Here is a 114,465-nt window from a genome sequence, read left to right on the forward strand (position 1 = left end):
AGCCCGCCTCGCCGAAGAAGCCCGCCTCGCCGAAGAAGCCCGCGCCGCCGAAGAAGCCCGCCTCGCCGAAGAAGCCCGCCTCGCCGAAGAAGCCCGCCTCGCCGAAGAAGCCCGCCTCGCCGAAGAAGCCCGCCTCGCCGAAGAGGCCCGCCTCGCCGAAGAGGCCCGCCTCGAAGAGGAGCGGCTGGCACGGATCACCGAGGAGGCGCGGCTGGCCGAAGCCGCCCGCTTGGCGGAGGAGGCCCGGGTCGCTGCCCTGGCCGAGGCTTCCAGGAGCGAGACCGCAGAACAGGACGAGGCCGGCGGCCGTTGGGCGCGCGATCAGGATCGAGGCTACGACCACGCCGCGAGCCTGGCGCTCTCCGAGCACAACCGTGAGGCGGCGACGACTCCAGTCGCCGTGGAGGAACGCGCACCGTCCGAGGAGGAGAAGCCCGCAGAGGAGCCGCCGGAATCGCGGCCGCGATGGGACTCCAGCGGGGCCGACACCGCAGCGCTGCTTCGCGAGCTCAGCGGTCTCATGACCAAGGACGAGCCGGAGCCTCCTCGGGTGCCGCCGCCCACTCGCCCGGCTCCCACCCCCCCGCCGGCGAAGAAGAAGAAGGGCCTGTTCGGCCGCTGACCCGCATCAAGGGCCGACGAGCACCTGCTGCGCCGCGGGCACGCCGTCGACGTCGAGGTCCCGCTCTACGGGGACCTGGCGCTTTACGACCGCCAGGGCGATCGGACCGAGCTCGTGGTGGCGCGCCGCGGTCGTGATCCTGCCGACCTCGCGCCCCTCCAGCGTGACCGGGTCGCCCGAGACGGGCAGGCGTACCTCGGTGCCGTCCAGGTGCAACAGCACGATCCGCCGCGGCGGGCGGCCGAGGTTGTGCACCCGGGCGACGGTCTCCTGCCCGCGGTAACAGCCCTTCTCGAGATGGACCGCGGTCCGCAGCCAGTCCACCTCGTGGGGGATCGTGCGATGGTCGGTCTCGAACCCCAGACGGGGCCGGGCGGCCGCGGCCCGCAGCGCCTCGAACGCCCACACGCCGACGCCGGGCGCCTGGGCCAGCCAGGCTGCCAGATCACCGCGGGGGACGAGGACCTCGCGGTGTCGCCATCCATCGCCCGGGTGCGGATCGAACGGACCGTAGGCCACCGCGCCCGGGGCGACTCGCGGCCACGGGTCCACCCAGGCGATCGGCTCCCCTGGCCCCGAGGGCTCGCCGATCGGCTGCCCGACCACAGCGAGGTCCGCGGTGACGTCGTGGACCTCGACACGCAGCAGGAACCGCATCGAGTCGAGCCATTCGACCAGCGCGGCGGAGGTGCCCGGCTCCACGGTGATCCATGTCGTCGAGCCGTCGTCGACGAGGTGCAGGTCGTGCTCGACGTGGCCGTGGGGGCTGAGCACGAGGCTCTCGGTCGAGACGTACGGGCGCAGCCCCTCGAGTTGTTGCGTCGTCAGCGAGTGCAGCCAGGACAGGCGATCCGGACCGTCGAGGCGGATGACACCGCGGTGCGACAGGTCCACGACACCGAGGCCCGAGGCGTACGAGCGCTGCTCGCGCAGCGGGTCACCGAAGTGCCAGGGCTGGCCCGCGTCCGGCCCAGCCTCGACTGCGACCGCGGTCACCGTTGCTCCGCGGACGCGGCGCAGTCGGCGCAGGTGCCCTGGACCGCGAAGTGCTCCATGTCCGATAGGAACCCGGTCCGCTCACGCAGCCTTCCCACGAGGTCGTCCGCGAGTGCGACGTCGGCCTCCGTGACACGTCCGCAGGCCCGGCACAGCAGGTGGATGTGCCCCGAGTGGGACGGGACGTGCCACGTGGTGGGTCCGTGGCCGAGGTGGCTGTGGCGGAGCAGGCCGAGCTCCCCCAACAGCTCGAGGTTGCGATAGACGGTCGACAGGTTGACCCCGGGAGAGACCTCGCGGACCTTGGTGAGGACCTCCTCGGGAGTCGCGTGGCCGAGGGAGGCCACCGCGTCGACGACGAGCCGACGTTGCGGCGTCATCCGCAGGCCGCGGTCGTGGAGCTCGCCGAGCAGGCCCTGAGGGGCGTCGGGCGGCTGGCTGTCGTGCGCGGGCGGGTTCACGCGACCCGCTTCAGCCGGGCCGACATGCTCGCCTGCATGACCTCGCCGCGCGCGGCCACGTCGTAGGCCCAGGCGAGGTCGCCCTCCACCAGCCCGTAGAGGCGGTGTCCGGCCACGTACTCCAGGGCGCTCTCCGTGCGCGCCACGACGTCAGTGGTCAGCTCGACGCGCGGGCCGTCGACGCGTCCCAGCCAGACCTCGGCGTAGCCCTCGGCATGCGCCAGCACGACCTCGAGGCGACCATCGGCCTGCGGTCGCCAGAAGCCGGCCTCCCGGGCGAGCGGACGTACCCGCCCGCCGTCGTCGTCCAGCAGCCACACCCGGCTGGTCCAGGCGAGGAACGACCGACCGTCGTGGCTGACCTCGATCTCCTGCCCGAAGCGGTACTCGTACGGCTCCGGGTGCCCGCCGACCCCGGCACCGGCCCACGATCCCAGCATCCAGGCGAGTGGCACGAGCGCCGCAGGAAGGTCGGTGGTGAGCTCCACGGCCAGGACTCCTCGGACGGCGGGCGACGGCGACACCCTCATGTTCACTCTAGTCTCGGCGCATGATGCGTTCCCTGGTCGTGAAGCTCACCTCGGGGGCGGAGGCGCCGGAGCGCCTTGCTCAGGCGTTCACGGTCGCAGCGACCGCCGTCGCCGCCGGTGCCGAGGTGTCGGTCTGGCTGACCGGAGAGTCGTCCTGGTACGCCCTGCCAGGGCGCGCCGAAGAGTTCGAGCTGCCGCAGTCCGCGCCGCTGGCCCAGCTGCGCGACGCCGTGCTCGCCGGCGGCCGGCTGACCCTGTGCACGCAGTGCGCGTCGCGCCGGGGCATCGGCGAGCCGGACGTCATCGAGGGCGTGCGGGTCGCGGGTGCCGCCACCTTCGTCGCCGAGGCCCTCGCCGACGGGGCGCAGGCGCTCGTCTACTGACCGCACCCGGTCCAGCGAGGCACGCGGGCCGGCGGTTGGCGGTCGCTCACCCCGGCGAGGGCAATCCTCGGCTCGCGCCAGGTTGTCAGACGTTTCGGGCGCCGAGGCGCCCGAAACGTCTGACGCGACACCAGCGACCGACGCAGACACCGCGACGGAGACGCCCGACGGGGCGCGTCAGGAGCTGAGCTCGACAGCGACCTCGGCGACGCTGCCGGTGCGTGCGACCACTGAGCGGTCGACGCTGACACCGGGCGCGAGCGTGCGCAGTGTCCAGGTCCCCTCCCCCGCGAAGAAGCGGAAGGCTCCCGTCGCCGACGTCGGCACCTCGGCGGTGAACTCACCCCCCGAGTCCAGCAGCCGGACATAGGCCCCAGCGACAGGCTGTCCCTCGCGCGTGACGACGCCCTGGATGACCGCCTCCTTGGTGACGTCGATCCCCTCGACGGACAGCCCGCCCGCGGTGGCGCTGCACATCAGGCCGCGCCGCCCTCGGGCGAGCCCGGCTCGTCACCCAGCTGGACGGGAACCCCGACGAGCGAGCCCCATTCCGTCCACGACCCGTCGTAGTTCTTCACGTTGGGCACGCCGAGGAGCTCGTGCAGCGCGAACCACGTGTGGGCCGAGCGCTCGCCGATGCGGCAGTAGGCGACGGTGTCGAGGGACAGGTCGACGCCCTTGCCCTCGTAGAGCGCCCGCAGGTCCTCGTCGGACTTGAAGGTCCCGTCATCATTAGCGGCCTGGCTCCACGGGATGTTGCGGGCGGTCGGGATGTGGCCAGGTCGCTGAGACTGCTCCTGCGGCAGGTGGGCGGGGGCGAGCAGCCGGCCGGCGTACTCGTCCGGCGAGCGGACGTCGACGAGGTTCTGCGTACCGATCACGCGCGCCACGTCGTCCCGGAACGCGCGGATGCTGGTGTCCTGGGGCTTGGCGGTGTAGGTCGTGGCGGGACGCGAGGGCACCTCGGTGACGAGCTCACGGGAGTCCAGCTCCCACTTCTTGCGGCCACCGTCGAGCAGACGTACGTCCTCGTGGCCGTACAGCGTGAAGTACCAGTACGCGTAGGCCGCGAACCAGTTGTTGTTGCCGCCGTAGAGGATCACGGTGTCGTCGTTCGCGATGCCCTTGGCGGACAGGAGCGCCTCGAACTGCGCCTTGTCGACGAAGTCGCGGCGGACCGGGTCCTGGAGGTCGGCCTTCCAGTCGATCTTGACGGCGTTGCGGATGTGGTTCTTGTCGTAGGCGGTGGTGTCCTCGTCGACCTCGACGAGGACGACCTTAGGGTCGTCGACATGGGCTTCGACCCAGTCGGCGTCGACGAGAGCGTCGCTGCGGCTCATGTGGGGTTCCTTCCGGAAGGGTGCTGTGGGTGAACGGGCTCTAGTTGGAGGTGGATGCCGGCTGGATCCGGCGAAGGATCAGGTACATCTCGCAGCCCAGGCAGTAGCCGAACGCCGCGTTGAGGAACGCCGCCACGAAGGCAGCCCCGACCGCCACGAGACCGACGACAGGGGCGAGGAGGAACCCCAGGAGCCCGAGGAGCCCGAAGAACAGCCCGACCGACTGCGCGAAGCGCAGCGGGCGGACGTCCTCGAGCTCGACGGGAGGGCCGAGGCGCGGCCGCACGAAGCGGCGGAAGGCTGCCGCGTACGGCGTACGCTGCGGGCCGCGCAGGGCGCCGAGGGCGAACACCGCAGTCTGGCCGAGCAGGAGGACGAACCCGAGCGGGCTGCCCGAGAGGATCAGGACGGCCGCGAGCACGGCCGCCGTGACGGCCGCGGCGAACCGGGGACCGCGGGGGTCGACCGTCGCCGCCTTCGTCTGTGTCTCGCGATCGAGGGACTGGCTCATGAGGATGCTCCTGACGTCGGGCGGGAAGAGACCGGACGGTCAGGCGGCGCGGGGCGACGAGGTCGCGGGCGCTGCCGTCAGGGCAGCCGACACTGGCAGCTGGCGACGCGGCACAGATCGACTGCGCGCCGCCGGGTGAGCCGAAGCTGCCAGGCCATGACTGCGAGGGTACGCAGCCGCCTGGACACAGTCACCGAATCGTCCGGATGCTGAGACGAGAATCTCAGCGTCAAACCCTCCCCACGAGGCTCAGCCGATTGCGACGCCCAGGGCGGCAACCACGTCCGGCGGTCGCGGCTGCCCGACAGCACGCCGGACGACCGCTCCCCGGGAGTCGAGGACGAGCACCGTCGGGGTGCGCCGGACATCGAGGCGGCGGACCAGGTCGAGGTGGCTCTCGGCGTCGATGTCCACGTGCCGCACGCCGTCGACCTGGGAGGCCACCTGGTCGAGGACCCGCCGGGTGGCGCGGCACGGCGCGCAGAAGGCGCTGGAGAACTGCACCAGCGTGGCACGCTCCCCCAGGGGTCCGCCCAGGTCGGACTCGCCGAGCAGCACCGCCTGTTCGCCGCTCGACGCCCGCATCCGCCCCGCCGCGCGCCGGTGCCAGAGACCGTACGCCGTCGCCGAGACGAGCGCGATCGCGAGCACCACCAGTCCCACCGTCATGACAGCCACAAGCATCGACCACGGCCGCCGATTCCCGCCAGCGGGCCTGGTCAGCCGAGCAGGATCCGGGCCAGCACCCAGACGGGAAGGGCCGCCATCGCGCACGGGAGCGCGGAGAGGGTCGCCGGCGCGGTGCGAGCGGACGGTCCGGCCGCGTGACGCAGGGACGCGGCCACGACGGCCGGGCCGGCGGCCCCGGCGGCGAGGAGCGTCAGGCCGGCAGGGCCAAGGGTCAGCGTCGAGAGGGCGCCGATCAGCAGACCCGCCATGGAGCCCGCCACCACCGAGACCGGCCACCCCCCTCGCGGCACGACGACGGTGGCCGTCGTCGCCACCACGGCCGCCCCGCACCCGACCAGCACGAGGTCGGCGCCCCCGGTCTCCCTGCGGACCGCCACCCACAGCGCGGTCAGCACCACCATGACGAGCAGGGACGTCGTGGCCGAGAGGCTGCCCACCAAGGCGGGCCGGCCGTCGCGTCGCAGGACCTGGTGCCCGAAGGCTGCGACCACGCCGAGAGCCAGCACGACCGCGAGGCGGCCGACGTCCTCCGTGCCGTGCGTGTCGACGAGCAGGGTGAGAACCCCTGCGGCGCCGGCGGCGAGCGCGACGAGCGAGCCCCCGAAGGCCCCCGGCACCCGGAGCAGCTGATGCCACCCGCTCAGGGTGGCCACCTGGACGAGGACGACTGCGACGCCGAGGGCGGCCGCGCCGAGCACCGCGCCGAGGACGAGGGCCAGGCCGAGCGAGGCAGCCCCGACGGCCTCCCCGACGCCGGCCCTCGCCCGCGGCGCCCGGACGGTGGGGGCGGGGGCGCTCACGCGCACCCGCCCGCGAAGGGTGGGAGGACCTCCACGACCGAGGAGTCGGTGAGGACGACGGATGACGGGTCGCGCGCTCCGAGGGCAGAGCCGTCGATCAGCAGGCTCGATCGCGAGAGCACGGCGGCCAGCTGCGGGCCGTGCGCGCCACGGATCTCGGCCAGCAGAGAGGCGACGTCCGGCGCCTCGACCCGCTCCTCGTCCACGCCCGCCGCGGCGCGGGCCGCGGCCCAGTAGCGGACCAGCACGTGCCCCACCTCAGTCGCTCCTGGCCGCGTCCAGACCCCACAACGCGATGCGGTGCGCCAGCTCCTCGGGCAGCACGCGCTCGGCATGCCCGTAGTCCCGCTCCACCCACAGGTCCGCGGAGTCACCGGCCCCCGAGGCCAGCTGGTGCGCGTGGTCCAGGGGGAAGTACGGGTCGAGGTCGCCGTGGACCACGAGCAGGCGGGTCGGCGCGATGGAGGCGGCCGCGGCTCGCGGCTCCACCGGGTCGACCTCCCAGCCGGGTACGACCCGGGTACGCCGGAGCAGCCGGACGACCAGCCGGCCGGTGGGCTCCGAGATCGCCCAGTGCACCACGCGCATCCGCGGCGTCCCGCGGTAGTACCAGCGCGCCGGGGCGCTCACCGACACCACGGCGTCGACCCCTCCGATCAGCCCCGCGTGCCGCACCACGACCGAGCCACCCATCGAGAAGCCGACGCTCACGACCCTCGCGTAGCCGAGGGTCCGCGCCCAGCGGACACCAGCCTCGAGGTCGAGCACCTCCTGGCCGCCCAGCGTCGAGCGTCCGCCGCTGTGGCGGTGACCCCGGAAGGAGACGGCGACGACGCCACCGTGCTCGGCGAACCAGCCGGCCGCCCTCCGAAGCCCCCTCGACTCCCAGGAGCCGGTGAACCCGTGACCGATGACGAAGGCCGTGGCGCTGTCGCAACCCGGTCCGTCCGGACGAGACGGGCGCCAGTACGCAGCGGAGATCCGTACGCCGTCGTCGGTGACCAGGGACATGGTCGCCGTCGGCTCCGGCGGCCGATCGGGGGAGGGCGCCAGCCGGCCGAGGACCACGTGGGCTATCCTGCCTCCAGCGGGACCCGGGCGCCGTCGCCCTCGGGTCCTTTCGTGTTTTCGGCCCCCGCGCGACCGCGCGTCCGGACCGGCGACGGGGAATGGGGATACGTCGTGGCGAGGCTGCTCCTCCTCACCAACGCGCTCCAGCCTTCGGCGGAGGTGCTGCCGGCCCTGGGCCTGCTGCTGCACCAGGTAAAGGTCGCGCCCTCGGAGGCGTCCGCCCTCATCGACGCCCCGCCGGTCGACGCCGTCCTCGTCGACGGCCGTCGCGACCTGCCCCACGTCCGCAGCCTGTGCCGGCTGATCCGGACCACCGGCGTCGACTGTCCCCTGTTCCTCGTGGTCACCGAGGGCGGCCTGGCCGCCGTCACCGCCGAGTGGGGCATCGACGACGTCCTGCTCGACACCGCCGGGCCGGCCGAGGTCGAGGCTCGGTTGCGCCTGGCCCAGGGCCGGTTGGCCGCCGAGGCGCCGGGGGCCGACGTGCCGGCGGAGATCCGCTCCGGGGCTGTGAGCATCGACGAGGCGACGTACACGGCGCGGGTGGGCGCGAGGGTCCTCGACCTGACGTTCAAGGAGTTCGAGCTCCTGAAGTTCCTGGCCCAGCACCCCGGCCGGGTGTTCACGCGCGCACAGCTGCTGCAGGAGGTCTGGGGCTACGACTACTTCGGCGGCACGCGCACGGTCGACGTCCATGTACGGCGGCTGCGCGCGAAGCTCGGGTCGGAGCACGAGGCAGTGATCGGCACCGTGCGCAACGTCGGGTACCGCTTCGTCGTGCCCCCGAGAGACAGCGAGGCCACGAGCGTCCCGGCCCAGCTGGGCTCCACGGTGGAAGGCAGCCTCCCGCTGCGCTGAGCACGCCGGGCGCGAGGTCCCCCGGACGGCGCACGAACCGGGCGTCACGCCTCGCTAAGGTGCCGAGCGTGCCCACCCCCCAGTCGTTGCATGCGGGCCTGGCGCGCCTGTCCGACCGGCCGGCCCGCGTCGAGAACGTCGCCCGGCTGGACCCCGAGGAGCTGCGGCTCGTCACCGTCCTCGTCGAGCGCGCCACCGAGGTCGACGGGGTACGCCCGCTGTCCGACGCCGTCACGCGATCCCTCGCGGCGCCCGGTGCGAGCGGGGTCCGCCACCTGCTCGTCCATCGGCCGGGACCGGACGGCCCCTGCCTGGCCGGCTACGCCCACCTCGACGGCAGCGACCCGGTCACCGGCGTGCGCGCCGAGCTGGTCGTCGACCCGACGATGCGTCGCGCAGGGGTGGCGCGCGTCCTGCTCGGGCACCTCGGCGCCGGGGCGCGCGACGGTCGGCTGCTCGTGTCGGCGCACGGGGACCTGGAGGCGGCCCGGGCGACCGCGAGACGCCTCGGCTTCCGGCCGTGGCGTCACCTCCAGCTGCTCGCCTCGACCTCCACGGTGCGCCTGGCCCGGCTGCCCGCCCCCGAGCCCTCGGTCTACGTCGACCGCGACGACGTGGTCGCCCTGCGGTCCTTCCTGCGGCGCGGCTACCTGCCGGGAGACACCTGCGTGCTCTACCGACGCAGCTCACCGGCCTGAGCCGACGCCCGAAGATCTCCCCTCGGCATCTGCGCCGAGGCTTTCGGTGAGAGCATTCTCGCCATGAGCGAGGTCACGTCGGTCAGCGACGACACCGACCCTGCCGCCTCGGACGAGTCGCGCCACCCGGCGCTGCCGGAGGAACGCTTCGCCGACCGGGAGCTGTCCTGGCTGGCGTTCAACCAGCGGGTCCTGGAACTGGCCGAGGACCCGACGCTCCCGCTGCTCGCGCGCACTCGCTTCCTCGCCATCTTCGCCAGCAACCTGGACGAGTTCTTCATGGTCCGGGTCGCCGGGCTCAAGCGCAGGATCGCCACCGGGATCGCGGTGCGCTCCTCGAGCGGTGAGATGCCGCGGCAGGTGCTCGAGGGCATCTGGGACCGTACTCGCGCTCTCATGCGACGCCACGCCCTGCTCTTCCACGACGAGATCCTCCCCGCGCTCGCGAAGGAGGACATCGAGCTGCTGCGCTGGGACCAGCTGGACGACAGCGACCGCACGCAGCTCGGCCAGGTCTTCCGGGACCGCATCTTCCCCGTGCTCACCCCGCTCGCGGTGGACCCCGCGCATCCGTTCCCGTACATCAGCGGGCTGTCGCTCAACCTGGCGGTGGTCGTCCGCAACCCCACGACCGGCAAGGAGCACTTCGCCAGGGTGAAGGTGCCACAGACCCTGGGTCGGTTCGCACACGTGCGCGACTCGCGCTTCGTCCCGCTCGAGGACGTCATCGCCGCCTACCTCGACGAGCTCTTCCCGGGCATGGAGGTGCTGCAGAGTCACGGGTTCCGCGTGACCCGCAACGAGGACCTCGAGGTCGAGGAGGACGACGCGGAGAACCTGCTGCAGGCTCTGGAGAAGGAGCTGATGCGCCGCCGCTTCGGCCCGCCCGTACGCCTCGAGGTCGAGGAGACCATCGACCCCCACGTCCTCGAGCTGCTGGTACGCGAGCTCGGCGTCGAGTCGGCCGAGGTCGTCGCGATCCCCGGTCCGCTGGACCTGACCGGGCTGCACGCCCTCGCCGACCTGCCGCGCCCGGACCTGGACTACCCCGCCTTCCTGCCGCGGCGTCACCCCGAGCTCTCCGACGTCGAGACCGCCGACGACGTCGACGTCCTCGCGGCCATCCGGGCCCGCGACATCCTGCTGCACCACCCCTACGACTCCTTCTCCACCAGCGTCCAGGCGTTCCTGGAGCAGGCGGCCGACGACCCGGACGTGCTCGCCATCAAACAGACGCTCTATCGCACCAGCGGCGACTCCCCGATCGTCGATGCGCTCATCGAGGCGGCGGAGTCGGGCAAGCAGGTGCTGGTCCTGGTCGAGATCAAGGCCCGCTTCGACGAGCAGGCGAACATCAAACGGGCCCGCAAGCTCGAACAGGCCGGATGCCACGTCGTCTACGGTCTCGTCGGCCTGAAGACGCACTGCAAGCTCTCTCTCGTGGTCCGTCAGGAGGGTGACGTCCTGCGGCGGTACACCCACGTCGGAACGGGCAACTACCACCCCCGCACGGCGCGCCTGTACGAGGACCTCGGGCTGCTCACCTGCGACCCGGTCGTCGGCGAGGACGTCTCCGACCTGTTCAACGTGCTGTCCGGCTACTCCCGCAACACCGAGTACGCGCGGCTGCTCGTCGCACCCCACTCCGTGCGGAGCGGGATCATCGAGCGTATCGAGCGTGAGGTGGACAACCACCTGGCCGGCCGGCCGGCCGGCATCCGCTTCAAGCTCAACTCGATCGTCGACGAACGGGTCATCGACGCCCTCTACGGCGCCTCGAACGCGGGCGTGCCCGTCGACATCTGGGTGCGCGGGATCTGCGCGCTGCGCGCCGGGATCCCCGGCCTGTCCGAGAACGTCCGGGTGCGCAGCGTCCTCGGCCGCTTCCTCGAGCACTCGAGGGTGTACTGGTTCGCCGGCGGCGGCGAACCAGAGGTCTGGATCGGCAGCGCGGACATCATGCACCGCAACCTGGACCGCCGAGTCGAGGCGCTGGTCCAGATCACCGACCCCTCCCACGTGCGCTATCTCACGCGGTTGCTCGAGCTCGGCTTCGACGACGGCATCTCCTCCTGGCACCTCGGGCCCGACGACGTCTGGACCCGCTTCGCCAGCGACGCCGAAGGGCGGCCCCTGCTCGACCTCCAGGAGTACTTCGTCGGACTGACCCAGCGACGGTCGGACATCACCGCGCCGTGAGCACACCGCGTCACACCGAGACGGAACGCAAGTTCAGGGTCCATGGCCTGTTCCGCCTCCCGTCCCTGGCGGCGAGCGAGGGCGCTGCACCGCTGCCTGGAGTCGCGGACGTGCGTGAGGGCGGGACGCTCGACCTGCTGGCCGTCTACTACGACACCGCGGACCTTCGCCTCGCCCGCTCCCGGGTGAGCCTGCGCCGTCGTGAGGGCGGGCCTGACGAGGGCTGGCACCTCAAGCTGCCGACCGAGGGGCTGGAGACCCGGGAGGAGCTGTGGTGCCCGCTCAGCGCCGGCGCCCTGCCTCCCGAGGAGCTGACCGACGTGGTGCGCGCCCTGACCCGCGGCGCCGCGCTGGAGGAGGTGGCGGCCCTGCGCACGACACGGGTCGTCCACGACCTGCTGGACTCCGAGGGAGCGGTCCTGGCCGAGCTGACCGACGACTCCGTGTCGGTGCTCGACGGCGAGCACGTGGCTGCCCGATTCCGCGAGATCGAGGTGGAGCTCGGGACGGGCGAGGTGGAACTGCTGGACGCGGTCGGTGAGGTGCTGGGGGTCGCCGGCGCCGTACCCGGCGGGTACGTCTCCAAGGTGGGACGAGCCCTCGGCCCGCTGGCGACCGCGCCGCCGGACGTGGCCGAGCCGGAGCCGCCCGGGCTCGACGACCCGGCGGGCGAGGTCGTGCGCGCCCACCTCGCGCGCAACGTCGTCGCGCTTCTCGCCCAGGACCGACGGGTACGCCTCGACGAGCCCGACTCGGTGCACCAGATGCGCGTGGCCGCACGTCGGATCCGCAGCGGCCTCAAGACGTTCGCGCCGCTCGTGGAGGAGGGCTGGGCCGTCGCCCTGCGCGAGCAGCTCGCCTGGGTGGCCGGCGTCCTCGGCGGCGTACGGGATAGGGAGGTGCTCAGGGAACGCCTGCTTCGCCACCTTGCGGAGGTGGCGGAGAGCCTGCCGGGGCTCGACACCGCGCCGGCCGCCGGCCTCGTCGACCGCACCCTGGCCGACGAGGCGGCCGCGGCACGAGCGGGCGTCCTCGAGGTCATGCGCTCCCCCCGGTACCTGGATCTGCTCGACCGGCTGGTGGACGCCGCGAACGTCCCACGCCTGACCGAGGCCGCGCAGGAACCCGCACGCACCGCGCTGCCGCCACTCCTCGGGCGCGCGTGGCGACGTCTCAGCCGCCGGGTCGCGATCCTCGCCGAGGCCGACGACGACCACCACTGGCACGAGGCACGGATCTCGGCCAAGCAGGCGCGCTACGCCGCCGAGGCTCTCGCGCCCGTCTTCGGCAAGCCCGCCCGACGCTTCGCCGAGCAGCTGGAGCGAGTGACCGAGCTGCTCGGTGAGCACCAGGACGCCGCGGTCGCGGCCACGACCGTCCGCGCGCTGGCCTCGGGACGTCGGGTGGGCGGGCAGGTCGGATTCACCCTCGGCCTGCTGCACGCCGCCGAGCGCCGAAGCATCGAAGACACCCGCGCGGAGTTCCGGCGGGTGTGGCCCGAGGTCGCGCGACGCCATCACCGGGCCTGGCTCCAGCCGTGAGCGAGCCCCCTCCCGACGAGGACCTCGGTGCTGCGGACATCCAGGCGGCGGGGACGGTCCTGTGGCGGCCGGCGGCGGCGGGGGTCGACCCACCGCCGGTTGAGATCGCGCTGGTTCATCGCGTCCGCCGCGACGACTGGGGTCTGCCCAAGGGCAAGCTCGCCCCTGGCGAGACCTGGGCCGCGGGCGCCGTGCGGGAGACGCTGGAGGAGACCGGGCACCGCGTGCACCTGGGACCCCCGCTGCCCACTCAGGCCTACCCGGTCGAGGGACGCGCCAAGACCGTCCGCTACTGGTCGGCACGCAGCCTCGGTGGGCACGAGCCCATGGACGACGGCGAGATCGACCGGGTGGCCTGGGTGGCGCCGGTCGAGGCCCGGAGCAGGCTGAGCTACCCGCACGACGCCGACGTGGTCGACGCCTTCGTCGAGATCGCCACGGCCCTCCCGCCGGAGGACGACGCATCGCCGATCCGCGACGTCGACGTCCTCGTCGTCCTGCGTCACGCCCGCGCCGTCAAGCGAGCGGCGTGGCACCACCGCGACGAGAGGCGGCCCCTCGACGACCGCGGCCACCAGGAGGCGGTCGCCCTTGTCCCCTGGCTGGACGCGTACGGCCCCTCGTGGGTCATCTCCTCGGACAGCGTGCGCTGCCTCGACACGGTCCGTCCGTACGCCGCCGCGCACGGGCTCGACATCGAGGAGGACCAGCTGTTCTCCGAGGAGGGCTTCGCGCGGCGGCCACGGCGTGCGGTGTCCCGGCTCGACCAGGTGCTGCGGACCGGCGGACGTACCGTGCTCTGCACGCACCGGCCGGTGCTTCCCAGCCTGCTGCGGCGTGCGGTCGGCCGGCGCGAGACTCAGGCGGCGCTCCCGCTGCCCCCCGGTGGCGCCATCGTCGTCCACCACGTGGCCGGCACGGTCGTGTCCGTGGAGCGGCACGGGCCGGAGGACCTCGGTCCCGACTGAGCTCCTGGCGGCGGCGTTGCGTCACCTACCGGTCACCGAAGCGAGGTGCGCTGATCGCCAGCCGTCCGCCAGCGGTTCACCTCCCGTTCACCTGCTGCCACCGACCCGGTCACCTGCGATCTCTAGCGTCCCCGCGGGCACCACCAATCGACCGAACTCGTCCTCCTGGAAGGACCACCCAGTGACGTTCAAGCGGACCACCAGTCTGGCCGCCGTGGCACTGGCCAGCGTGCTCGCGCTGGCGGCTTGCGGCAGCAACTCCAACGGAGGCTCCTCCTCCGGCAGCAGCGCCGGCGCATCCGGTGCGACGTGCGCCAAGGGCACGCTCAACGCCTCGGGTTCCACGGCCCAGGCCAACGCCATGTCCCAGTGGATCAAGGACTACCAGACGCAGTGCTCGGGCGCGACCATCAACTACAACCCGGTCGGCTCCGGCCAGGGCATCACCGACTTCACCAACGGCCAGACCTCCTTCGCCGGCTCGGACTCACCGCTCAACCCGGCCAAGGGCGAGGTCGACGCGGCCAACAAGCGCTGCACGAACAACAGCGCGGTCGACCTGCCGATGGTCCCGGGACCGATCGCCGTGGTCTACAACCTCTCGGGCGTCACGAGTCTGACCATGAACCCGTCCGTGCTGTCCCAGATCTTCAGCGGCAAGATCACCAAGTGGAACGACCCGGCGATCGCCGCCATCAACAGCGGGGTGAGCCTGCCGAACGCCACCATCGTCACGGTGCACCGGTCGGACTCCTCGGGCACGACCGACAACTTCACCAAGTACCTGACCGCCGCCGGCGGCAGTGACTGGACCTACAACCACGACAAGGTCTGGGCGGCGCCGGGCGGCCAGGGAGCCAAGGGCTCCGACGGGGTCTCGGCCGTCGTGAAGTCCACGCCGAACACCATCGCCTATGTCGAGCAGAGCTTCGCGACCCTCAACAACCTGTCGATCGCCAAGATCGACAACGGGGCCGGCGCGGTCGAGCTCACCCCGGAGGCGGTGTCCAAGGCGGTCGCGGCCGCGACGGTCGTGGGCACCGGCGACGACCTGTCGCTGTCCCTGGACTACGCGACCAAGACGCCGGGTGCCTACCCGATCGTCCTGGTGACCTACGAGATCACCTGCCTCCAGGGCCTCTCGTCGGACCAGGCCGCGCTGGTCAAGGGCTTCCTGACCTACACCTCGAGCGACGCCGGCCAGGGCAAGCTCACCGCCTTGGGCTACGCGCCGCTGCCCCCCGAGATCCAGGCCAAGGTCCAGGCCGCGGTCGCGAAGATCTCCTGACCCGTCCCACCTCATGCACGAGGATGGATGCGCCCTGCCGCCCCGGCGGCGGGGCGCATCCCCGAGGAGCCCTCATGAGCAACCCCGACGGCGTCGAGGAGCTGCTGTCGGGCGCCGTCTTCGGCGGCGCCCCGATCGAGCCCAGCCCCGAGCCGCTCGGCGGCAAGAGCCGTCGGCTCGGCGACCGGATCTTCTCGGGGATGTCCGCCGCCGCGAGCGTCTTCCTGCTCCTCATCATCGTGGGGATCGCGGTCTTCCTGTTCTCCCGAACGGTGCCCGCGATCCAGGCCGACACGGCCAACTTCTGGACCACCAAGGTCTGGTTCCCTGACTCCACCCCGCCGGTCTTCGGGATCGCGGCACTCGCGTGGGGGACCTTGCTCTCCAGCGTGCTGGCCCTCGCGATCGCCCTTCCGGTGTCGGTGGGCATCGCGCTGTTCATCGCGCACTACGCCCCACGCCAGATGGCCGCCACGCTCGGCTACGTGGTCGACCTGCTTGCGGCCGTGCCGAGCGTCATCTACGGCCTGTGGGGTCTGACGTTCCTGGTCCCACACATGTTGGGCCTGAGCCAGTGGCTGTCCACGTACCTGTCCTGGATCCCGCTCTTCGCGGTCCCCGGGGGATCGACCTTCCGCCAGACGATGTTCAACGTCGGGGTGGTGCTCGCAGTGATGATCATCCCGATCATCTCGGCGGTGAGCCGCGAGGTGTTCCTCCAGGTGCCCCGCGACCACCTGGAGGCGGCATTGGCCCTCGGGGCGACGCGGTGGGAGACCATGCGGATGGCCGTGCTCCCCTTCGGCCGGTCCGGCGTGGTCAGCGCCTCGATGCTCGGTCTCGGACGCGCTCTGGGCGAGACCGTCGCCGTCGCCCTGGTGCTCTCGACCAACTACGAGATCTCGATCCACATCCTGCAGCCGGGCGGGAACACCTTCGCCGCGAACATCGCCCTGCAGTACGGGTTCGCACAGAAGCTCGGTGTGGACGCCCTGATCGCCTCCGGGATGGTGCTCTTCGTCATCACCCTTCTCGTCAACATGGCCGCGCGCTGGATCATCTCCCGGCGCCGTGAGTTCTCGGGGGCGAACTGATGGCCACCGACACGCAGAGCCCCACCGGGCACCCCGACTCCGACCTGCGCCTGTCCGGCCAGAGACTGCCGCGCTGGGCCGTGCCCGCGACCGCCGCCGGCTCGGTCGTCCTCACCCTCGCGGTGTTCGCGCTCACCCCCCTGCAGGGCCGCGCCGACTTCCTGGTCGCTGTCGGGATCGTGTTCCTTCTCGGGCAGACGGCCGCCAGCTTCCTCGTCGAGGGACGGCGCCACGCCGTCGACCGCCTGGCGACCAACGTCGTCTACACCTGCTTCGTCCTCGCGATCATCCCGCTGGTCGCGGTCATCGTGACCGTCCTCGTGCACGGCCTCAAGGTCGTCAACCTGACCTTCCTCACGCACTCCCAGCGCAACATCGGGCCCACCGATACCGGTGGCGGGGTCTACCACGCGATCATCGGCACGCTGGAAATCGCGTTCGTCACCAGCCTGATCTCCATCCCGATCGCGGTCCTCGTCGCGGTCTACCTGGTCGAGTACGGCGGGCGGGGGCTGCTCGCCAGGCTCGTCACCTTCTTCGTCGACGTCATGACCGGCATCCCCTCGATCGTGGCCGGCCTGTTCATCTACGTGGTCTGGATCCTGACCCTGGGCTTCCAGCGCTCGGGGTTCCCGGCCTGCCTGGCACTGGCGATCCTCATGATCCCGGTGGTGGTCCGCAGCACCGAGGAGATGCTGAAGCTCGTCCCCAACGAGCTGCGCGAGTCCAGCCTCGCGCTCGGGGTGCCCAAGTGGCGGACGATCCTGCGAGTCGTCATACCGACCGCCCTGCCGGGCATCATCACGGGCATCATGTTGGGTGTGGCCCGCGTGGCAGGTGAGACGGCACCACTCCTGCTGCTCACGGGCTACACCCAGTCGATCAACTTCAACCTGTTCTCGGGACCGATGGCAGCGCTTCCGACACTCATCTTCGACCAGGCGGGACGGCCCAGCCAGTCCGCCGTCGACCGCGCCTGGGGCGCGGCACTGGTGCTGATCGTCATCGTCATGCTCCTCAACCTCGTCGCCCGCGTCATCGCGCGGCTGACCAGAGTCCGCTGAGCCGAAGGATTCCCACCGACCATGGCCAAGCGCATCGACGTCGCCGACCTCAACGTCTACTACGGCAAGTTCCGCGCCGTGGAGGGCGTGACGTTCTCGGTCGAGCCGCGGACGATCACCGCCTTCATCGGGCCGTCCGGCTGCGGCAAGTCCACCGTGCTGCGCTCGCTCAACCGGATGCACGAGGTGCTTCCCGGAGCACGCACCGAGGGCAAGGTCGCCATCGACGGCGAGGACATCTACGGCCCGGGCGTGGACCCGGTCAACGTCCGCCGCACGATCGGGATGGTCTTCCAGAAGCCCAACCCCTTCCCGACCATGTCCATCTACGACAACGTCGTCGCCGGGCTCAAGCTGCGCGGGCGGATGAAGAGGTCCGGACTCGACGAGGTGGTCGAGAAGAGCCTGCGTGGCGCGAACCTCTGGGAGGAGGTCAAGGACCGGTTGGACCGGCCGGGCAGCGGCCTGTCCGGCGGTCAGCAGCAGCGGCTGTGCATCGCGAGGGCGATCGCGGTCGAGCCGCAGGTCCTGCTCATGGACGAGCCCTGCTCAGCTCTCGACCCGATCTCCACGCTGGCGATCGAGGACCTGATGCAGGAGCTCAAGGAGCGCTACACGATCGTCATCGTCACGCACAACATGCAGCAGGCAGCCCGCGTCTCCGACCGCACGGGCTTCTTCAACATCGCGGGCACCGGTCAGCCGGGCAAGCTGATCGAGATGGACGACACCACGAAGATGTTCAGCACACCGACCGAGAAGGCCACCGAGGACTACATCACGGGCCGCTTCGGCTGAGTGCGTAGCGTGGGGGTGTGACCCACGCCGTGCTCGTCGAGGTGTCGCCTCGCGACGGGCTGCAGAACGAGGCCGTCGAGCTCTCGACGGCCGACAAGGTCGAGCTGGTCCGGCGCTGCGCCGTGGCCGGCCTGACCCGCATCGAGGTCGCCAGCTTCGTGAACCCGCAACGCGTCCCCCAGATGGCCGACGCCGAGCGGGTCGTCGAGGGCGTGGACGCCCTCGAGCGTCGCGCGGCGATCTCGGCGATCGGGCTGGTGCTCAACGAGCGCGGGTTCCGCCGGGCGGCCGCGACGTCGGTGGACGAGGTGAACCTGGTGGTGGCGGCCACCGACACGTTCAGCCGTCGCAACCAGGGGATGAGCACCGAGGACGCGATCCGGACGGTCGAGGTGGTGGCGCCCCTGGCAGCCGGGGCCGGCCTGGCCGCCTCGGCCACGCTGTCGACCAGCTTCGGCTGCCCCTTCGAGGGCGAGGTCCCCGTCGGGCGGGTCGTCGAACTCGCCGGGCGTCTCGCCGCCACGGGCGTCGTCGAGCTCGCCCTGGCGGACACCATCGGCGTCGGCGTACCGGCGGACGTGGTCGAGCGGGTCGGGGCGGTCCGCGCCGCCGTCGGCGACGTACGGTTGCGAGCCCACTTCCACAACACGCGAAACACCGGGTACGCCAACGCGCTGGCCGCCTTCGAGGCCGGGATCCACGTCCTGGACGCCAGTCTCGGCGGGATCGGCGGATGCCCGTTCGCGCCACGGGCGACCGGGAACATCGCCACCGAGGACCTCGTCTATGCCCTCGAGCGGTCCGGGGTCGACACGGGGTGCGATCTGGACGCGCTCATCGAGGCGAGCGAGTGGCTCGGGTCCCGCCTCGGTCGGCCGACCCCGAGCCTGGTCGCCAAGGCGGGGGGATTCCCGGGTTCGACGCGCGCCGGTTGAGCGCTGCCTCTAACCTGGGGCTCCCCGGCCGGAGCCGGGCCGGCGGGAGGAGAGGGCGACGGACACCAGGGCCGACACGACGCCGCTGCGACTCGTCGACGACGGCATGACCCCCGCCGGCGGGCACGTGCTGAGCGTGAACGACGAGGGGTCCTTCACCGTCGCGCGATGCACCTGCGGCTGGCGCTCCTTCGCCCGGCGCTCGCGCGGCGTGGCCCGCCGTGAGGCCGAGGACCACCGGCTGCTGTACGCCGCCCCCGAGTAGTCACCACCCCCGCTGGCGGCACTCAGGTCCACGCGTGCCGCGGGCAGGTCCAGGTCAGCTGTGCCGAAGGCAGGTCGTCGCCCACGGCCGCGCCTCGAGACGGCCCTCGGGGATCGTCTCGCCGCAGACGTCGCAGCGCCCGTACGTGCCCTGGTCGAGCTTCGCCTGAGCCCGCCGCACCTCCCGGAGCATCGCCTCGAGCCGTTCGTACGCGGCGACCTGGGCCAGCCGCTCCACCGCGATCGACGTCCCGTCCCCGACCCGCTTGCCGAAGGAGATGCCGCCAGCGGAGTCCTCGGGGCGGCTCAGCGCCTCGAGCTCGCCGAGCAGGTCGCCCGCCTTCGCGTCCAGCGCTGCGCGCGCGCTGTCGGGGTCCACCCGCCGAGCCTAGGACGGGTGGACCCCGTGCGTACGTAGCAGCCGTGGCGTCAGGTGAGCAGACCCTTGGCGCGGGCCCAGTCCTTCGCCGCACCCCAGAACGCGGTGTCCGCCTGGTCGGGTTGCGGCGCCGGTGTCGGCGTCGGCGCGGGTGCGGTGACCGGGACCGGGACCGTGCAGTCCCCCTTCTCGGTGAGCAGGCGGGAGAAGGTGTCCCAGGACAGGAACGCTCGCCCGTGCACCCCGAAGGAGGTGCCCCAGGAGTTGGTCAGCCAGACCCGCTTCTGCTCGACGTCGAGCTGATCGAGGACGATCTCGTGGCCGCCGCGGACCTTGCCGCTGATCGTGAGCTCGCCCTCGGCGCTGGGTGAGTCGAAGCCCTCGTACCAGTTGATGCCGATGATGACCGGCCGGACGGCGAGCGCGGCCAGCGCCGAGTCGAGGTCGAAGGTGTGCTGGTAGCCGCTGATCCAGCCTTGCTTCGCCGCCGCCTTCGCGACGCCGATCCCGGAGGACCCGGTGTCGGTCGGCGGATAGGTCCCGGGGTAGCTGTCCAGCTTGGTGGCGTCGGAGTACAGCTCGACCGCGACCTTCTCGTCGAGGGTGCCGTCGGAGACCGAGAGCGTTCCGCTCGGAAGGGTCTCGAAGAACGGCGAGGTCCCCAACAACCCGGTCATTGCGTTTCCCGTGCACGAGCCAAGGGTCCCCTGGTCGAGCACTGGCACGTGGCGGGCATGGTGGACCGACGCCAAGGTGATACCGGTGATGTCGAAGGCGTACCGGCGGGACCGCTCGTCGTGCTCGACGAGGCGACCCAGCCCCCGTACGTCGTAGGTGTCGTCCTGCAAGGTGACGGTGTATTCGGCCATTCGGCCTCCCCGGTTCGCGCCGCCCGAAGCGGCGGTGTGGTCGGGCACGGACAGCGGCCGCGAAGCCGCCGGCACCCGTGAGTCCAGGCTCCCCCACGGGACCGACGCCCGTCCAGGGCCGGTACGGACGACTGCCCCTCGGGGCGAGGCGGTGCGGTCCGCGACTCCCTCCTCCGCGGGTGGCTACAAGCCGCGGCGGACGACACCCAGCGAGACGCGCAGCGCTCGGGCGACCTCCTCGTCCGGGAGGATCCGCAACGGACCCTCCACGAGCAGCGCGGAGAGTCCGTGCACCATCGACCAGGCGGCGTACTCCGCCCCGTCGCGCCGATCGGCATCGAGAGCACCGACGGCGACCAGGTCGTCGAGACAGGCTCCCAGCAGGCCGTACGGCGAGAGCCCGCTGCGGCCGACCCCCTCCTCGCCCACCGCCTCGGGGTCGGCTCCGACCGAGAAGGCGGTCCGGAACCAGCCGGGCTCGCGACGCGCGAACTCGACGTACGCCGTGCCGATCGCGTCCAGACGATCCCACGCTCGCCGGACCCGAACCCTGGTGGTGACCCTGGCCATCCGGTCCTCCATGAGCAGGGCGAGCTCACGCATGGCGCGCGTGCACACGGCGGCGAGGAGGTCGTCGAGGTCGGTGAAGTGACGGTAGGCCGCGTTGTGCGACACGCCCGCCGCCCGGCTGACCGCCCGGAGCTGGACCGCCTCGGGGCCGCCCGCCCGGGCGAGCTCGACTCCGGCGTCGATGAGACTCTCGCGCAGCTGACCGTGGTGATACGTGCGCGTCGTCATGTTGACAGTGTCCACAACCTCTGCCAGGCTCGTCAATGTTGTCAGTGTCAACATAGGAGCATCCATGACGACGATGACCACCGCTCGGCGCTACGCGGTCCTGGCGACCGTCTGCCTCGCCGTCTTCGCGATCAACCTCGACACGACGATCGTCAACGTCGCGCTGCCCGATCTCGCCCGCGAGCTCGGCGCCACCACGCGGCAGCTGCAGTGGATCGTGGACGGCTACAACCTCGCCTTCGCCGCCCTCGTGCTGACCGCCGGCGCGCTCGGTGATCGGTTCGGCCGCCGGCCCGCGCTGCTGCTCGGCCTGGCCGGGTTCGCGCTGTGCAGCGGGGTCGGAGCGGCCGTCACCTCGCCGGAGGCACTCGTGCTGGCGCGGTTCGCGATGGGCGCCTGCGCGGCGCTGATCTTCCCGACCACGCTGTCGATCCTCACCAACACCTTTCCCGAACGTTCCGAGCGGGCGAAGGCGATCGGGGTCTGGGGCGCGGTGACCGGTCTCGGCGTGGCGGTGGGCCCGGTGGCCGGGGGGCTACTGCTCTCGAACTTCGGCTGGCCCTCGGTGTTCGTCGCGCTCATCCCGGTGGCGCTCGTGGCCTTCGTGGCGACATACCTGCTGGTCCCGGAGTCGAGTGACCCGGCGCAGGCGCGCATCGACTTGCCCGGCCTGCTCCTGTCCTCCGCGGCGATCGGCCTGCTCGTCTACACGATCATCGAGGCGCCCGGTCGTGGCTGGGGCAGTCTCGCGTCGGTCCTGGGCTACGTCGGGACCGCGGCATTCGTCGCGGCGTTCGTGGCCGTCGAGCGCCGTCGAGCGCACCCGATGATCGACCTCAGCCTCTTCCGTACCCCCGCGTTCTCGGCCGCGAGCGGCGCCGTGACCGTGGCGTTCTTCGCCCTGTTCGGGTTCATCTTCCTGATCACGCAATACATGCAGTTCATCCGCGGCTGGGGCGCCCTGTCCACCGGCGTGCGCATCCTCCCGGTGGCCGTGACGATCGCGGTCGGCTCCACCGTCGGCGTCGCCCTGGCCCAGCGGGTCGGGACGCGGGCGGTCGTCGTGAGCGGGCTGCTGACCTTCGGGACGGCGTTCGCGTGGATCGGCGTCTCGCCGGCCTTCATGTCCTACGACCGGATCGTGGGCCAGATGGTCCTCATGGGGCTGGGCCTCGGGCTGACCACCGCGCCGGCCACGGAGTCGATCCTTTCCGTGCTGCCGCCGGCGAAGGCCGGCGTCGGGTCGGCGGTCAACGACGCCACCCGTGAGGCCGGCGGGACGCTCGGGGTCGCGGTCATCGGCAGCGTGTTCACCTCGCTGTACGCCTCCCGCCTGGGGTCGACCGCGTTCGCCCAGCTCTCCGAACCGCTCGCCCGCGCCTCCCGCGAGTCCGTCGCCGTCGCGCTGCGGACGGTGTCGCAGGCTGACGCCGGGGTGCGGGTGGCCCTGCTCGACGGGGTGCGCGAGGCGTTCATGACCGGCCTGCACGTCGCCTGCTTCGTGGCCGCCGGCGTCTGCCTGCTCGGCGCCCTCGGCGCCCTCCTCCTGCCCGGCCGCGACGCCGCCCGGGCGCTCGCCACCGCCCGTGTCGAGCCGTCGCTCGGGCTGACCCCGGCCCTCGACCCCGCCTGACCCCCTCCTCAGACCCGGCCCCCCCGCAGCCCCCCTCCGTTGCAGCGCCCCCTTCGATGCAGCGCCCCCTTCGATGCGATGAACGCGGCGTCGTTGCACACCTGGTGGCATAACGCCGCGTTCATTGCAACGCAGGCTGGGTAGGTCGGACCCGTTCGGGGTCCGCATGGGTCAGGCTGGGGGCATGACGGGTCGCGGTGCCAGGAGCGGAGGTTGTCGCGGGAACCTGCCCGGCGCCGCGGGCGGGCGCGGCGTCGGGAAGGGCAGTTCGCCGCGGAAGCAGGGACGGCGGGTGAACGGCGTCGGGAATGGTCGTCGTCGCGGGCTCGGGGGCCGCGGATGAGCGGCAGCGGTTCCGCCGGTGGGTCCACCACGGCCGGCCGGGTCCTGGACGTCCTCGCCGGGGCGGGCGTACGGACGGTGTACGGGCTGCCGGGGGTGCACAACCTGGCGTTCTGGGACGCTCTCGGTGAGCACCGTCCGCGGATCCTCGGCGTCCGCCACGAGCAGACGACGGTGTACGCCGCCGACGGCGCGGCGCGCGCCACGGGAGGCCTCGGCGTCGCCCTCACCACGACCGGACCTGGGGCAGCCAACACGCTCGCGGCGTTCGGCGAGGCGGCGGCGTCCCGCTCAGCCGTCGTCCTCGTCGCGAGCGACGTACCGGCCTCGCTTCGCCGTCCCGGCCGGCCACGAGGGTTGCTCCACGAGAGCCCCGACCAGGGGGCGTTCTTCGCCCCACTGGCCAAGGCCGTGCTGCAGCCGTGGACGCCGGAGCAGGCCGTCGCCGCGGCGGCGGACGCCGTGACGGCGGCCCTGAGCGCCCCACGCGGACCGGTGTACCTCGGGATCCCGGCTGACGTCGCCTGGGCGGAGGCGCCCGCGGCCAAGCTGCGCCGGATGCCGCAGCCGAGACCACCGGACCTGACGGCCGTGGAGATGGCGGTCGCGCTGCTGCGCCGCACCGACCGGGTGCTGATCTGGGCGGGCGGGGGCGCCGTCGCGGCCGACGCCGGGGAAGCCGTCACCGACCTCGCCTGGCGGCTGGGCGCCCCGGTCGTGACGACGTACGCCGCCCGGGGGCTGCTCGGCGTGGGACACCCGCTGCTCATCGACGCCCCACCCCACGAGCCCGAGGTCGAGGCGCTCATCGGCGCGGCGGACCTGCTGCTCGTGGTGGGCAGCGCCCTCGACGCGATGACCACGCGGAACCAGACGATGCCGCGGCCGCCGCTCCTGGTCCGCGTCGACGCCGACGAGCGGACCGCACGCGAGGGGTGGCCCGCGGACGTGGTCGTCGTCGGTGACGCCGCGCTGACGTGCGCCGCGCTGGCGCTTCGGATCCCCGAGCGGGCGCCGTGGGCAGACGAGGTGTATCGGGTCCGCGACGCCGTACGCCGAGGTGTCGCCGCGGACCCGCGCACCGCGGAGGCGGCGGCGTTCCTCGAGGCGCTCGAGGCCGCCTGGCCGGCGGCGGGGGACGTGGTGTGCGACATGGCCGTCGCCGGCTACTGGACCGGCGGCTACGCGGCGATGTCCCGCCCGCGGCGGCTGCAGTATCCGATCGGCTGGGGCACGCTCGGGTACGCCCTGCCGGCGGCGCTCGGCGCCGCCTCGGCGACCGCGCGCCCGGTGCTCGCGGTCAGCGGCGACGGCGGGGCGACGTACGCCCTCCCGGAGCTCGCCACGCTGGTCCAGGAACGGCTGCCGGTCTGCCTGCTGGTGGTCGACGACGCCGGCTACGGCATGCTGCGCTTCGACCAGGACGCCGGCGGGCACCCCCGCCGCGGGGTCGACCTGCTCGGCCCGGACTGGGTCGCGCTGGCGCAGGCGTACGGCGTCGCCGGTCGCGAGGTGACGCCGGTGGCCGACGACGGCGGGGCGGACCTGCGCGCGGCCCTGGCGTGGGCGGCCGGTCTGCGGGCGCCGAGCCTGCTGCACCTGCCCGGGGCGTACCTGCCACCGCGGACCACCTCGCCGCGCTGGTCCGAGCTCACCCCCGGGTCGACCTGACCCACCGCCCGCTCCGGCGCCAACCGCCCGCCTTCTGCAGAAGTCCCTTTTGTCCGGTTCTGGCGTGCCGGTACGGGGGACAAATGGGACTTCTGCAGAATCCGGCGCTGCAGAAGTCCCATTTGTCCCGTGTCTGGCCCAGCGGAAATGGGACGAAAGGGACTTCTGCAGAATCGGGGGCGGCGGAAAGGGGCGGAGGCGCGCGGCTAGGCGAGGCGGGCGGCCCGGTCGAGCAGGTAGGTCCGCTCCGCCGCGGCCGAGGCGAGGCCGGCCGCCCGGACGTACTCCTCGCGCGCCTCGGCTTCGCGACCGGCGTCCTCGAGCAGGTGAGCACGCACCGAGGCGACGCGGTGCGACCCCGGCAGGCGTGGGGCCACGCCGTCCACGAGGGCCAGGCCGGCCTCGGGGCCGTCGACCCGGGCGACGGCGACCGCACGGTTCAGCGTGACGAGCGGGCTCGGTGCGACCAGCTCGAGCAGCCGGTACAGCAGGCTGATCTGGCGCCAGTCGGTCTCGGCGTCCGAGGCCGACTCGGCGTGCACCGCGGCGATCGCGGCCTGGATCCGGTACGGGCCCGCGAACCCCTCGGCGAGCGACTGGACCACCAGCGCGCGCCCCTCCTCGATCTGCTCCCGGTCCCACCGCCGCCGGTCCTGCCCACCGAGCGGGACCAGCCGCCCGGCCTCGTCCAGCCGAGCGCCGCGCCGCGAGTCCTGGAGCAGCATGAGGGCGAGCAACCCCCGCGCCTCCGCGTCGTCCGGCGCCAGGCGGACCAGCAGCCGGCCGAGGCGGATGGCCTCGGAGCACAGCTCACGGCGCACGGGTACGTCGCCCGCGGAGGCGGCGTACCCCTCGTTGAAGACCAGGTAGACGACGTGGGCGACCACGGCCAGCCTCGACCGCAGCTCCTCGCCCTCGGGCAGGCGGAACGGGATCCGCGCCAGAGCGATCTTGCGCTTGGCCCGCACGATGCGCTGCGCCATGGTCGGCTCCGGCACGAGGAAGGCCGCGGCGATCTCGGGGGTGGTCAGTCCCGCGACGGTACGCAGGGTCAGCGCAAGCTGGGCCTCCTGCGACAGCGCGGGGTGGCAGGCCAGCATGAGCAGGGCCAGCTGGTCGTCGGCCAGCGGCGCTTCGAGGTCGGCGGTGTCGTCCGGTCCGGGCAGGACCGGCCCGGTGCCGCCCTCGCGCAGCCCCAGCGCCTCGGCCTCCTTCGGCACCCGCAGCCGCTCACGGCGCAGCCGGTCGACCGCCCGCCGCCACGCGACCGTGGTCAGCCATGCGGCGGGGCGGTCCGGTACGCCGTCGCGGGGCCAGCGTTGCCACGCCTCGACGCAGGCCTCCTGGAGGGCGTCCTCGGCGAGGTCGAAGTCGCCGAGCCGGCGTACGAGCGCCGCCAGGACCAGGCCGTGCTCGTGGCGCAGTACCCGCTCCAGGGCCGGCGCCGCGACGCTCCGCGCCGCCGAGGCGGTACCGGGATCCGACGTCGGGCACACCGCGATCAGCTGCCCGGAAGCTCCATGACCGGACGCACCTCGATGGACCCGTAGCGCGCGTCGGGGATCTTGGCCGCCCACTCGAGCGCCTCGTCGAGGCTGTCCACGCGGATCACGTAGTAGCCGAGGAGGACCTCCTTCGCCTCGGCGTACGGGCCGTCGGTCGTGGAGCGGACACCGTCGCGGACCTGGACGGTGGTCGCCGTGTCGACCGACTGCAGCGGGTTGCCGTCGACGTAGACCCCCCGGGCGCGCAGTTCGGCGGTATAGGCGTCGTACTCGGCGTAGATCCCCTGCGCCTGCTCCGGCGGCAGGTCGGCGTACACGCTGGGGTCGACGGCGATGAGCAGGACGTAGTCCATGCGGGTCCTCCTGGCGGCACGGGAGCGGCTCGGCCGCTCCGGGATGGTCGCGAACAGCGGCGGCGCCGCTGCTCATCATGACGACGAAGGGCCCCGCCGTGAATCGACACCTGACCCGGATACCGCAGGCCTCGGTGCCGCTCGGTCCGGCCAACCCCGGTCCCGCACGCCACATGTGGCGGGTTCTACGTCACTGAGCCGGCCCGGAGTGACGCAAAGCCCGCCGCATGTGGGGCATGGGTTGTGGGTCAGCGGGCGGCGAGCCGGTCAGCGGGCGGCGATGAGGAGCTCGGCGATCTGGACCGCGTTGAGCGCGGCGCCCTTGCGCAGGTTGTCGCCGCTGACGAACAGGGCGAGGCCGCGCCCGCCGGGGACGCCGTCGTCGGCGCGGATTCGGCCGACGAGCGAGTCGTCCCCTCCGGCCGCCTCCAGCGGCGTCGGTACGTCGGCGAGCCGCACGCCGGGCGCGACCGCGAGCAGCTCGAGCGCGCGCTGCACCGACAGGGGCCTCGCGAACTCCGCGTTGAGGGACAGCGAGTGCCCGGTGAAGACGGGGACGCGGACGCACGTACCGGACACTGCGAGGTCGGGGATGCCGAGGATCTTGCGGGACTCGTTGCGCAGCTTGCGTTCCTCGTCGGTCTCGCCAGACCCGTCGTCGAGCAGGGAGCCGGCCAGCGGAAGCACGTTGAACGCGATCGGGCCGACGTACTTCTGCGGCGCGGGGAACGTCACCGCCGACCCGTCGTGGGTCAGCTCGGCGGCCCGGTCGACGACCTCCCGTACCTGCTTGTCGAGCTCCTCGACCCCGGCGAGGCCACTGCCGGAGACCGCCTGGTAGGTGCTAGCGACCAACCGAACCAGGCCGGCCTCGTCGTGCAGCGGCTTGAGCACCGGCATCGCAGCCATCGTCGTGCAGTTGGGGTTGGCGATGATGCCCTTGCGGGCCTCGTGTACGGCCTGCGGGTTGACCTCGCTCACCACGAGCGGGACGTCGGGGTCCATCCGCCAGGCGCTGGAGTTGTCGATGACGGTCACGCCCGCCGCGGCGAAGCGCGGGGCGAGCACCCGCGAGGCGGCCGCGCCGGCGGAGAACAGGGCGACGTCGAGCCCGGTGGGGTCTGCCGTGGCAGCGTCCTCCACCTCGATCGCCGCGTCGCCCCAGGACAGGACCGTGCCCGCCGAGCGGGCCGAGGAGAAGAACCGGATCCGCCCGACCGGGAAGCCCCGCTCGGCCAGGACTTGACGCATCACCCCACCGACCTGCCCAGTGGCGCCGACGACGCCGACGTCGACGCTCATCGCCCGGTCCCGCCGTACACGACGGCCTCGGCGTCGGCGTCCAGCCCGAACGCGCTGTGCGCGGCCCGTACGGCGTCATCGACCGCGTCGGAGCGGCAGACCACCGAGATGCGGATCTCGGAGGTGGAGATGAGCTCGACGTTGACCCCCGCGTCGGCCAGCGCCTCGAAGAACGTCGCGGACACCCCCGGGTGCGAGCGCATGCCCGCCCCGACGAGGGAGACCTTGCCGATCTGGTCGTCCCACTGCAGGGACTCGAAGCCGATGGCGTCGCGAGCTCGCTCCAGGACCGCGAGCGCCTTCGCGCCCTCGGTCTTGGGGAGGGTGAAGGAGATGTCGGTACGTCCGGTGGCAGCCGCGGAGACGTTCTGCACGATCATGTCGATGTTGATCTCGGCATCGGCGACGGCGCGGAAGATCGCGGCTGCCTCGCCGGGCTTGTCCGGTACGCCAACGACGGTGACCTTGCCCTCGCTCCGGTCGTGGGCGACCCCGGAGATGATCGCCTGCTCCATCGCTTCTCCTTCTGCTGGGGGCTCCGCCACCACGTAGGTCCCCTCGCGGTTGCTGAACGACGAGCGCACGTGGATCGGGATGCCGTAGCGGCGCGCGTACTCGACGCACCGCAGGTGCAGCACCTTCGCCCCCGCGGCGGCCATCTCGAGCATCTCCTCGTAGGTGATGCGCGGGAGGCGGCGGGCGGAGGGCACGATGCGCGGGTCGGCACTGAAGACCCCGTCCACGTCGGTGTAGATCTCGCAGACGTCCGCGCCGAGCGCGGCCGCGAGCGCGACGGCGGTGGTGTCCGATCCGCCGCGCCCGAGCGTCGTGATCTCCTTGGTGTCCTGGGAGACGCCCTGGAAGCCGGCGACGATGACGATCGCGCCGCCGTCGAGGGCCTCGCGGATGCGGCCGGGCGTCACGTCGATGATCCGCGCCTTGCCGTGGGTGGAGTCCGTGATGACCCCGGCCTGGCTGCCGGTGTACGAGCGGGCCTCGTGCCCGAGGTTGGCGATGGCCATCGCGAGCAGCGCCATGCTGATCCGCTCGCCGGCCGTCAGCAGCATGTCCAGCTCGCGGGGCGCGGGCATCGGGGTGACCCGTTCGGCGAGCTCGATCAGCTCGTCGGTGGTGTCGCCCATCGCCGAGACGACCACCACGACGTCGTCGCCGGACTTGCGCCGGGCGACGATCCGGGCGGCGACGGCCTTGATGCGTTCGGCGTCGCTGACCGAGGAGCCGCCGTACTTCTGGACGACGAGTGCCACTGCTGGCCTCCAGTCATCCGGTCTCGAGTCGGCCCCGGGTCACGTCGGTGCGACGTACGGTCGCGTACGTCGACGCGCGGGCGGACGACCCGTGCCGACCGCCCCGAGAAGTTTACCGGGGCCTCCGCAGCCACCCCCCGCCGTCCGCATCCTGGACCCCATCGCGCGTCGTCCCGTTTGCCGCGCTCACCTGCACCCTGTCCTGCTCGAATGAACGCGGCATTCCTCCAATAGGTCCGACTGAACGCCGCGTTCATCCGAAAGGGGGCGGGGGAGGGTCAGTCGCGGAGGAGGGCGTCGGCCTCGGCAGCGGTCGCGGACTCCTCGTCGACGTCCAGCCGCTGGTGGGACACGATCGACAGCAGCGCGCGCTGGGCAGAGAGGGCCTGCTGGCCCCAGCTGGACAGGTACGAGAACTGCCACCACCAGAGCGCCTCGTCGAGGCGGCCGCCGCGATAGTGCCGCAGCCCGTGCGAGAGGTCGCCCGCCACGTCAGCGATGTCGTCGGAGATGCGACCGAGGGTGGGCTCGGTGGACAGCAGTGGGTCGAACACGGCGGCGTAGTCGTCGATCCCCTCGAGCAAGCCGGCCAGCGACTCGCGCAGCGGGTCGAGGTCGGGGTCGGGACCGGTGTCGGTCTCGAAGCGCTCGACGGGAACCACGTCGTGGACGGCTCCGAGCATCGCGCCCGCCATCGAGACCTGGGCCAGCTGCACGATGAGCGCGGAGATCGCCGTCTCGGGAGCGGCGCCTGTGGCGACCTCGGCCACCCCGGACAGGAACGTGGCCGCATGGCCGGCGATCTCCCGCGCGAAGTCGGACAGTTCGCCAGCCTCGAGCGCCACCGCCGGTACGTCCTCGAGCGGCGCGTCGCCCGAGGACGCATCGCCGGACCCCGGCCCGGACGTCAGGTCAGACATCGAGCAACCTCCTGCCCTCGAAGGCCCGCCCCAGCGTGACCTCGTCCGCGTACTCCAGGTCGCCGCCCACCGGCAACCCGCTGGCCAACCGGGTGACCCTGAGCCCCAGCGGCTTCACCAGCCGGGCCAGGTACGTCGCCGTCGCCTCGCCCTCGAGGTTCGGGTCGGTCGCCAGGATGAGCTCGGTGACGACGCCGTCCGCCAGGCGGGTCAGCAGCTCCTTGACCCGCAGGTCGTCCGGCCCGACGCCCTCGATCGGGCTGATCGCCCCGCCCAGCACGTGGTAACGGCCGCGGAACTCCCGGGTGCGTTCGATCGCCACCACGTCCTTGGGCTCCTCGACGACGCACAGGACCGCCGGGTCTCGGCGGGGGTCGAGGCAGATCCGGCACTGCTCGGCCTCGGCCACGTTCCCGCACGTCGAGCAGAAGCGGACCTTGTCCTTCACCTCGGTCAGGGCGTGGACGAGACGCCGTACGTCCGCGGGATCCGCCGCCAACAGATGGAAGGCGATCCGCTGCGCGCTCTTCGGCCCGACCCCGGGCAGGCGCCCGAGCTCGTCGATGAGGTCCTGCACGGCGCCCTCGTACACGTGGTGAGCCTACGGCGTCGTCCGGACGACCGGCCGAACGCCCAACTCGCTCGACAGCGGCGTGGCGCCTTCGCGAGCATGCCGTCGTGGAGCCCTCACGCCAGCAGTCGACCTCAGCCGAGCAGCCGGAGACCCAGCCCGGACCGCCGGAGACCCGACCCGGACCGCCGACCTCGATCGAGCCGTCGGTCTGGTCGACCTCGTTCGCGCCCCCGGAGCGCATCGAGCTGGGCGACGTCGTGCTCCGGCGCTCGAGGCTCGCCGACACCGAGCTGGCCGTGGTCGCCGTGCGCCGCTCCCTGACCCACCTCCAGCGCTGGATGCCGTGGGCGGTGGACGGCTACGACCTCGGTGAGTCCGCCGACTACCTGCGCCGCAGCGAGCTCGAGTGGGACCAGGGCACGGCGTTCAACTACGCCCTCGTCGACCCCGCCGACGCCTGGCTGGGCTCCTTCAGCCTGATGGGCCGCGTCGGACCGAACGCGCTCGAGATCGGCTACTGGGTGGCGGTCGACCACGTGCGGCGCGGCCTGGCGACGCTCGGCGCCGCGGCGCTCACCAGCGCCGGCCTCGCCCTCCCCGACGTCGGCCGCATCGAGATCCACCACGACCGGGACAACCTGGTCAGCGGTCGGATCCCGGCGCGGCTGGGGTACGTGCGACTGCGCGAACAGCCCGCGCCCGAGGTCGACGTCCCGAACGGATCGGGCGTGCACGTCGTCTGGGCGATGGAGCAGGACGCGTGGCCGGGAAGCCCCGGCGCGGCGCTGGTCGCGGCAGCGCGCGGCGCCGCCTGAGCGTCGGGGACGCCGGAGACGCGGCGCGTCCGCCGGCTCGGCCGACGGCGCGACAGGAGGCGACCCGGCGGCGGCTCAGGCCGGACCGGACTCGCTGATCACGCGGCCGCCGAGCTCGCGCTCGATCAGCTGCGCACCGCTGACGCCGGGATCGAGGTCCTCGTCGTCGTCGCGCTCGGCGCCACCCGCCGGCTGCGCGGGAACCGACGCGGGTCCCTCCCCAGCCGTCCCCGCCGCCTCGGCGGGTGGCTCGACCGTCGCGGCCGAGCCCGCCTCGCGGCCGCCCGCCGTGCCGGCGCCGGGGTCCAGCACCGCGTCGATGCGCCGGTCCAGTCCCAGGACGTCGATGAGGGCCTGGCGGACGATCTCGTCGTGCCCGCCGCCGGTGAAGTTGCGGCGCTTGCCCTCGTTGGCGAAGGCGAGCACGAGCACCCGGTCGTCGAGCGAGGCGACCTGCACGTGCTCCATGAGCAGCATCCAGGTGACCCGCTTGTAGGTCTTGACCCGCTCGACGACGTCCGGCCACATCTGACGGACCGCGAGGACGTCCACCGCGGCCGCACTGCCGGGGAGCACCACGACCTCCTCGGAGGCCTCGGCGGGAGACGTCGCGGCGGCGACGGCATCGTCGTCGGAGATCGCCCGCGCGGCTGTCGGCGGGGCATCGGCCGCTCCCGTGGAGCCCCGCGCTGGGGGCGGGGGCGGGGGCGCGGCCGGTGGTCCGTCAGTCGGGCTCGCGGGAGGGGGTACAGCGGCAGCGCGTACGGGCGTCGCGGTCGGCTCCCCTGCCGCACGTGACCCTGCCTTGGCCGGAGGAGGCCCCTGACGGGGCGGATGTGCCTCGCCCACCGCGCCGACCACGTCGAGGCGACGCTCGAGACGGTCGAGGCGCGCGTGGACGCCGCGGACGTCGTCGTCGACGCCGGGCAGCAGGACCCGCGAGCACACGATCTCGAGCAGCAGCCGGGGCGCCACGGCCCCGCGCATCTCGGTCAGGCCGGTGTTGACCACGTCGGCCGCCCGGGCCAGCTGGCCGGAGCCGAACCGGCTCGCCTGCAGCGCCAACCGCTGCGCCTTGTCCGCCGGAGCCCGCACGATCCCGCGCTCCGCCGCATCGGGCACCGCGTCGATGATCATCAGGTCGCGCAGTCGCTCGAGCAGGTCCTCCGCGAAGCGGCGCGGGTCCTCGCCGGTGTCCACGACGCGATCGATGGTGGTGAACAGGGCCGCGCCGTCGTACGCCGCGAACGCGTCGACGACCTCGTCGAGCAGGGACTCCTCGCTGTAGCCGAGCAGGGCGGCCGCCATCGCGTACGTGACGCCGTCGGGCCCGCTCCCGGCGACGAGCTGGTCGAGCACGGACAAGCAGTCGCGGACCGAGCCGGCGCCGGCTCGCACGACGAGGGCCAGCGCCGCGTCCTGGACGGTGACACCCTCCTTGGCGCAGATCGTGCGCAGGTGCTCCTCGAGGGCGCGTGGCGGCACGAGGCGGAAGGGGTAGTGATGGGTCCGCGACCGGATGGTCTGCAGCACCTTGTCCGGCTCGGTCGTGGCGAACACGAACTTCAGGTGCTCGGGCGGCTCCTCGACCAGCTTGAGGAGGGCGTTGAAGCCGGACGTCGAGACCATGTGGGCCTCGTCGATGATGTAGACCTTGAAGCGGCTGGCCACGGGGGCGAAGAAGGCCTTCTCCCGCAGGTCCCGAGCGTCGTCCACGCCGCCGTGCGACGCGGCGTCGATCTCCACCACATCGATGCTGCCCGGCCCGTTGGGAGCCAGGTCGACGCAGCTCTGGCACACCCCGCACGGCTCGGGCGTCGGGCCCTGCTCGCAGTTCAAGCAGCGGGCGAGGATGCGGGCGCTGGACGTCTTGCCGCACCCGCGCGGGCCGCTGAACAGGTAGGCATGGTGGACCCGGTTGCTGTGCAGCGCCTGCTGGAGCGGTCCCGTGACGTGCTCCTGGCCCACGACCTCGGCGAAAGTCGCCGGCCGGTACCGGCGATAGAGGGCGAGGGACACGCGGCCACCATAGCCAGCCCCGCCGACGGCCCAGCAGTCCGTGCACATCCGCCCGGGCGGCCCGCGAGCTACACCGTCACACCGACGCGCTCGGTGTCGTGAGCGGGCCAGCGAGCCCACAGGAGCCCACTCGTGATCAAGGTCCACACCAGGAAGATCACGAAGCCGATCAGCTCCGCCGGCGACACGACCAGAAGCGCGACCGCGAGCGAGATCCAGCCGAGCCACACCGGAAGGGCTCTACTCCTCAGGATCGCGAGCCAGACGGCGACCGAGAAGGCGAACCAGCCGCCCGCGCTGACCAGGACGAAGTCGTTGGCCGCGACGTTGAGCGCCTGGAGGCCCGCAGGCGCGAGCGCCGCCGGGCGGTCGGCGAGCGCCCAGTGCACGCTCGCGGACAGCATCTGACCGCCGGCGAGGAGCGTCGCCCCGGCCATGGCGAAGGTCGCGAGCCCGTCCTGCGCGTACCGGTGCAGGTGTCGACTGACGACGACGGAGAAGGCGAGGAAGGCCACGAAGGCGAAGGTGAGCAGCGCCGCGCCGACGCGTTCTTGCATCCGGTGATCCCGGTAGTACGCGAGAACCTGAGCAGCGGACGCGCCGCTGCCCGGTGCACCACCGACACTCACACCACCGGCCAGCACCAGGATGACGAAGAGGACGCCGGTCCACGGGGCGGCCCTGTCCCAGCTCTCGCGCACGAACGACTCCCTCCTCGACGGATCCCGACAGTGTGGGTCGCGACCGGGGAGTCCGGCCATACGCACTTCGGCGTACGCTCAGGTCGTGCCCGGGCGGGGTGTGGAAGAGCGGCTGCTCTCGCTCCTGCCCGACCTCTACGCGCTGACCCCGACGCCGGATTTCCCGATCAGGGCCGTGACGGTGACCCGGCGGTTGTTGGGCGGGGACAAGGGTGTGTACACCGAGTTCGACCATGCCACCGGGGACTTTCGAGCCCTCGTCGATCCGGTTCCTGTCGAGCTCGCCGGGCTGACGGAAGCACGCATCGCGTTCATGCCCCAGCATCCCGTCTTCCGGCATGTCCTGGCCGGCGGTCAGGCGGATGCCCGAACGATCTCCGACTTCCTCTCACCGGGCGCCTTCAGACGGCTCGCGTTGTACGGGGAGTTCTTCGCCCCACTGGGCGTGGCCGACCAGATCACCGTCCTGCTGACCGACCGGCACGACCAGCGGGCAGCCGCCGTCTCCGTCGACCGGGGCAGGCGAGGGTTCGACGACCAGGATCGCGCGGCGCTGAGCCTGCTTCGCCCGCATCTGGCGGCGGCACGGCGCAATGCTCAGCACTTCGCGTCGGCCTCCAAAGGCGGCACCGCGTCACAGGCTGAGCGGGCGGCGGGCGCGCTCGGGCGGCTCACCGATCGGCAGCACGAGATCCTCGCGCTGGTGGCAGCCGGCCGCACCAACGCGCAGATCGCCCGCGGACTCGACCTCAGCCCGGACACGGTGCGAAAGCACGTCGAGAACATCCTGGCCCGCCTCGGCACCACCAATCGGACCTCGGCTGCCATCACCTACGAACGCGCCAGGGCCAGACACGCCCAGCCGGTCTGGACCGCCGAGATACCGGCGTTGGTGCGCAAGCAGTAGCCGAGCGCGCCCTCTGGCGGAGGATGCGGGATTTGAACCCGCGAGGGGTCTCCCCCAACGCGCTTTCCAAGCGCGCGCCATAGGCCACTAGGCGAATCCTCCGCCGCCGAGGGTACCGGTCGGCTCGCCCGGTCCGGAATCCGCGAACACCGGCTGGCCCGTACCATGGCCCACGACCCCTCGTGCGGCGTCATCTCGCTGAACCCCCCCAGGGCCGGAAGGCAGCAAGGGCAGGCGGGCTCTGGCGGGTGCGCGAGGGGTCCTCGCCTACCCGGCCCCAGACCCAACTCGGCCGCGCCCACCGATGCGATGAACACCGATGCGAGGAACACCGATGCAAGGAACACCGATGCGAGGAACACCGATGCGAGGAACGCGCCGTAGTTGCGCACCTAGGGCAACCACGCCACGTTCATTGCGAAGAAATGGGTGGGCCGGGGGGCGCGGGGTGGGCCGTAGGCTGTCGGACGTGATCTTCAAGCGGGTGGGTGAGGGGCGTCCCTACCCCCAGCACGGGCTGACCATCAAGGACTGGGCCAAGGTCCCGCCTCGGCAGGTACGCCTCTCCGAGCTGGTCACGACCAAGCGGGCGTTGGACCTCGAGGCGCTTCTGGCCGACGATGCGACCATCTTCGGCGACCTGTTCTGCCATGTGGTGCGCTGGGATGGCGAGCTCTACCTCGAGGACGGGCTGCACCGCGCGGTACGCGCTGCGCTACAGCAGCGGCAGGTGGTGCACGCGCGTGTGTACGAGGTAACCGAGCACGACCCGACGTAAGGTCGGGCCATGTCGACCCTCTCGCCGGTCGGTCGCTCCGGCGGAGGCCCGGGACGTCACCTGCGCACCGCGCTGGTCCTGCTCGTGGGCCTCGCCGCGCTCGTGGCCGCCGGGTTCGTGGGCTGGACCCTGGCGGGTCGGGACAACACCACCGGGGCCAGCGGCCCCAGCCCCTCGGTGTCCACCAGCGCCTCGTGCACACCCAGCGCGCGGCCGAGCCCCACCGCCACGAAGACGCGCGCCTCCTCCAGCCGATCGGCCAAGGCGCACCCGAGCTCGACGGCGCTGCCCAAGCCCAAGACCATCACGGTCAACGTCTACAACTCGACGTCGCGCAGCGGACTGGCTCACACGACGGCGACCCAGCTGGCCGCGCGCGGGTTCACCATCGGCAGCATCGGCAACGACTCCGCGCCCCAACCGGTGATGGGCGTCGCCGAGGTGCGCTACGGCCCGCACGGCGTCGCGCAGGCGAGGGTGGTCGCTGCCCAGGTCCCGGGCGCCAAGCTGGTGGAGGACCACCGACGTACCGCCGACGTCGACCTCGCCGTGGGCGCCAAGTACAAGCACCTCGCCACGCCCGCCCAGGTCAAGGCGGCGCTGAGCCCGGCCGCCAAGCCCTCGCCCAGCTGCTGAGCGGTCAGGCCGCCCGCTCGAGGGCGAGCGCGGCGACGTACTTCCCGATCTCCAGCGACGACGTGGCTGCTGGCGACGGGGCGTTGAGCACGTGCAACTGGGCGCGGTGCCGCAGCACGAGGAAGTCGTCCACCAGGGAGCCGTCGCGGCGCACGGCCTGGGCGCGTACGCCCGCCGGCGCGGGGACCAGGTCGTCCTCGGTGATCCCGGGGACCAGCCGCGACGCGCTCGCCGCGAACCGGCGAGGCGAGACGGAGCGCCGCATCTCGTCCACGCCGGTCCGCCACTGTCGAGCGGCCAGCTGCCAGAACCCGGGATAAGTCACGACGTCCGCGACGTCGCGGAGCGAGACCTGGCGGCGCTCGTACGCCTCGCGAGCCAGCGCGAGCACCGCGTTCGGGCCGACGTGCACCGTGCCGTCGATCCCGCGCGTGAGGTGGACGCCCAGGAAGGGCAGCGCGGGGTCGGCGACCGGGTAGACCAGGCCGCGCACCAGCTCAGCCCGCTCCGGCCGGAGCAGGAAGTACTCCCCCCGGAAGGGGACGATGCGCACCGGCGGCGCGGATCCGGTCATCGCCGCGACCCGGTCGGAGGCCAGCCCCGCGCAGTTGACGACGACGTCGGCGCGGACCTCGCCCTCGGTCGTCTCGACGACGGTCCGCTCGCCGTCGACGGTCAGACCGACCACGCGGGTCGCCGGCCGCAGGACGGCTCCCCGCGCGCCGAGCTCGGCGGCCAGGGCACGGCACACCGCGACGTAGTCGACGATCGCTGTGGTCTCGACGTGGACGGCCGCCAGGCAGGCGACGTTGGGCTCGAGCTCCCGCGCCTGCTCGGGGGTCAGCCGGCTCACCGGTACCCCGTTGGCACGGCCCTTCGCGAACAGCGCGTCCAGTCGGGGCAGCTCCTCGGGCTCGGTGGCCACCACGAGCTTGCCGGTCACCTCGACCGGCAGGCCCCGGTCGCGGGCGAACGCGACCATGGAGCGAGCTCCCGCGGTGCACAGTCGGGCCTTGAGGCTGCCGGGCACGTACGCCACCCCGGAGTGGATCACGCCGCTGTTGTGGCCGGTCTGGTGCGTGCCCCAGTCCCGCTCCTTCTCCAGCACCGTGATGCTCGCCTCGGGCGCCGCTTCGAGAAGGGCGCGCGCCGTCGCGAGCCCCACGATGCCCCCGCCGACGACGACGTAGCGCGTCACGTCCGTCCCCCACTTCCCAGCCGTCCGAACCGTCAGGCTACGGGCAGCCCGACCCCCGTGGCCCGCCGAGCCCGTCATGCACGACCATGTGGGTGATGAACACCCCCAGCGAGTCAGCCCTTCGCCGGGCCCTGCGACGCGCCGAGCAGGGTGCCGCCCTGGACCCGGTCGAGGCCGAGGTTCTGCTGCACGCCCGCGGGGAGCACCTGCAGCGCCTGGTCGCCGCGGCGGGTCGCCAGCGTGACGCCGGGCTGGCCGCGGCCGGACGCGCGGGGCTGGTGACGTACTCGCGCAAGGTGTTCATCCCGCTGACCCGGCTGTGCCGGGATCGTTGCCACTACTGCACGTTCGTCGCCACCCCAGGGCAGCTGCGCAGCGCGGGCCACGGGATGTACCTCTCGCCTGACGAGGTCCTGGACATCGCCAGGCGCGGCGCGGACCTCGGGTGCCGCGAGGCGCTGTTCACCCTGGGCGACCGCCCCGAGGACCGCTGGCCCGCCGCCCGCGAGTGGCTGGAGTCCCACGGCTACGACTCGACGCTCGCCTACGTCCGGGCGATGGCAGTCCGGGTGCTGGAGGAGACCGGCCTGCTCCCGCACCTCAACCCGGGCGTGCTGTCCTGGGACGAGCTCGCCCGCCTCAAGCCGGTCGCGGCCAGCATGGGCATGATGCTCGAGACGACGAGCACACGACTCTTCACCGAGCCGGGCGGTGCCCACTTCGGCAGCCCCGACAAGGACCCGGCCGTCCGCCTGCGGGTCATCGAGGACGCCGGCCGGCAGTCGATCCCCTTCACGACCGGGATCCTGGTCGGCATCGGGGAGACCCTCGCGGAGCGGGTCGACTCGCTCTTCGCGATCCGCCGCCTCGCTCGCGCCTACGGGCACGTCCAGGAGGTCATCGTCCAGAACTTCCGCGCCAAGGCGGACACGGCCATGCGCTCCGCGCCGGACGCCGAGCCGCAGGACTACCTCGCGACGGTCGCCGTGGCGCGTCTGGTGCTGGGCTCGAAGATGCGCGTCCAGGTGCCGCCGAACCTCTCCGACCCCGACGCCCTGGCCGCCCTGCTCGCGGCGGGGGCCGACGACTGGGGCGGGGTCAGCCCGCTCACCCCCGACCACGTGAACCCGGAGCGGCCGTGGCCGCACCTGGAGGACCTCACCGCCTGGACGGCGGCGGCCGGCTTCGCCCTGACCGAGCGCCTGGCCGCGCAGCCCGAGTACGTGCGCCGCGGCGAGCCGTGGATCGACGCGCGGGTCCGCCCGCACGTCGCGGCGCTCGCCGACGCGAACGGTCTGGCGAACGTCGGCGTCCAGCCGCACGGCCTGCCGTGGCAGGAGCCGGACGGCGGCTACTCCGCGTTCGCCGAGCGCGCCGGCGGCGGACGCGTCGACCTGTTCGCCACGGTGGACACGACCGGGCGTACTGGCGACCGCCGCGGGGACTTCGACGAGGTCTACGGCGACTGGACCTCCGTCTCCGACGCCGCCAGCGCGGCGTCGGCGGTGGTGGCCCGGAGCGCGGTCGAGCGTCTCGATGGCGACGTCCGCGCGGCCCTGGCGCTGGCCGCGGACGACCCCGCCGCGCTCGCGGCGTCCGGCCGGGAGTCGCTGGCCCTGGCGCTCTTCCACGCCGACGGGCCCGGGCTGGCCGCGTTGGCGCGCGTCGCCGACGACGTACGGCGTGACACGGTCGGAGACCGGGTGAGCTACGTCGTCAACCGCAACGTGAACTTCACCAACGTCTGCTACGTCGGGTGCCGGTTCTGCGCCTTCGCCCAGCGGCGCACCGACGCCGACGCGTACACGCTGTCCCTCGAGCAGGTCGGGGACCGGGTCGCCGAGGCGTGGGACCTCGGGGCCACCGAGGTGTGCATCCAGGGCGGGATCCACCCGGACCTGCCCGGCACGGCGTACTTCGACCTGGCCCGCGAGGTGAAGCGACGCGTGCCGGAGATGCACCTGCACGCGTTCTCGCCGATGGAGGTCATGAACGGAGCGACCAGGTCCGGGCTGTCGGTGCGGGAGTGGCTCTCGCAGGCGAAGGCGGCCGGGCTCGACACCATCCCCGGGACCGCGGCGGAGATCCTGGACGACGAGGTCCGCTGGGTCCTCACCAAGGGGAAGCTGCCGACCGCCGCCTGGGTGGACGTCGTGCGTACGGCGCACTCCCTCGGCATCCGCTCCAGCGCCACGATGATGTACGGCCACGTCGACGCACCCGAGCACTGGTACCGACACCTCCTGCTGCTGCGCCGGCTCCAGTCCGAGACGGGCGGCTTCACCGAGTTCGTGCCGCTGCCCTTCGTGCACCACAACGCACCCGTCTACCTCGCCGGCGTGGCCCGTCCTGGTCCCACGCGGCGGGACAACATCGCGGTCCACGCGATGGCTCGCCTGCTCCTGCACGGTGCGATCGACCACGTGCAGACGTCCTGGGTCAAGCTCAGCGACGACGGCGTCCGAACGATGCTCGGGAGCGGCGTCGACGACCTGGGCGGCACGCTGATGGAGGAGACCATCTCCCGCATGGCCGGCAGCGAGAACGGCTCGCAGAAGTCGGTACGGGAGCTGGAGGCGCTCATCCGCTCCGCCGGGCGGGAGCCGGTGCAGCGCACCACCACGTACGGCACGGTGGCGCCCGAACGACGCGAGGCGGCGCTGCGCTCCGACGGGGTGCTGCCGACCGTGACGCTGCTCCCGCTCGCGACGGCGCAGGCCGCCGCACAGCGGTGAGACGGGACATTAGAGTCGCAGCGGCTTGACCGGCGCGCCGACCAGCTCGGGGTCGGCCGCCCAGTCCATCCCGGGCACGTCGACGTAGAGCTCGATCTCGTTGCCGTCGGGGTCGGCGATGTAGAGGCTGTGGGTGACCGTGTGGTCGCTCGAGCCGAGCAGGGTCGTGCCGGACTCCTGCACCACGCGGAGCGCCTCGCGCAGGTCGTCGTCGCTGTCGCCGACCTTGAGCCCGAAGTGGTAGAGGCCGACTCGACGCCCCGGCGGCAGCGGCGCCGCGTCCTCGCCGACCTCGATGAGCAGCAGCTCGTGGTGGGTGCGGTTGCTCGGCGCGTTGAACGCGGCGACCGGAACCTTTCCGCGCTGCTCCGGAGCAGGCAGGATCTGTCGCCAACCCAGCACGTCCCGATAGAACGCACTCGACCGCTCGATGTCGCGCACGTAGAGAACCAGGTGGCCAAGTTCCTCGACCTGCATCGTGTCCTCGCTCTCCTCGATCCCGACAGGCTATCGGAGCAAACCGTTGAGAATTCAAGGATGACCGCCGACGAACGCTGGCTCGACGCCGGGCAGCAGCAGACCTGGCGGGCGTACCTCGCGATGAACCAGATCATCGGGGAGGCGCTCGACCGGCAGATGCAGCGCGACGCCGGGATGCCGCACGCCTACTACATCGTGCTCGCGATGCTCTCGGAGCGAGCGGACAAGACGATGACGATGAGCGAGCTGGCCCGCATGGTCGGCTACTCGCCCAGCCGGCTCTCGCACGCCGTCGCGAGGCTGGAGGAGGAGGGCTGGGTACGCCGGACCCGGCACCCGACCGACCGCCGTACCACCCTTGCCGAGCTCACCGACGAGGGGATGCGGACCGTCGTCGCGGCGGCGCCGGGCCACGTCGCCGAGGTGCGACGCGTGCTCTTCGACCGGCTGACCCGAGAGCAGTCGCGCTGCCTCGCCGACGTGGCCGCGGCCGTGATGTCCGGCTGCGGGGAAGTTTCCCGGTTCGGCTGACACCGCGCCCCCGGGCGGTCTAGCGTCGTCCGCCGGACGGCCCGGACATCCCCCAGTCCGCCGCCCTCAAGCCGTGAGCCCCTCGCGCCTCCCCCGTGCCGTGAGGGGCTCACGCCTGTCGGGCCTGGTCGCGCCACCGTCCCCGCCGTCACCAGGTGGCGATGACGGGGACCACCTCGGCGCCGAGGGTCTCGAGATGCCTGAGGTCGTGCACGGCGTCGACCATGACGATGAGCTCCTGCACGCCCGCGTCGGCAGCCACGCGGCAGGTCTCGAGCACCTCGGCCACGCCCATGCCGGCGCCCATGGGCAGCCCGGTCAGTGCCGTGCGTCGGATCTCCTCGTACGGCCTCCCGAGGTCCGCGCAGTGCGCGCGCAGCACGTCGAACTTGTGCCGCACCGTCGCGGCCCGCTCGTCGAGCGTCTCGCCGCTGAAGAAGACGTTGCACGCGTCGGCGTACTGCGCCACGAGGCGAAGCGTCCGCTGCTCGCCGCCCCCGCCCACCATGATCGGCGGGCGCGGGCGGGACAGCGGGATCGGATGGTTCAGCGGGCGCGAGGCGGTGAGCGTCGACCCGTGGAAGGGCGAGGGGTCGTCGGCGAACATCTGGTGGGCCAGCCGCAGGGTGTCCTCCAGGCGGGCGAACCGGTCGCCGCGGGCGGGCATCGGGACGCCGAGCCCCAGGGACTCCTCCTCGTTCCAGCCGGCGCCGAGGATGCACAGCGCGCGGCCGCCGGACAAGACGTCGAGGGTGGTGACGATCTTGATGAGCAGCCCGGGGTACCGGTACTGGGCGCCGGTCGCGAGCACCCCCACCCTCGCCCGGTTCGTCGCATGCGCGAGGTGGAGCGCGGCGAGGTAACCCTCGAGCATCGGGTCCTCGGGCGGCCCGACGCCGCTGATCTGGAAGTAGTGGTCCATCACCGACAGGTGGGTGATCCCCGCGTCCTCAGCCGTACGCCCGATGGCGGCCAGGCCGTCGGCGATCGACCCGAAGGACTCCGGCCAGTCGAAGCGCACGACGTGCAGCCCCAGCTCCATGCCCTCGACGCTACTGCCTGGCGGCTCAGCCCGCTTACAGCGCGAGGTCGTCGGAGAGTGTCAGGTCGTACGGGCGCCGACGTCAGGAAGCGGTTCATGAAGCCGCGCGTCGCCAGCGTCTCGTCGAGCCCAGCCTCGCTGCTATGGCCGACCCGCATGCCGCGGAAGACGCCGAAGACTGCCGGAACACCACCAGGTCGAGCATCAGGAAGACGAGCGGAAGGAAGACGAGCGGAAGGAACCCCGGACACCCCGGTTCCGATCAGGCCAGTGACGGTGTGCAAACCTCGACGAGCCGTCCTCCACCTGTCCGGCGAGCGCCCGTACGCTCACGGCGAGCAGCACCCTCCCGACTTGTTGCAACTCGTTCGCAACTAGCACGCGGGTATGGGTGACCAAAGCCCCTGGCTGACCAACCCTCCCCCGTGGCTCACTCGATACATCACGCCGAGAGGGCGCGGACGGTCTGTCGTCGGGAGGTCGTCATGACGTCGTCCACCACTCATTCCCCTGTCGCCGAGGAACCACGGGCGGCGTCGCGCGGCACCCTGGGGCTGACCCAGGCCACCGCACTGATCGTCGGAAGCATCATCGGGGTGGGCATCTTCTCGTTGCCCGGCTCGCTTGCGGCCTACGGTCCGATCAGCCTCTTCGCGATGGCGCTGACCACGATCGGCGCCCTGGCCCTGGCGCTGATGTTCGCGCGGATGTCGGCCCGCATGCCCGCGGACGGCGGGCCGTACGCCTACGCCCGTACCGCCTTCGGGAACCTCACCGGTTTCTCCAACGCCTGGCTGTACTGGATCACCGCATGGGCCGGCAACGCCGCCATCGTGGTCGGCTGGGTCCTCTACGTCGAGGAGTTCATCAACAAGAGCCAGGACAAGCTGGGCTCGATCCTCATCGCCCTGCTCGGGCTGTGGATCCCCGCCGCCATCAACCTGTCCGGGGTCAAGAACATGGGGTCGGTCCAGGTCTGGACGTCGATCCTCAAGTTCGTGCCCCTGGTGTTCATGTCCACGGTGGGCCTGCTCTTCATCAGCTCGGGCAACTTCCACCCGTGGAACATCAGCGGCGAGTCGAACATGTCAGCCATCGGCGGAGCCATGGCGCTGTGCCTGTTCTCCTACCTGGGCGTCGAGACCGCGGCTGTCGCGGCAGCGAAGGTCCGCGACCCCGACCGCAACGTGCCGCGATCGACCATTCTCGGCACCCTGGCCACCGCGGCCGTCTACCTGCTCTCGCTGATCGCCGTGTTCGGCATCGTGTCGAGCAGCGACTTGGCGAAGTCGAACGCGCCCTACGCGACGGCGGTCAACAGCATCTTCGGCGGGACCTGGGCGGGCAACCTGATGGCGATCCTCGTCATCGTGTCCGGCTTCGGAGCGCTGAACGGCTGGACGATGATCTGCGCGGAGATGCCCCTCGCCGCGAGCAGCGACGGTCTCTTCCCGACACGCTTCGGGGCCATCACGCGCCAGGGCGTACCCGCCTTCGGCATCATCGCCTCGACGGTGCTCGCATCGGTGGCGATGATCTTCGCCTACATGGGTACCGCGGGCTACACGGTGTTCAACACCCTGGTCTTCATGACGGGCATCACCGCCGCCATCCCGTACGCCTTCTCGGCGCTGGCGCAGATCAAGTGGCGCATCCAGGACAACCGAGCCTTGAAGACGCCTCGCTTCGTCCGCGATGTGGTGGTCGCAGTGGTCGCTCTGATCTTCTCGGTGCTGTTCATCTGGTACTCGCGCAACACCGGCAACGTGTGGTGGAAGGAATGGTTGCCGTTCATCTTCGCCGGTGCCGCCTTCGTGCTGGGGATCCCGGTGTACCTCGCGCAGCGCACTCGGATGACCGAGCCGCAGCCCGTGCCGCCGTACCGCTCGTAGCGCTCGCGTCGCGTCGACAGAAAGGGAACTGGCCATGTCCTTCCACGTGGACTCCGAGGTCGGCGTCCTGCGCCAGGTGATCGTGCACCGCCCCGGTCTCGAACTGGCCAGGCTCACCCCCTCCAACGTCGACGAGTTGCTGTTCGACGACGTGATGTGGGCCCAGCGGGCACGGGAGGAGCACGACGCCTTCGTGCAGAAGCTGCGGGACAAGGGGGTGACGGTCCACCTCTTCCACAGTCTGCTGGCGCAGGCGCTCGACCAGCCGGGGGCACGCGAGTTCCTGCAGACCGAGCTGACCACTGCCGAGCGCTTCGGTCCGGCCCTCGACAGGCCGCTCGACGAGTTCGTCGGCGCGGCGACGTCGGAGACGCTCGCGGAGTACCTCGTGGGCGGCGTGCTCAAGCGAGACCTCACCCTCGACAGCGCCTCGAGCCTGCTCCTGGAGTACCTGGACCCGGACGACTTCCTGCTGCGACCGCTGCCCAACCACCTGTTCCAGCGGGACAACTCCGCCTGGGTCTACGACGGCCTGTCGGTCAACCCGATGTCCAAGGCGGCTCGCAAGCGGGAGACGATCAACTCGCGTCTCGTCTGGAACTTCCATCCCATGTTCCGCGACGCCGATCCGCCGCTGCACTTCTACTACGGCAACGACTCCGTCCAGCACGACCCCGCGAACTGCGAGGGCGGCGACATCCTCGTCATCGGCAACGGAGCCGTGATGATCGGCATGGGGGAGCGGACCACGCCGCAGGGAGTGGAGTTCCTGGCCCGGCAGTACTTCGCGCACGGGTCGGTCACCAAGGTGATCGCCGTCGAGCTGCCGAAGACGCGAGCCTTCATGCACCTCGACACGGCGATGACGATGGTCGATCGCGACGCGTTCAGCGTCTATCCCTACTTGCCGGAGAGCATCCGCTCCTTCACCCTCACCCCGGTCGGCACCGGCGGTGACTACCGGGTCAGCGAGAACACCGACCTGTTCCCTGTCGTGGCCGACGCCATCGGCGTGGACAAGCTGCGCGTGCTGCGCACCCCGATCGACATCCGCGGCGCCCAGCGCGAGCAGTGGGACGACGGCAACAACTTCCTCGCCGTCTCCCCTGGAGTGATCTTCGGCTACGAGCGGAACACCACCACGAACACCTTCCTGCGCCACCAGGGGATCGAGGTCGTCACGATCGCCGGCAGCGAACTCGGGCGGGGTCGTGGCGGGCCTCGGTGCATGTCCTGCCCGATCGAACGCGACCCCGTTCTCTGAGCGTGCCACGATCTTCGTCGACGACCACCAAGGGAGTGCCAGGCCATGCCGGTCAACCTGTCCCACCGGGACTTCCTCAAAGAGCTGGACCACACGCAGGCCGAGCTCCAGTTCCTCCTCGACCTCGCCCGTGACCTGAAGCGAGCCAAGTACGCCGGCACGGAGACGCCGCGCCTGCGCGGCAAGAACATCGCGCTGATCTTCGAGAAGACGTCCACCCGGACGCGCTGCGCCTTCGAGGTCGCCGCCTACGACCAGGGAGCTCACGTCACCTACCTCGATCCCAGCTCCTCGCAGCTGGGGCACAAGGAGTCGGCCGCCGACACGGCGCGGGTGCTCTCCCGGATGTTCGACGCCATCGAGTTCCGGGGCAAGGAGCAGGCCACTGTCGAGGAGCTCGCCGCCTTCTCCGACGTACCGGTCTACAACGGGCTCACCGACCAGTGGCACCCGACCCAGATGCTGGCTGACTTCCTGACCATGTCCGAGCACGCCGACGGCCGCCCGCTGCACGAGGTGACGTACTGCTTCATGGGCGACGGCCGCTTCAACATGGGCCGCTCGCTGCTCGTGACCGGCGCGATCATGGGTGCCGACGTCCGTATCTGCGCGCCCAAGCAGCTGTGGCCGGACCATGACGTCGTGGACGCCGCCAGGGAGCGGGCGGAGCAGTCCGGGTCCCGCGTGACGCTGACTGAGGATCCGGCCGAGGGTCTGCGCGGCGCGGACTTCGTCCACACCGACGTCTGGGTGTCGATGGGCGAACCCAAGGACGTCTGGAACGAGCGGGTCAAGGAGCTGACCCCCTACCAGGTCAACACCGCCGCCATGGCCCTGACCGGAAACCCTCGGGCGCGGTTCATGCACTGCCTGCCCGCTTTCCACGACACCCGGACGATCGTCGGCGCCGAGATCGCCGAGGCGACGGGGATGACCGGTGGGCTGGAGGTCACCGACGAGGTGTTCGCCTCCCCGGCCAACATCGCCTTCGACCAGGCGGAGAACCGCCTGCACACCATCAAGGCCCTCATGGTCGCGACGGCGGGCTGAGCGGCCTCCGCGGCTCGCAGCGAGGAGCGGACATGCGCATCGTGGTTGCCCTCGGAGGTAACGCCCTGCAGCGGCGGGGCGAGCCGATGACGGTCGAGAGACAACGCGCGAACGTGGTGGTCGCCGCGCGATCCCTGGCTCCCGTCGCTGAGCAGCACGAGCTCGTCGTGACGCACGGCAACGGGCCGCAGGTGGGCCTGCTCGCCCTGCAGGCGGCGTCTTACGACGAGGCTTCCGGCTACCCCTTCGACGTCCTCGGCGCGCAGACCGAAGGGATGATCGGCTACCTCATCGAGCAGGAGCTCGGCAACCTGCTGCCGTTCGAGAAGCCGTTGGCGACCGTGCTGACCATGACCGAAGTGGACCCGGAGGATCCCGCCTTCGCCAATCCGACGAAGTTCGTGGGACCCACCTACAGCGAGGCCGACGCGAAGCGGCTGGCCGCGGAGCGCGGCTGGACGGTCCGGCAGGACGGCGCCGCCTGGCGGCGCGTCGTCCCGTCACCGACCCCGAAGCGCATCTTCGAGACCCGGCCCGTGCGGTGGCTGCTCGAGCAGGGCTGCGTTGTCGTCTGCGCCGGGGGCGGCGGCATCCCGACCATCTACCGCCCCGGAACGCGTACCCTCGCCGGCGTGGAGGCGGTCATCGACAAGGACCGGGCCACGGCAGTCCTGGCGGAAGGCCTCGACGCCGACCTCCTCGTCATCGCCACGGACGTCGATGCGGTGTACCTCGACTGGGGCACACCGTCGCAGTCGGCGGTCGCCGCGGCGCACCCGGACGCCATCGACCTCGCCGCGTTCCCAGCCGGTTCCATGGGTCCGAAGGTGGAGGCGGCCGCCGGATTCGCGCGGGCGACCGGCCACCCCGCCGTCATCGGCTCGCTCGAGGACCTCTCGCCCATGCTCGCCGGTCGGGCCGGCACCCGCATCGACGTCCACGTCGACGGCCTGGTCCGTCGTCCCGCCTGAGGACGAGGGGCGAGCCTGCGGTGAGCGCCACGGCGGTGGCGGTGTTCGCCCTGGCAGTCATCGCCTTCGTCAGCCAGTCGCGACGGCTGGACCGCGCCCACCTCACCGCCCCGATCGTGTTCACGACTCTCGGCACCCTCATCGGCCTGCTCCCCGTGGGCCACCACGTGGACGAGTCCGTCGTGCACGACCTCGCCGAGATAACCCTCGCGCTCGTGCTGTTCCATGACGCCGCGCAGGTGCGTCCGCGCCAACTCGAGTCCGATGCCGGCCTCTGCGCCAGGCTGCTGCTCATCGGTCTCCCGCTGACCGTCATCGCCGGGTACGCCGCCGCGCGGCTGCTCTATCCCGGCGCGGGCGTCTGGCTGGCACTCCTCCTCGGCGCGTCCCTGGCCCCGACCGACGCCGGGCTCGGCGCGGCCACCGTGCTCGACCCCGTCGTCCCGGTCCGAGTCCGGCGGATCCTCAACGTGGAGAGCGGCCTGAACGACGGCCTGGCGACTCCGGTCGTGCTCTTCGCCGTCGCGGCCGCCGGCGGCACCCACGTCGGGACCGTCGGGACCATCGGTTCGGCTGCTGTCGAGCTGGCGCTCGGCGTGCTCATCGGCGCCGTGCTCGGCGCCCTCACCGGCCGGGTCCTCGCCCTCACCAGCGCGAACCGGGTCGAACCTGGGCTTCTCTCCGTGGCCACGCTCGCCGTCCCGCTCGCCTGCTACTTCAGCGCCCTCGTCCTGCACGGGAACGGCTTCGTGGCCGCGTTCGTGTCCGGTACGGCCTTCGGCGCCGCCGCACCGGGCCTCAGGGACGGCGACCCGACCTCGCGCCAGCCCGCGCTGGAGCTCACCGCCTGGATCTCGGTCCTGCTCGGCCTCGCCGTCTGGGGCCTCTTCGGAGTCCTCGCCGTCGCCCACCTCGCGACGGACTTCACCTGGCGCACCGTGGTCTTCGCGGTCGCCTCCCTCACCGTCCTGCGGATGCTCCCGGTCGCCCTCGCCCTCGTGGGGAGCGGCATGAAGCGGCCCACGGTGGCCTTCGTCGGCTGGTTCGGCCCGCGCGGCCTCGCATCAGTGATCTTCGCGCTGATTGCCGTGGAGGCACTGCCGATGGACGCTGCCCTGCACGAGGTCATGGACACCATCACGTTGACCGTCGTGCTGAGCGTCGTCCTGCACGGGATCACCGCCGAGCCGTGGGCCCGTCGCTACGGCGCGTGGGCCGAGCGGACGCGGCCCGCGGAGGAGCTGGCCGACTCGGTCGAGCCGGGGCCGGGTCGCGGTCGGGCGCGTCGTCGGCTCAGCCCGGCCTCGAGCAGCCCGTGAGTCAGCCGCGGGCGAGCGCCCGGCGCACGGCGTCGGCAAACGCCTCGGGTGCCTCGAGCGGAACGAAGTGGCCGCAGCCGGGGAGGATCGTCAGCCGCGCCTCGGCGTACCACTCCCCCAGCCGGTCCGACCACTCGGGCGGGAACAGCGGGTCGTGCTCCGGCCAGAGGACCTCGGCCGGCACCGCGACCCGCTCGTCCGCCGGAGGCGGGGCCTCGGTCGTCGCTGACGCGACGCTGCCCGCGCGGGAGCGGTACCAGGCGATCGATGCGGTGAACGCCCCGGGCCGCGCGTAGAGCCCGACGAGGCGGTCCAGCTCGTCCGGGGTGAGGGAGAACCCCGGCCCGCTCCAGTGGCTCCACAGGTGGCCCAGGTACGCGCGCAGCGCGTCGGGCCGGCCGTCGAGCAGGTCGTCGGCGAGCGGGAGCCGGTGCAGGGACTGGTACCAGAACTCCGCCTGCACGGCGGGAGCCAGCAAGCGTTGACCCGCTCCGGGCAGCGGAGGGGTCAGCACGAGCGCGCGGACGCGATCGGGGTCCGCGGACGTGATCGCCTGCAACAGCCGGCTGCCGATGTCGTAGCCGCCGAACACCGCCCGCCGGACGCCGAGCTCATCGAGCAGGCCAAGGACGCTGCGCAGCTGCGCGGGGGCGGCGTACGCGTCCGCAGGCGGCTGGGGGTGCGCGTCCGACCCACCGAAGCCGCGCAGGTCCGGCACCACGAGGCGCATCCCCTCGAGGAGCGGCACCACCGAGCGGAAGTCCGCCCGATCGCCCGGCCAGCCGTGCAGGAGCACGACATCCGGGCCGTCACCGACGACGTCGTAGCAGAGGCGAAACCCGTCGACGGGGGCGGAGAGCGCCGTTCGTGACGCGGTCATGCGCGCGCTGACGTCCGATGGATCGACTTCAGGCTCAGGTACGCGGCCAGGCCCTCGGGGCCGTACTCGGTGCCGAGGCCCGACGCATGGCGGCCGCCGAAGGGCGCGGCGTGGTTGGAGGCGAAGAAGTTGATGCCGACCGACCCGGTGTCCATCCGCTCGGCGACGGCCACGGCGGCCTCCTCGTCGGAGGAGAACACGATGCCGCCGAGCCCGAAGCCGGTCCCGTTGGCCAGCTCGACCGCCTCGTCGAGGGTGTCGTAGCTCAGCATCGTCAGGACCGGCCCGAAGATCTCCTCGCGGGCGACGTCCATCGACGGCGTGACGTCGGCCAGGACCGTCGGCTCGACGTAGAAGCCCGGTCCGTCGACGGCGTGCCCGCCGGTCACGACGCGGGCCCCCTGCGCGCGGGCGGAATCGAGAAAGCCCAGGACCTTGTCGTACTGCGAGCGCAGCGCGAGCGGGCCGAACACGGTGCGCTCGTCGAAGGGGTCGCCCAGCGGCGCGGCGGCGACATGGGCCGCGACCCGCGAGACGACCTCGTCGTAGCGGGCGGCGGGCACCAGCAGCCGCGTCGAGATGTAGCAGGTCTGGCCGGTGTTGCGAAGGCACGAGCGGACGAGCACCTGCTCGAGGTGGTCGAGGTCCACGTCCGGCAGCAGCAGCGCCGAGGACTTCCCGCCCAGCTCCAGGGTCACCGGTCTGAGCAGCTCCCCGCAGGCCGCTGCGATCCGCCGTCCCACGGTCGTCGAGCCCGTGAAGGCCACCTTGGCCGTCAGCGGGTGGCGGACGAGCGCGTCGCCGGTCGCGCCGCCGCCGCTCACCAGGTTGACGACGCCGGCGGGTACGCCGGCCCGCGCGGCCGCCTCGACGACGAAGCGGATCGACAGAGGCGTGGACGGCGCCGGCTTCACGACGACCGTGCACCCGGCGAGCAGGGCCGGGGCCAGCTTGGTGACGACGAGGTTGACCGGGAAGTTCCACGGCGCGATGAGGACGCAGACGCCGACGGGGTCTCGACGAACGAGCGACTCGCGGCCGGCGAGCAGCGGGAAGGGCCGGACGTCCTCCCGGTCCAGCAGCGGCGCGAGGGTCGCGAAGTAGCGCAGGATCGACGCCGCGTTGACGGCCGCGCCCGTCGTCTCCGCGAGCGGTGAGCCGTTCTCCCGCGAGATGGTCCAGGCCATCTCGCGGGAGTCCTGCTCGACGAGGTCGGCCATCCGCAACAGCACCTCCGCGCGCTCGGCGGCCCGCAGCCGGGGCCATGGGCCGTCCCGGAACGCCCGGTCCCCGGCGACGATTGCGCAGTCCACCTCCTCGGCACCGCAGTCCGGGGCGCTGCCCCACACCTGCTCGTCGGCCGGGTCGACAAGGTCGGTGCGCGGCGAGGCGCTGTCGCGCCAGGCGCCGTCGACGTACACATTGCTCACATGCGTCCACGGCAGTGCCGGTCGCGGGAGCGTGCGGATCGTGGCCGTGCTCACGCGGCCCTCGTCACGGACTTCAGCGCGACGGTCGCGTCGGCCGCCTCGTCCGCAGGGATGTTCGCGCCCGAACCGAGCGCGGCCTTGACCGCCATGAAGTCCAGGGGTGTGTTGATGGCGTCGGCGGCGATGATGCGGCCCGCTCGGTAGTAGAGCACCGAGAACTTCCCGCGCTCGCGGTCGCGCCGGACCACCACCTGGTCGTGACCGTTGGACAGGCCGGCGATCTGCAGCTTGAGCTCGCCCTGGTTGGACCAGAACCAGGGGATGCTCACGTACTCCTCCTGGCGTCCCATGGCCGCGTACGCGGCGACCTTCGCCTGCTCCACCGCGTTGTTGACGCTCTCGAAGCGCACGCGGTCGCCGGGTGGAGCGCCCGGGACCGGGTTGGGCAGGTTGGCGACGTCACCGACGGCGAGGGTACGTCCGTCGGAGGCGACGGCGTAGCGGTCGACCACGATCCCGTTGTCGCACACGAGGCCCATCGTCTCGGCCAGCTCGGTGTTCGGCACGACCCCGATCCCGACGAGCACGATCTGGGCGGGGATCACCTCGCCGTCCACCTCGACGCCGCCGACCTTGTCGCCGTCGGCGACGATGCGGGTGACCGACGCGCCGAGGCGGATGTCGAGACCGGCCGCTCGGTGGTGCTCCAGCACGAACGCCGAGGTGTCGGGACCGACCGCACGTTCCAGGAGTCGTGAGCCGGCCTCGAGCAGGGTGACCCGTCGGTCCAGGACCTGCAGGCTCGCGGCCGCCTCGATCCCGATGAACCCGCCGCCGATGACCACCACGTCACGAGCCATGGGGACGCGGGCCTTGAGCTCCAGGGCGTCGTCGGCGTTGCGCAGGTACAGCACCCCCGGCAGGTCCGCCCCGGGGAGCATCAGGCGGCGAGCCCTCGCCCCCGTGCACAGCGCGAGCCGGTCATAGCCGAACTCCGCGCCCGACATCGCGTGGGCGACGCCACCCCCGTCGCCTCGGGGTTCGACCCGCATGATGCGCTCGTTCTTCACCACGTCGATGCCGTGCTCGGCCCAGTAGTCGTCGGTCCGGAAGACGACCGACTCCTTGGTGATCAGCCCCTGGAGGAACTCCTTGGACAGCGCGGGACGCTGGTAGGGCCGGTGGTTCTCCTCCCCCAGGAGGGTGATCGGCCCGGTGCGGCCGAGCGCGCGCAACGAGACCGCGAGCTGCACCCCAGCCTGTGAGGCGCCGACGACGAGAAGCCCGCCCACGGCGTCAGACCTGGGTCCGGGGAGTCGTGACGTGCAGGTCGGTGTCGGGGCCGAGCTTGAGCTGGCAGCTGAGCCGGGAGTTCTCCCGCCGGTCGACCGCGGTGCCGTACAGCATCTCGTCCTCCATCTCGCTCATCGGGGCGAGCCCGGCAAGGTCTGCGTCGTCGACGAAGACGTGGCAGGTGGCACACGACAGCGATCCGCCGCACTCGCCGACGATGCCGGGTACGCCGTGCCGGACCGCGGTCTCCATGACGCTGTCGCCGGCGCTGCCCTCGACCACGCGGCTGGCGCCGGAGTCGTCGGTGTAGGTGATACGCGGAATCGTGGACTCCCAGTGCGCGTCGGGCTGCGCCGGCCGTCGCCGGCGCAGGTCAGATGAACTGCCGGCCGCCGTCGACGACCAGGGTCTGGCCGGTCAGGAAGCGGCTGTCGTCGCCGGCGAGGAACAGCGCGGCGCCGACGATGTCCTCGGGCACGCCGGCCCTGCGCAGCGCCCCGCGCTCGACGCCGTACTGCTCGGCGTTCTCGATGTGGCCGTAGCTCGCCTCGGTGAGGGTGAACCCGGGGGCGAGAGTGTTGACGGTGATCCCTCGCCGGCCGAGCTCGCGCGCCATGACGCGCGTCATCGCCACGACGGCGCCCTTGGAGGCGACGTAGTGCAGCCACTGCTCCGACCCGCTGAAGACGGTCGCCGAGGCGACGTTGACCACGCTCGACCCGTCGCCCAGGTACGGGCTGCACGCGCGCACGACGAGCCACGGCCCCTTCACGTTGACCGCCAGGACCCGGTCGAACTCGTCGGGGTCGATCTGCTCGAGCGGTGAGCGGTGCAGGCCGGCGTAGATGGCGGCGTTGTTGACGACGACGTCGACGAGGCCGCCAGCGAAGCGGGCCACGTCGGCAGCGGTCGCCTGCGTGGAGGCCACGGACGCGACGTCCAGGTGGCCGGACCAGGCGTCCACCCCGTGCTTGCGCGCCAGGTCCGCCGTCTCCGCGGCCCCGTCGACGTCGACGTCCCCGACCGCCACGCGGTAGCCGCGCTCGGCGAAGCCGAGCGCGAACGCGCGACCCAGGCCGCCCGCCGCGCCGGTGACGAGGACGGTTCGGGCTCGTTCGCTCATCCCGGGCTCACCAGGCCACCGGGACGGAGGCCGGAGCGCGAACGGTCAGGCTCTTCCCGAACGTGATCGGTACGTCGTCGCGGAGGCGGAGGTCAGGGACGAGCCGGGCGACCTCCTCCACGACGACCTTCGCCTCCAGCTTCGCCAGCCGGTTCCCGAGGCAGTAGTGGATCCCGTAGCCGAAGGCCAGATGCTCGCGCGCGTTCTCGCGGGCGATGTCGAAGAGGTCGGGCTCGGGGAAGGTCGCCTCGTCGCGGTTGGCCGATCCCATGAGCAGGAGCAGGTACGCCCCCGCGGGGATCGGCACGCCGCCGACCTCGGTGTCGCGCAGCGCCTTGCGCCGCCAGGCCGTCAGCGACGGGCTGACGCGCAGGACCTCCTCGATGGCGTTGGGGATCGCCTCGGGGTCGGCGATGACGCGCTGCCAGGACTCGCGGTCGGCGAGCAGCACGCGGAAGACGTTCGCCATCAGCACCGTGGTCGTCTCGTGCCCGGCGAAGAGCAGGCTGTAGCACGCGGAGGCGATCTCGTGGTCGGTGATCGGGTCGCCCTCACGCTGCGCACGTACCAGGTCGCCGACCAGCGAGTCCCGCTCGCCCGCCTTGGCGTCCTCGACGAGGGACAGACACGTCTGCCAGTACTCGACCAGGGAGTGCGCATGCGGGACCTGCTCCTCGTCGGTGAGGTCGGACCACGTCATCGCCGCCCGCGCCCCCGACCACCGCTTGAAGGTCTCGACGTCGTAGTCGAGGTCGATGCCGAGGAGGGCGAGGATCGTGACGACCGGGATCTCCTCGCACAGGGCCTTGAGCAGGTCGGCCTGTCGGGAGGGGTCGGCGAGCATCCGCTCGACCGCTCGGAGGGTCGTCTCGCGGATGGTCGGCTCCAGGGCCGCGTAGCGCCGTGGCGTGAATCCCTTGCCGACGATGCGCCGGATCCGCGTGTGCTCCGGGGGGACGCGGGCGGACAGGCCCGAGTACGCCGTGAAGCCGCCCTCGTCCATGATCCGCTTGGCCTCGGGTCCGCGCTCGCGAACGGGCAAGTGGGCGATCTCGCTGCTGAAGGTCTCCCAGTCGCCGAACACGGCCTTGACGTCGGCGTAGCGGCTCACGACCCAGTAGCCGGTGTGCTCGTCGTGGAACACCGGGTCGTCGGCGCGAAGGTGCGCCCACGTCGCGAACGGGTCGGCCTGGGCGAAGGCGTCGTATCCGTGGGCGACCGGGCAGCCGGACACCGAGGCGGTCGAAGCGGGGGTCTCGGCAGTCGTCGACATGGGCAGGCTCCTCGTGGCAGGTGCGAGCCATGGTCCGCAGCCCGTCGGGCGACCACAACGCGCAAGTTCCACTGAGTGGAAGCGCCTTCCCGGCCGCTCAGGGATGCTCGAAGACCGATGCCACGACGCGGGTGTTCGGCCAGCGCCGGGCCTCCGGCTCCATCCGGCGAGCGGCCTGGGTCAGCAGCCGCACCCGTCGATCGAGCTGGCGGGTCGAGGGGGCGACGAGCCCGATCGCCGCGACGGCGTGCTCGCTGTCGAGCAGGACCGGAACGGCCAGGGTGCAGCCCGCCTGCGCCTCCTCGACGACGGCGGCGTACCCGCGCTGGCGCACCTGGGCCAGCGAGTCGGTCAGCCGACGGGCCTCGGGACCGCCGAGGCGGTCCAGGTAGGCGCGCTGCAGCCACGGCTCCTCGTAGGCGAGCAGGACCTGGCCGGTGGCGCTCGTGTGCAGCGGGCGCCGGTCGCCCGCCTTGGCGACGTGCGCCTGGTCGGCCGTGCCGTAGATGCGGTCGATGACGAGCACCTGCTCACCGTCGCGGATGGCGAGCAGGCAGGTCTCGCCGGTCGCCGCAAAGAGGTCGGCGAGGTGGCGGCGGGCGGAGTCACGGAGCTCCCGGCCGGCGTTCTGGGCGATCCGCCAGATGAAGCGGCCGACGCGGTAGCGCCCGGAGTCGTCGCGGCGCAGCACCCCGCGCTCGACGAGCTCCCCGACGAGGCGGTGCGCGGTGGGCATCGGCAGGTCGGCCGCTGTGGCGATCTCCGTGAGGCTCAGCGTCGACGGGCCGTCCTGGAAGGACCCGAGGATCGCCACGACCTTCGAGGTGACCGAGCGACCGGGCGTCGTGGGCACCTCCTCCGCGGTTCAGCCGAGGGCCGCTCGCTGGGGACTGCAGTCGACCCAGGCCACCGCCGACAGGACGCGCGCCATGCTACGGGCGGCGTCGGTGAACAGATGGTCGTGCGTCCGGTGGGCGTTGAGCCGGTGCGACTCCTCGCGCGTGAGGCCGAACCAGTCCATGACGACCTCGATGCCGGCCGGGGTCACCCGCCACACCTTGTCCGCGTCCTTGAGGATGGCGTCGTCGAGGGAGAGCGCCTCCAGGCGCGTGTCGTGGCCGTCGATCATCCGGGCGATGGTCGCCACCGAGGTGGCCGGGACGTCGAGGGCCTCGAGGATCTCGGTGGCCAGGCGGGCGCCTTCCACCTCGTGCCGGCGAACGACCGCGAGCGACGCCTCCGAGCTGCGGGCGCCCGGCCGCAACGCCTGCATGATCTCCGGCAGCGGGACCGTCGACCAGCCGATGTCGTGCAGCAGCACCGCCGGCAGCACGATGTCGGGGTCGGCGTCGGGCAGCACGTCGAGCAGGGCGCTGGCGATGCCGTAGGCGTACAAGGAGTGGACGTCGTTGTCCCTCACCTTGAGCGCGGGCGCCGCCAGCACCCAGATCCGCTCGTCCAGCGGCCGCAGCTCGTGGACCCCGATCGCGGCCGAGGGCGCGGGGACCCGGTCGGTGACGTCCTCGCCCAGGTCGTTGCGGTCGGGGTTCTGACGAGGCAGCACGTCCCCGATCCCACCCGACCGGCCGGCAGCAGGTGGCAGCGCCCTTCCGACCAGCGGAACCTCATCGATGTGACCTGGGTCACATCGATCACTCCTCGAACCACCGCCGCTCGAGGATCTCGACGCTTCGGGCCACGGCGTTGGCGCACCCGCGCAGCGTCTCGACGTGGGCCGAGAGGCGGGCGTCGACCGGGCCGATGAGCCCGATCGCGGCGGTGACCGCCCCGTCGGAGGCGAACACGGGCGCGGCCACGGCGGCGACACCGATCCGGTGCTGCTGGCGGCTCTCGGCGATCCGGGTCCGCTGGACCTTCGCCAGCTGGGCGCGGATCACCTCGGGGTCGATCGTCGTGTAGCGCGTGTGCGGGACCATCCCGGACAGGGCGCGCTGCTGCACCGCCTCCGGCGCGAAGGCCAGCAGGGCGATCCCCACGGCCGTGCAGTACAGCGGCAGCCTGGCCCCCGGCAGGTGCCGGGTGGGGACGGTGCGCGAGCCGGCCAGCCGGTCGACCACGAGGGCCGCGTCGCCGTCGAGGACGGCCATGTGGACGGTGTGGCCGGTGCGGGCCACCAGGTCCTGCAGGTGGGGCAGCGCCGCCTCGCGCATCGACGTCGGCCGGGAGAGCAGGCCGAGCTGCCACATGCGCGCCCCGATCTCGTAGAGGCCGTCCTCACGGTGGTCCATGAGCCCGCCCGAGACGAGGTCGCGCAGGCGGCGCTGGGCGGTGGCCAGCGGTACGCCGCTGCGCCGCGCGACCTGCGACAGGCTGAGCACCCGGTGCTGCTGGTCGAAGGCGCCGAGCAGCCCCAGCGCCCTCGAGGTCACGGACTCCCCCGGGGCGGTCCGGACGACGGGCATGGTCCCTCCGCTGCGTCACGGGCCGGTGTCGACCCGGTGACGGTCAATCCTTCCAACAGATGAAAGGCAAGACAACCCTTTCCCGTCCTGCCGTCACAGTCATCAGCACCACTCGCATCAGCACCCCTCGCGGCCGGGAGGTCGGATGAGCCCCGCAGCCAACTACGACGCGGTCGTGCTGGGCGGCGGCCACCACGCGACCATCATCGCGCCGTACCTCGCGCGGGCCGGCCTGTCCGTCGCCGTGCTGGAGGGGAGCGGGCGCCTCGGCGGCGCCGCCATGAGCGGGAGCGGCCCCCTGTCCGGGTTCTCGATGAACCTGTACTCGCACTGGACCCGCTTCTACTCCCACCCGGCCTATCGCGACTTCGACCTCTATGCGGAGGGGTTGCGCTACGCCTTCCCCGAGGGCAACGAGGCGATGGTGTTCGACGACGCCACCGCCTTCGTCGGGTGGTCGGCCTTCCGCGTCGTGGACGACCGCGGCACCCAGGAGCCCTGGCCCGAGGGGGTCAAGCGCACCGAGGATGCGATCCGGCACTTCTCCGACGCCGACGCCGACACCTACCTGCGCATCCACGACGCGTACACCTCGCGACTCAAGAGCGCCTTCGGCCGCCACCGTTTCAGCCCGCCGCGGCCCTGGGGCGAGCCGGACCCCCTGGAGGCCGAGCTCAGCGAGGACGGCGTCCTGCAGCCGGTCCACCAGTTCATGAGCCTTCGCCAGCTCGCCTACGACTTCTTCGAGTCCGACGAGCTGCGCACGCTGTTCATGCGCGCGGCCACCACGTCCACGGGCTGCTACGGCGACGACGTACCCGGCCTGCAGGGCCTCGTGCACGTGCTGGCCCTCACCCTGTCGCTGGAGCCGGCCGCGATCGCCATCGGCGGCACCGGGGCCATCACCGACGCGCTGGTCGCCGCCGGCCGTCGGCGCGGCGTCGAGTACTTCACGCACAGCCCCGTCACGGAGATCCTCACGCGCGACGGCCGCGCGAGCGGTGTCCGGCTCAGGTCCGGCGACGTGATCGAGGCGGACCTGGTGGTCAGCGGGCTCGGCTTGCCCCAGACCCTGCTCACGCTCGCGCCGTCGGTCCGGCTCCCGCGCGCCCTCGAGAACCGGCTGCGCAACGTGCACTACGACCGCGGCCAGCTGGCCTGGATCAACGTCGCCGTGCACGAGCCGCCGGACTACGCCGCGGCCGTCGGCGACCCGGAGGTCGGCCCCCAGCCGCGGCTGTACTGGGGACCGAAGGACCCGGACTGGCTGGGCACCCGCTACCAGGCCGAGATCATGACGCGCGGCCACAGCAGCCGCTTCTTCGCCCTGAGCAGCACCGACACCCTGTGGGATCCAGGCCGCGCGCCGGCCGGCAAGCACCTGGTCGGGGTCGAGGAGTTCGTCGCCCCCCTGCGCTTCTTCGACCGCGAGGGGTGGAAGCGCATCGAGCGGGAGGTGGTCGACCTGCTCGTCGAGTCCTGGCCGCGCTACGCCCCGAACATGACCAGGGACAACATCGCCGGGCTGCGCATCATCCTGCCCCGCGACATCCAGGCCACCCACCCGGACATGGTCGAGGGCGGCTACAGCCAGGGGACGACCATGGCCAGCCAGTCGGGGCGGTTCCGTCCGGTGCCCGAGCTCTCCGGCTACCGCACCGTCCTGCCCAACCTCTACAACTGCTCGTCCAGCATGCACTCCGGGTCGGGAATCGGCCGTGGCAGCAGCCTCAACTGCTGGCGCGCGATCGCGGCCGACCTCGGCCTGGACGCCGACGCCGACCTCCGGCCGAGCCCGTCCGCACCTGGTTCCTGACCACGCCACCCGCCCACCCGCAAGAACCGTCACGAAGGAGTGATCGATGACCACGCTCGAGCCGGAGCCCGTCGCGCGCGAGGTGCGCTTCCCCGATCCGTACGAGATCGAGACTCCCGCGGGTGCGGAGGGCTGGGAGGAGATGTACCCCTACTACCTGCGTTTCCTCCCCCAGCGGCGCGAGGCCGACGGCGGCCGCACGTGGTTCCGGGACGGCATGCACTTCCCTGAGCCGATGCCGCCCTTCGACATCGTCTCCGCGGAGCAGGCGTTCATGAGCACCGGGGTCATGAACACCCGGGTGTTCGCCCTGCCACCGGCGCTCGGCCTCGACTTTCGGGTGCTCAACGGCTACATGTACATGAGCGCTCTGGGCGTCGAGGACCCGGCCGAGATCGGACGTCGTGCCGAGGAGTTCGCAGTACGGGTGGGGCACTACTACAAGAACTGGCCGAGCCTCTACGCGGCGTGGGAGGACAAGGTCAAGGAGCAGATCGCCGCCCTCAAGGCGATCACGCTGCCGGCGCTGGGCGACTTCGAGCCGGTGGAGAACGTCCTCGCCGGGCGGGGCATCACCGAGGCCAACGACCTGCTCGTCGCCTACCAGCGGGTGCTCGCCTCGATCGACGCGGTGTGGAACCTGCACAGCGAGATGCTGAACATGGGCTACGCCGCGTACCTGAACTTCCTCATGACCGTGAAGGGCCACTTCCCCGAGATCACCGACCAGGCCGTGGCGCAGATGGTCAGCGGTGTCAACGTCCTGCTGTTCCGGCCCGACGACGAGCTCAAGCGCCTGGCGCACAAGGCGATCGAGCTCGGCGTCACCCAGCAAGTGACGTCGGCCGCCGACTTCGCCTCGCTGCGCGCCGACCTGGGCGGCAGCGAGGCGGGCATCGCCTGGCTGAAGGAGTGGGAGACCTCGGCGGACCCGTGGTTCAACTTCTCCTACGGCAACGGCTTCTACCACCACCACCGCAGCTGGTCGGACGACCCGACGTTCCCCCTGGCCATGGTCAAGGAGTACATCGGCCGGATCGTGGCGGGCGAGAACCTCGACCGCCCGCTCGCCGAGGTCGAGGCCCAGCGCGACGCGGTCACCGCGCAGTACCGCGACCTGATCCCCGCCGGCCCGGACCGTGACGCCTTCGACGAGGCGCTCGGCCTGTCGAAGGTGGTGTTCCCGTACGTGGAGAACCACAACTTCTACATCGAGCACTGGTACATGACCGAGTTCTGGCGCAAGATGCGCGAGTTCGGCGACCTCTTCGTGCGCTTCGGGTTCTTCGACCGGGCCGAGGACGTCTTCTTCCTGCGCCGCACAGAGGTGCACGACGCACTCGTCGACCTGCAGATCGCGTGGTCGGCGGGTGGGCCGCCCATCGGGCCGGTGCACTGGCCGCCGATCGTCGCCGAGCGCCGACGGGTCATCGACGCGCTCAAGCACTGGACCGCGCCCCCGGCGCTGGGTCCGGCGCCGGGCGAGATCGTCGAGCCGATGACCATCATGTTGTGGGGCATCACCAACGACCAGGTCGAGCGGTGGCTGGCCGCCGCCGCTGCCGGAGACCAGACCGTCCTCGAGGGCTTCGCGGGGGCACCCGGGATCGCGGAAGGGCCGGCGCGGGTCGTGCTCTCGCCCGACCAGCTCGACGAGCTCGTCGAGGGCGAGATCCTCGTCGCCCCGATCACCAGCCCCAGCTGGACCCCGGTCTTCGCCCGCATCAAGGGCGCGGTCAGCGACATCGGCGGCATCATGTGCCACGCCGCCATCGTGTCGCGCGAGTACGGCCTCCCGGCCGTCGTCGGGACCGGCAACGCGACTGCCACCATCCGCACCGGCCAGCGGATCCGCGTGGACGGCAACGTCGGCGTGGTGACCGTCCTCGATGACTGAGCTGTTGCCGACGGCCGAGAGCTCAACCACCACGCAAACCGAGGAGCTGATCGGGATGGCACCCAAGCGGATCGCCTGGTTCGAGGAGCTTCGCATCAGCGACCGGCCCAGCGCGGGAGGCAAGTGCGCCAGCCTGGGCGAGCTCATCGCCGCCGGGATTCCGGTCCCGCTCGGGTTCACCGTCACGGCGCAGGCATGGGCGGAGGTGATCGAGTTCGCCGACCTCGGGCACCGTATCGGCGACCTCACGCGCGCGGTGGACCCGAACAGCTCCTCGGCGCTGCGCGAGGTCCGTCAGCAGGCGGTCGAGATCATCCACGGCGCCACGCTGCCGCCCGGCCTCGAGGAGGACATCCGCGAGGCGTACGCGACCCTGTGCGCGCGAACCGGACGCGACGACCTGCCGGTGGCGGTCCGGTCCTCGGCGGTCGCCGAGGACGGGGCCGCCAACAGCTTCGCCGGCCAGCAGGAGACCTACCTCTGGGTGCAGGGCGCCGACCAGGTGGTGCTGCGGGTGCGCGACTGCTGGGCCAGCCTCTTCACGCCGCAGGCCGTCGCCTACCGGGCCAAGCTCGACCAGGCCCACCGCGACGAGGCGGTCAAGATGGCGGTCGGCGTCCAGGAGATGGTCGATGCCGAGGTCGCCGGGGTCGCGTTCACGGTGAGTCCCACGACAGGCGACCCGTCGGTCATGGCGGTGAACGCCAGCTGGGGGCTTGGCGAGGCGGTGGTCTCCGGCGAGGTGACACCCGATGAGTTCTGGCTGTCGAAGATCGGCCTGACCGTCACCCGCAAGACGGTGACGCACAAGGCTCACCGCTGCGTGCCGGCACCGACCGGTCGCGGCACTCAGATCGTCGACGTCCCCGCCGACATCGCGGACTCGCCGTGCCTGAGCGACGAGCTGCTGCACGAGCTCGGCGAGATCGCGCTGCGGGTCGAGAAGCACTACGGCACCGCCCAGGACATCGAGTGGGCGCTGGCGCGGGACCCGGACGGCAGCCATCGGTTCATGCTCCTGCAGAGCCGCCCCGAGACCGTCAACCAGGCGACGCGGGCGGCGATCCAGGAGCGCACGGCCGCCCGCACGGCGGGGGCGCAGGCCTACCTGTCGGTGCTCAAGGGGCTCGGCCTCCCCGGGCAGGGGCCGGGATGACCGAGGGCGGCGTGAGCTGGGCGGACGTGCTCGCACTCGTCGCCCAGCTCGACGACTCCGGCCTGGCCGACGCGGAGGTGGTCGCGGCGGGGGTCCACGTACGGGTGTCCCGTACGGCGCTGGACTCCCCGGCCCCGGTGGCCGTCACGACCGCAGTGGCCCCCGCGGAGGTCGCCGGCGACCGGCCCGCGAGCCCCGAGCCGGTTCAGATGGAGCACGACGGCCCGGTCATCGTCGCGCCGATGCTCGGCGTCCTCTACCACCGCCCGGGGCCGGACCAGCCCCCCTTCGTGCAGGTGGGCGACGAGGTCACGCCGGAGACGACGGTGGCGATCATCGAGGTGATGAAGCTGATGAACCCGGTCGCCGCGGGCGTCAGCGGGACCGTCGTGGAGGTGTGCGTCGCGGACGGGAAGATGGTCGAGCACGGCGACGTGCTCTTTCGCCTGCGAGCGCCCGGATGACCCGAGTGCTCGTCGCGAACCGGGGCGAGATCGCCGTGCGGGTCGTCGCGGCGTGCCGCCGTGTCGGCTTCGAGGCCGTGGTGGCGGCGAGCGAGGCCGACGTCGACTCCCTCGCGGCCCGCCTCGCCGACCGGGTGGTGCGCATCGGTCCCGCCGAACCGGCCCGGTCCTATCTGCGCCCGGAACTGGTGGCGCAGGCAGCGCTCGGCGTGGGTGCGGACGTGGTCCACCCCGGCTACGGGTTCGTCAGCGAGAAGGCCGAGCTGGCCGAGCTCCTCGAGGCAGAGGGTGTCGCGTTCGCCGGTCCGCGGGCAGAGACCCTCCGCGCGGTCGGGGACAAGACCGTCGCGCGCGAGGTCGCCGTCCGGGCCGGCGTACCGGTCGCTCCCGGAGCCGACGTCCTCGACGTGGCCGGCGCGCAGCGGGCCGCGGCGCACATCGGGTACCCGGTTCTCCTCAAGGCGGTGCATGGAGGTGGCGGGCGTGGCATCCATCGCGCGGACAGCGCGGAGGACCTCGAGCGCCTGGTCGACCTCGCCGCCGCCGAGGCGCGAGCCGGGTTCGGTGAGGGGAGCCTGTACCTCGAGCGCTACTACGGACGGGCGCGGCACGTCGAGGTACAGGTCTTCGGCGACGGCGAGGGCGGCGTCGTGGTCCTCGGCGACCGGGACTGCTCGGTGCAGCGGCGCCACCAGAAGCTGATCGAGGAGTGCCCCGCCCCCGGGCTCTCCCCCGCCACGCGCGCCCTGCTCCACGACAGCGCGCGCCGCCTCGCGGAGCATCTGCGCTACCGGGGTGCCGGGACCGTCGAGTTCCTCGTCGACACCGAGTCGACCACCGATCCGGCGACCGTCGTCTTCCTCGAGGTGAACGCCCGCATCCAGGTCGAGCACCCGGTTACCGAGGAGGCGTACGGCGTCGACCTCGTCGCCGCGCAGCTGCTCCTGGCCGCGGGGCTGCCCCACGGGCTGCCGCAGGTGCCGCCGACGCCGACCGGGCATGTGGTCGAGTGCCGGATCACCGCCGAGGACCCCTACCACGACTTCCGCCCCTCGCCCGGGCGGATCACGCACCTGGTGCTGCCGCGGGGCCCGGGGATCCGGGTCGACACCCACGCGTTCGAGGGGTATCTCTTCCCGCCGTACTACGACAGCCTCCTCGCGAAGGTCGTCGTACGGGCGCACGACCGTGACGCCGCGGTCGCAGCCGCGCGCGCCGCCGTCGACTCCACCGTGGTCGAGGGGATCGCGACGTCGACGGACGTGCACCGGGCCGTTCTCGGAGACCCGGCCTTCCGCCGGGGCGGGGTGAGCACCGCCTGGCTGGCCGAGGTCTGGCCCCCCGCTCCGCTGCAGGCCCCCTCGGGGTTGGGCGACCGGACGGCGGAGGTGGCCGGATGACGCGACCGCGCGTACGCCTCGTCGACACCAGCACGCGGGACGGCAACCAGAGCCTCTGGGGCGCGGCGGGACTGACCACGGGGATGGTCGAGGCGCTGGGTCCCGACCTCGAGGCCGCCGGATTCGTCGCGCTGGACTTCACCTCCTCCACGCACCTGTCCGTCGGGGTCCGCTGGCACAAGGAGGACCCCTGGGAGCGGATCGCGCGGATGCGCGCCGTCGTCCCCACGACGCGGCTCAGCGTCATCACGACGGGCATGCGGTTCATGTCGTGGGACCGCTCGCCGGTCTCGCTCATGCGGATGTCCATGCGCGCGCTCGTCGACGCGGGCGTCCGTCGCCTGCAGATCGCCGAGCCGATGAACGACACGGCGGCCGCGAGCGCGGTCGCGCGCATGGCCAAGGACGAGGGGATGGAGGAGGTCGTCGGTGCGCTGACCTTCACGGTCTCCCCTGTCCACGACGACTCGCTGTACGCCGCCTGCGCGAAGGCGCTCGCGCACGACGAGTCGGTCGACGTCGTCTACCTCAAGGACCCCGGGGGCCTGCTGACCCCGGAGCGGATCCAGCACCTGGTGCCGGAGATCCAGGCCGCGCTCGGCACGACGCCCTTCGAGCTGCACAGCCACTGCACGACCGGCCTGGCGCCGGAGGTGTACGTCCTGGCGGCCCAGCTCGGCGTCGAGGTCCTCCACACCGCCATCGGGGCCCTCGCGAACGGGACCAGCCAGCCCTCGGCGATCCGGCTCGTCGAGAACCTCGACGCCGTGGGCATCGACGTCGACGTCGACGTGGACGCCGTACGGCGCGCAGAGCGCACCATCGACGTGATCGCCGCCAGCCAGGGGCTCGAGCCGGGGCGACCCACCGAGCTCGACCTGTCCTACCAGCGCCACCAGGTCCCCGGCGGGATGATGGGCACGCTGCGTCGGCAGCTGAACGAGATCGGCCAGATCGCGCTGCTGCCCAGGGTGCTCGACGAGGTCGGCCGCGTCCGGGCCGAGCTCGGCTACCCGATCATGGTGACGCCCTACAGCCAGTACGTCGGCAGCCAGGCCGTGCTGAACGTCCTGGCGGAGCAGGCGGGCCAGCAGCGCTGGTCGCGGATGCCGGACGAGATCCTGCGCTACCTGCTCGGCCACTTCGGCACGCCCCCGGGTCCCGTCGACCCGCTGGTCCGCGAGCGAGCCGCGGCGAACCCGCGCACCCGAGAGCTCGACGTCCCGCTCCCGGAGCCCAGCGCGGAGGAGGTCCGGGCCAAGGTCTACGCCGCCGTCGGCGGTCGCGTCCCGGACCACGAGGTGGTCCTGCGCAGCGTCCTGCCCACCGCCCAGGTCGAGGCGATGCACGCCGCGGGCCGGGCCCCCCGCTGGTCGCCGGAGCGCGCCCGCGGCGGACCCGCGGGTCCGGTCCGCACGGCGCGCGAGTTCGTCGACGCGGTCACGGCACTGCCGAACTGGCGCTCCATCGACGTCGAGCTGGGCGACGAGCGGGTGCGCCTGCGGCGCGGGGCCGACCAGGAGGGGAGCAGCGCATGATGGACGCGGGCCTGCGCGCGCGCCTTGCCGACGTCCGGGGCGTCGTCTTCGACATCGACGGCTGCCTGATTCTCTCCGACCAGCCGGCCGGCCATGACGGGCTCGTGCTGCCCGGAGCCGTCGCGGCCGTGCACGACGTACGGGCCAGCGGGCGGCGGGTCCTCGCCTTCACCAACGCCTCCAGCCGCCCGCCCGCCGAGATCGCCGCCTCCCTGAACGAGCTGGGCTTCGCCTTCGGCGACGGGGAGGTGCTCACGCCCTCGGTCGTCGCCGCACAGGTCGTCCTCGACCGCTACGGGGACGCGCCCGTGCTTGCCTTCGGCGGGGACGGCCTCGTGGCGGTGCTCCGGGAGGCAGGGGTGCGCCTGGCCGACCCGGACCAGCCGGGCGAGGTGGCCGCCGTCGTGGTCGGCTGGGACGTCGCCTTCGACCAGGCCAAGCTGCAGTCCGCCGCCGAGGCGATCTGGCACGGGGCCCCGCTCCTGGTCACCAGCGACGCACCCGCGTTCGCGACCAGGGGCCGGCGCACGGCGGGAGCGGCGGGCTTCATCGCCAACGGCCTGGCACACGTGACGGGCGCCTCGTACGAGGTCGTCGGCAAGCCCTCGGCCGTCGCGCTACGCACCGCAGCGCGCCTGCTCGACGTGGCGCCGGAGGCGATGCTCGTCGCCGGGGACGACCTCACCCTCGAGGTCGCGATGGCCCGGCGGGGTGGTGGGGTGGGCGTGCTCGTGACGACCGGGATGCACACCGAGCGCGACGCCCGCCAGGCCCCGGAGGAGCAGCGTCCCGACCTCGTCGTCGGCGGCCTCGCCGAGCTGGTCGAGAGCCTGCTGGAGGCCGACAGCGCCCGGACGACCGCGGGGGCGGGCTGAGCCCCCGCGCGACGTACCCGGCGACCGTCACGATCTTCACAGCCCACGCACAGGCTCCTCTGAGGCCCGCTGAAGGTCCGCTTGGGAGAAAGGATCCGTGAACCCGACCGCCAGCGCGTCCGCCGTGGACGCCCGAGTCGCGGTCCGGGGAGGCGAGGCGAGCGCGCCCGCACCTGTGCGAGCCCATCCCACGGTGGTCCTCACGGTGATCGCGGCGGGCGCCCTCGCCGCGATCGGTCTGTGGTGGGTCCACACCCCCGCGATCCACGGGCTCGGTGACTGGCTGACGAACGCCGGGCGCATCACGGGGCTGCTGGCCGGCTACGGCGTCGTGGTCCTGGTCGCGCTCATGGCCCGCATCCCGCCGCTGGAGCGTGGCATCGGTGCCGACCAGCTCGCGCGGTGGCACTCCATGGGCGGTCGCTATGTCGTCAGCCTGGTCGTCGCCCACGCGCTGCTCATCACCTGGGGGTACGCCGTCACGGCGCACACCACCGTGGTGACCCAGACCAAGACGCTGCTGACCAGCTATCCGGACGTCCTCATGGCGACGGTGGCGGGCCTGCTGCTCCTCGGCGTGGGGCTGGTCTCGATGCGGGCGGCACGGCGCCGCGTCCGGTACGAGACCTGGTACTACCTGCACTTCTACACCTACCTCGCCGTGGCGCTGGCCTTCAGCCACCAGTTCGCCGACGGCGCGGAGTTCATGAGCAACCGCCCGGCGCGCGTGGCCTGGGCCGCGATGTACGCCGCCGTCGCGGCCGCCATCCTCTGGTACCGCTTCGCCACACCGGTGCGGCAGGCCTTCCGGCATCGGATGCGAGTGCTGTCGGTACGTCGCGAGGCGCCCGGCGTCGTCACCGTCGAAATCACCGGCGAGCACCTCGAGGAGCTCGGCGCCGAGCCTGGCCAGTTCTTCCGCTGGCGCTTCCTCACCCGCGAGCTGTGGTGGACCGCCACGCCGTACTCGCTGTCCGCCCCGCCTCGCCCCGACCGGCTGCGCATCACCGTGAAGGACCTGGGCGACGCCAGCCACGCCCTCGCGTCGGTCCAGCCCGGGACTCGGGTGGTCGCCGAGGGCCCCTATGGCGCCCTCACCGCCGCCCTCCGTCGTCGCCGCAAGGTGCTCCTCGTCGGAGGCGGCGTCGGCATCACGCCGCTGCGAGCGCTGTTCCAGACGATCCCGGCCGGACCGGGAGAGCTGGGCCTGATCTATCGCGCGAGCGCGGAGCGCGACGTCGTGTTCCGCCGTGAGCTCGAGCGGATCGCGGAGAAGCGCCGGGCCAAGCTGTGGATCATCCCTGGCCGGCGCAGCGACCTCGGCGGCGACCCGCTCTCCGCCGAGCAGTTCGCGGCGCACGTACCGGACATCGCCGAGCACGAGGTGTACCTGTGCGGCCCGGCCGGCATGACCGCCTCGGTGACCGCGGCGTTGCGGGCCGCGGGCGTGCCCCGGCGGCAGATCCACCACGAGTCGTTCGAGTTCTGAGGAGATCTCCCACCATGCGCCGCGTCGTCCTCGCCACCGTCAGCACGGTCGCGGGCCTCGTCATGCTCCTGACCTTCAAGACCCACGACGCCACCGCTGCGGCGGGGCCGGTCGCGACCGGAGGTGGCACGACCAGCGGGTCGACGTCGGGCTCGGGCAGCGGCTCGTCCTCCGGGTCCGGCACCGGGTCGACGTCGGGCTCGGGGAGCGGCTCGACGACCGGCACCAAGACGGCCACGGGCGATCCGGCCGACACGCAGTACGGCCCGGTGCAGGTGCAGGTGACGGTCGCCGACGGCAAGATCACCGACGTCCAGGCGGTCGAGTACCCGCAGAACTCCCCCCGCGACCAGCAGATCAACGCCTATGCGATCCCAGCGCTCAACCAGGAAGCGGTGCAGGCCGGGAACGCGAACATCGACATGATCTCCGGGGCGACGTTCACATCCGAGGGCTACATCCAGTCCCTGCAGAGCGCCCTGTCGAGGATCTGACTGCCGCGGCGGTCACCCGGGCTCGATGAGGTCCCACAGGTTCCCGTAGCGGTCCGCGAACACGAGCACCCGGCCGTAGCTCTCCACGCGCGGCCCGTCCACGATCCGCACGTCGCGTCGTCGGAGCCTGGCGTGGTCGTCGTCGAAGCGGTCCGTGTGCAGGAAGAACCCCACCCGCCCGCCGGTCTGGCGACCGATCACCTCGGCCTGCGCCGCCGTGGCTGCTCGCGCCAGCAGCACGTGCGGCCCGTCCTCACCCGAGGGTGCCACCCGGACCCAACGCTTGCCCTGTCCGAGAGGCGTGTCCTCGACCAGCTCGAACCCGAGGTCGTCGACGAAGTGAGCGATCGCCCGGTCGTAGTCGTCCACGACGACCGTCACGCCCGCCAACCTCACCCGGCGAATCTAGAGGCTGCCGTCGTCCGACAGCAGCGCGCCCGCGGTGGCGGTGGGCTATGAACTCGAGCTGTGCGTGTCCGGCTGGTGTGGGCCTGGACCGGCGTGTGATGCATAGTCGCAGGTCAGGGGCCTGGGAGTGGCGGCCCGTGACCCACTCGTCCCACCGCCGGGCGAGCACGTGCAATCAGGTCAGGGCGGCGCAGTCGGCGCACGTGCCGAAGATCTCCAAGGTGTGGCTGACGTCAACGAATCCGTTGTCGCCGGCAACCCGTTGGGCCCAGCGCTCGACCGCGGGGCCGTCCACCTCCACAGTGCGCCCGCAGCGACGACAGACGAGGTGGTGGTGGTGGTGACCGGTGCTGCAACGGCGGTAGGCGATCTCCCCGTCGGCACTTCGCAGGACGTCGACCTCGTGGGCGTCAGCCAGCATCTGCAGCGACCGGTAGACGGTGGTCAGCCCGACACGGTCGCCACGCTGCCTGAGCAGGTCGTGGACCTGCTGGGCGCTGCGAAAGTCGTCGATCTCGTCGAGCACCGCTGACACGGCGGCGCGTTGGCGGGTCAAGCGGATCGGAGGCCCCGTCCTGGCGATGGTCACAGCTTCCTCCGTTGTCCGTGAGCCAGCTGGCATCCAGGGCTAGTCAGACGGCCGTCGTGGACATCGACCTTACGTGGATCCGCTGTGCCGCGGTATGGGACATCAGGTTGACTTACAAAATGAAATCCGATGTCATTTCAGTGTACGTCGTTCACGCACATCCGATCCACGCCCAGAGGAGGCGCGTCGTGCGCACCAGGATCCGTGTTCTCGCCGGACTCTCGGCCGCCCTCGTTGTGTCTGTGACCGGCTGCAGCACCGGTTCCTCGCCGAGCGGAGCGACCTCGTCGGCGACCGGATCTGCGGCCGCGACGTCCAGGGTGATCCAGGTGGTCGCTGCAGAGAACTTCTGGGGAAGCATCGCAGCGCAGCTCGGGGGCAAGCACGTAAAGGTCACCAACATCATCGACAACCCGGATGCGGACCCACACGACTACGAGCCCACAGCCGCGGACGGGCGTGCAATCGCTGGGGCGGACTTCGTCCTGATCAACGGGATTGGCTACGACACGTGGGCTACCAAGCTGGCAGACGCCAACCCGAATTCCTCACGCACGGAGTTGACGGTGGGGGAGCTGCTCGGGGTTGCGGCGGGTGGCAACCCGCATCGCTGGTACAACCCCGACGACGTGCAGAAGGTCGTGGATGCGATCGCGACGGACTACGAGAAGCTCGATCCGGCCGACGCAGCGTACTTCGAGGCCCAGCAGGCCGCCTTCGAAGACACCGCGACTGCGGACTACAAGTCGGTGATCGCCGACATCAAGGCCAAGTACTCCGGCACGCCAGTCGGAGCCTCGGAGTCGATCTTCGCGATGATCGCGCCGGCGCTCGGGCTGAACCTGCTCACGCCACCGGACTTCCTCAAGGCGATCAGCGAGGGCACCGATCCGACGGCGGCGGACAAGGCGACGATCGACGAGCAGATCAAGGACAAGAAGATCAAGGTGTATGTGTACAACTCGCAGAACGCCACTCCGGACATCCAGCGGCAGGTCGATGAGGCGAAGGCGGCCGGCATCCCGGTGTCCACCATCACCGAGACGATGACTCCTGCGACTGACACGTGGGAGCAGTGGCAGACCACGCAACTGCGTAAGTTGCGGGACGCGTTGGCCCAGGCGGCAGGCTCTTGAGCGCCGCGACTGACGGTGTCCTTGCTGAGAGGATGCCGCGCGTGGACAGTCCGGACGACACGGTCATCGAGCTCCACGACGCCGCCGTCCGGTTGGGCGACCGGACGCTGTGGAGCGGCGTGGACGTGGACGTCCGCTCCGGGGAGTTCGTCGCGGTGCTGGGGCCCAACGGTGTCGGCAAGTCCACGCTGGTCAAGGTCATCCTGGGGCTCCTGCCGCTGTCGGCTGGCTCGATCCGCGTCCTAGGGGGCGCGCCTGGCTCGATGAACCAGCAGATCGGGTACCTGCCGCAGAGGCGCAGTTTCGACCCGCAGCTGCGGATCCGGGGCACCGATGTGGTCCGGCTGGGACTGGACGGCGACCGCTGGGGCATCCCGCTGCCCGGTGGCCGGCGAGTCAGTCCGCGCGCCCGAGCCGCTGCCACCCGGGTCGAGGAGGTCATCGACTTGGTCGACGCGGCCGCCTACGCCGGCCGCCCGGTCGGGCGGCTCTCTGGGGGGGAACAACAACGCCTGCTGATCGCGCAGGCGCTCGCATCCGAACCGCGCCTCCTGTTGCTGGACGAGCCGTTGGACAGCCTGGACCTGCCCAACCAGAGCGCCGTCGCAGCGTTGATCGCCCGGATCTGCGAACGGGAAGGCGTGACGGTGCTGATGGTGGCTCACGACGTGAACCCGATCCTCAGCTACCTGGACCGGGTCGTGTACATAGCCTCCGGCGGAGCAGCCGTCGGCACTCCGGCACAGGTGATCACCGGCCCTACCCTCACTCGGTTGTACGACAACCCGATCGAGGTCCTCACCACATCAGACGGACGCCTGGTCGTCGTCGGCCAACCCGAGGCCCCCGCCCACCACGCCGACCGGCACGCACCATGACGCACGTGATGTCCGTCGCGTCGGCTGGGAGTCTTCAGCCGCAGCCCAGCTGGAACCTGCTCGAGGACGTCCGCCAGGCGTTCATGTACCCGTTCATGGTCAACGCGTTCCGGGCCGGCGCCATCGTCGCCGTGCTCGCCGGACTCATCGGCTGGTTCATGGTCCTGCGTCGACAGACCTTCGCCGGGCACACACTGGCCATTGTTGGTTACCCGGGCGCCGCCGGCGCGGTCCTGGTCGGCATCAGCGCCACCTACGGACTGTTCGCCTTCGCATCCATCGCAGCACTGGTCATTGGCCTGGTCCCCAACACCGGCGGCCGCGGATACAGCGAGGAGTCGGCAGTCACCGGCACCGTCCAAGCCTTCGCCCTAGCCTGTGGGTTCCTGTTCGTCACCCTCTACGGCGGATTCCTCAGCGGCGCCAACGCACTACTGTTTGGCAGCTTTCTGGGCATCACCAGCGATCAGGTCATTGCCCTGCTCCTCGTTGCACTCGCCGCCGCCGCCGTACTCGCAGTCATCGCCAGGCCGCTGCTGTTCGCCTCGATCGACCCTGACGTCGCGCGTGCCCGCGGCGTACCCGTGCGTGGCCTGTCCATCGGCTTCCTGGTGCTTCTGGGCGTCGCAGCCGCCGAGGTCAGCCAGATCACCGGGACCCTGCTGGTGTTCGCCCTGCTGGTTGTCCCCGCCGCGACTGCCCAGACCTGGACCACTCGGCCAGTACTGAGCGTCTTGCTCACCGTCCTCATCGGGGTCTCGGTGACCTGGATCTCGTTGCTGGTGGCCTACTACTCGCCGTACCCGATCGGGTTCTTCCTGACCACCTTCGCGTTCGCGGCATATCTCATCTCCGTCGGATGGCGCAGGCTGCATACCGAGGAGCGCCGTGCGCCACTATCGGTGCGCGCATGAGCGGCTCGGGCACCCTCCTCGCAACCGGAACCGGGCTAACCGAGCTGTTCAGCCACGCCTTCATGGTCGACGCGCTCCTCGCCGGCGTGCCGATTGCAGCCCTCGCCGGGCTCGTCGGCTACTTCATGGTGCTTCGCAGCCAGATCTTCACCGGTGACGCGCTCAGCCACGCCGCCTTCACCGGCGCTCTGGGCGCTTTGGCCTTCGGGATCGACGCCCGGCTCGGGCTGTTCACCGTCACTCTTGCGGTCGCAGCCGGACTCGGACTACTCGGCAACCACGGCCGCGCCGACGACGTCGTGATCGGCACCGTGTTCGCCTGGGTTCTCGGACTGGGCGTGCTCGCCCTGTCGGTCTACGCCTCCAGCTACCACGCCACCTCCAACGGCGCAGCCGGCGTCACCGTCCTGTTCGGCTCGATATTCGGAATCAGCTCAACCCAGGCGACCCTGGCAGCCGCAATCGCCTTCGTCCTAATAGGACTGATGCTCGGCATCGCTCGACCCCTCCTCTTCGCCAGCCTCGATCAGGCAATCGCGGCCGCCCGCGGCGTGCCCGTGCGTGGCCTCGGGGTCGTCTTCCTGCTGATCGTCGGCGCCACCGCAGCCGAAGCGACCCAAGCCGTCGGCGCACTTCTGCTGCTGGGCCTGCTCGCCGCACCCGCCGGAGCCGCGCAACGCCTGACCACACGTCCGTACGTCGGGATGACCCTCGCAGCCGCCCTATCGATGCTCGCCATGGTCACCGGACTGCTCACCAGCTACCTCATCCCGAAGGTGCCGCCCAGCTTCGCGATCCTCGCGGTCGCGACCCTGATCTACGCAGCCACGTTCCTGCGGCGTATCAACTACCCATCAACCGGCACCAACACCGCCCCCTCCGAGCAGGTTGACCGCCCAGACCGGTCCCACAGCGGAGTCCCCGGATGAAGCCGCACATGCCACCGACTTCCCGACCCCGTCCCGGGAACGAAGCCCGGGTCGTCCTCGACACTCACGAATCCCGGAACCGAACGTAATCGTCGGTGACGCATGCGTCGACGACGCCGCGTCAGTGAACGCGCGGCCTGGCGTGGAGCAACAGTCGACGCGGGCCCGCACCATCCGCCGCAAGGCTGCCTCCGGGGTTCGCCCGCAGAGTCAGTCAATTCACGTTACGCGACCCACTGCCGAACGGCGGGCGCCAGCAAACTCAACGGGGCGGTTCCTTGGCAACCGGCGGCTCTCAAGCATCGACAGCGGACAGTCGACGTCGAGAGGGTGGCTGGTGTGGTCAGGATGACTCGAGGTTGCCGGGCGCTCCTCGTTGTCGTGCTGGCAGCCGCCATGCTCGCGGCGGGCACCGACCACGCTGTGGCTACCGACGGGGCACCCGACGGCCAGCCAGGGGCGTCGGCCGCAGGCTTGCTGCCACTGCCCGCGTGGTGGCATGGAAAGGTCTGCGACACGGGGCTAAGCCCGGGATCGAAGCCACTGGGCGCGAGCCTGGACGGGGTGATGGCCTGCGGTCCGATGCCCTCGGACGGCGCGGGCGAGGCATTGGTGCGGTTCCCCGACGGGTGGGGCGAGAAGGAATGGCAGTGCGTCGAGTTGGCGATGCGCTGGCTATACCTGGCCTACGGGGTCAAGACCTACCAAGCCAACGGCAACCAGGTCGTCAGCCATTATCGGACCGCCTATGGCGGTGGGCTGGTCAAGGTCACCAACGGCACGGTGGGCGAGGCCCCCGCAACGGGTGACGTCTTGTCCTTCGCGGGCACCACGAGTAACCCATACGGGCACACGGCCGTGGTGATCGGCTCCACCGTTGATGCCTCGGGCAATGGCGCGATCTCACTCATGGAGCAGAACTTTCACGCTGACGGCAGCGCCACCCTCCCGGTCAAGGGTTGGGTCGTGAAGACGGTGGCCACGGATGGGTCCCGCTACCCCGGTGCAGTGTCCTGGCTGCACCATCCTTTGCCGCTTGACCTGACCCTGACGACCTCGTCGGCGCGGCTCGCCACCGGCTCCACGGTCACGGTGACCGCCCACGCGGCGCAAGGTGGGCGTCCGCTGGCCGGAGTCTCGGTGCAGCTGATGGCCAGCACCGTCGACGGCACGGAGCTGTTCCTACCCGATGTGACCACGGATGCCTCGGGGGACGCAGCGTTCAGTTTTCCCGCAGAGCTGGACACCACATTCAGGGCACATGCTGCCTCGAGCTGGGCTAACCCGGACACCTACTCCCCGCCCGCCTCGGTCTCGGTGCACGCTCTGGTGTCGATCCGCGTTCCAGCCGCGCGCCCCGCGGCCGGGGACCGGATCCAGATCCATGGCATCGCGACACCTGCGCGTCCGGGTCTGGTGGTCCAGCGGCAGCGGCTGGTCCATGGCAGCTGGGTCACCCTCGCTAGCGCGATCACCGACGCCAAGGGCCGGGTCGTGTTCGAGATCACTCCAGGCCGCAAACACACCCTGTACACCTACCGGCTGCGGATCCAACCCAGCCCCGGTCTCGGCGGGGCCGTCTCCACCGTGGCCACCGTCCGCACCCTCAAGTGAGCCGACGTCTGATCGACACGGCTAGTGACGAGCTGATCCACTTCGGAGTCGCATCACGGAGGCGGCGCCGTCACGCCAGCCCAGGGCGGTCACCGGCCGACACGCCCGGACCTCAAGAGCCCGAGGCGAGCTCTTCAAGCCGGGTCCAGCACTGATTCGACGTCCATCCAGAGCCCTCTGATGCCAGAACGTGTACCTCGGCTCTCGTGTCGGCCGAACCGGAGTAGTCACGGAAGGTCCTGTGACCACTTCTGTGAGCAGAGCACCCTTTCGGCCACGATGAAGGCACCCCATCAGGCATGCGACCTGCGGAAACACCTGGGAAGCTTGGCGGTGGCGGTGGGATTTGAACCCACGGAGGGGTTGCCCCCTCACACGCTTTCGAGGCGTGCTCCTTAGGCCGCTCGGACACGCCACCGCCGAGGAGGGTACCCGGTCCGCTCAGGTGGAGGCAGTCGCGCCCGGGTCCCGCCGGCCCGCGAACCACCCTGACAGCACGTGCGCGCACTCAGCTTCCAGCACCCCCGGCACCACCTCGACCTGATGACCGGTACGCCGGTCCCGCACGACGTCCCACACCGAACCGGCCGCGCCGGCGTCGGGACTCCACGCCCCCATGACCAGCCGCGAGACACGGGCGAGGACCAGGGCGCCGGCGCACATCGCGCACGGCTCGAGGGTGACCACCAGGGTGCAGCCGTCCAGGCGCCAGGTGCCGAGGTTCGCCGCCGCCTCCCGCAACGCGACCACTTCGGCGTGCGCCGTGGGGTCGCCCGACCGCTCGCGCTCGTTGCGGCCGCGGCCGACGACCCGCCCGTCGCAGGCCACGACGACGGCGCCGACCGGCACCTCGTCCTCCTCGACCGCCCGCCTCGCCTCGGCCAGGGCCAGGCGCATCCAGGCCTCGTCGGGGGCGTGCACGGCGTCGGCTTCAGCTGCGCCGGCGTCGATGACTTCAGCCAAGGGCTGCGTCGACGATCGTCTCGTACTGCTCCCCGAAGCCGAGCCGGGTGGCGATGGAGCCGATCTGCTCGTCGGGATAGAGGTCGAGGTCCTCGCACAGCATGGCCAGCTCCATCGCCGGCAGCCCGAGGTCGGCGAAGATCTCCAGGTCGCCCGCAGGCGTCGACTCCTCCAGCTCCGGACCCTCGGGGGCGCTGAGCCCGAGCCGGACCAGCACCTCGGCCGCCAGCGGCCAGTCGGGGACGCAGGTCACGTCGGAGAGCAGCAGACGTACCTCCTCGCCGCGCACCCTCGCCGCGACGAAGAAGTCCTCGGCCACCGACACGAATCCCAGCGTGCCCACCTCGCCGGGCTGCTGGCGCAGGGCGTGGAGGAACGCCTCGAGCTCGGCACCCGTCCGCGGCGGCAGCGGGGAGACCTGCCAGATCCCGTCCTCGCGGACCGCGGCGATCGCGAAGTCGATCGCGGCATCGTCGAGGGCGCTCGCGTCCATGGGGGCATCGTCGCAGACCGCGGGGCGTCGTGGGCCGGCCGGGCGTACTCCGGTGGAGGATTCCGGGGCTGGGAGGACGGCCGGGGTCGGAGCCGGCCGGAGTGGATCTGGCGCCGGCCCCCGGCGAGCCCGGCGCGCTCCGAGACCCGGTCCGGCGGTGGATACGCTCCGGGGATGCGGACCCTGGTCGTGGACCATCCCCTGGTCGCGCACAAGCTGACCAGCCTGCGCGACGAACGTACCGACTCGCCGACGTTTCGGCGGCTGGCCGACGAGCTGGTCACGCTGCTGGCCTACGAGGCGACCCGTGAGGTCCGTACCGTCGCCAAGAAGGTGCGAACGCCCGTCGGGGACGCGACCGGGGTACGTCTCGCGCAGCCGAAGCCGCTGGTCGTCCCGATCCTGCGAGCGGGGCTGGGCATGCTCGACGGGATGGTGCGCCTGCTGCCCACGGCCGAGGTGGGCTTCCTCGGCATGGTGCGCGACGAGGCGACGCTGACGGCGTCGACGTACGCCAACCGCATCCCCGACGACCTGTCGCAGCGGCAGTGCTACGTGCTGGACCCGATGCTGGCCACCGGGGGGACGCTCATCGCGGCCGTCCGCCTGCTGCTCGGCCGGGGCGCTCGGGACGTGACGGCGATCTGCCTACTCGCCGCACCGGAGGGGCTGGTGGCGCTGGAGGAGGAGTTCGGCGCCGACGTACCGCTGCACGTCGTCATGGCCGGCCTGGACGAGCGCCTCAACGAGAAGGGCTACATCGTCCCCGGGCTCGGCGACGCCGGTGACCGCCTCTACGGCGTGGTCTGACCCCCCGTCCCTTTTGCAATGAACGCGGCGTTCCTCCAATAGGTTCGACTGAACGCCGCGTTCATTCCAAGAGAAGCGGGGGGACGGGCGGCTACAGGCCCTTGACGGCGGCGACGACCTTGGTGAGGGAGTCCTTGGCGTCACCGAAGAGCAGGGTGGTGTTCGGTTGGTACAGCAGCTCGTTGTCGATGCCGGCGAAGCCGGGGCGCATCGAGCGCTTGAGGAAGACCACGTTCGCCGCCTGCGCGACGTCGAGGATCGGCATGCCGTAGATCGGGCAGCCAGGGTCGGTACGGGCCGCCGGGTTGACGACGTCGTTGGCTCCCACGACGAGCGCGACATCCGTCGATGCCAGCTGCGGGTTGACCTCCTCGGCCTCGTGCAGCGCCTCGTAGGGGACGTTCGCCTCGGCCAGCAGGACGTTCATGTGGCCGGGCATGCGGCCGGCCACCGGGTGGATGCCGTAGATGACGTCGACGCCGCGTTCCCCGAGCAGGTCGGCGAGCTCGCGCAGGGCGTGCTGGCCCTGGGCGACGGCCAGGCCGTACCCGGGGACGATGACCACCCTGCGGGCGTACCCGAGCAGGATGGCGACGTCCTCCGGGCTGCCCGAGCGGACCGGGCGGTCGCTCACCGTTCCGCCACCGATCGTCGAGGCGCCGGAGAACGCACCGAACAGGGTCTTGGTCAGAGGGCGCCCCATGGCCGTGGCCATCATCCGGGTCAGCAGCGTGCCGGAGGCCCCGACGAGGGTGCCGGCCACGAGGAGCAGCACGTTGTTCAGGACGTAGCCGCTCGCGGCCACGCTGAGGCCGGTGAAGGCGTTGAGCAGTGAGATGACGATGGGTACGTCGGCGCCGCCGACGGGCAGCACGAACAGCACACCCAGCACCAGCGAGACCAGCGCCAGGGCGACCAGTACGGCCATCGACCTCGAAGGCACCACGGCGACCGCGAGCGCCACGGCAGCGAGGGCGACCCCGATCGAGACCCAGCGCCCGAACGGCACGACGACTGGGCGGGTCGTGATGAGCTCCTGCAGCTTGAGGAAGGTGACCACCGAGCCGCTGAACGAGACGGACCCGACGAGCACGGTGAACGCGCTCGCCGCGAGGTAGCGGCTCGAGGCGTGGGACCCGCCGTCGTCGAACTCGATGAGGGCGACGAGTGCGGCAGCGGCTCCACCAACGCCGTTGAACATGGCGACCAGCTGGGGCATCGCGGTCATCGCCACGCGGCGGGCCGCCGGGACGGCCACTGCCGCGCCCACGGCGATCGCGACGAGGACGAGCAAGAGGTGCTGGGCGTCGAGGTCCTCGTGAACGATCGTCACGATGACGGCGAGCGCCGCGCCCGCAGCGCCGATCAGGTTGCCGTTGCGGGCCGTCCTCGGCGAGGAGAGCCCCTTGAGGGCGAGGATGAAGCAGACGGCTGCGACCAGGTACAGCAGCCGGACCCACGTGTCGCTCACGCCTGAGGTCTCCCGTCCGGGGTGGCCTTGGGCGCCTGTCTCGGCTTGAACATCTGCAGCATCCGGTCGGTGACCACGAAGCCCCCGACCATGTTCACCGTGGCCAGTACGACGGCCACCAGTCCGAGCCCGAGCTCGAGGCCGTGCGCGTGACCGGTGACCACGATCGCCCCGACGAGGATCACGCCATGGATGGCGTTGGCGCCCGACATCAGCGGGGTGTGCAGGGTCGTCGAGACCTTCGAGATGACCTCGAAGCCGACGAACACCGAGAGCACGAAGACCGTGAGCAGGCCGATGCCGTCCATCAGGCGGGGTCCTCCCCGGGCAGGGTGATTCCGTCGCGCAACGTCCCGTCCCGGGTCACCCAGGACCCGGCCACGATCTCGTCCTCCCACCGGGGCGCGAGCGAGCCGTCCTCGCCGGCCAGCAGCGCGAGGAGCGCGAAGACGTTCGCGGAGTACAGCTTGGCGGCGTGTACGGGCAGCTGCGAGGCGACGTCCCGCGCGCCCCACACCAGCACGCCGTGGTGGTCGACCTCCTCGCCGGGGCGCGAGACGTCGCAGTTGCCGCCGCTCTCGGCGGCGAGGTCGACGACGACCGACCCGGGCTTCATCCCGGCGACCATGTCGCCGGTCACCAGCAGCGGGGCGCGGCGCCCGGGGACGGCCGCGGTGAGGATGAGGGCGTCGGCGGCAGCGACGTACGGCGCCAGCAGCTCGCGCTGCCGCTGCGCGCGGTCCTCGGTCATCTCCCGGGCGTACCCCCCGGCGCCCTCCAGGGAGTCCAGGTCGAGCTCGACGAACGTCGCGCCCATGGAGCGGACCTCCTCGGCCGCCGCGGCCCGCACGTCGTAGGCCTCAACGACGGCGCCGAGCCGCCGGGCGGTCGCGATCGCCTGCAGGCCGGCCACGCCGGCACCCAGGACGAGCACCTTGGCGGGCGGGACGGTGCCCGCGGCGGTCATGAGGAGCGGGAAGAAGCGCGGCAGCCGGTCCGCGGCGACCAGCGCCGAGCGATAGCCGGTCACCAGGGCCTGGGAGGACAGCGCGTCCATCGACTGGGCGCGCGAGATCCGGGGCAACAGCTCGAAGGCGAAGCTGGTGACGCCGCGCGCGAGCGCGGCGCGTACGGCTGCCGGCTCGCCGGTCGGCGAGCAGAAGCCGAGCGTCACGCCGGTCGGGGCCAGCCGCGCGATGCGCGCGGGGTCCAGGGCGGCGACGTGGACGACGACGTCGGCGGCGAGCGCCTCGGCCTCGTCGCAGGGGTGCGCGCCCGCGGCGACGTAGGCGTCGTCGTCCGCGAGGGCTGCCCGGCCGGCCCCGCGCTCGACGGCGACCTCGTGACCGTCCTTCACCAGCCGCTGGACGTGCTCGGGCACGAGGGCGACCCGGCGCTCGCCCGGGCGCGACTCGGCGGGGACCCCGATCCTCATCGCGGACTCTCCACCCGGGTGGCGGATCGCTCGAGGGCGCTCATCCCGACCTCATGCGCGCACCCTAGGCGACGCGGGTGCCGAGATCGCGGAGGGGTCGCCGGGCGGCGGGAACCCGGCGGGCGTACGGCCAGGACTGGGAGGAGGTCAGTCCCGGCCGTACGACCGCTCGGCGGACGCCCGGAGGGGGTCAGGCTCGGCGGTGATGCCGGCCTGGTCGAGCGCCCGTTCGAGACAGACCAGCGCGGCCTGCTCGTCCCCCAGCCGACGCAGCACGTCGGCTGAGTGTCGCCACGCCAGCGCGGTCACGCGGGAGGGCGGCAGCCCGGCGAGGGCTTCCACCGCCTCTCCTACGTGCTCGCGGGCGAGGCTGTGATCCCCGGTCACGGTCCATGCGTCCGCCGCGGCGAGGCTGGCGGAGACGCTCTCGACGCGGTGTCCCGCGGAGAGCAGGGCAGCGGCCTCGGTGGCCTCCGCGAGGGCGGCTTCGGCGTCCCCGAGCATCAGGAGCGCACGCGAGAGCTCGGTGTGCGCGTAGGCCCGGTCGGTGACCGTGCCGTGCTCATGCAGGGTGACCGCCGCGTCGCGAAGCAGCCCGACCGCGCGGGACACCTGCGGGGGCTGCGAGCGCAGCAGCACCCAGGCGAAGGCGACCCTGGCCCGCGCGAGGTTGCGCTCGTTGTCCTGGTCGGCCAGCAGGCTCACCGCACGCTCGGCCCACGACAGCGCCTTGTCGAGGTGCCCGCGGCGCTGCGCGAGCAGGCTGGCGTTCCAGTACGCCGCCGCTCGCGCGCGCGGACTGCCCAGCCGGTCCGCCGCCTGCAGGAGGTCCTCGGCGAGCTGGGCCGCTCGGGCGGCGTCGCCGCGTCGCTCGTAGCAGCCGACGAGGGTTGACACGAGCTCGGCGTGCTCGGCGGTGCCGTCCAGCCCCTGCTCGCGGGCCGCCGCCAGGGCGCTCTCGGCGACGTCCACCGCCCGGTGCAGGTCCCCGATCTCGGCCGAGCACCGGGCCGCCGTCACCGCGGCGGGCAGCCACAGGGGGTGGTCGGGGCGCAGGTCGTCGCGCAGGTGCTCCAGGTCGACCAGCGCCTCCTCGAGGCGGCCCTCGGCCTCCAGCGCACGGACGCGGCCCCATCGGGCCCGCTCGACCAGGCCCAGGCGCACCCGGTCGCGGCCGGGACCCCCGGCCTCGGCCGCGTCCGGGTGCCGGGCCAGCCGCTCTCCCGCCGCGGCGAAGGCGTCGACGGCGGCGTGCGCCTCACCGGAGCGCAGGGCGAGCTCGGCGTAGTCGAGCTCGAGTCTGGACTCCCGCAGCTCGGGGTCCTCGACCCCGGTCAGGAGGGTCTCGACCGAGACCCCGAGGAGGCCGGAGAGGGCGGCGAGGACCGGTGGAGTCGGCTGGCGACGGCCGGACTCCAGCAAGGAGACGTAGCTGGCCGAGACCCCCGGGCAGACCAGATCGGACTGCAGCAGACCCCGCTCCGTGCGCAGGTGGCGCAACCGCGCCCCGAAGGACTCCTCCATTCGGGCGAAGCCTGGTGGACGGTCTGTAGCCTTCCCGCCTCCCCGTGTCATATTCTCACCTGACTGCACATGACACATGACACCACAGACCTCGGGAGATGTCATGAAGCGCCGCCTGATCGCAGTAGTGGCCGTGTCGGCCGTCGCGGTCCTCGGCTTCCCGTCGATGGCCTCGGCCACGACGGCCAAGCCGCACGTGACTCATGCGGTGCACACGCTCATGGCCGGCCCGCCGTTCTGCTGCTGACGGCGTGGCCAGCACCTACCGGACCCGTACCGCGTCGCCCGTGACCGGCCGACGCGTCCAGACCATCGAAAGGCATCCCATGGCGACCAGGACCCAGCCTCGCGTCCCCCAACCTCGGGTCACGGGCGGGACCGCTGTCGCCCCAGCACCGGCCTGCGCCGCCGACGCCCCATGGGCAGCGCTGACCGAGGACGAGCACGCCGAGCTCGTGCGCCTGCGCGCCGAGAAGGCGCAGCTGCAGAACCGGGTCCATGACCTGAACCTGGAGCTCACGCTCGTCAAGGCCGCCGCCGCCCTCTTCGTCGGAGAGCACGGTCGGCTCGGCCCCAGACACCTCGCCGCTCCCGAGGTGGCCTGACCGTCCCCCCCGGTCGGGTACCGCGGCGTCGCGTCCGGTGTGCCCGAGGGAGGGGCCGCTGCTTCCAGCAGCGGCCCCTCCTTCTTCGAGGTCTCCGACGTGTCGGCCCCGCCAACTTGTTAGGCGTTGGGGGGTCGATAGACGCTCCAACGCCTAACAGTTCGTGAGGAGCAGCGGGTCACGGGGGCAGCGGGTCGCCCCGTCGCCCGAGTCGTGGACGGCCGACGTCACAAGACCTTGCCCGGGTTGAGGACGCCGAGGGGGTCCAGCGTGTGCTTGATCGCCCGCTGCACCCGAAGCGCCGTCGGCGACAGCTCGCGCTCCAGCCATTCGCGCTTGAGCACGCCCACGCCGTGCTCACCGGTGATCGTGCCCCCGAGACTCAGCCCGAGCTCCATCACCGCGCCGAAGGCGGCGTACGCGCGTCGCTCCACGTCGGCGTCCCCGCGCTCGAAGACCACCGTGGGGTGCATGTTCCCGTCGCCCGCGTGGCCCGCGCACGTGATGAGGACGCCCTGCTCCTCCCCGATCCGGGCCAGCCCGTCGACGAGGTCGACCAGGCGAGCCCGAGGCACGCACACGTCCTCCACGAGGGTGGAGCCGAGCGCGTCGACCCCCCAGTGCACGAGCCGCCGGGCCTCGAGCAGCAGCTCGGACTCGGTCGCGTCGCTCGCGACGGCCAGGTCCAGCGCGCCGGCCTCGCGGCACACCGCGGCCATCGCCTCGAGGTCCTCCGGCGCGTGCGGCCCCCGGTCGGACTGGGCCACCAGCAGCGCGCCGGTGTCGGTCGGCAGCCCGAGGTCGCGATAGGCCTGCACGGCCCGTACCGTCTCGCGGTCGAGGAACTCGAGCAGGCTCGGCGGCTGCCCGCTCGCCATGATCGTGGCCACGGCGGCCATCGCGGCATGGGTCGACGGGAACACCGCCGCCAGGGTCAGCGCCGGCTCGGGGAGCGGGCGCAAGGTGAGCGTCGCCTCGGTGACCACGCCGAGGGTGCCCTCAGACCCCACGAACAGGCGGGTCAGGTCGTAGCCGGCGACGCCCTTGGCGGTCGACGTACCGGTGCGCAGCACCTCGCCGTCGGCGAGGACGACCTCGAGCCCGCGTACGGCTTCGCGCGTGACGCCGTACTTCAAGCAGCGCATCCCGCCGGCTCCGGTGGCCACGTTGCCGCCGATCGTGCTCTCGCGAAACGACGAGGGGTCGGGGGGGAAGAACAGCCCGTGCTCGCCCGCCGCCTCCTGCAGCGTCGCGTTGACCACGCCCGGCTGCACCACCGCCAGCTGCTCAGCCGGGTCCAGGCGCAGGATGCGGTCCATCCGTTCGAGGCAGACGACGATGCAGCCGTCGACCGCGTTGGCCGCCCCGGCCAGGCCGGTACGGGCGCCCTGCGGCACCACCGGCGTACGGTGCGCGCTGGCCACCCGGAGCACGCCCGCGACCTCCTCGGTGCTACCTGGGTGGACGACGGCCAGCGGTACGCCCGCCGGGCAGAAGCGCGCGTGGTCGTGGCGGTAGGCCTCGGTGCTGGCCTCCTGGGTGAGCACCGAGGCCGTGACCGCTTCCAGGTCGCGGATCACCGCGTCCCGCCCGAGCACCTGCACCGACATGCTCCGACGGTAGCCCCACCCTCGCCGACCTTCCGCCCGCCCAACCCCCCGCTTTCGTTGCAATGAACGTGGGCGACGAAGGAGGGCGACGAAAGAGGGGGACGGCGGGCGGGGGCCGGGTGGCAGGGGGCGGCTGGGCTCAAGGAGGCGGCGGGATGGGTCGACATCTCCTCCACGGGGGCGTCGTCCGAACCCGGAGGACGTACGAGACCGTGCTCGGGGGGAGCACCCATGGGCCTGGCCACGGCCACCGACACCGGCCTCGGCGACGAGCTGGCCGCCGTGATCGGCCGTCGTTCGGTCACGCCCGCCTACCAGCCCATCGTCGACCTCGAGACGGGGGAGACGGTCGCCTTCGAGGCGCTGGCCCGCGGGCCCGAGGGCTCGCCCCTGGAGAACCCCGCCGCCCTGTTCGCCACGGCTCGGACCAACGGCCGCCTGGGCGAGCTCGACGCCCTGTGCCGCCAGCGCGCGATCGAGGGGATGCTCGCGGCCGACCTGCCCCGCGAGGTGGTCCTGTTCGTCAACGTCGAACCGTCCTCCCTCGGCTTCGAGGACGTCACCAGGCCGCTCCACCCGAGCGAGGACGGTACGTCCGCCGGCCGCATGCGCATCGTCATGGAGATCACCGAGCAGTCCCTCACCTCGCGGCCCGCCGAGCTGCTCGCCCTGGTCGAACGCTCCCGTGCTCGGGGCTGGGGCATCGCGTTGGACGACGTCGGGTCCGACTCACGGGCGCTGGGCCTGATCTCCCTCATCGAGCCGGACGTGTTCAAGATCGACCTGCGGCTGGTGTCCTCCCGGGCCACGACGGAGATCGCCGGCGTCGTGGCCGGCGTCGAGGCGCAGGCCGAGCGGACCGGCGCGCTGATCCTCGCCGAGGGGATCGAGACCGAGGAGGACGTCGAGCTGGCCCGGGGGATGGGGGCGCGTCTCGGGCAGGGCTGGTACTTCGGCCGGCCGGCGGCCCTGCCGCACGACCTCTCCGGAGGCCCCTCCGCCCTCGCCCTGACCGGAGCGAGCCTGAGCTCGCGACGCAGCCCGTTCGAGATCGCCGCGGCGAGCCGGCCGGTACGTCGTGCCGGCAAGCGCCAGCTGCTCGCCATGAGCCACCACCTGGAGCACGAGGCGCTCGGACTCGGCGTCAAGGCCGCCGTGTTCGCCTCCTTCCAGCACGTCCGCAACTTCACCGCGGCGACCCGCGCGCGCTACGCCCAGCTCGGGACCGGCACCGCCTTCGTCGGGGTCTTCGCGCAGAACATGACGCCGGCCCCGCTGCGCGGTGTGTGGGGGGCGCGGCTGGGCGAGGACGACCCGCTGCGCGAGGAGTGGGACCTGGCGGTGGTCGGGCCGCACTTCGCCGCGGCGCTCGTGTCGCGCGACCTCGGCGACGAGGGCGCCGAGGAGGACCGCCGCTTCGACTACGTGATGACCTACGACCGCGACATCGTCGTCGAGGTCGCCCGCAGCCTCATGAGCCGGCTCGACCGAGCCCCCGCTCCCTGACGCGGAGCGTGAGACCCGGGTACGCACTACCGTGCCCGGCATGGCCAGGTCGCGTGATGCGCTCGACGACCCGGGGCGGGCCGAAGCCTTCAGCGACGGGGTCTTCGCCATCGCCATCACCCTGATCGTGCTCGAGATCGGCGTCCCCCATGTCGAGTCCGACCAGAGCCTGTGGTCGGCGCTGGGGAAGCAGTGGCCGTCCTACGCCGCCTACGTCGTCAGCTTCCTCGTCATCGGGATCGTGTGGGCCAACCACCACACGCTGTTCAGCTACATCGCGCGCGTCGACCGCACCCTGCTCTTCCTCAACCTGCTCATCCTGCTGACCGTCGCCCTGATCCCCTGGCCGACCAGCCTGGTGGCCGACTACCTCGACACCGGAGGCTCCCAGGCCAAGGTCGCCGTCGCGGTCTACAGCATGGTCAACGTCGCGATGGCGGCGACGTTCTCGCTGTTCTGGTGGTACGTCGTGCGCCGGGCACCCCACCTCCTGCACGACGACGTCGACCGTGCCGCGGCGAGTGCGTCACTGCACCGGTTCTCCCTGGGGCTGCTCGTCTATCCCCTCACCGTGCTGCTCGCCTTCGTGGTGCCGATCGCGACCATGGCCGTGCACGGCGTGATCGCCGTCTACTACGCCTTCAACCAGCTCTCGATCCCACGCTCCGGCGCGGCACCCGCCGAGGAGACCGCGTGAGCCTCGGCCAGCCCGCCTGGCCGACCGAGACCGCGCTCGTGGTGTCTGCCCCCGGACCAGGGCCCGGCCACTGGGCGGGGGCCCCGAGCGCCGTCGTCGACGGCGACCTCACCTACCTCGCCTACCGGCTCCGCAGGCCAGTCGAGGAGGGACGCGGCCACGGCAACGTGCTGGCCCGCTCCACCGACGGCGTCACCTTCGAGACCGTGGGCGTGCTCGCCAAGGAGACCTTCGGCGCCGAGTCGCTCGAGCGTCCCGCGCTGGTGCGCGCCGAGGACGGTCGGTGGCGGCTGTACGTCTCCTGTGCGACGCCGGGCACGAAGCACTGGCGCGTCGACCTGCTCGAGGCGGACACGATCGAGGGCCTCGCCACGGCCGTGCCGCGTACGACGCTGACCGGCGACGCGACGTACGGCGTCAAGGACCCGGTGCTGCTGCGCCACCGCGGCGTCTGGCACCTCTGGGCCTCGTGCCACCCGCTGGAGGACCCCGACGCGACGGACCGGATGACCACCGAGCACGCGACCAGCGAGGACGGGATGGGGTGGACCTGGCACGGCACGGCGCTGGCCGGCCGGCCCGGGCGCTGGGACGCCCGCGGGGTGCGGATCAGCTCGGTCTGGTTCGACGGGACGACCCCGATGGCCCTCTACGACGGCCGCGCGAGCGCCGCGGAGAACTGGGAGGAGCGGACCGGCCTCGCCGTCGGAGCCGACGTCGGCCTCGGCCGCTTCGAGGCTGTCGGCGAGGCGCCGGTGGCCGAGTCGAGCTACGCCGGGAACGGCCTTCGGTACGTCAGCGTGGTCGAGGTCGGCGGCGTCCACCGGGCGTACTACGAGGTGGCCAGGCCTGACGGCGCGCACGAGCTCCGGATGGCGGTGCTGCCCCGATTCCACGTCCCGGTCGCTCCCGGCTGAGCCGCGCGGGGGTACGGCTCACCCACCGTGCATCGGAAACAACCGACCGTTGGCGAATTCTCGATCAACTGACTAGCGGGTCAGTCCCACGTACGGCACGATCCGAGTGCGCACCCCCGCCACCAGGAGCCAGCCCATGAGCAGAAGCCGCCTCTCCCGCCGGATCTGGATCGCCTCGATCGCCGTAGCCGCGCTCGGCGCAGGCACCGTCCTCTCGGTCGCCACCAGCGCACCGGCCGCGACCGTGCCCCAGGTCACCATCGGCACCAGCGTCAACGGCATCGCCGGCGACCCGATGTACACCGGCCTCAACGAGGCCGTGGGTCTCACCGTCACCAACAACTCGACGACCAAGGCCAAGCTCGGCCTGTTCACCATCGTCATCCCGGCCGGCTATCCGACAGTCACGCCGGGCAGTGTTTCCCCCAGTACGTGGGGCGAGACGTACACGACGAAGTGCGGCCTGGTGAAGAACTGCTCGGCGCTCATCTTCGTGGCGCCGAAGGTGCCGCTCGCCTCCGCGCTGATCCCGGTCGGCGGCTCGGTGACCGCTACCTTCTCCTTCACCGCCCCGAGCAGCGCGCAGACGCTGAGCTTCCCGGTCATCGGCATCGGCCTCGGCAACGGCGTCTTCACCGGCTCCGGCAACGTGGTCGTCCAGGCCATCGCCGCAGGCCAGGCGGAGATCCTCACGCCGGGTTCCCCGCCGAAGGTGCCGCTGAGCGTCACCGTGCCGTCCGGTACCAACCTGCCTGTGACGAATGCTGCTGCGGGCCTCCCCAACGGCGCTGTCGGCGGGACCGTCCTGACCGTGGCCCCCTGCACCGACCCTGCGTGCGCTCAGTCCGCACCCTCCCCCAGCGGCGACGACGAGATCACCCCGGCGTCGACGTCGTCGACGGAGATCACCCTCTCGGGCATCTTCACCGACCCCAAGCTCGGTGAGCTCTACACCGACACGGCTCCAGGCTCGGTGAGCTGGACCTGCCCGAACTCCAAGTGCCCGCACGCTGACTCGGTCGAGTCCGAGGGTGGCACCAACTACCTGTACAACTTCGGCGCGACCGGCGACGAGGAGGAGCAGTACGAGGACTACCTCGCCTACCCCGTGTATGTGGGGATCCGCGATCCGCAGACCCAGTCCTACGTGTTTTCTCCCAACCCCGCGCCCGCATGCCGCGACAACGATGACTCGGAGCAAGCCGGGCAGACCGGCCAGATCGTCAGCACGGCAGCCGTCGCCGCCGGGTACTGCGTCGACGTGTACGCGATGAGCCGCACGGATAACTCATTCACCGGTGACCTGACGATGACGCTGTTGTTCGTCGAGGACCCGAAGCTGCGGACCACGCCGTAGTAGAAGGTCAGATCTCGAGCGGCCCTGGTCGCCTCGGGTACCGCCGGCTCCCGGCGAACCCGAGGCGGTCCAGGGCCTGTTCGCTCTCGGCGTCCCAACGCCGGGCCGACTCCTCGTCACCCCGCATCCGCGCCACCCGCGCCAACTCGGCGAGGATGAACCCGCACTCGACCCGGCCCTGGGCGTCCGCCGTCTCCAGCGCTCGATGCAGCGTCTCCTCGGCGATGTCGACGTCGCCGAGGTCCACCTCGGCCGCGCCCTGCAACCGGAGCAGCCACGGCAGCAGGTAACCGGCGTCCAGCGCGGTCGCACGTACGGCTGCGTCGTCGGCGAGGTCCCGCGCCTCCTGGGCCCGCCCCTCGCCGAGCAGGCCGAGGGCGATCGCGGCGTCGGTCTCCGCTACCTCGGACGGCTCGCCGAACTCGATGAACATCGCGCGCGCTCCTTCCAGTTCGGCTTGGCCCTCGTCGTGCTGCCCCTCGAGGACCAGCGCGAGCCCGAGCGCGCGGTGGGCGACAGCGATGAAGTCGCCGACACCGGCTCCCTGCAGGGTGGGGATGAGCCGGCGCAGGATGTCCTCCGCCTCGCGGGTACGGCCGAGCCGGACGAGGACGTCACCCACGTTGCACCCGGTCTGGGCCGCACCGACCGTGTCGCCGGACTCCTCGGCGAGGCGCTGGGCGCGCTCGAACATCTCCAGCGCCTCCTGGCCGCGCCCCTGGATCCACGCCAGGACGGCGAGGTTGTTGAGCGCGCGCGATTGCCCGGCGCGAAAGCCGAGGTGCTCGTAGAGCTCCAGCGCCTGCTGCCCGTACGGCCGGTCCGGCTCGCCCCCGAGCATGGACGTCACGCCGTGCAGCGCCTCCAGCGCATCCGCCAGAGCAGCGGTGTCGCCGGAGGCCTCGGCGTCGCGTTCGGCCAGACGAGCCCACTGGAGGGCGTCCCGGTAGCGGCCCTGGTTCTCCCGGACGACCGCGTACACGCCCTCGAGCCGGCTGCGCGCGGCCAGGCTCTGGGCGTCGCCGTGCCCGTCGAGCAGCCGCAGGCCCCGTGTCACGCTTCGCAGTGCAACCGGCTGGCGGCCAAGGCGGTTCTGGATCGCCGCCTCCTCCTTGAGCACGAGGGCGGCTCGGGCCGGGTAGCCCTTGAGCCGCGCGCGTGCCCCCTTCAGCGCGACGAGCGCGGCCTCGTTGCGCCCCAACCGGTTCCGCGCCTCACCGAGGGAGAGGTAGGCCGACGCCACCTGTTCGTCGGGGACGTCGCGGAGCCCGCGCACCGAGGCGACCGCGCGCTCGAGGTGCTCCTCGGCCTCGACGTAGGCGTACTTCTCCGCCGCGCGCTCCCCGGCGAGCCGCGCGTAGTACCACGCCTTGTCGTGACGGGCCGCGTGGAAGTAGTGCAGCGACAGCAGCTCGGCCACGTCGTCCGGGTCCGACGTCCGCGCCTCGATCACCTCTCCCGCCCGCCCGTGCAGCTCGCGCCGCAGGCGGAACGGCAGTCCCTCGTACGCCGTGTCGCGCAGCAGCTGGTGGTCGAAGTGGAATCGCCCGTGCCCCTCGGCCTGGATGAAGAACGACATCCGCCGCAGCGCCGCCCGGCTCGTCGGCAGCGGGTGCCCCTGGAGCAGCGCCCGCAGCGTCGCCTCGTCGAAACGCATGCCGAGCACCGAGGCGAAACGCAGCACGGTGCGCTCGTCCGGGGGCAGGCGGTCGATCTGGCTGGTGATGAGCGCCTCGACGGTGCTCGGCAGCGCGTCGAGCGAGGCGCCTTCACGGGCCGCCAGGGCGAGGCCGCGCAGGAACAGGGGGTTGCCGTTGGCTCGGGCCGCCAGCGCGGCGACGTCGTGCGGGGCTAGCGCGGTGTCGGCGAGCGCGGCCATGACCAGCGAGCTCGCGGCTGCGGCGTCGAGCGGCGCCGGTCGGACCTCGACGACCGGGTAGCGCGGCGACGGGCGGAACCCCTCCCCGACGTCGCGGCGGGTGACCACCACGAGCCAGGGCCGACCCGCCAGGCCGAGGCACAGCTGCTCGAGCAGGTCCACGGACGCCTCGTCCATGAGGTGGACGTCGTCGAAGACCAGCACGGCCTGACCGGGCTGAACCGCCGTCGCGAGGCGTACCACCACCTCCTCGGTCCGTGACCGGCGGAACCGCTCGTCGAGCGCGTCCACCTCGGGCGTGCTCGGCAGGTCCACGTCGAGCACCTGTCCCACCAGCGGCAGCCAGGGCAGCAGCGAGGGGTCGGCACGCGTAGCGCTCTCGACCAGCGCGGCGACCAGCGTCTCCTCGTCGGCCTCCTCGGAGACGTCGAGCAGCTCGCCGAGCAGCGCCCGGAACGGCCAGTACGGCGTCGCCGTCTGGAACTCGTCGCACCGCGTGGTGAGCACCCGCGCAGGGGTGTCCCGCAGCATCTCCTCGACCAGACGCGACTTGCCGATGCCCGGCTCCCCCACGAGGTCCACGAGCTGGCCGCTGCCCGCCGCTGCCTTCTCCGCCGCCTCGCGCAGGACGCCCAGCTCGGCCTCGCGACCGATGAACGGCGAGTCCTCCCTGCCCCGACGCTCGCTGAGCAGGCGCCCGAGGCTGAACGCGTGCACCGGCTCGGACTTGCCCTTGACCAGGAACGGCGGCATCGCCTCGGCGTCGAAGCGTGCCGCCGAGGCCTCGACCACCGCGGCCGTGGCGAGGACCTGCCCGGGCTCGGCCTTGCCCATCACCCGGGCCGCCAGGTTGATGGCGTCGCCCTTGACCGAGAACGTCTTGCGGAACGACGGGCCGAAGTCACCGGCGAAGACGGGTCCGCAGTTAACGCCGATCCGGATGGGGAGCTGCCCGACCAGGTCGACGACGTGCCGGGCCGCGCGCAGCATCCGCTCCTCGTCGTTGCCGAGGCTGACCGGGGCCCCTGCAGTGAGCATGATCTTGCCGCCGTCACGGTTGATGTCGGACTCGAAGAAGGTCACCCCGTGCCGCTCGGTGGCGTCCTGCACGTTGCGCACGCACTCGTCGAGCGCCTCGGCGAGGGCCTGCGGCCCACGTTCGGCGAGGACCGCGTCGGTTCCGGAGAACTGCACGAAGGCCACCGCGATCCGCCGGTGCTCGGGCTCGCCGGACGCGCTGAGCAGGTGGGCGCGGATGTTCGGAGGGATGAGCGTGGCGAGGTCCAGACCCGCCGTCGACGGCCGCGGGACGACCTCGCTGTCCTCGACCACGGGGTCGGCCGCGAGGAGGAAGCCCCCGCCCTTGGCGTCCCCCACGCTCGACGCCTCGAGCAGGGCGGCGGTCTCGGGGGACACGACGACCTCGCCCGCCTCGGCGATCGCCTCCATCTCGGCCGTACGGCTCGCGGCCGGCCCGCTGACGATGAGCTCGCGGTGCACGGCGGGGTCGCCGACGAGGAAGAAGTGGAACGCTCCGCTGTGAATGCCCACGGACATGCGGAGCTCGACGCGTCCCGAGCCGGTGCTGAGCTGGCCGATCCGGCGCAGCCGGGCCCGCATCCGCGAGCTGGCCAGCGCCGCCCGAGCGGCGTGGTCGGGGCCCTCGAACAGCAGGAGCACGGCGTCGCCGCCCCACTTCACCAGGCCGGCGCCCGTCGGGTAGGCAACCGAGAGCAGGTCGGCGAAGGTGGCGTTGAGAATGTCGCTCATCTCCTCCGCGCCGACCTTGCCCTTGCGGGCGAGTCGCTCGGTCAGCGCGGTGAAGCCGGAGATGTCGACGAACGCGAGCGAGCCGTCGACCTCGCGCCAGAGGGCATCGGGGGTGTCGCGCAGCCAGGTCAGGGCGAGCCGGGGGACGTACGGCTCCAGCAGGGCCACGTCCGCGCGCTCCGCCATCGCCTCCCCACATCCTCTGGCCGGCCCCGTGCCCGGAGTCTATGAGCCTGACGGGGGCTCCTGCCTGAGCGCCGAGGCGAGGTCTCGGGCCCGGTGGGCGTCAGCGACCTCGCTGGCGAGCGCGTGGCCGTCCGCACTGCCGGTCACAGCCGCCAAGAAGTCGGCACCGCTCAGCACGAGCAGCCGGGCCGGGGACCGCGCCGTCACGGTGGCCGTGCGGGGCACCGACCGCAGCAGGGCCACCTCCCCGAAGGCGTGGCCCGGTGCCAGCGTCTGTGGCCGGGCGACCCCGTCGACCGTGACCGTGAACAGGCCGTCCGCGATGACGTAGAAGTCCTGCGCGTCCTCGCCCTGCACCACGACGTCGGTGCCGGCCGTGACCTCCGTCCACCGCGCGTTCCGGGCCAGGCGCTCCAGCTCGAACTCGGGGAGCACGGCGAGGAAGCCGACGGTCCGCAGGAGGCGGATCTCGTAGGGAAGGTAGACAGCGCGGTCGTCCAGGCGCCGGATGAACCATGCGCTCCCCAGGGCGAGGGCCACGGCGCCCGCTCCCAGCGGCACGAAGGTCTGGGCGGGATCGAGCCAGCCGAGCAGCAGCGACACGGAGGCGGCGCCGACCGCCAGCCCGACCAGCGACATCCCCTCCTGCACGGCGAAGACCCGCGCCAGCACGGCGTCGTCGATCGCGCGTTGCAGCAACGTCCGACCGCAGACCATGAGCATCGCCTCCGCGGCCCCGACGAGGGCGATCACGACCATGGCAGCACCGAGGCCGGACACGACCGACACGACGGCGAACCCGGCACCTTCGGCCACGCCCAGGAGGACGATCGCCGGTCCGAGCCGGCGCCGCCGAGCGATGAGCGCCGCAGCGGCTGCACCCACCAGGCCGCCGATGCCGATGGCCCCCACGACCAGGCCCGCGCCGGACTGGCCGTGGTGCAGGGTGTCGACCGAGAACGCGACGCCGAGCACGTCCAGCGCCCCGGCGAGGAAGAACGTCGTGGTCAGCAGGACGAGCAGGGTCAGGGCGGGCCAGTCCCCGCGCAGCGAACGCAGCCCCTGGAAGGCAGCCCGCCACCCGTCGGCCTCCTCGTCGGCCGCGGCCCGACCGAGGTGCAGCCCGCTGGAGAGCAGGGTGGCGACGGCCGCCGCGATAGCCGCGCCGGCGAACACCAGCCACGGGCCGGCGTACGCGGCACCGAAGCCGGCGAGCACGGGGCCGAGGAAGGCGGCGACGCCGTCGAGCACCGAGGACAGCGAGTTCGCGGAGACGAGGTGGTCGCTGGTCCGCGACAGCTGGGGCAGGGCGGCGAAGTGGATCGGCCGCACGACGGCCACGGCGACCGTGGCCGTCGTCGACGCGGCCACGACCAGGGGCAGGGGCGCGGAGGCCAGGATGGCGATCAGGGTGAGGGTGACGGTCGCGGTCACCCCGGCGTAGGCGAGCGCGAGCGCGCGCCCTCTCGGCAGCCGGTCGCCGATCGCGGCGAGGGCCGGGGCGAGCATCGAGGCAGGGACCAGCTGGATGACGGTGACGACGCCCGCCGTGCGGGCCCCGTCGGCCGCGAAGACGTACAGGATGACCGCGAGCCAGATCGAGAACTCGACCAGCCCATAGAGGCCATAGGCCACCAGCACCCTGCGCAGCCCCGTCCGCGCCTGCAACGCCCGCAGGGTCACGGGAAGAGCACGCATCCGGCCGTCCCCGTCTGCTCGCCTCTTGTTTGCTGCGAGGATAGGAGGTCTGGCCACAGGAGCGCAGCGGGAACGCCGCGTCGGCGCACCAAAGGGCTGATACGTTCGAAGCACGCGTGGTGCGCCGGCGAAGGAGGGTGCGGTGACGCCGTACGAGATGCTCGCGCAGGTGGACCTGTTCAAGACCCTGCCGAGCGACGTCATCTACGAGATGGTCGAACGCAGCTCGACGCACCGGACCGCGCCGGGAGCGGTGCTGGTCGAGCAGGGCAGCCCCGACTCGGGCCTGCGTCTGATCATCGAGGGGACCGCGACCGTCTCGGTCAACGGGGTGGAGCGAGGCGAGATGAAGACCGGCGACTACTTCGGCGAGATCTCCCTCATCGACTCACAGCCGCGTTCGGCGACGGTCATCGCCGGCCCGGAGGGCGTACGGACGCTCGCCATGTCGCCGCTGACCTTCTCGCAGCTGCTCGACGCTCACCCGCAGATCGCCCGCAAGCTGTTGCCGGTGCTCACGGCGCGGATCCGTCGCATCGAGGCGGCCCAGCACGACTAGGTGGTGGTGACGTGCGGCTGACGCTGCTGGGGGTGCGTGGCTCCACGCCCGCGCCCGGGCGAGACTTCGTGCGCTACGGCGGGCACACCTCGTGCATCGCGGTGACGCGTGACGACGAGGACCTGCCGGATCTGGTGCTCGACGCCGGCACCGGCTTCCGCGGACTTCCCGGGCTGCTCGGCGGAGCCGCGTACGACGGCTCGATCCTGCTCAGCCACCTGCACTGGGACCACGTCCAGGGGATCCCGTTCTGCCCCTCCGGGGACCGCGACGACTCCCGGGTCGATGTGTTCCTGCCCGCGCAGGAGGGCCTGAGCGGGCGCGACCTGTTGGCCCAGCTGATGGCACCCCCGGCGTTCCCGATCACCCCGGAGGGCCTGCGCGGTGACTGGTCCTTCCACGCGGTGCAGCCGGGAATGTTCGAGACCGACGGATACGTCGTCACCGCCTGCGAGGTGACGCACAAGGGCGGTCGCACGTACGCCTACCGCGTCGAGGCGGACGGTGCCTCCCTCGCCTACGCCCCGGACCACGCCCCCGCGCTCGGCCTCGACGATGCCACCCTGCGCACCATGGAGGGCGTCGACCTGCTCGTTCAGGACGCGCAGTTCATCGACCGCGAACGGCTGATCGCCGACGACTACGGGCACGCGACCGTCCGGGACGCCGTCGAGCTCGCCCAGCGCGTCCATGCGCGTGCCGTCCTGCTCTTCCACCACGGGCCGGGGCGCAAGGATGACGACCTCGACCGCATCGCCGACGACATCGCCGCGGACGTCACGGTCCTCACCGCCTACGAGGGCATGGTCCTCGACGTGACGAGCCGGACCATGAGCCGGTGAGCGAGCTCCTCGCGCTGTGCGCCGACCTGCCCGTCGAGGCTGTTCCGCCCGGACAGACCCTCATCGTCGAGGGTGACGCCCCGGGCCCGATGTACGTGCTGCGCACCGGCAGCGTCAGCGTCGAACGCGACGGCGTACCGGTGGCCCGCATCCACGCCTCCGGTGCGGTCCTCGGCGAGATGTCCGTCGTCCTGGAGCGACCCGCCACCGCGACGGTACGCGCGGAGCAGGAGGTGACGGTCCACGTCGTCGAGGACCCTCACGACTTCCTCAGCGCCAACCCTGGCGCCGCGCTGGCGGTGCTGCGCACGACGGCGGCGCGGCTCGACGGGATGACGCAGTACCTCGTGGACGTCAAGCAGCAGTACGCCGGTCTGGGCGGCCACCTGGCGATGGTCGACCAGATCCTGGACGCCCTGGTCCACCACCAGCCGTCGACCGCGCGGACCGGGTCCGTCCGTGACCCCGAGGTGGGCTGAGGGTCCGCCGGCGAGGCCGGCCGACGCGGAGCCCTGCGATCCGGAAGCCTCAGGCCAGGTCCACCGTCTGCCGGTCGAAGACGCCGTACCACTCCGCGGTGCCCCGCTCGGTGTCGAGGGTGATGTGCGGGGGCACCGGGCCGACCTGGCGCCCGGCGTTGAACACCCACGTCGAGCCGATCCGGGCATGCCACGAGCCGCCCTCGACCCACGGCGCCTGGTGGATGTGCCCGCACAGCACCGCGAACGGCTGGTAACGCTCGATCCAGGACGTGAGGTCGTGGTCGGGGAACTCGCGCCGGCCGTCGCTGCACAGCACCGTGCCGGCGGGCGGGGCGTGGTAGAGCCACACCCACGTGTCCGGCCGGTCCACCGCGGCCGCTTGCAGCAGGGCGTCGACCTCGGCCCTGGCCGTCGGCCCGTCCCACCAGGGGCAGACCGTGAAGCGCACGCCGTCGATGTCGACCGAGGCGCCGTCCGCGTGCAGGCCGGGCGCGCTGAGCAGGCGCAGCCAGCCGGCGACCTGCTCGCCGTCGCGACCCGGCCCGTCGAGGTCGTGGTTGCCGGACGCGGCGAGGACGGTGGCTCGCTCGGCCAGCTGTCCGAGATAGCGCTCGAGGACGACGACCTGGACCTCGTGCGGCACCGGGCTCACCACGTCGGCGAGGTCGCCGGGCAACGCGACCACGTCGACGTCCGCGGCGGCCTGGACGAGCCAGTCGTAGTGCGGCAGCCGGTAGTGCAGGTCCGAGGCCACGAGGACGCGCACCCGCGGATCGTCGCAGCCTCGTGTTACGCCGGTGGGAACGCGCGATCTCGGATGTGGTTCCTGGATCGGCCTACCCTGGGCACCGTGACGACGTACGGGCTCGTCCACGGCGCCTACCACGGGGCATGGTGCTGGTCCGACGTCGTGACCGAGCTCGAGCGACGGGGGCACCGCGCGCTGACCGTGGACCTGCCCTCGGAGGACCCCACGGCCGCGGGCCGGGAGTACGCCGCTGCCGCGCTCGAGGCGTTCTCCTCGGCCGGCGAGGACCTCGTCCTCGTCGGCCACTCCCTGGGTGGGCTCACCATCCCCCTGGTGGCCGCCGCGCGGCCGGTCGCCCACCTGGTGTTCGTCGCCGCGATGCTGCCGCGGGTGGGGCGCAGCCTGGACGAGGTGCTGGCCGAGGAGGCCGACATGGTCCTGCCCGGACCGCCGCACGGCGCGTACGTCGACGCGGCCGGGCTCGTCCGCTTCCACCCGGAGGTGGCGGCCGCCTGGTTCTTCGCGGACTGCTCGCCCGCGGTGGCCGCGCGTGCCGCCGCCCGGCTGCGGGGCCAGTGGTGGGGCATCAGCAACGAGGTCACCCCGCTCCAGGCCTGGCCTGACGTGCCGATGACCTACGTCCTCGGGGTGGCCGACCCGGTCATCAACCCCGCCTGGTCGCGACGGGTCGTCCCGGCGGTGCTCGGCGGGCGACCGGTCGAGCTCCCCGGCGGGCACTCGCCGTTCCTGGCCCGGCCGGGCGAGCTGGTCGACGCCCTCCTCCTGGCGTGCGAGGGCTCCTCCGACGGCTGACACTGGAGGGGTGCCCGCCCTCCTCGACGTCGCCCGCGTCCTCCCGGTGAACCCGGTGGCGCGAACGTTCCGCCGGATCGTCTCCGGCGACCCGCAGGGGCGACCCGAGTGGATCCGGGCGCTCGAGGACGGAACGGACGCCGGCCTCTTCGGCCCCGGGTCCGCGCCGTGGGCGGTGCACGGCAGCACGACGACGCTCATCGGAGGCGTACGTGCGCTGCTCCTCCAGGCCCTGCACCCGGCAGCGCTGGCCGGGGTCCGGGACCACTCGCGCTATCGCGACGATGCCCTGGGCCGCCTGGCCGGCACGTCGCGGTGGCTGGTGACGCTCACCTTCGGCGACTCCCGGGCGGTGGAACGCGAGTCGGCACGCGTGCGCGGGATGCACACCAGGGTCCGGGGGCTGATGCTGGACCCTCAGGGCGACCTGCGACCGTACGCCGCGAGCGACCCGCACCTGCTGCGCTGGGTGCACCTGGCCTTCACCGACTCCTTCCTGGTGGCCCACGAGGTGTGGGGCGCCGCGATCCCCGGAGGCCCCGACGCCTACGTCGGTGAGTGGGGGCGGGCGGCTGAGCTGCTCGGCCTCGACGACCCGCCGCGATCGGTCGTCGAGCTGCGCGATCAGCTGCACGGCTACGACGACGAGCTCGACGGCGGGACTGACGCCCGGGAGGTCGCGCGCTTCATCCTCAACCCTCCCCTGCCGCTGGCGGCCCGGCCTGCCTACGCCGTCCTCGCGAGCGCCGCGGTGTCCACACTGGAGCCGCGGCACCGCGAGCTGCTCGAGCTGACCGCGCTCCCGCTGACGCTCACCCGCCCGATGGCCGGCGCCCTGCTCAGGGGGCTGGGCGTGGCGCTGGGATCGACCTCGCCCAGCGAGCGCGCCGCGCGGCAGCGGCTGGACCGGGTCCTCGCCTGAGCGAGGATGGTGCGATGCGGCTCGACACCGCCTCGCGCGTCGATGCCCTCGCCGAGCTCGTGGCGGGCGGCGACGTCGTGGTGCTCAGCGGCGCGGGCCTGTCGACCGAGTCCGGCATCCCGGACTATCGCGGGCCGAGCGGGGCGAGCCGGCGCCGACCGCCGATGACCTATCGCGCCTTCGTGGACGACCCGGTGGCCCGCCGCCGCTACTGGGCGCGCAGCCATCTCGGCTGGCGGCACCTCTCGAGCGTCGGACCGAACGCCGGCCACCGCGCCGTGGCCGCCCTCGAGCACAGCGGCGTGCTCGTGGGCACGATCACCCAGAACGTCGACGGCCTCCACCAGCGGGCCGGGTCGCACGGGGTGCTCGACCTGCACGGCCGCCTCGACCGCGTGGTCTGCCTGGACTGTCGCGCCGTGGTGTCCCGCGAGGAGGTGGCGGCCCGGATGAGCGCAGCCAACGCCTCGTGGGACGCCGAGGCGACGGCGCTGAACCCCGACGGCGACGCCGACGTACCCGATGGGCAGCTCGACGGCTTCGTCGTCGTGGCCTGCGAGCGCTGCGGCGGGACGTTGAAGCCGGACGTCGTCTACTTCGGCGAGAACGTCCCGGTGGCGCGGGTCGCGGCGGCCAACGACTGGGTCGACTGGGCCCGCGCGGTGCTCGTGCTGGGATCCTCGCTGACGGTGTTCTCCGGCCGTCGGTTCGTGATTCGGGCCGCCCGCGCGGGCAAGGCCGTCGCGATCGTCAACGACGGGCCCACCCGCTGCGACGACCTGGCGGGGATCCGGCTGCACGGCCGGCTCGGCGTCACCCTGACGCGGTTGGCCGACGCGATCGGGTCAGGCGCCGGGCTCTGACTCGTCCTTCAGCGAAACGGACAACGCCCCGAGGCTCTCCGCGGTGAACAGCTTGTCGCGGACTTCCTCGCGGGCCTGGAGCGCGGCCTCGATCGCCTCGATCTGGGTCTTCGTGGCCGGCAGGTCGTACACCTCGCTGATGAACCGGGTGAGGTCGGGCCGGTAGTCGTGCGCCCAGGCCCGGTAGGCCCCCGGGATCTGCGCGTTCTTCATGTCGACCATGGACTGCAGGAACGTCGTCAGCGGCCGCCACCGCATCCGGGCGGGGATCCCCCGCGGGCTCGCGCCGGGCACGACCTCGACCCGCGGCCGCTCGTCGCTCAGCCAGGCCGGGCGGGTGGCCACCAGGTCGGCGCCGAACTTCGTGACCCCGTCGTTGTCGTGGCTGACCATGACGTAGCGCAGCTTCTGCCGTCGCTCCTCCGGCATCGACTCGACCTGGCCGAAGTCGTTGACCATCACGACGACGTCCGGGTCCACGTCGGGGCGGGGCGGGCCGGTGACCTCGTGCATCCAGCCGCTGCCGTACGGCGTCCCGATCCACAGTGCCCGCTCGATGCCGAGCGCCTGCGGCCCGAGCGTGCCCCAGTGCAGGAGCACGTCCTGGCTGGTGTGCGCGCCGAGGCTCTCCCCGAAGAGCACGACCTTGGGCCGGTGGGTGCGCCCGATGAGCCGCTCGCTGATCCGCAGCCACAGCAGGCGGTTCTGCTCGCGGGCATCCTTCACCTTGAAGAGCGAGAGCGGCGACGGGCGCTTGGAGTACTGCAGGGTCACCGTCGCGATGTCGCCGAGGGTCAGGTACTCCGCGGCCGCCGTGGCGCAGTAGTTGACGTAGCCGGTCCCGGTCGGGGAGATGAGCATGAGCACCGAGCGGTCCCACGCGCCGGTACGGTCCATCTCGGCCAGCGCGAGATCGACGCGTTCGGCAGCCGTGGGCGCGCTGTCCAGGCCGACGTACACCTGGACCGGCTCGGTCTTGGCCTCCTGGCCCATCACCGTCTCGATCGAGAGGTCGGGCAGCCCCGCGGGGCGGTCCTCGACCGGGCGGGGACGCACGTACGCGAACGCGTGCCGGCGTCCCTCGCGGCCGAGGGTGTCCCACGGGACGAGGCTGCCAGGTCCCCCGCTGACGTTCCCGCCGACCCATCGGGCTGCCACCGCGTCGTCGAGGATCGGCTCGATCCTCGACGTCCCCGCCTCGATCTTCGCCACCGTCCGGTTGAACAGCGCGGTTCCGCCAGCAGCGAGCCCGCCGAGGACCAGCGCGTGCCCCGCCGGACGCCACAGCCGAGACGAGCCGGGGAGGACGCTGGCCAACCCGGCGGCGATCGCGCGGACCAGCTCGTGCTCGCCGTAGGCGACGAGCGTGAGCGCGAGGCTGGCGCCGATCCCCGCCCCGACGGACTCGACCGGCTTGAGCGTCGTGGCTTCGCCGACCTCGATCTCCTCGGGCAGGCCCTGACGGCGGCGCGACTCGACGACGAAGGCGAGCAGCAGCCCGGCCGGGATCGCGACCGGCATCCTCGCGATCCGCCCGTTGGCGCCGAGCAGGCGGTCCAGGGTCTCGGTGCCGAGCTGGACGGCGGCGAAGGTCGCCCCGCCGACACCGGTGGCCGCTGTACGCCATGCTGACTGCCGGAGCGCGCCGCGCGCCACGGCCTCGCCGGGTCGCTTGGGGATCGCCCGTTGTGCGAGCAGGCCGGCCGGGATCACCGCGAGGTCGAGCAGCATCGCGGCGTTACGCTGCCTTGCCTCGGCGCTCGCTCCTGGCACGGACTCCGCGAACAGCGAGGCGGCGGCCTCGATGGCGTCCTGGGTGCCAACCGTGAGGACGTAGGTCAGCGTCGTGGCGAGCCCGGTGATGATGCCCTGGTCGACCAGGCTGCGGGGGACCAGAGACGGCTCGAAGGTTCCCGGTGTGACGGCCGCGGCCGCAAGAAGCCCCGTCTGCTCGCCCCGCCCGCTGAGACCGCTTCCGTTGGCCATGCCCAACCTCCCGCCCTTCAGCGCGACGCGGCGTCGCGTTCGCTGCCCGCCGGTCGCCTGGCCGAGCGAGCACCCTTGCGCCACGCTATCGCGACCCCCATCCCGTTGACTGCCCAGTGCAGACCCACGGGCGGGAGCAGGCTGTCGCTCCACAGACGCAGCCCGGCGAACAGGACGCCGGCGGCGGCGGTGAAGGCGACCGTGCCGGCGACGGCGACCGCCCGCCCACGGCGTCCTCCACCCGCGAGGGAGCCGAACGCCTCGTGCTCCGCATGCATGGTGCGGGCGGGGAGCACGTGCCAGAGGCCGAAGACCACCGAGCTGAGCGCCACGGCCCATCCCGTACCGACGTCACGCCGCAGCTCCGCGAGCAGCACGCCGCGGAAGGCGGTCTCCTCCAGCAGCACGGTGCCGAGGGGGATCGCGACGAGGACCCGCGCCGCGATCTGCCGCCCGGTCGAGGTCATCGCGCGGCGATCGGAGAACGCCGCGCCGAGGTGGGGGATCGAGGCGGCGACGACGTACCCGGCGATGACCAGCACGACCAGGACCGCGGCCCACAGCAGACCCTTGCCGATCGTGCCTTTGCCCAGGCCGAGGTCGGCCCTGGTCAGCCCGCTGCGCAGCCCAAGGGCGACGAGCACGCCGGCCGAGACCACGCAGACGGGGACGTACCAGCGCTGGGCCAGCAGGTTGGTCAGCAGGTTGGCGGCGACCAGCACCGCCAGCACGACGACCAGCACCCGTGGTCACCTCCCCGTCCGCCGCGGCCACCCCACCTTCTCGAATGAACGCGACATTCCTCCAATAGGACCGTAGGAACGCCGCGTTCATTCGAAGAGTAGGCAGCCCGCGGGTCAGGTGGTCGAGGGCGGGATGTTCTGGTTGTGCCGGAACATGTTCGTCGGGTCGTACCGGTCCTTGAGCGCCTGCAACCGGGCGAACTTCTCCGGTCCGAACGCCTCGCGGACGCGGTCGATGCCCTCGTCGCCGAGGTAGTTCAGGTACGCGCCCTGCCTGGTCCACGGCTTCATGCGGGCGCCGAAGTCCTTCACCCACCCGATCTGCTCGGCGTCCATCGACGGGTCGGGAGGCCACATGTTGAGCAGGTGGATGTTGAACGGCGCCTGGCGCTGACCGAACGCCATCGCGTCGTTCTCGACGCGGGCGACCGCTCCGCCACCGGCGACCATCAGGCTCTGGGACAACGGCGACGTGTGGGTGTTGGCGACGGCGGCGAAGGTCTCGCACGCCTCGTCGGGCAGGTCCACGAAGTCCGACGTCCAGTAGTTGCGCATGCCCGGCGCGTTGGCCCCGTCGAGCATCTGCTGCACGGCGACGTAGGGCATGGGCTGCACGAGGTTGACGGCAGGTGGCCCCCACTCCAGCAGCGGCCGCAGGACCTCCTGCCCCTTGTCCGGGTCCCCGACGTACACCACGACGAGGCCGATGACCGGATGCCCGCGCACCGGCTCAGGAACGAAGTCGGCTGGTGGCGCGGAGATGAACGCGATGGCGGAGTTCACCTCGTCCGGGGCGACGAGCATGAAGTCACGCCAGAACTTCAGCAGGTCGGCGCCGCGCGGCGCCGGGTGGAGGACCAGCCCGGCGAGGAGCAGCGGCGGGATCGCACGCAGGGTGAACTCGAAATCCGTGACCACACCGAAGTTGCCGCTTCCGCCCCGCAGACCCCAGAACAGCTCGGCGTTCTCCGACTCGCTGGCACGGACCACGGTGCCGTCGGCGACGACGACCTCGCAGCTCGTGAGGCTGTCGCAGGTCAGACCGTACGTCCGCTCGAGCCAGCCGCTCCCGGAGCCGAGCGTCAGCCCGCCGACGCCAGTACTACCGACCCGCCCGCCGGTGACGGCGAGACCATGAGCAGTGGTGGCTGCGTCGACGACCCGCCAGGTCGCACCGCCTTGCACATGCGCGGTGCTGGTGACCGGGTCGACATCGACGCCGTCGAGAGGGCGGAGGTCGATGACGACGCCGCCGTCGTTGACGCCCGCACCGGTGACGCTGTGGCCACCGCCGTAGACGGACACGTCCGCACCGCCGTCGCGCGCGACGTTGACCGCCGCGACGACGTCCGCCGTCGAGGCACAGCGCAGGATCGCGGCCGGCCGTCTGTCGACCATGCCGTTGAAGACGTGACGAAGCTCGTCGTAGTCCGCGTCCCCCGGTCGGACGACGGCCCCGCCGAAGCCGGCGAGGTCGAGGGTTGAGGTCATGCGTGCCCCCTTCGCTAGGTCGGGGCTCGCCGCGGCGGACTAGAGCGCGCGGGCTGGCACGACCGTAGTGCCCGCCGTCACCCTGAGGCCAGAGCCGCCCCACCCTCTCCTGCAATGAACACGGCGTTGTGCCACTAGGCGGGCAACTACGCCGCGTTCATTGCAACGGGAAGGGGAGGCCGACTACGGCGTTGCCGGTGCAGACCTCGAGCACGGGGCCGTCGACGAGCACGTCGACCGGCCCGGCGGGGTCCGGCACGTCCACGTCGTGCCCCGGAGCCGAGACGCGCACCGACGCCGGCCCCACGGTGACGGACACGGTCTCGTCGAGACGTGCCTCCGCTTCCAGCTCGTCAGTCGCGATCCGCCAGTGGCGGACACCCGGGCGCGCCGACCGGAGGGGTTCGCTCACCGACGGGTGCGGCTCCAGGTGGACCCGTCCGTCCACCAGCGACATCCGGTACGGGATGCTCAGCGCGCCCGTCCACCGTCCACCCGGGTCGGCGACGCCGCGGATCCAGAACATGAGCGCGGGTCGGCCCTCGGCGTCGGTGAAGGCGGCAGGTGCGTAGTGACCCGGGCCGTACGTCAGCTGCTGCCAACGCTCCACGTCCAGCCGGCCCTCGGCGTAGGTACCGACGGCCGCGAGCACGTTCAGGTTCACGTTCGGCTGCCACGCGGACACGATCATCACGCACCGCTCGCCGAGATCGACCAGCTGCGGGCACTCCCAGGCCTCGCCCGATGCCAGGCCGCCCGTCGGGCTGGTCCGCGAGCTGGCCAGCACCCCGTCGTAGGTCCACCCAGACAGATCCGCGGACGTGTAGCTCACCGCCGCCGCGGTCCCGTCGCTGAGTCCGGCGCCGACGAACATCCGCCAGTGGTCGGCCTCGCGACGAACGACCGGGTCGCGGAACACGCGGATCCCTTCGCCCTGCGGAGCACGTACGACGGTGCCGGCTCTCTCCCACCGCTGCCACTCGGCGTCGACGGCACGGGCCGTGCGGATCTCGCCGATGTCGAAGGCGGGGCCTCGCACCGAGGTATAGAAGATCGTCGGCTCGCCGGTGACCGGATCAGGGACCAAGGTCCCCGACCAGCACCCGTCCTCGTCGTCACCTGGGACGAGCACCGACCCGTGATGGGTCCAGGTCACCAGGTCGGGACTGGTGGCATGACCCCACTGACAGCGAGGGTTCCAGTGGCTCTCGCCCGGAAGCGATTGGTAGAACAGCTCGTAGTGGCCGTCGCGATAGGTGATGCCGAGCGGGTCGTTGAGCCATCCGTGCGGCGCCGTGAGGTGCAGCGCCGGCCGTGCCTCGTGCATCGACGGTTCGAGTGCCGACCCATCGACGTCCGATCCGGCCAGCGCCCTCACCCTCCCTCTCACGCGTCGGCCACGATAGCCAGGCGCGCGAGTCCCGTTCAGCCGGATGTGCCACGTCGACCCTGCACCCTCACGACGCGACGTACCGATCACGCCTGGTGCTTCCGTTCACCACGCGTACGGTGAAGTGCTCCTAGGCCGGCTTGGCCGACCCTCTCCCTCTGCCGCGACTGCCGCCGCGCCGGCCTGCCGAGAACTCGGCCACGGACATGGTCGGTACCCGCGGAGCCTCCGTACGTCCTCGGTCGTTCGCCCCGGACGGTCGAGACGCTGACTTGCTCTGCACCCCATGCTTGGCGACGCCATGTCCGCGTCGGCGCGGCCCCTCGGAGGCACTGCCACGGTTACGGCCCTCGTTCCGCCGGGGCTCGCGCGGCAGCGGCAGCGGGGCTACGAGGTCGGCGCGAGGACCGGTGAGCGCGACCACCTCGCGCGATCCGGGAGTCACGGTGCGCAGCGTGGGCGTGATCCCGGCTCTGCGGGTCATCGAGGCGACCTCCGCACGCTGGGAAGTGGTCTGCACCGTCACCACGACCCCGCTGGCGCCCGCACGCCCGGTACGGCCGGAACGATGCAGATAGGCCTTGTGCTCCACCGGGGGATCGACGTGCACGACGAGCGCGACGTCGTCGACGTGGATCCCGCGGGCAGCCACGTCGGTCGCGACCAGCACGCGCACCCGGCCGTCCCTGAAGAGCGCGAGGTTGCGGTCACGGGCGGCCTGGCTCAGGTTGCCATGGAGGTCGACCGCGGGTACGCCCGACTGGGTCAGGTCCCGCGCCAGCTTGCGCGCGGAGTGCTTGGTACGCGTGAACAGAACCGTGCGATCCCGACCCGACGCGAGCTCGGTCACGATGCTCGGCTTGTCCGAGGCCGCCACCGTCAGGACGTGGTGCTCGATGTCGAGCTGCGTGCGGGCATCACCGTCCACCGAGTGACGGACCGGGTCGCTGAGGTAGCGCCTCACCAGGACGTCCACCCCGTTGTCCAGTGTCGCCGAGAACAGCAGACGCTGGCCATGACGGTCGGTCGCGTCCAGGATGCGCCGAACCGCTGGGAGGAAGCCGAGGTCGGCCATGTGATCGGCTTCGTCGACCACCGTGACGGCGACGGCATCGAGGTGCACGCAGCGTTGCCGCATCAGGTCCTCGAGCCGGCCCGGGCAGGCGATCAGTACGTCGACGCCTCGGGTGAGGGCGCTCACCTGGGGGCGCTGGCTGACGCCGCCGAAGATCGTGGTGGTCGTGAGGCCCATCGCCGCCGCCAGCGGGGCCATCGCTGTCTGAACCTGAGTGGCGAGCTCCCGTGTGGGGACGAGAACGAGACCGTGCGGGTGCCCGGCGGAGGATCGGGACGGCATCGCCGCGATCCGAGTCAGCAGCGGGATCGAGAACGCGAGGGTCTTCCCGCTGCCGGTCCGGCCGCGGCCGAGCACGTCGCGGCCGGCGAGTGCGTCAGGCAGCGTGGCCACTTGGATCGGGAATGCGGAGGTGATGCCTTGCGCCGAGAGAACGTCGACCAGCCGGGCTGGTACGCCCAGGTCGGCGAAGTCGGGCAGGACGGTGATGGTGGCGGGGTCGAGCCCCATGATGATGCCTCTCCGAGGTGGAAGTCGGTGCTGTTCGCGGCGGACAGCAGACGGCCAATGCCGTCCCCAGTCCAGATCGCGGCCAGAGCCTGGTGCACGTCCCGTTCGGGGGCACCGCGCCCGGTCACTGAGCCGGAAGCCCGAGGCTGCACCTGCTGCGCTACCTCGGCAAGTTCGTGGTTCGCCGGTGGGTCCAGTGCTACCCATCACCCGGCGACGACAACGATTCTATCGCACCTGCATCACCGGCTGCCTCTGGGGGCGAGCCCTACATCCTTCGAGGAGGAGCCCTCAGCCTCAGCCTCAGCCTCGGTGGCCCAGGTCCATCGCGTCCACGGCGCGAGCCGGTCCGACGGCACGCCTGTCGCAGTGAAGGTGTCGGACGTCGGAAAGGCGTCCAAGGGTGCCGGGGCTCGTCGCCGCTGAGAACTCCGGCGAGCCGGCCCTGCACGTGAGGATCAGGCGCCTTGCGGGCCGGAAGCCGTTCCGCTGATGAGGAGACGGGCTGCGGCATGCAGTGGCTCTTGCGCGCCCGAAGGGATTCGAACCCCCAACCTTCTGATCCGTAGTCAGATGCTCTATCCGTTGAGCTACGGGCGCAGCGCCGGGTACGTCCTACTCGGCGGGAAGCGCCAGTGTAGCCGCCGACGTACCCCGGCCCGTAACCGAGATCATCAGCGACCGCGGGCCCCCGGTAGTGCCGCGAACGGGTGCGGGCGCGACGATGGCCCCATGCGTGTCGTGATCGCCGCCCGCCACGGCGGGCCAGAGGTGCTCGAGATCCAGGACCGCCCGACGCCCACCCCGGGCTCGGGCGAGGTGCTCGTCGACGTACGGGCCGCCGGTGTCAACTTCACCGACGTCTACACCCGTACCGGTGTGTACGGCTCCGAGATGCCGACCGTCATGGGCCAGGAGGGCGCTGGCGTCGTCGCGGCGGTCGGCCCCGACGTCACCGACCTCGCCGTCGGCGACCGCGTGGCCTGGACGTCGGCACCCGGCAGCTACGCCGACCAGGTCGTCGTGCAGGCAGCCGCCGCAGTACCCGTGCCGGCGGGGCTCGGGGACGACGTCGCGGCCGGTGCGCTGCTGCAGGGGATGACCGCGCACTACCTGCTCAACTCGACGTACGCGGTCGAGCCCGGGGACACCATCCTCGTCCACGCCGCAGCCGGCGGGGTCGGGCTGCTCCTCGTCCAGATGGCCAAGGCCAAGGGCGCCCGGGTGATCGCCACGGTGTCCACCGACGGGAAGGAGCGGCTGGCCCGCGAGGCGGGAGCCGACGAGGTCCTGCGCTACGAGGGGTTCGCGGAGCGCGTACGCGCCCTGACCGGTGGCGAGGGCGTCCCCGTCGTCTACGACAGCGTCGGTGCCGCGACCTTCGACGGCAGCCTCGCCAGCGTGCGTACCCGCGGCTTGCTCGTCATGTTCGGCCAGTCCAGCGGGGTCGTGCCGCCCTTCGAGCTGCGGCGGCTGATGAACTCCGGGTCGCTGTACCTCACCCGTCCGACCCTCGGGCACTACATCGCGACCACCGAGGAGCTGCGCGAGCGGGCGTCGGCGGTCTTCGGCGGCATCCTCGACGGGTCGCTGTCGCTGCGGATCGGGGGCCGGTACGCCCTCACGGACGCGGCGGACGCCCACCGCGACCTCGAAGGCCGACGCACGACGGGCAAGCTGCTGCTCATCCCCTGACCGGGCGTCCCCGCAACAGGGTCGCTCGTCCCTTGCGGGACGTACCGCTCAGCGCCACGATCGGGCCGACCGCCGGAGCGACCGGACCAGCGTCTCGAAGGAGCACGCCCATGAGCGTCTATCGCGTCACCGAGCTGATCGGCACCAGCACCACCTCGTGGGAGGACGCCGCGGCCGGCGCCATCAAGACCGCGCAGCAGACCTTGCGCGACCTGCGGGTGGCCGAGGTCGTCGCGCAGGACGTCACCATCGACGACGCCGGCACCCTCACCTACCGCACGAAGGTGCGCCTGTCCTTCAAGTACGAAGCCTCCTGAGGCCGCGCGCCCTGCCTACCCGGCCGAACCGCCGGCGCGGAGGTCGGAGACCACCTGGTCGACGACGTCCGCGTCGAGCTCCGCCGGGGTGTACAGGGAGATACGCGTCATGACGTCGCCGTAGCGGCGCAGCAGCTCGCCGGCGACGCGGTCCGGCTCGGCCACGACGCAGAACGCGTTCAGGACGTCGTCGTCGATCGCCTCGCCCATCTCTCGCCAGCGGCCCGCGACCGACATCGCGTGCAGCTCGTCGGACAGCCCGCCCCAGCCGTGGGCCTCGAGGACCGGGCGGTACGCCGGCGTCGAGGCATAGAACGCGATCTGCTCGCGCACGCCGCGGCAGGCGCGGGCGATCTGCTCCTCGTCGCGACCGGTGGCCACGAACGGCGCCCCGACCACGTCGAAGCCGGCGAGCCCGTCGGTACGCCCGGCGGCGGCGCGGCCCTCCTCCAGGGCCGGCACGGTCACGGTTCGCAGGTACGTCTCGGTCGTGAAGCCGTGGCACAGGAACCCGTCGGCCACCTCGCCGGCGACCCGCGTCATCACCTCGCCGACGCCGGCGAGGAGGACCCGCGGAGCGCCGTACGGGTTGGGACCGGGCGAGAAGAACGGTGTCATCAGCGTGTGGGAGTAGTACTCGCCGCGGAAGTCGAGCGGGGTGTTGGTGTTCCAGCAGTCCCAGATCGCGCGCATGGCGAGGATGTACTCGCGCATGCGGGGGGCCGGGTGCGACCAGGGCATGCTGAAGCGCCGGCTGATGTGGGCCTTGATCTGAGAGCCGAGCCCGAGCAGGAGGCGGCCGCGCGAGAGCAGCTGGACGTCGTTGGCCGCGACCGCCGTCGTCATCGGGTTGCGGGCGAACGCCACCGTGATGGCGGTGCCCACCTCGATCGTGTCGGTCGCCGAGGCCGCGAGGGAGACGGCGATGAACGGGTCGTGCTTGGTCTCGCTCGTCCACACCGCCGCGTAGCCGGCGTGCTCGGCACCGACCGCGACCGCGCGCGTGTCGACCGGGCCTTCCGGGTTGAACGTCGCGTCGACCTTCACGTCATCACCTCGGTGCGATGGGCCGGCCGGTGCCGCCACGGGCCGGTCGGGGCGGGTCCTGGGAGCATACTTACTGACGAGTAGCAAACCAGGAGGTCGCCGTGCCCGCTCGTGACGCCGTCATCGTCGACGCCGTACGCACCCCCGTCGGCAAGCGTGGAGGGTCGCTGGCCGCGGTCCACGCCGTGGACCTGTCCGCGCACGTCCTGGGCGCGCTGGTGGAGCGGACCGGGATCGACCCCGCGGTCGTCGACGACGTCATCTGGGGCTGCGTGCAGCAGGTGGGCCAGCAGAGCTTCAACGTGGGCCGCAACGCGGTGCTCGCCGCTGGCTGGCCCGAGTCGGTGCCGGGGACGACGATCGACCGGCAGTGCGGGTCCTCCCAGCAGGCCGTCCACTTCGCCGCCGCGGGCCTGGTCGCCGGACACTACGACGTGGTCGTCGCCGGGGGCGTCGAGATGATGACCGCGATCCCGCTCGGCGCCGCCGCGCGTGACCCCGAGCTCGGGGAGCCGTACGGCCCGCTCGTCGACGCCCGCTATGGCGTGCCGTTCCACCAGGGACTGGGCGCGGAGATGATGGCGGAGAAGTGGGGCTTCACGAGGGCGGAGCTCGACGAGTTCGCCGGCGCCTCGCACGCCAAGCTCGCCGCGGCGGTCGACGAGGGTCGTCTGGCCGGCCAGATCACGCCGGTACGCCTCCCCGAGGGTGGCACGCTCTCCGCCGACGAGGGCCTGCGCCGCGGCACGACGCCGCAGACGCTGGCCGGGCTGCGGCCGGCGTTCAAGCCCGACGGGGTCCTGCACGCCGGCAACTCCTCGCAGATCAGCGACGGGTCCGCGGCCGTCCTCCTGACAACCTCGGAGAAGGCTCGTGAGCTGGGCTTGACGCCGCTGGCCCGGGTGCACACGGCCGTCCTTGCCGGCGACGACCCGGTGATGATGCTGAGCGCGCCGATCCCGGCGACCCAGCGGGCGCTGGCCCGGGCCGGCCTCGGCATCGGCGACATCGACGTCTTCGAGGTCAACGAGGCCTTCGCGCCGGTGCCGATGGCCTGGCTCGCCGAGACCGGAGCCGACCCGGCGCGCCTGAACCCGAACGGCGGCGCGATCGCCATCGGGCACCCGCTCGGCGCGTCGGGGGCTCGGCTGATGACCGCGCTGGTCCACGAGATGGCCGACCGCGGGCTGCGTTACGGCCTGCAGACCATGTGCGAGGGCGGCGGCATGGCCAACGCGACCATCCTGGAGCGCCTCGCCTGACCCCACCCGGCGCCATGTTCTGACTGAACGCGGCGTTCCCCCGGACCTATTGGAGGAATGTCGCGTTCAGTCGAAGCACGCGGGGGCCGAGGAGCCGACTCAACGCGGCGTTCAGTCGGACCTATTGGAGGAATGCCGCGTTCAGTCGGAAACCGGCGGGGGCGCTTCCCGTCGCACCGGGAGAAGCGGGGCGGGGGCTGGGCGGGACGGTCAGCGGGGGCCCATCCGGATGGCCCCGTCGAGGCGGATCGTCTCGCCGTTGAGCATCGGGTTGCGCACGATGTGCTCGACGAGGGCGGCGTACTCCGAGGGGTCGCCCAGCCGGGACGGGTGCGGCACCTGCGCCTCGAGGGAGGCGATCGCCTCCGGCGGCAGCGAGGCGAACAGCGGGGTGTTGAACAGCCCGGGCGCGATGGTGACGACCCGGATCTTGTGCTGGGCGAGGTCGCGCGCCACCGGCAGGGTCAGGCCCACGACGCCGCCCTTGGATGCCGAGTACGCCGCCTGCCCGATCTGGCCGTCGAACGCCGCCACCGAGGCCGTGTTGACGATGACCCCCCGCTCGCCGTCGACCTCCGGCGTCGCGGCGATGCGCTGGGCAGCCAGCCGGATCACGTTGAAGGTGCCGATGAGGTTGACCTGGATGACGCGTGCGAAGCCGTCGAGCGGGAACGGCCCCTCCTTGCCGAGCGTTCGGATCGCGTTGGCGATCCCGGCGCAGTTGACCGCGATCCGCAGCGTCCCCAAGGACTCGGCGGCGTCGAGCGCAGCCCGTACGTCGTCCTCGGCCGTGACGTCACCCGGGGCGAACAGCGCCCGGTCGCCGAGCGCAGCGGCCTCGGTCGCGCCGGCCGAGGACGGCAGGTCCAGCAGGACCACCCCGGCCCCCTCGGCGTGCAGCCGCGTGGCGGTGGCCAGGCCGAGCCCGGAGGCCCCGCCCGAGACGACGGCGACGCTGCCCTCGATCTTCATGGCGCTCTCCTCGATCGATTCCGCCAGGCGCAGCCCGGCCCTCTGACCGGGCAGTCTCGCAGCCGCCCCGCGCGGGCGACGGCGCGGGGTTGGCATGATCGGGCGGAGGACACCCGCACACGAGGAGCCCATGCCTGCGACCGACTCGCCCACGCCCCAGGGGCCGCTGCGCGGCGTGCGGGTGATCGAGCTCGCGGGCATCGGACCGGGACCGTTCGCGGCGATGGTGCTCGCCGACCTCGGCGCGAGCGTGCTGCGGATCGACCGCCCGGGCCCCCAGCCCATCGAGCCCGAGGGTGCCGTCATCAACCGCGGTCGGCGCTCCGCCGTCCTGGACCTCAAGCACCCGAGGGCCGTCGACGCCCTCCTGCGCCTCGCGGACCGGGCCGACGTCCTGCTCGAAGGCCTGCGCCCCGGGGTGACGGAACGCCTCGGCATCGGACCGGACACCTGCCTCGACCGCAACCCGCGCCTGGTCTACGCCCGGATGACCGGCTGGGGCCAGGACGGGCCGATGGCCCTGCGGGCCGGCCACGACCTCGGCTACATCGCCCGCGCGGGCGCCCTGCACGGCTTCGGCCGGGCGGGCGGACCGCCGCAGTTCCCGGGCAACCTGCTCGGGGACTTCGGCGCCGGCGGGATGCTCGCCGCGCTCGGCATCTGCGCCGCCCTGGTCGAGCGCGGGTCGTCAGGCCGAGGTCAGGTCGTGGACGCCGCCATCGTCGACGGCGTCGCATCCCTGCTCACCATGCCGTTGATGCTGCTCGCACAGGGGCACTGGCTCGACGAGCGCGGTGTCAACCTCCTCGACGGCGGCGTCCCCTGGTACGACGTCTACCAGACCGCCGACGACGAGTGGGTCGCCGTCGCCGCCCTGGAGCCGCCGTTCTACGCGGCGCTGCTGGCCGGCCTCGGGCTGGCGGACGTCCCTGACCGGGCAGACCCCGCGAACTGGCCCGAGTTGCGCCGCCGCTTCGCCGAGCGCTTCCGGGAGCGCACCCGCGAGGAGTGGGCCGGCCTGTTCGCCGGCACCGACGCGTGCGTGGAGCCGGTGCTGTCACTCACCGAGGCGACCCGGGACGAGCACCTGCTGGCCAGGGGCACCTACGTGCTGCGCGACGGCACGCCCGAACCCGCCCCCGCGCCCCGCTTCTCCCGCACCCCTGGGGTCCTGTCCTCCCCGCCGCCGCTCCCTGGCGAGCACACCAGGGAGGCGCTCACCGACTGGGGTCTCGGCGACGTCGAGGACCTGATCGCCGACGGGGCCGCGGTCCAGGCCTGACCGGGGCTCAGTGCCCGTCGACGCCGACGACGCGGATCCCGGAGCGGGTCTTGTACTTCTTGTTGATGTTGATCAGAGCAGCGGTCAGCGGCTCGAGCTGGCGCGCCAGCCGCAGCGAGCCGGCATCGATGCCCGCCCGTCCGGTCACCGACCGCGCGAGCTCGATGGCGACGGCCTTCGCCTGCTCGTCGTCGCCGCACACGAGCACGTCCTCGTGGTCGAGCAGCTCGGCCTCGCCCCACAGGCTGACCGCCGAGAGGTGGTGGAAGGCGCCGACCAGCCGGGCGCTCGGCACGATGCGCTGCGCCTCCTCGGCGGCGCTGCCGTCGGGGACCGGCAGGCCGTACGAGCCCTGCTTGTCGAAGCCCAACGGGTTGACGCAGCTGATGACGACCTTGCCGGCCAGCACCTCGGCAAGCGAGGCCACCAGCTCGTCGTGGCCGGCATAGGGGACGGCGATGAGCGCGACCTCGGCCTCCGCGACCGCCACGGCGTTGGCCGCCCCCGTCACCGCCGCCGACCCGTCGAGCCGCTCGTTGATCTGCGCGGCCGTCTCCTCGGCGCGCTCGGCGGCGCGCGAGCCGATCACCACCCGGTGGCCCGCCCGGGCGAAGCGGTAGGCGAGCCCCTTGCCCTGCGGGCCGGTCCCGCCCACGACCGCGACGTACTGGCCCACCGACGCCTCCTCGGCTCGCTCCGCCCCTGGATGGACGCAGCATGGCAGCCGGTGAGGGACCGCCTCCGACCGGGTGCGGCGGCTAGAGTCGCGGACAGGGAGGCGCGGCGGTGAAGCGAGGGCTCTTCGAGGCGGACCACGAGGTCTTCCGCGACGTGGTGCGCGAGTTCGTGGCCCGCGAGGTCCTGCCCCACCAGGAGCGCTGGGACCGCGAGCACATCATCGACCGCTCGACCTGGCTCGCGGCGGGCAAGCAGGGCGTCATCGGGCTGCCGGTCCCCGAGCGGTACGGCGGTGTCGGGACCGACGACTTCCGCTTCCGCTGCGTCGTCGCCGAGGAGCTCGCCCGGGTCGGCGCGTCCTCGCTCAGCTCGGGCTTCGGCCTGCAGGACGACATCGCGCTGCCGTACCTCACCGACCTCGGGACCGAGGAACAGCGCGCCCGGTGGCTGCCCGGGGTTGCCTCCGGCGAGCTGATCCTCGCCATCGCGATGACCGAGCCGGGCGCGGGCAGCGACCTGCAGGGTGTGCGGACCACGGCGAGGCGCGACGGCGACGAGTGGGTGATCAACGGCAGCAAGACGTTCATCACCAACGGCATCCACTCCGACCTGGTCATCGTCGTGGCGCGGACCGACGCCGGCGCCGGCGCCCGCGGCTTCAGCCTGCTCGCCGTCGAGCGCGGGACCCCCGGCTTCAGCCGTGGGCGACAGCTCGAGAAGCTCGGCCTGGTCGCGCAGGACACCGCGGAGCTGTTCTTCGACGAGGTGCGCGTCCCGGCCGCGAA

At 72.2% G+C, this 114,465-nt stretch carries 111 protein-coding genes, 3 tRNA genes and 1 other RNA gene (1 of these 115 only partly in view); 59 read left to right on the forward strand and 56 right to left on the reverse strand.

The features are described from left to right. Positions 1-622 (forward strand): hypothetical protein (locus VMI11_08565; GenBank protein HTY72462.1); only part of this gene is annotated, 622 nt, incomplete at its 5' end. Between the two features lie 6 nt (positions 623-628). Here the strand turns inward: VMI11_08565 and VMI11_08570 are convergent. The 3 genes from VMI11_08570 to VMI11_08580 are packed head-to-tail and all read right to left on the reverse strand — an operon-like array spanning position 629 to position 2,567. Continuing rightward, the gene (locus tag VMI11_08570; GenBank protein HTY72463.1) at positions 629-1,618 is read right to left on the reverse strand and encodes a folate-binding protein; all 990 of its coding nucleotides are present in this window, start codon (positions 1,616-1,618) and stop codon (positions 629-631) included. Then, positions 1,615-2,079, reverse strand: a complete 465-nt coding sequence (locus tag VMI11_08575) for a Fur family transcriptional regulator (protein HTY72464.1) — start codon at positions 2,077-2,079, stop codon at positions 1,615-1,617. The genes VMI11_08570 and VMI11_08575 overlap by 4 nt, the downstream gene beginning before the upstream one ends. Then, positions 2,076-2,567: an FABP family protein gene (locus VMI11_08580; protein HTY72465.1), complete on the reverse strand. Its 492-nt coding sequence runs from the start codon at positions 2,565-2,567 to the stop codon at positions 2,076-2,078. The genes VMI11_08575 and VMI11_08580 overlap by 4 nt, the downstream gene beginning before the upstream one ends. Positions 2,568-2,629: 62 nt before the next feature. Here VMI11_08580 and VMI11_08585 point away from each other — a divergent pair, with 62 nt between their 5' ends. After that, positions 2,630-2,992 (forward strand): DsrE family protein, encoded by a 363-nt coding sequence (locus VMI11_08585; protein HTY72466.1) that lies wholly within the window; start codon positions 2,630-2,632, stop codon positions 2,990-2,992. 177 nt (positions 2,993-3,169) lie between these two features. Here VMI11_08585 and VMI11_08590 read toward each other — a convergent pair whose 3' ends face one another. The 7 genes from VMI11_08590 to VMI11_08620 all read right to left on the reverse strand — a co-directional run bounded on the left by VMI11_08590 (position 3,170) and on the right by VMI11_08620 (position 7,401). Then, positions 3,170-3,469 carry a DUF1416 domain-containing protein gene (locus tag VMI11_08590; GenBank protein HTY72467.1) on the reverse strand — a complete coding sequence of 100 codons (300 nt, stop codon included), beginning with the start codon at positions 3,467-3,469 and terminating at the stop codon, positions 3,170-3,172. Continuing rightward, entirely contained in the window at positions 3,469-4,332 is an 864-nt protein-coding gene (locus tag VMI11_08595) for a sulfurtransferase (GenBank protein HTY72468.1), read from the reverse strand. The genes VMI11_08590 and VMI11_08595 overlap by 1 nt, the downstream gene beginning before the upstream one ends. Positions 4,333-4,372: 40 nt before the next feature. Beyond that, positions 4,373-4,843: a DUF4395 domain-containing protein gene (locus VMI11_08600; protein ID HTY72469.1), complete on the reverse strand. Its 471-nt coding sequence runs from the start codon at positions 4,841-4,843 to the stop codon at positions 4,373-4,375. A 249-nt stretch (positions 4,844-5,092) separates the two neighbouring features. Further along, positions 5,093-5,512 carry a thioredoxin family protein gene (locus VMI11_08605; protein HTY72470.1) on the reverse strand — a complete coding sequence of 140 codons (420 nt, stop codon included), beginning with the start codon at positions 5,510-5,512 and terminating at the stop codon, positions 5,093-5,095. Between the two features lie 50 nt (positions 5,513-5,562). Further along, a complete protein-coding gene (locus tag VMI11_08610; GenBank protein HTY72471.1) occupies positions 5,563-6,333 on the reverse strand; it encodes a hypothetical protein in 771 nt (256 codons plus the stop codon). Continuing rightward, the gene (locus VMI11_08615; protein ID HTY72472.1) at positions 6,330-6,590 is read right to left on the reverse strand and encodes a MoaD/ThiS family protein; all 261 of its coding nucleotides are present in this window, start codon (positions 6,588-6,590) and stop codon (positions 6,330-6,332) included. Before VMI11_08615 ends, VMI11_08610 begins: the two co-directional genes overlap by 4 nt. Before the next feature lies 1 nt (position 6,591). Then, positions 6,592-7,401, reverse strand: a complete 810-nt coding sequence (locus VMI11_08620; GenBank protein HTY72473.1) for an alpha/beta hydrolase — start codon at positions 7,399-7,401, stop codon at positions 6,592-6,594. 114 nt (positions 7,402-7,515) lie between these two features. Here VMI11_08620 and VMI11_08625 point away from each other — a divergent pair, with 114 nt between their 5' ends. The 11 genes from VMI11_08625 (at position 7,516) to VMI11_08675 (ending at position 19,112) form a co-directional block, all read left to right on the forward strand. After that, positions 7,516-8,262, forward strand: a complete 747-nt coding sequence (locus tag VMI11_08625; GenBank protein HTY72474.1) for a response regulator transcription factor — start codon at positions 7,516-7,518, stop codon at positions 8,260-8,262. Between the two features lie 68 nt (positions 8,263-8,330). Beyond that, the gene (locus VMI11_08630; GenBank protein ID HTY72475.1) at positions 8,331-8,960 is read left to right on the forward strand and encodes a hypothetical protein; all 630 of its coding nucleotides are present in this window, start codon (positions 8,331-8,333) and stop codon (positions 8,958-8,960) included. A gap of 63 nt (positions 8,961-9,023) precedes the next feature. Beyond that, positions 9,024-11,159, forward strand: coding sequence for an RNA degradosome polyphosphate kinase (locus VMI11_08635; GenBank protein ID HTY72476.1), 2,136 nt, complete (start codon positions 9,024-9,026; stop codon positions 11,157-11,159). Continuing rightward, complete coding sequence (locus tag VMI11_08640) at positions 11,156-12,700, forward strand: CYTH and CHAD domain-containing protein (protein ID HTY72477.1); 1,545 nt, start codon at positions 11,156-11,158, stop codon at positions 12,698-12,700. The genes VMI11_08635 and VMI11_08640 overlap by 4 nt, the downstream gene beginning before the upstream one ends. After that, on the forward strand, positions 12,697-13,668 hold the full coding sequence (locus VMI11_08645) for an NUDIX domain-containing protein (protein HTY72478.1): 972 nt from the start codon (positions 12,697-12,699) through the stop codon (positions 13,666-13,668). The genes VMI11_08640 and VMI11_08645 overlap by 4 nt, the downstream gene beginning before the upstream one ends. Before the next feature lie 181 nt (positions 13,669-13,849). Next, the gene (pstS, locus tag VMI11_08650) at positions 13,850-14,956 is read left to right on the forward strand and encodes a phosphate ABC transporter substrate-binding protein PstS (GenBank protein HTY72479.1); all 1,107 of its coding nucleotides are present in this window, start codon (positions 13,850-13,852) and stop codon (positions 14,954-14,956) included. 74 nt (positions 14,957-15,030) lie between these two features. Next, positions 15,031-16,050: a phosphate ABC transporter permease subunit PstC gene (pstC, locus tag VMI11_08655; protein ID HTY72480.1), complete on the forward strand. Its 1,020-nt coding sequence runs from the start codon at positions 15,031-15,033 to the stop codon at positions 16,048-16,050. After that, positions 16,050-17,114, forward strand: coding sequence for a phosphate ABC transporter permease PstA (gene pstA / locus VMI11_08660; protein ID HTY72481.1), 1,065 nt, complete (start codon positions 16,050-16,052; stop codon positions 17,112-17,114). Before pstC ends, pstA begins: the two co-directional genes overlap by 1 nt. A 21-nt stretch (positions 17,115-17,135) precedes the next feature. After that, positions 17,136-17,912, forward strand: a complete 777-nt coding sequence (gene pstB / locus VMI11_08665; protein HTY72482.1) for a phosphate ABC transporter ATP-binding protein PstB — start codon at positions 17,136-17,138, stop codon at positions 17,910-17,912. Between the two features lie 17 nt (positions 17,913-17,929). Beyond that, positions 17,930-18,847, forward strand: a complete 918-nt coding sequence (locus VMI11_08670) for a hydroxymethylglutaryl-CoA lyase (GenBank protein ID HTY72483.1) — start codon at positions 17,930-17,932, stop codon at positions 18,845-18,847. A gap of 106 nt (positions 18,848-18,953) precedes the next feature. Next, a complete protein-coding gene (locus tag VMI11_08675; protein ID HTY72484.1) occupies positions 18,954-19,112 on the forward strand; it encodes a hypothetical protein in 159 nt (52 codons plus the stop codon). 54 nt (positions 19,113-19,166) lie between these two features. Here the strand turns inward: VMI11_08675 and VMI11_08680 are convergent, their stop codons facing one another. From VMI11_08680 to VMI11_08690, 3 genes are all read right to left on the reverse strand, one after another. Next, the gene (locus VMI11_08680) at positions 19,167-19,490 is read right to left on the reverse strand and encodes a TraR/DksA C4-type zinc finger protein (GenBank protein HTY72485.1); all 324 of its coding nucleotides are present in this window, start codon (positions 19,488-19,490) and stop codon (positions 19,167-19,169) included. Between the two features lie 50 nt (positions 19,491-19,540). Beyond that, positions 19,541-20,359, reverse strand: coding sequence for a hypothetical protein (locus VMI11_08685; GenBank protein HTY72486.1), 819 nt, complete (start codon positions 20,357-20,359; stop codon positions 19,541-19,543). A gap of 183 nt (positions 20,360-20,542) precedes the next feature. Beyond that, positions 20,543-21,157, reverse strand: a complete 615-nt coding sequence (locus tag VMI11_08690) for a TetR/AcrR family transcriptional regulator (protein ID HTY72487.1) — start codon at positions 21,155-21,157, stop codon at positions 20,543-20,545. Positions 21,158-21,221: 64 nt separating this feature from the next. Between VMI11_08690 and VMI11_08695 the strand changes: the two genes are divergently transcribed. Together VMI11_08695 and VMI11_08700 are read left to right on the forward strand one after the other, a co-directional pair. After that, the gene (locus VMI11_08695; GenBank protein ID HTY72488.1) at positions 21,222-22,790 is read left to right on the forward strand and encodes an MFS transporter; all 1,569 of its coding nucleotides are present in this window, start codon (positions 21,222-21,224) and stop codon (positions 22,788-22,790) included. 339 nt (positions 22,791-23,129) lie between these two features. Then, entirely contained in the window at positions 23,130-24,803 is a 1,674-nt protein-coding gene (locus VMI11_08700) for a thiamine pyrophosphate-binding protein (GenBank protein HTY72489.1), read from the forward strand. Between the two features lie 206 nt (positions 24,804-25,009). Here VMI11_08700 and VMI11_08705 read toward each other — a convergent pair whose 3' ends face one another. The 6 genes from VMI11_08705 to recR form a co-directional block, all read right to left on the reverse strand. Then, positions 25,010-26,299, reverse strand: a complete 1,290-nt coding sequence (locus VMI11_08705; protein HTY72490.1) for a sigma-70 family RNA polymerase sigma factor — start codon at positions 26,297-26,299, stop codon at positions 25,010-25,012. Positions 26,300-26,304: 5 nt separating this feature from the next. Next, positions 26,305-26,661 carry a YciI family protein gene (locus VMI11_08710; GenBank protein ID HTY72491.1) on the reverse strand — a complete coding sequence of 119 codons (357 nt, stop codon included), beginning with the start codon at positions 26,659-26,661 and terminating at the stop codon, positions 26,305-26,307. A 267-nt stretch (positions 26,662-26,928) separates the two neighbouring features. Continuing rightward, positions 26,929-27,963, reverse strand: a complete 1,035-nt coding sequence (locus VMI11_08715; protein ID HTY72492.1) for an aspartate-semialdehyde dehydrogenase — start codon at positions 27,961-27,963, stop codon at positions 26,929-26,931. Next, the gene (locus VMI11_08720) at positions 27,960-29,231 is read right to left on the reverse strand and encodes an aspartate kinase (GenBank protein ID HTY72493.1); all 1,272 of its coding nucleotides are present in this window, start codon (positions 29,229-29,231) and stop codon (positions 27,960-27,962) included. The genes VMI11_08715 and VMI11_08720 overlap by 4 nt, the downstream gene beginning before the upstream one ends. Positions 29,232-29,509: 278 nt before the next feature. Further along, positions 29,510-30,151 (reverse strand): DUF5063 domain-containing protein, encoded by a 642-nt coding sequence (locus VMI11_08725; GenBank protein ID HTY72494.1) that lies wholly within the window; start codon positions 30,149-30,151, stop codon positions 29,510-29,512. Next, complete coding sequence (recR, locus tag VMI11_08730; GenBank protein HTY72495.1) at positions 30,144-30,743, reverse strand: recombination mediator RecR; 600 nt, start codon at positions 30,741-30,743, stop codon at positions 30,144-30,146. Before recR ends, VMI11_08725 begins: the two co-directional genes overlap by 8 nt. 86 nt (positions 30,744-30,829) lie before the next feature. Between recR and VMI11_08735 the strand changes: the two genes are divergently transcribed. Beyond that, on the forward strand, positions 30,830-31,540 hold the full coding sequence (locus VMI11_08735; GenBank protein ID HTY72496.1) for a GNAT family N-acetyltransferase: 711 nt from the start codon (positions 30,830-30,832) through the stop codon (positions 31,538-31,540). A 75-nt stretch (positions 31,541-31,615) separates the two neighbouring features. Here the strand turns inward: VMI11_08735 and VMI11_08740 are convergent, their stop codons facing one another. After that, on the reverse strand, positions 31,616-33,559 hold the full coding sequence (locus tag VMI11_08740) for a DNA polymerase III subunit gamma and tau (GenBank protein HTY72497.1): 1,944 nt from the start codon (positions 33,557-33,559) through the stop codon (positions 31,616-31,618). 68 nt (positions 33,560-33,627) lie between these two features. Then, positions 33,628-34,260, reverse strand: a complete 633-nt coding sequence (locus VMI11_08745) for a hypothetical protein (GenBank protein HTY72498.1) — start codon at positions 34,258-34,260, stop codon at positions 33,628-33,630. An 85-nt stretch (positions 34,261-34,345) separates the two neighbouring features. Between VMI11_08745 and VMI11_08750 the strand changes: the two genes are divergently transcribed. Beyond that, entirely contained in the window at positions 34,346-35,167 is an 822-nt protein-coding gene (locus VMI11_08750) for a helix-turn-helix transcriptional regulator (protein ID HTY72499.1), read from the forward strand. Between the two features lie 14 nt (positions 35,168-35,181). On the opposite strand, the gene VMI11_08755 is transcribed toward VMI11_08750, so the two are convergent. After that, a tRNA-Ser gene (locus VMI11_08755) sits at positions 35,182-35,269 on the reverse strand. Positions 35,270-35,338: 69 nt separating this feature from the next. Between VMI11_08755 and ffs the strand changes: the two genes are divergently transcribed. The 3 genes from ffs (at position 35,339) to VMI11_08770 (ending at position 36,581) form a co-directional block, all read left to right on the forward strand. Beyond that, positions 35,339-35,435, forward strand: an RNA gene (gene ffs / locus VMI11_08760) — signal recognition particle sRNA small type. Between the two features lie 201 nt (positions 35,436-35,636). Further along, on the forward strand, positions 35,637-35,945 hold the full coding sequence (locus VMI11_08765; protein HTY72500.1) for a type II toxin-antitoxin system VapB family antitoxin: 309 nt from the start codon (positions 35,637-35,639) through the stop codon (positions 35,943-35,945). Between the two features lie 9 nt (positions 35,946-35,954). Beyond that, the gene (locus VMI11_08770; protein HTY72501.1) at positions 35,955-36,581 is read left to right on the forward strand and encodes a LytR C-terminal domain-containing protein; all 627 of its coding nucleotides are present in this window, start codon (positions 35,955-35,957) and stop codon (positions 36,579-36,581) included. Between the two features lie 4 nt (positions 36,582-36,585). Here the strand turns inward: VMI11_08770 and lhgO are convergent, their stop codons facing one another. Further along, complete coding sequence (gene lhgO / locus VMI11_08775; GenBank protein ID HTY72502.1) at positions 36,586-37,779, reverse strand: L-2-hydroxyglutarate oxidase; 1,194 nt, start codon at positions 37,777-37,779, stop codon at positions 36,586-36,588. Positions 37,780-37,874: 95 nt separating this feature from the next. Between lhgO and VMI11_08780 the strand changes: the two genes are divergently transcribed. Further along, a complete protein-coding gene (locus VMI11_08780) occupies positions 37,875-40,514 on the forward strand; it encodes a bifunctional FO biosynthesis protein CofGH (GenBank protein HTY72503.1) in 2,640 nt (879 codons plus the stop codon). Between the two features lie 9 nt (positions 40,515-40,523). Here VMI11_08780 and VMI11_08785 read toward each other — a convergent pair whose 3' ends face one another. Then, positions 40,524-40,991, reverse strand: coding sequence for a VOC family protein (locus VMI11_08785; GenBank protein HTY72504.1), 468 nt, complete (start codon positions 40,989-40,991; stop codon positions 40,524-40,526). Positions 40,992-41,051: 60 nt separating this feature from the next. Between VMI11_08785 and VMI11_08790 the strand changes: the two genes are divergently transcribed. Then, positions 41,052-41,525 carry a MarR family transcriptional regulator gene (locus VMI11_08790; GenBank protein HTY72505.1) on the forward strand — a complete coding sequence of 158 codons (474 nt, stop codon included), beginning with the start codon at positions 41,052-41,054 and terminating at the stop codon, positions 41,523-41,525. 148 nt (positions 41,526-41,673) lie between these two features. On the opposite strand, the gene VMI11_08795 is transcribed toward VMI11_08790, so the two are convergent. Then, positions 41,674-42,567, reverse strand: coding sequence for a TIGR03560 family F420-dependent LLM class oxidoreductase (locus tag VMI11_08795; GenBank protein ID HTY72506.1), 894 nt, complete (start codon positions 42,565-42,567; stop codon positions 41,674-41,676). A 485-nt stretch (positions 42,568-43,052) separates the two neighbouring features. Here VMI11_08795 and VMI11_08800 point away from each other — a divergent pair, with 485 nt between their 5' ends. Genes VMI11_08800 through VMI11_08820 form a run of 5 tightly spaced genes read left to right on the forward strand, consistent with a single transcriptional unit; the run spans position 43,053 to position 49,063 of the window. After that, complete coding sequence (locus VMI11_08800) at positions 43,053-44,459, forward strand: amino acid permease (GenBank protein HTY72507.1); 1,407 nt, start codon at positions 43,053-43,055, stop codon at positions 44,457-44,459. Between the two features lie 34 nt (positions 44,460-44,493). Continuing rightward, on the forward strand, positions 44,494-45,723 hold the full coding sequence (locus tag VMI11_08805) for an arginine deiminase (protein ID HTY72508.1): 1,230 nt from the start codon (positions 44,494-44,496) through the stop codon (positions 45,721-45,723). Positions 45,724-45,768: 45 nt separating this feature from the next. Beyond that, a complete protein-coding gene (gene argF, locus VMI11_08810) occupies positions 45,769-46,773 on the forward strand; it encodes an ornithine carbamoyltransferase (protein ID HTY72509.1) in 1,005 nt (334 codons plus the stop codon). Positions 46,774-46,805: 32 nt separating this feature from the next. Next, a complete protein-coding gene (gene arcC, locus VMI11_08815; GenBank protein ID HTY72510.1) occupies positions 46,806-47,744 on the forward strand; it encodes a carbamate kinase in 939 nt (312 codons plus the stop codon). Positions 47,745-47,764: 20 nt separating this feature from the next. Beyond that, the gene (locus VMI11_08820) at positions 47,765-49,063 is read left to right on the forward strand and encodes a cation:proton antiporter (GenBank protein ID HTY72511.1); all 1,299 of its coding nucleotides are present in this window, start codon (positions 47,765-47,767) and stop codon (positions 49,061-49,063) included. Position 49,064: 1 nt separating this feature from the next. On the opposite strand, the gene VMI11_08825 is transcribed toward VMI11_08820, so the two are convergent. The 9 genes from VMI11_08825 to VMI11_08865 form a co-directional block, all read right to left on the reverse strand. After that, complete coding sequence (locus tag VMI11_08825; GenBank protein HTY72512.1) at positions 49,065-49,943, reverse strand: alpha/beta hydrolase; 879 nt, start codon at positions 49,941-49,943, stop codon at positions 49,065-49,067. After that, positions 49,940-51,427 carry an aldehyde dehydrogenase family protein gene (locus VMI11_08830; GenBank protein ID HTY72513.1) on the reverse strand — a complete coding sequence of 496 codons (1,488 nt, stop codon included), beginning with the start codon at positions 51,425-51,427 and terminating at the stop codon, positions 49,940-49,942. The genes VMI11_08825 and VMI11_08830 overlap by 4 nt, the downstream gene beginning before the upstream one ends. Continuing rightward, the gene (locus VMI11_08835; GenBank protein HTY72514.1) at positions 51,424-52,665 is read right to left on the reverse strand and encodes an FAD-dependent oxidoreductase; all 1,242 of its coding nucleotides are present in this window, start codon (positions 52,663-52,665) and stop codon (positions 51,424-51,426) included. The genes VMI11_08830 and VMI11_08835 overlap by 4 nt, the downstream gene beginning before the upstream one ends. Before the next feature lie 4 nt (positions 52,666-52,669). Beyond that, the gene (locus VMI11_08840) at positions 52,670-52,990 is read right to left on the reverse strand and encodes a 2Fe-2S iron-sulfur cluster-binding protein (protein ID HTY72515.1); all 321 of its coding nucleotides are present in this window, start codon (positions 52,988-52,990) and stop codon (positions 52,670-52,672) included. A gap of 49 nt (positions 52,991-53,039) precedes the next feature. After that, positions 53,040-53,789: an SDR family oxidoreductase gene (locus VMI11_08845; protein HTY72516.1), complete on the reverse strand. Its 750-nt coding sequence runs from the start codon at positions 53,787-53,789 to the stop codon at positions 53,040-53,042. A 7-nt stretch (positions 53,790-53,796) separates the two neighbouring features. After that, positions 53,797-55,062 (reverse strand): cytochrome P450, encoded by a 1,266-nt coding sequence (locus VMI11_08850; GenBank protein ID HTY72517.1) that lies wholly within the window; start codon positions 55,060-55,062, stop codon positions 53,797-53,799. A 97-nt stretch (positions 55,063-55,159) separates the two neighbouring features. Then, the gene (locus VMI11_08855; GenBank protein HTY72518.1) at positions 55,160-55,915 is read right to left on the reverse strand and encodes an IclR family transcriptional regulator; all 756 of its coding nucleotides are present in this window, start codon (positions 55,913-55,915) and stop codon (positions 55,160-55,162) included. A gap of 12 nt (positions 55,916-55,927) precedes the next feature. Further along, on the reverse strand, positions 55,928-56,626 hold the full coding sequence (locus tag VMI11_08860; GenBank protein HTY72519.1) for an HD domain-containing protein: 699 nt from the start codon (positions 56,624-56,626) through the stop codon (positions 55,928-55,930). 88 nt (positions 56,627-56,714) lie between these two features. After that, positions 56,715-57,485, reverse strand: coding sequence for an IclR family transcriptional regulator (locus VMI11_08865; protein ID HTY72520.1), 771 nt, complete (start codon positions 57,483-57,485; stop codon positions 56,715-56,717). Between the two features lie 145 nt (positions 57,486-57,630). Between VMI11_08865 and VMI11_08870 the strand changes: the two genes are divergently transcribed. From VMI11_08870 to VMI11_08910, 9 genes are all read left to right on the forward strand, one after another. Continuing rightward, positions 57,631-59,301: an NAD(P)/FAD-dependent oxidoreductase gene (locus VMI11_08870; protein ID HTY72521.1), complete on the forward strand. Its 1,671-nt coding sequence runs from the start codon at positions 57,631-57,633 to the stop codon at positions 59,299-59,301. A gap of 46 nt (positions 59,302-59,347) precedes the next feature. After that, positions 59,348-61,198 carry a PEP-utilizing enzyme gene (locus tag VMI11_08875; protein ID HTY72522.1) on the forward strand — a complete coding sequence of 617 codons (1,851 nt, stop codon included), beginning with the start codon at positions 59,348-59,350 and terminating at the stop codon, positions 61,196-61,198. 55 nt (positions 61,199-61,253) lie between these two features. Beyond that, positions 61,254-62,354 (forward strand): PEP/pyruvate-binding domain-containing protein, encoded by a 1,101-nt coding sequence (locus tag VMI11_08880; protein HTY72523.1) that lies wholly within the window; start codon positions 61,254-61,256, stop codon positions 62,352-62,354. Further along, positions 62,351-62,818 (forward strand): biotin/lipoyl-containing protein, encoded by a 468-nt coding sequence (locus tag VMI11_08885; protein HTY72524.1) that lies wholly within the window; start codon positions 62,351-62,353, stop codon positions 62,816-62,818. The genes VMI11_08880 and VMI11_08885 overlap by 4 nt, the downstream gene beginning before the upstream one ends. Continuing rightward, on the forward strand, positions 62,815-64,218 hold the full coding sequence (locus VMI11_08890; GenBank protein HTY72525.1) for a biotin carboxylase N-terminal domain-containing protein: 1,404 nt from the start codon (positions 62,815-62,817) through the stop codon (positions 64,216-64,218). Before VMI11_08885 ends, VMI11_08890 begins: the two co-directional genes overlap by 4 nt. After that, positions 64,215-65,756, forward strand: coding sequence for a biotin carboxyl carrier protein (locus VMI11_08895; GenBank protein HTY72526.1), 1,542 nt, complete (start codon positions 64,215-64,217; stop codon positions 65,754-65,756). The genes VMI11_08890 and VMI11_08895 overlap by 4 nt, the downstream gene beginning before the upstream one ends. Next, on the forward strand, positions 65,753-66,631 hold the full coding sequence (locus tag VMI11_08900) for an HAD hydrolase-like protein (protein HTY72527.1): 879 nt from the start codon (positions 65,753-65,755) through the stop codon (positions 66,629-66,631). The genes VMI11_08895 and VMI11_08900 overlap by 4 nt, the downstream gene beginning before the upstream one ends. A gap of 97 nt (positions 66,632-66,728) precedes the next feature. Continuing rightward, positions 66,729-68,120 (forward strand): ferredoxin reductase family protein, encoded by a 1,392-nt coding sequence (locus VMI11_08905; protein ID HTY72528.1) that lies wholly within the window; start codon positions 66,729-66,731, stop codon positions 68,118-68,120. Between the two features lie 14 nt (positions 68,121-68,134). Then, positions 68,135-68,614, forward strand: a complete 480-nt coding sequence (locus VMI11_08910; GenBank protein HTY72529.1) for an FMN-binding protein — start codon at positions 68,135-68,137, stop codon at positions 68,612-68,614. Between the two features lie 12 nt (positions 68,615-68,626). Here VMI11_08910 and VMI11_08915 read toward each other — a convergent pair whose 3' ends face one another. Then, complete coding sequence (locus VMI11_08915; protein HTY72530.1) at positions 68,627-69,004, reverse strand: VOC family protein; 378 nt, start codon at positions 69,002-69,004, stop codon at positions 68,627-68,629. A gap of 193 nt (positions 69,005-69,197) precedes the next feature. Further along, positions 69,198-69,605, reverse strand: a complete 408-nt coding sequence (locus tag VMI11_08920; GenBank protein HTY72531.1) for a Fur family transcriptional regulator — start codon at positions 69,603-69,605, stop codon at positions 69,198-69,200. Between the two features lie 194 nt (positions 69,606-69,799). On the opposite strand from VMI11_08920, the gene VMI11_08925 reads away from it, so the two are divergent. From VMI11_08925 to VMI11_08945, 5 genes are all read left to right on the forward strand, one after another. Continuing rightward, positions 69,800-70,747 carry a zinc ABC transporter substrate-binding protein gene (locus tag VMI11_08925; protein HTY72532.1) on the forward strand — a complete coding sequence of 316 codons (948 nt, stop codon included), beginning with the start codon at positions 69,800-69,802 and terminating at the stop codon, positions 70,745-70,747. A gap of 41 nt (positions 70,748-70,788) precedes the next feature. Beyond that, positions 70,789-71,625 (forward strand): ABC transporter ATP-binding protein, encoded by an 837-nt coding sequence (locus VMI11_08930; GenBank protein HTY72533.1) that lies wholly within the window; start codon positions 70,789-70,791, stop codon positions 71,623-71,625. Positions 71,626-71,633: 8 nt separating this feature from the next. Beyond that, on the forward strand, positions 71,634-72,539 hold the full coding sequence (locus VMI11_08935; protein HTY72534.1) for a metal ABC transporter permease: 906 nt from the start codon (positions 71,634-71,636) through the stop codon (positions 72,537-72,539). Next, the gene (locus VMI11_08940; GenBank protein ID HTY72535.1) at positions 72,536-73,468 is read left to right on the forward strand and encodes a metal ABC transporter permease; all 933 of its coding nucleotides are present in this window, start codon (positions 72,536-72,538) and stop codon (positions 73,466-73,468) included. Before VMI11_08935 ends, VMI11_08940 begins: the two co-directional genes overlap by 4 nt. Before the next feature lie 381 nt (positions 73,469-73,849). After that, entirely contained in the window at positions 73,850-75,082 is a 1,233-nt protein-coding gene (locus VMI11_08945; protein HTY72536.1) for a CHAP domain-containing protein, read from the forward strand. A 328-nt stretch (positions 75,083-75,410) separates the two neighbouring features. On the opposite strand, the gene VMI11_08950 is transcribed toward VMI11_08945, so the two are convergent. From VMI11_08950 to VMI11_08960, 3 genes are all read right to left on the reverse strand, one after another. After that, positions 75,411-75,500, reverse strand: a tRNA-Ser gene (locus VMI11_08950). 23 nt (positions 75,501-75,523) lie between these two features. After that, complete coding sequence (gene tadA / locus VMI11_08955; GenBank protein ID HTY72537.1) at positions 75,524-76,045, reverse strand: tRNA adenosine(34) deaminase TadA; 522 nt, start codon at positions 76,043-76,045, stop codon at positions 75,524-75,526. Then, the gene (locus tag VMI11_08960; GenBank protein HTY72538.1) at positions 76,038-76,538 is read right to left on the reverse strand and encodes a tRNA adenosine deaminase-associated protein; all 501 of its coding nucleotides are present in this window, start codon (positions 76,536-76,538) and stop codon (positions 76,038-76,040) included. Before VMI11_08960 ends, tadA begins: the two co-directional genes overlap by 8 nt. A 174-nt stretch (positions 76,539-76,712) precedes the next feature. Between VMI11_08960 and upp the strand changes: the two genes are divergently transcribed. Further along, positions 76,713-77,348, forward strand: coding sequence for a uracil phosphoribosyltransferase (gene upp, locus VMI11_08965; GenBank protein HTY72539.1), 636 nt, complete (start codon positions 76,713-76,715; stop codon positions 77,346-77,348). Positions 77,349-77,439: 91 nt separating this feature from the next. Here upp and VMI11_08970 read toward each other — a convergent pair whose 3' ends face one another. The 4 genes from VMI11_08970 to VMI11_08985 form a co-directional block, all read right to left on the reverse strand. Further along, a complete protein-coding gene (locus tag VMI11_08970; protein ID HTY72540.1) occupies positions 77,440-78,819 on the reverse strand; it encodes an NAD(P)(+) transhydrogenase (Re/Si-specific) subunit beta in 1,380 nt (459 codons plus the stop codon). Continuing rightward, positions 78,816-79,127, reverse strand: a complete 312-nt coding sequence (locus VMI11_08975) for an NAD(P) transhydrogenase subunit alpha (GenBank protein ID HTY72541.1) — start codon at positions 79,125-79,127, stop codon at positions 78,816-78,818. The genes VMI11_08970 and VMI11_08975 overlap by 4 nt, the downstream gene beginning before the upstream one ends. Further along, positions 79,127-80,254 carry an NAD(P) transhydrogenase subunit alpha gene (locus tag VMI11_08980; protein HTY72542.1) on the reverse strand — a complete coding sequence of 376 codons (1,128 nt, stop codon included), beginning with the start codon at positions 80,252-80,254 and terminating at the stop codon, positions 79,127-79,129. The genes VMI11_08975 and VMI11_08980 overlap by 1 nt, the downstream gene beginning before the upstream one ends. Before the next feature lie 147 nt (positions 80,255-80,401). Then, entirely contained in the window at positions 80,402-81,778 is a 1,377-nt protein-coding gene (locus VMI11_08985) for a helix-turn-helix transcriptional regulator (protein ID HTY72543.1), read from the reverse strand. A 103-nt stretch (positions 81,779-81,881) separates the two neighbouring features. On the opposite strand from VMI11_08985, the gene VMI11_08990 reads away from it, so the two are divergent. Beyond that, a complete protein-coding gene (locus tag VMI11_08990; GenBank protein ID HTY72544.1) occupies positions 81,882-82,025 on the forward strand; it encodes a hypothetical protein in 144 nt (47 codons plus the stop codon). A 79-nt stretch (positions 82,026-82,104) separates the two neighbouring features. Then, the gene (locus tag VMI11_08995; protein HTY72545.1) at positions 82,105-82,383 is read left to right on the forward strand and encodes a hypothetical protein; all 279 of its coding nucleotides are present in this window, start codon (positions 82,105-82,107) and stop codon (positions 82,381-82,383) included. A 227-nt stretch (positions 82,384-82,610) separates the two neighbouring features. Here VMI11_08995 and VMI11_09000 read toward each other — a convergent pair whose 3' ends face one another. Continuing rightward, complete coding sequence (locus VMI11_09000) at positions 82,611-83,993, reverse strand: FAD-linked oxidase C-terminal domain-containing protein (protein ID HTY72546.1); 1,383 nt, start codon at positions 83,991-83,993, stop codon at positions 82,611-82,613. A gap of 231 nt (positions 83,994-84,224) precedes the next feature. Here VMI11_09000 and VMI11_09005 point away from each other — a divergent pair, with 231 nt between their 5' ends. The 4 genes from VMI11_09005 to VMI11_09020 all read left to right on the forward strand — a co-directional run bounded on the left by VMI11_09005 (position 84,225) and on the right by VMI11_09020 (position 88,470). Beyond that, the gene (locus tag VMI11_09005) at positions 84,225-85,499 is read left to right on the forward strand and encodes an EAL domain-containing protein (GenBank protein HTY72547.1); all 1,275 of its coding nucleotides are present in this window, start codon (positions 84,225-84,227) and stop codon (positions 85,497-85,499) included. A gap of 40 nt (positions 85,500-85,539) precedes the next feature. Beyond that, on the forward strand, positions 85,540-86,196 hold the full coding sequence (locus tag VMI11_09010) for a TMEM175 family protein (protein ID HTY72548.1): 657 nt from the start codon (positions 85,540-85,542) through the stop codon (positions 86,194-86,196). After that, positions 86,193-87,113, forward strand: a complete 921-nt coding sequence (locus VMI11_09015; GenBank protein HTY72549.1) for a hypothetical protein — start codon at positions 86,193-86,195, stop codon at positions 87,111-87,113. Before VMI11_09010 ends, VMI11_09015 begins: the two co-directional genes overlap by 4 nt. Positions 87,114-87,249: 136 nt before the next feature. After that, positions 87,250-88,470, forward strand: a complete 1,221-nt coding sequence (locus tag VMI11_09020) for a hypothetical protein (protein HTY72550.1) — start codon at positions 87,250-87,252, stop codon at positions 88,468-88,470. 7 nt (positions 88,471-88,477) lie between these two features. On the opposite strand, the gene VMI11_09025 is transcribed toward VMI11_09020, so the two are convergent. Continuing rightward, positions 88,478-92,305 (reverse strand): adenylate/guanylate cyclase domain-containing protein, encoded by a 3,828-nt coding sequence (locus VMI11_09025; GenBank protein ID HTY72551.1) that lies wholly within the window; start codon positions 92,303-92,305, stop codon positions 88,478-88,480. 39 nt (positions 92,306-92,344) lie between these two features. Then, positions 92,345-94,003, reverse strand: a complete 1,659-nt coding sequence (locus VMI11_09030; GenBank protein ID HTY72552.1) for a cyclic nucleotide-binding domain-containing protein — start codon at positions 94,001-94,003, stop codon at positions 92,345-92,347. A gap of 142 nt (positions 94,004-94,145) precedes the next feature. Here VMI11_09030 and VMI11_09035 point away from each other — a divergent pair, with 142 nt between their 5' ends. The 3 genes from VMI11_09035 to VMI11_09045 are packed head-to-tail and all read left to right on the forward strand — an operon-like array spanning position 94,146 to position 95,883. Next, positions 94,146-94,562 (forward strand): cyclic nucleotide-binding domain-containing protein, encoded by a 417-nt coding sequence (locus VMI11_09035; GenBank protein HTY72553.1) that lies wholly within the window; start codon positions 94,146-94,148, stop codon positions 94,560-94,562. 11 nt (positions 94,563-94,573) lie between these two features. Further along, positions 94,574-95,404 carry an MBL fold metallo-hydrolase gene (locus VMI11_09040; protein HTY72554.1) on the forward strand — a complete coding sequence of 277 codons (831 nt, stop codon included), beginning with the start codon at positions 94,574-94,576 and terminating at the stop codon, positions 95,402-95,404. Continuing rightward, complete coding sequence (locus VMI11_09045; GenBank protein ID HTY72555.1) at positions 95,401-95,883, forward strand: cyclic nucleotide-binding domain-containing protein; 483 nt, start codon at positions 95,401-95,403, stop codon at positions 95,881-95,883. Before VMI11_09040 ends, VMI11_09045 begins: the two co-directional genes overlap by 4 nt. A 49-nt stretch (positions 95,884-95,932) precedes the next feature. Here the strand turns inward: VMI11_09045 and VMI11_09050 are convergent, their stop codons facing one another. Further along, a complete protein-coding gene (locus VMI11_09050) occupies positions 95,933-96,652 on the reverse strand; it encodes a metallophosphoesterase (GenBank protein HTY72556.1) in 720 nt (239 codons plus the stop codon). Positions 96,653-96,736: 84 nt separating this feature from the next. Between VMI11_09050 and VMI11_09055 the strand changes: the two genes are divergently transcribed. Genes VMI11_09055 through VMI11_09065 form a run of 3 tightly spaced genes read left to right on the forward strand, consistent with a single transcriptional unit; the run spans position 96,737 to position 99,232 of the window. Further along, complete coding sequence (locus VMI11_09055) at positions 96,737-97,447, forward strand: alpha/beta hydrolase (GenBank protein HTY72557.1); 711 nt, start codon at positions 96,737-96,739, stop codon at positions 97,445-97,447. Positions 97,448-97,457: 10 nt separating this feature from the next. Beyond that, complete coding sequence (locus VMI11_09060; protein ID HTY72558.1) at positions 97,458-98,369, forward strand: oxygenase MpaB family protein; 912 nt, start codon at positions 97,458-97,460, stop codon at positions 98,367-98,369. A gap of 14 nt (positions 98,370-98,383) precedes the next feature. Then, a complete protein-coding gene (locus tag VMI11_09065) occupies positions 98,384-99,232 on the forward strand; it encodes an NAD-dependent protein deacetylase (GenBank protein ID HTY72559.1) in 849 nt (282 codons plus the stop codon). On the opposite strand, the gene VMI11_09070 is transcribed toward VMI11_09065, so the two are convergent. From VMI11_09070 to VMI11_09095, 6 genes are all read right to left on the reverse strand, one after another. Next, positions 99,215-101,218, reverse strand: coding sequence for an alpha/beta-hydrolase family protein (locus tag VMI11_09070; GenBank protein HTY72560.1), 2,004 nt, complete (start codon positions 101,216-101,218; stop codon positions 99,215-99,217). The two genes, VMI11_09065 and VMI11_09070, sit on opposite strands and share 18 nt — an antisense overlap. Positions 101,219-101,235: 17 nt before the next feature. Continuing rightward, a complete protein-coding gene (locus tag VMI11_09075; GenBank protein ID HTY72561.1) occupies positions 101,236-101,961 on the reverse strand; it encodes a CPBP family intramembrane glutamic endopeptidase in 726 nt (241 codons plus the stop codon). Positions 101,962-102,075: 114 nt separating this feature from the next. Further along, the gene (locus VMI11_09080; protein HTY72562.1) at positions 102,076-103,452 is read right to left on the reverse strand and encodes an FAD-binding oxidoreductase; all 1,377 of its coding nucleotides are present in this window, start codon (positions 103,450-103,452) and stop codon (positions 102,076-102,078) included. 157 nt (positions 103,453-103,609) lie between these two features. Then, the gene (locus VMI11_09085; protein HTY72563.1) at positions 103,610-104,842 is read right to left on the reverse strand and encodes a glycoside hydrolase family 32 protein; all 1,233 of its coding nucleotides are present in this window, start codon (positions 104,840-104,842) and stop codon (positions 103,610-103,612) included. 130 nt (positions 104,843-104,972) lie between these two features. Further along, complete coding sequence (locus VMI11_09090; protein ID HTY72564.1) at positions 104,973-106,427, reverse strand: DEAD/DEAH box helicase; 1,455 nt, start codon at positions 106,425-106,427, stop codon at positions 104,973-104,975. 527 nt (positions 106,428-106,954) lie between these two features. Next, positions 106,955-107,027, reverse strand: a tRNA-Arg gene (locus VMI11_09095). Positions 107,028-107,159: 132 nt separating this feature from the next. On the opposite strand from VMI11_09095, the gene VMI11_09100 reads away from it, so the two are divergent. After that, positions 107,160-108,122, forward strand: coding sequence for a quinone oxidoreductase (locus VMI11_09100; GenBank protein HTY72565.1), 963 nt, complete (start codon positions 107,160-107,162; stop codon positions 108,120-108,122). A gap of 110 nt (positions 108,123-108,232) precedes the next feature. After that, positions 108,233-108,439, forward strand: coding sequence for a dodecin family protein (locus VMI11_09105; protein HTY72566.1), 207 nt, complete (start codon positions 108,233-108,235; stop codon positions 108,437-108,439). Between the two features lie 15 nt (positions 108,440-108,454). Here VMI11_09105 and VMI11_09110 read toward each other — a convergent pair whose 3' ends face one another. Beyond that, the gene (locus VMI11_09110) at positions 108,455-109,486 is read right to left on the reverse strand and encodes a TIGR03617 family F420-dependent LLM class oxidoreductase (GenBank protein ID HTY72567.1); all 1,032 of its coding nucleotides are present in this window, start codon (positions 109,484-109,486) and stop codon (positions 108,455-108,457) included. 101 nt (positions 109,487-109,587) lie between these two features. Here VMI11_09110 and VMI11_09115 point away from each other — a divergent pair, with 101 nt between their 5' ends. After that, a complete protein-coding gene (locus VMI11_09115; protein ID HTY72568.1) occupies positions 109,588-110,748 on the forward strand; it encodes an acetyl-CoA C-acyltransferase in 1,161 nt (386 codons plus the stop codon). 210 nt (positions 110,749-110,958) lie between these two features. Here VMI11_09115 and VMI11_09120 read toward each other — a convergent pair whose 3' ends face one another. After that, positions 110,959-111,720 carry a 3-hydroxyacyl-CoA dehydrogenase gene (locus VMI11_09120; GenBank protein HTY72569.1) on the reverse strand — a complete coding sequence of 254 codons (762 nt, stop codon included), beginning with the start codon at positions 111,718-111,720 and terminating at the stop codon, positions 110,959-110,961. A 130-nt stretch (positions 111,721-111,850) separates the two neighbouring features. Between VMI11_09120 and VMI11_09125 the strand changes: the two genes are divergently transcribed. Beyond that, on the forward strand, positions 111,851-113,002 hold the full coding sequence (locus VMI11_09125) for a CaiB/BaiF CoA-transferase family protein (GenBank protein HTY72570.1): 1,152 nt from the start codon (positions 111,851-111,853) through the stop codon (positions 113,000-113,002). A 7-nt stretch (positions 113,003-113,009) separates the two neighbouring features. On the opposite strand, the gene npdG is transcribed toward VMI11_09125, so the two are convergent. After that, positions 113,010-113,678, reverse strand: coding sequence for an NADPH-dependent F420 reductase (gene npdG, locus VMI11_09130; GenBank protein ID HTY72571.1), 669 nt, complete (start codon positions 113,676-113,678; stop codon positions 113,010-113,012). Between the two features lie 110 nt (positions 113,679-113,788). On the opposite strand from npdG, the gene VMI11_09135 reads away from it, so the two are divergent. Next, a protein-coding gene (locus tag VMI11_09135) for an acyl-CoA dehydrogenase family protein (GenBank protein ID HTY72572.1) crosses the window boundary here: on the forward strand, positions 113,789-114,465 show its 5' portion. Its footprint extends 478 nt past the window's final position; the window shows 677 of its 1,155 coding nt (coding positions 1-677); its start codon is at positions 113,789-113,791; the stop codon falls past the right edge of the window.

Source organism: Actinomycetes bacterium, from assembly GCA_035506535.1.
Taxonomy (GTDB): Bacteria; Actinomycetota; Actinomycetes; order DATJPE01; family DATJPE01; genus DATJPE01.

Coding starts and splice junctions, on each gene's coding strand:
- VMI11_08675 (HTY72484.1), top strand. CDS start 18,954: ATGACCCCCGCCGGCGGGCACGTGCTGAGCGTGAACGACGAGGGGTCC.
- VMI11_09000 (HTY72546.1), bottom strand. CDS start 83,993: ATGTCGGTGCAGGTGCTCGGGCGGGACGCGGTGATCCGCGACCTGGAA.
- VMI11_09020 (HTY72550.1), top strand. CDS start 87,250: ATGAGCAGAAGCCGCCTCTCCCGCCGGATCTGGATCGCCTCGATCGCC.
- VMI11_08700 (HTY72489.1), top strand. CDS start 23,130: ATGAGCGGCAGCGGTTCCGCCGGTGGGTCCACCACGGCCGGCCGGGTC.
- VMI11_08890 (HTY72525.1), top strand. CDS start 62,815: ATGACCCGAGTGCTCGTCGCGAACCGGGGCGAGATCGCCGTGCGGGTC.
- arcC (HTY72510.1), top strand. CDS start 46,806: ATGCGCATCGTGGTTGCCCTCGGAGGTAACGCCCTGCAGCGGCGGGGC.
- VMI11_08715 (HTY72492.1), bottom strand. CDS start 27,963: ATGAGCGTCGACGTCGGCGTCGTCGGCGCCACTGGGCAGGTCGGTGGG.
- VMI11_08850 (HTY72517.1), bottom strand. CDS start 55,062: ATGTCGACGACTGCCGAGACCCCCGCTTCGACCGCCTCGGTGTCCGGC.
- pstB (HTY72482.1), top strand. CDS start 17,136: ATGGCCAAGCGCATCGACGTCGCCGACCTCAACGTCTACTACGGCAAG.
- VMI11_08785 (HTY72504.1), bottom strand. CDS start 40,991: ATGCAGGTCGAGGAACTTGGCCACCTGGTTCTCTACGTGCGCGACATC.
- VMI11_08985 (HTY72543.1), bottom strand. CDS start 81,778: ATGGAGGAGTCCTTCGGGGCGCGGTTGCGCCACCTGCGCACGGAGCGG.
- VMI11_08710 (HTY72491.1), bottom strand. CDS start 26,661: ATGGACTACGTCCTGCTCATCGCCGTCGACCCCAGCGTGTACGCCGAC.
- VMI11_08770 (HTY72501.1), top strand. CDS start 35,955: ATGTCGACCCTCTCGCCGGTCGGTCGCTCCGGCGGAGGCCCGGGACGT.
- VMI11_08885 (HTY72524.1), top strand. CDS start 62,351: ATGACCGAGGGCGGCGTGAGCTGGGCGGACGTGCTCGCACTCGTCGCC.
- VMI11_08595 (HTY72468.1), bottom strand. CDS start 4,332: ATGAGCCGCAGCGACGCTCTCGTCGACGCCGACTGGGTCGAAGCCCAT.
- VMI11_09025 (HTY72551.1), bottom strand. CDS start 92,305: ATGGCGGAGCGCGCGGACGTGGCCCTGCTGGAGCCGTACGTCCCCCGG.
- upp (HTY72539.1), top strand. CDS start 76,713: ATGCGGACCCTGGTCGTGGACCATCCCCTGGTCGCGCACAAGCTGACC.
- VMI11_09010 (HTY72548.1), top strand. CDS start 85,540: ATGGCCAGGTCGCGTGATGCGCTCGACGACCCGGGGCGGGCCGAAGCC.
- VMI11_08635 (HTY72476.1), top strand. CDS start 9,024: ATGAGCGAGGTCACGTCGGTCAGCGACGACACCGACCCTGCCGCCTCG.
- VMI11_09065 (HTY72559.1), top strand. CDS start 98,384: ATGCGGCTCGACACCGCCTCGCGCGTCGATGCCCTCGCCGAGCTCGTG.
- VMI11_08585 (HTY72466.1), top strand. CDS start 2,630: ATGATGCGTTCCCTGGTCGTGAAGCTCACCTCGGGGGCGGAGGCGCCG.
- VMI11_08900 (HTY72527.1), top strand. CDS start 65,753: ATGATGGACGCGGGCCTGCGCGCGCGCCTTGCCGACGTCCGGGGCGTC.
- VMI11_08940 (HTY72535.1), top strand. CDS start 72,536: ATGAGCGGCTCGGGCACCCTCCTCGCAACCGGAACCGGGCTAACCGAG.
- VMI11_08795 (HTY72506.1), bottom strand. CDS start 42,567: ATGGAGCTGGGGCTGCACGTCGTGCGCTTCGACTGGCCGGAGTCCTTC.
- pstA (HTY72481.1), top strand. CDS start 16,050: ATGGCCACCGACACGCAGAGCCCCACCGGGCACCCCGACTCCGACCTG.
- VMI11_08990 (HTY72544.1), top strand. CDS start 81,882: ATGAAGCGCCGCCTGATCGCAGTAGTGGCCGTGTCGGCCGTCGCGGTC.
- VMI11_08880 (HTY72523.1), top strand. CDS start 61,254: ATGGCACCCAAGCGGATCGCCTGGTTCGAGGAGCTTCGCATCAGCGAC.
- argF (HTY72509.1), top strand. CDS start 45,769: ATGCCGGTCAACCTGTCCCACCGGGACTTCCTCAAAGAGCTGGACCAC.
- VMI11_09105 (HTY72566.1), top strand. CDS start 108,233: ATGAGCGTCTATCGCGTCACCGAGCTGATCGGCACCAGCACCACCTCG.
- VMI11_08690 (HTY72487.1), bottom strand. CDS start 21,157: ATGACGACGCGCACGTATCACCACGGTCAGCTGCGCGAGAGTCTCATC.
- VMI11_08685 (HTY72486.1), bottom strand. CDS start 20,359: ATGGCCGAATACACCGTCACCTTGCAGGACGACACCTACGACGTACGG.
- VMI11_09005 (HTY72547.1), top strand. CDS start 84,225: ATGGGCCTGGCCACGGCCACCGACACCGGCCTCGGCGACGAGCTGGCC.
- VMI11_09100 (HTY72565.1), top strand. CDS start 107,160: ATGCGTGTCGTGATCGCCGCCCGCCACGGCGGGCCAGAGGTGCTCGAG.
- VMI11_08790 (HTY72505.1), top strand. CDS start 41,052: ATGACCGCCGACGAACGCTGGCTCGACGCCGGGCAGCAGCAGACCTGG.
- VMI11_08605 (HTY72470.1), bottom strand. CDS start 5,512: ATGACGGTGGGACTGGTGGTGCTCGCGATCGCGCTCGTCTCGGCGACG.
- VMI11_08725 (HTY72494.1), bottom strand. CDS start 30,151: ATGTCTGACCTGACGTCCGGGCCGGGGTCCGGCGATGCGTCCTCGGGC.
- VMI11_09120 (HTY72569.1), bottom strand. CDS start 111,720: ATGAAGATCGAGGGCAGCGTCGCCGTCGTCTCGGGCGGGGCCTCCGGG.
- VMI11_08935 (HTY72534.1), top strand. CDS start 71,634: ATGTCCGTCGCGTCGGCTGGGAGTCTTCAGCCGCAGCCCAGCTGGAAC.
- VMI11_08825 (HTY72512.1), bottom strand. CDS start 49,943: ATGACCGCGTCACGAACGGCGCTCTCCGCCCCCGTCGACGGGTTTCGC.
- VMI11_09125 (HTY72570.1), top strand. CDS start 111,851: ATGCCTGCGACCGACTCGCCCACGCCCCAGGGGCCGCTGCGCGGCGTG.
- VMI11_08910 (HTY72529.1), top strand. CDS start 68,135: ATGCGCCGCGTCGTCCTCGCCACCGTCAGCACGGTCGCGGGCCTCGTC.
- VMI11_08590 (HTY72467.1), bottom strand. CDS start 3,469: ATGTGCAGCGCCACCGCGGGCGGGCTGTCCGTCGAGGGGATCGACGTC.
- VMI11_08875 (HTY72522.1), top strand. CDS start 59,348: ATGACCACGCTCGAGCCGGAGCCCGTCGCGCGCGAGGTGCGCTTCCCC.
- VMI11_08975 (HTY72541.1), bottom strand. CDS start 79,127: ATGGACGGCATCGGCCTGCTCACGGTCTTCGTGCTCTCGGTGTTCGTC.
- VMI11_08995 (HTY72545.1), top strand. CDS start 82,105: ATGGCGACCAGGACCCAGCCTCGCGTCCCCCAACCTCGGGTCACGGGC.
- VMI11_08780 (HTY72503.1), top strand. CDS start 37,875: ATGAACACCCCCAGCGAGTCAGCCCTTCGCCGGGCCCTGCGACGCGCC.
- VMI11_08865 (HTY72520.1), bottom strand. CDS start 57,485: ATGCCCGTCGTCCGGACCGCCCCGGGGGAGTCCGTGACCTCGAGGGCG.
- VMI11_08805 (HTY72508.1), top strand. CDS start 44,494: ATGTCCTTCCACGTGGACTCCGAGGTCGGCGTCCTGCGCCAGGTGATC.
- VMI11_09090 (HTY72564.1), bottom strand. CDS start 106,427: ATGGGGCTCGACCCCGCCACCATCACCGTCCTGCCCGACTTCGCCGAC.
- VMI11_09030 (HTY72552.1), bottom strand. CDS start 94,003: ATGCGTGCTCTTCCCGTGACCCTGCGGGCGTTGCAGGCGCGGACGGGG.
- VMI11_08980 (HTY72542.1), bottom strand. CDS start 80,254: ATGAGGATCGGGGTCCCCGCCGAGTCGCGCCCGGGCGAGCGCCGGGTC.
- VMI11_09080 (HTY72562.1), bottom strand. CDS start 103,452: ATGACCTCAACCCTCGACCTCGCCGGCTTCGGCGGGGCCGTCGTCCGA.
- VMI11_08895 (HTY72526.1), top strand. CDS start 64,215: ATGACGCGACCGCGCGTACGCCTCGTCGACACCAGCACGCGGGACGGC.
- VMI11_08845 (HTY72516.1), bottom strand. CDS start 53,789: ATGAGCGAACGAGCCCGAACCGTCCTCGTCACCGGCGCGGCGGGCGGC.
- VMI11_08800 (HTY72507.1), top strand. CDS start 43,053: ATGACGTCGTCCACCACTCATTCCCCTGTCGCCGAGGAACCACGGGCG.
- VMI11_09070 (HTY72560.1), bottom strand. CDS start 101,218: ATGGCCAACGGAAGCGGTCTCAGCGGGCGGGGCGAGCAGACGGGGCTT.
- pstC (HTY72480.1), top strand. CDS start 15,031: ATGAGCAACCCCGACGGCGTCGAGGAGCTGCTGTCGGGCGCCGTCTTC.
- VMI11_08695 (HTY72488.1), top strand. CDS start 21,222: ATGACGACGATGACCACCGCTCGGCGCTACGCGGTCCTGGCGACCGTC.
- VMI11_08960 (HTY72538.1), bottom strand. CDS start 76,538: ATGGACGCGAGCGCCCTCGACGATGCCGCGATCGACTTCGCGATCGCC.
- VMI11_08600 (HTY72469.1), bottom strand. CDS start 4,843: ATGAGCCAGTCCCTCGATCGCGAGACACAGACGAAGGCGGCGACGGTC.
- VMI11_08870 (HTY72521.1), top strand. CDS start 57,631: ATGAGCCCCGCAGCCAACTACGACGCGGTCGTGCTGGGCGGCGGCCAC.